At 69.6% G+C, this 113,380-nt stretch carries 107 protein-coding genes, 2 tRNA genes and 1 riboswitch (2 of these 110 running past the window's edge); of the genes, 33 read left to right on the top strand and 76 right to left on the bottom strand.

Annotated features, from left to right (window positions below):
- The 3 genes from B9Y95_RS03835 to B9Y95_RS03825 all read right to left on the bottom strand — a co-directional run.
- Positions 1-852, bottom strand: the 5' portion of a protein-coding gene (locus tag B9Y95_RS03835; RefSeq protein WP_085510674.1) for an Fpg/Nei family DNA glycosylase. The gene continues 150 nt to the left of window position 1, outside the view; 852 of the gene's 1,002 nt are visible here — the first part of the coding sequence; its start codon is at positions 850-852; its stop codon lies off the left edge, out of view.
- 62 nt (positions 853-914) lie between these two features.
- Positions 915-1,403 carry a ribose-5-phosphate isomerase gene (locus B9Y95_RS03830; protein ID WP_085510673.1) on the bottom strand — a complete coding sequence of 163 codons (489 nt, stop codon included), beginning with the start codon at positions 1,401-1,403 and terminating at the stop codon, positions 915-917.
- 35 nt (positions 1,404-1,438) lie between these two features.
- Positions 1,439-2,062, bottom strand: a complete 624-nt coding sequence (locus B9Y95_RS03825; RefSeq protein ID WP_085510672.1) for a mycothiol-dependent nitroreductase Rv2466c family protein — start codon at positions 2,060-2,062, stop codon at positions 1,439-1,441.
- Between the two features lie 142 nt (positions 2,063-2,204).
- On the opposite strand from B9Y95_RS03825, the gene pepN reads away from it, so the two are divergent.
- The 6 genes from pepN to B9Y95_RS03795 all read left to right on the top strand — a co-directional run bounded on the left by pepN (position 2,205) and on the right by B9Y95_RS03795 (position 10,105).
- On the top strand, positions 2,205-4,748 hold the full coding sequence (gene pepN / locus B9Y95_RS03820; protein ID WP_085510671.1) for an aminopeptidase N: 2,544 nt from the start codon (positions 2,205-2,207) through the stop codon (positions 4,746-4,748).
- Between the two features lie 144 nt (positions 4,749-4,892).
- Positions 4,893-6,182: a sensor histidine kinase gene (locus tag B9Y95_RS03815; RefSeq protein WP_085510670.1), complete on the top strand. Its 1,290-nt coding sequence runs from the start codon at positions 4,893-4,895 to the stop codon at positions 6,180-6,182.
- Positions 6,179-6,853 (top strand): response regulator, encoded by a 675-nt coding sequence (locus B9Y95_RS03810; RefSeq protein ID WP_085510669.1) that lies wholly within the window; start codon positions 6,179-6,181, stop codon positions 6,851-6,853. The genes B9Y95_RS03815 and B9Y95_RS03810 overlap by 4 nt, the downstream gene beginning before the upstream one ends.
- Positions 6,854-6,934: 81 nt before the next feature.
- Positions 6,935-7,942 (top strand): mechanosensitive ion channel family protein, encoded by a 1,008-nt coding sequence (locus B9Y95_RS03805; RefSeq protein WP_085510668.1) that lies wholly within the window; start codon positions 6,935-6,937, stop codon positions 7,940-7,942.
- A 20-nt stretch (positions 7,943-7,962) separates the two neighbouring features.
- The gene (locus B9Y95_RS03800) at positions 7,963-8,367 is read left to right on the top strand and encodes a globin (protein WP_079705698.1); all 405 of its coding nucleotides are present in this window, start codon (positions 7,963-7,965) and stop codon (positions 8,365-8,367) included.
- Positions 8,368-8,422: 55 nt separating this feature from the next.
- Positions 8,423-10,105, top strand: a complete 1,683-nt coding sequence (locus B9Y95_RS03795) for an FAD-binding dehydrogenase (RefSeq protein ID WP_085510667.1) — start codon at positions 8,423-8,425, stop codon at positions 10,103-10,105.
- A 3-nt stretch (positions 10,106-10,108) separates the two neighbouring features.
- On the opposite strand, the gene B9Y95_RS03790 is transcribed toward B9Y95_RS03795, so the two are convergent.
- Entirely contained in the window at positions 10,109-10,789 is a 681-nt protein-coding gene (locus B9Y95_RS03790) for a DUF8185 domain-containing protein (protein WP_085510666.1), read from the bottom strand.
- Positions 10,790-10,915: 126 nt separating this feature from the next.
- Here B9Y95_RS03790 and B9Y95_RS03785 point away from each other — a divergent pair, with 126 nt between their 5' ends.
- Positions 10,916-11,788 (top strand): acyl-CoA thioesterase, encoded by an 873-nt coding sequence (locus tag B9Y95_RS03785; RefSeq protein ID WP_234993952.1) that lies wholly within the window; start codon positions 10,916-10,918, stop codon positions 11,786-11,788.
- A 10-nt stretch (positions 11,789-11,798) separates the two neighbouring features.
- Here B9Y95_RS03785 and B9Y95_RS03780 read toward each other — a convergent pair whose 3' ends face one another.
- The 5 genes from B9Y95_RS03780 to B9Y95_RS03760 all read right to left on the bottom strand — a co-directional run bounded on the left by B9Y95_RS03780 (position 11,799) and on the right by B9Y95_RS03760 (position 16,606).
- Entirely contained in the window at positions 11,799-12,272 is a 474-nt protein-coding gene (locus B9Y95_RS03780; RefSeq protein ID WP_064295138.1) for an acyl-CoA thioesterase, read from the bottom strand.
- Between the two features lie 87 nt (positions 12,273-12,359).
- Positions 12,360-14,042 carry an energy-dependent translational throttle protein EttA gene (ettA, locus tag B9Y95_RS03775; protein ID WP_085510665.1) on the bottom strand — a complete coding sequence of 561 codons (1,683 nt, stop codon included), beginning with the start codon at positions 14,040-14,042 and terminating at the stop codon, positions 12,360-12,362.
- A 13-nt stretch (positions 14,043-14,055) separates the two neighbouring features.
- Positions 14,056-15,501, bottom strand: coding sequence for an amino acid permease (locus B9Y95_RS03770; protein WP_085510664.1), 1,446 nt, complete (start codon positions 15,499-15,501; stop codon positions 14,056-14,058).
- Between the two features lie 105 nt (positions 15,502-15,606).
- Complete coding sequence (locus B9Y95_RS03765) at positions 15,607-16,131, bottom strand: DUF6993 domain-containing protein (RefSeq protein ID WP_234993951.1); 525 nt, start codon at positions 16,129-16,131, stop codon at positions 15,607-15,609.
- A 22-nt stretch (positions 16,132-16,153) separates the two neighbouring features.
- Positions 16,154-16,606: a single-stranded DNA-binding protein gene (locus B9Y95_RS03760; RefSeq protein ID WP_085510663.1), complete on the bottom strand. Its 453-nt coding sequence runs from the start codon at positions 16,604-16,606 to the stop codon at positions 16,154-16,156.
- A gap of 282 nt (positions 16,607-16,888) precedes the next feature.
- Between B9Y95_RS03760 and B9Y95_RS03755 the strand changes: the two genes are divergently transcribed.
- Both B9Y95_RS03755 and B9Y95_RS03750 read left to right on the top strand, forming a co-directional pair.
- A complete protein-coding gene (locus B9Y95_RS03755) occupies positions 16,889-17,089 on the top strand; it encodes a hypothetical protein (RefSeq protein ID WP_064295136.1) in 201 nt (66 codons plus the stop codon).
- A gap of 79 nt (positions 17,090-17,168) precedes the next feature.
- A complete protein-coding gene (locus tag B9Y95_RS03750; protein ID WP_085510662.1) occupies positions 17,169-17,885 on the top strand; it encodes a hypothetical protein in 717 nt (238 codons plus the stop codon).
- Positions 17,886-17,954: 69 nt separating this feature from the next.
- Here the strand turns inward: B9Y95_RS03750 and nadE are convergent, their stop codons facing one another.
- The 4 genes from nadE to orn form a co-directional block, all read right to left on the bottom strand.
- Positions 17,955-18,776, bottom strand: a complete 822-nt coding sequence (gene nadE, locus B9Y95_RS03745; RefSeq protein WP_085510661.1) for an ammonia-dependent NAD(+) synthetase — start codon at positions 18,774-18,776, stop codon at positions 17,955-17,957.
- Between the two features lie 91 nt (positions 18,777-18,867).
- The gene (locus B9Y95_RS03740) at positions 18,868-19,218 is read right to left on the bottom strand and encodes a metallopeptidase family protein (protein WP_085510660.1); all 351 of its coding nucleotides are present in this window, start codon (positions 19,216-19,218) and stop codon (positions 18,868-18,870) included.
- A gap of 55 nt (positions 19,219-19,273) precedes the next feature.
- Positions 19,274-19,349 (bottom strand) — tRNA-His (locus B9Y95_RS03735).
- A gap of 50 nt (positions 19,350-19,399) precedes the next feature.
- Entirely contained in the window at positions 19,400-20,020 is a 621-nt protein-coding gene (gene orn / locus B9Y95_RS03730; protein ID WP_085510659.1) for an oligoribonuclease, read from the bottom strand.
- A gap of 52 nt (positions 20,021-20,072) precedes the next feature.
- Between orn and B9Y95_RS03725 the strand changes: the two genes are divergently transcribed.
- Positions 20,073-20,297 carry an SCO4848 family membrane protein gene (locus B9Y95_RS03725; RefSeq protein ID WP_085510658.1) on the top strand — a complete coding sequence of 75 codons (225 nt, stop codon included), beginning with the start codon at positions 20,073-20,075 and terminating at the stop codon, positions 20,295-20,297.
- A gap of 30 nt (positions 20,298-20,327) precedes the next feature.
- Positions 20,328-20,400, top strand: a tRNA-Arg gene (locus B9Y95_RS03720).
- 339 nt (positions 20,401-20,739) lie between these two features.
- On the opposite strand, the gene B9Y95_RS03715 is transcribed toward B9Y95_RS03720, so the two are convergent.
- The 6 genes from B9Y95_RS03715 to dinB form a co-directional block, all read right to left on the bottom strand.
- Entirely contained in the window at positions 20,740-21,312 is a 573-nt protein-coding gene (locus B9Y95_RS03715) for a nucleoside/nucleotide kinase family protein (RefSeq protein WP_085510657.1), read from the bottom strand.
- The gene (locus tag B9Y95_RS03710; protein WP_085510656.1) at positions 21,309-22,109 is read right to left on the bottom strand and encodes an energy-coupling factor transporter transmembrane component T family protein; all 801 of its coding nucleotides are present in this window, start codon (positions 22,107-22,109) and stop codon (positions 21,309-21,311) included. The genes B9Y95_RS03715 and B9Y95_RS03710 overlap by 4 nt, the downstream gene beginning before the upstream one ends.
- Positions 22,106-23,587 carry an ABC transporter ATP-binding protein gene (locus B9Y95_RS03705; protein ID WP_327083081.1) on the bottom strand — a complete coding sequence of 494 codons (1,482 nt, stop codon included), beginning with the start codon at positions 23,585-23,587 and terminating at the stop codon, positions 22,106-22,108. Before B9Y95_RS03705 ends, B9Y95_RS03710 begins: the two co-directional genes overlap by 4 nt.
- 2 nt (positions 23,588-23,589) lie before the next feature.
- Positions 23,590-24,219, bottom strand: a complete 630-nt coding sequence (locus B9Y95_RS20965) for an ECF transporter S component (protein WP_085511048.1) — start codon at positions 24,217-24,219, stop codon at positions 23,590-23,592.
- 36 nt (positions 24,220-24,255) lie between these two features.
- A riboswitch (TPP riboswitch) is annotated at positions 24,256-24,364 on the bottom strand.
- 50 nt (positions 24,365-24,414) lie between these two features.
- Positions 24,415-24,744, bottom strand: a complete 330-nt coding sequence (locus B9Y95_RS03695; RefSeq protein ID WP_085510655.1) for a hypothetical protein — start codon at positions 24,742-24,744, stop codon at positions 24,415-24,417.
- A 9-nt stretch (positions 24,745-24,753) separates the two neighbouring features.
- On the bottom strand, positions 24,754-26,052 hold the full coding sequence (gene dinB / locus B9Y95_RS03690; RefSeq protein ID WP_085510654.1) for a DNA polymerase IV: 1,299 nt from the start codon (positions 26,050-26,052) through the stop codon (positions 24,754-24,756).
- 82 nt (positions 26,053-26,134) lie between these two features.
- Between dinB and B9Y95_RS03685 the strand changes: the two genes are divergently transcribed.
- Entirely contained in the window at positions 26,135-27,460 is a 1,326-nt protein-coding gene (locus B9Y95_RS03685) for an acyltransferase family protein (RefSeq protein WP_085510653.1), read from the top strand.
- Here B9Y95_RS03685 and B9Y95_RS03680 read toward each other — a convergent pair.
- The 4 genes from B9Y95_RS03680 to gatC form a co-directional block, all read right to left on the bottom strand.
- Positions 27,431-28,027 (bottom strand): hypothetical protein, encoded by a 597-nt coding sequence (locus B9Y95_RS03680; protein WP_085510652.1) that lies wholly within the window; start codon positions 28,025-28,027, stop codon positions 27,431-27,433. The two genes, B9Y95_RS03685 and B9Y95_RS03680, sit on opposite strands and share 30 nt — an antisense overlap.
- 115 nt (positions 28,028-28,142) lie before the next feature.
- Positions 28,143-29,642, bottom strand: coding sequence for an Asp-tRNA(Asn)/Glu-tRNA(Gln) amidotransferase subunit GatB (gene gatB / locus B9Y95_RS03675; RefSeq protein ID WP_079705682.1), 1,500 nt, complete (start codon positions 29,640-29,642; stop codon positions 28,143-28,145).
- A 3-nt stretch (positions 29,643-29,645) separates the two neighbouring features.
- Complete coding sequence (gene gatA / locus B9Y95_RS03670; RefSeq protein ID WP_085510651.1) at positions 29,646-31,157, bottom strand: Asp-tRNA(Asn)/Glu-tRNA(Gln) amidotransferase subunit GatA; 1,512 nt, start codon at positions 31,155-31,157, stop codon at positions 29,646-29,648.
- On the bottom strand, positions 31,154-31,453 hold the full coding sequence (gene gatC, locus B9Y95_RS03665) for an Asp-tRNA(Asn)/Glu-tRNA(Gln) amidotransferase subunit GatC (protein WP_064295120.1): 300 nt from the start codon (positions 31,451-31,453) through the stop codon (positions 31,154-31,156). The genes gatA and gatC overlap by 4 nt, the downstream gene beginning before the upstream one ends.
- Before the next feature lie 90 nt (positions 31,454-31,543).
- Here gatC and B9Y95_RS03660 point away from each other — a divergent pair, with 90 nt between their 5' ends.
- Positions 31,544-33,265 carry a long-chain-fatty-acid--CoA ligase gene (locus B9Y95_RS03660; RefSeq protein WP_234993950.1) on the top strand — a complete coding sequence of 574 codons (1,722 nt, stop codon included), beginning with the start codon at positions 31,544-31,546 and terminating at the stop codon, positions 33,263-33,265.
- Positions 33,266-33,267: 2 nt separating this feature from the next.
- On the opposite strand, the gene ligA is transcribed toward B9Y95_RS03660, so the two are convergent.
- Positions 33,268-35,595, bottom strand: a complete 2,328-nt coding sequence (gene ligA, locus B9Y95_RS03655; protein ID WP_234993949.1) for an NAD-dependent DNA ligase LigA — start codon at positions 35,593-35,595, stop codon at positions 33,268-33,270.
- A gap of 151 nt (positions 35,596-35,746) precedes the next feature.
- Here ligA and B9Y95_RS03650 point away from each other — a divergent pair, with 151 nt between their 5' ends.
- A complete protein-coding gene (locus B9Y95_RS03650; RefSeq protein ID WP_079705678.1) occupies positions 35,747-37,225 on the top strand; it encodes a sugar porter family MFS transporter in 1,479 nt (492 codons plus the stop codon).
- 60 nt (positions 37,226-37,285) lie between these two features.
- Here B9Y95_RS03650 and mnmA read toward each other — a convergent pair whose 3' ends face one another.
- Together mnmA and B9Y95_RS03640 are read right to left on the bottom strand one after the other, a co-directional pair.
- On the bottom strand, positions 37,286-38,404 hold the full coding sequence (gene mnmA, locus B9Y95_RS03645) for a tRNA 2-thiouridine(34) synthase MnmA (protein WP_234993948.1): 1,119 nt from the start codon (positions 38,402-38,404) through the stop codon (positions 37,286-37,288).
- A gap of 61 nt (positions 38,405-38,465) precedes the next feature.
- A complete protein-coding gene (locus B9Y95_RS03640) occupies positions 38,466-39,689 on the bottom strand; it encodes a cysteine desulfurase family protein (protein ID WP_085510648.1) in 1,224 nt (407 codons plus the stop codon).
- A 68-nt stretch (positions 39,690-39,757) separates the two neighbouring features.
- Here B9Y95_RS03640 and glgX point away from each other — a divergent pair, with 68 nt between their 5' ends.
- Positions 39,758-41,800 carry a glycogen debranching protein GlgX gene (glgX, locus tag B9Y95_RS03635; protein ID WP_085510647.1) on the top strand — a complete coding sequence of 681 codons (2,043 nt, stop codon included), beginning with the start codon at positions 39,758-39,760 and terminating at the stop codon, positions 41,798-41,800.
- A 2-nt stretch (positions 41,801-41,802) separates the two neighbouring features.
- Entirely contained in the window at positions 41,803-42,294 is a 492-nt protein-coding gene (ybaK, locus tag B9Y95_RS03630; protein WP_085510646.1) for a Cys-tRNA(Pro) deacylase, read from the top strand.
- A gap of 23 nt (positions 42,295-42,317) precedes the next feature.
- On the opposite strand, the gene glgP is transcribed toward ybaK, so the two are convergent.
- Positions 42,318-44,891 carry an alpha-glucan family phosphorylase gene (gene glgP / locus B9Y95_RS03625; protein ID WP_085510645.1) on the bottom strand — a complete coding sequence of 858 codons (2,574 nt, stop codon included), beginning with the start codon at positions 44,889-44,891 and terminating at the stop codon, positions 42,318-42,320.
- 172 nt (positions 44,892-45,063) lie between these two features.
- Here glgP and B9Y95_RS03620 point away from each other — a divergent pair, with 172 nt between their 5' ends.
- Together B9Y95_RS03620 and glgB are read left to right on the top strand one after the other, a co-directional pair.
- Positions 45,064-47,118 (top strand): alpha-1,4-glucan--maltose-1-phosphate maltosyltransferase, encoded by a 2,055-nt coding sequence (locus B9Y95_RS03620; RefSeq protein WP_085510644.1) that lies wholly within the window; start codon positions 45,064-45,066, stop codon positions 47,116-47,118.
- Positions 47,119-47,183: 65 nt separating this feature from the next.
- Entirely contained in the window at positions 47,184-49,406 is a 2,223-nt protein-coding gene (glgB, locus tag B9Y95_RS03615; protein WP_123539795.1) for a 1,4-alpha-glucan branching protein GlgB, read from the top strand.
- 78 nt (positions 49,407-49,484) lie between these two features.
- Here the strand turns inward: glgB and B9Y95_RS03610 are convergent, their stop codons facing one another.
- The 11 genes from B9Y95_RS03610 to rpsB all read right to left on the bottom strand — a co-directional run bounded on the left by B9Y95_RS03610 (position 49,485) and on the right by rpsB (position 59,333).
- The gene (locus tag B9Y95_RS03610) at positions 49,485-50,465 is read right to left on the bottom strand and encodes a tetratricopeptide repeat protein (protein WP_085510642.1); all 981 of its coding nucleotides are present in this window, start codon (positions 50,463-50,465) and stop codon (positions 49,485-49,487) included.
- Positions 50,462-52,324, bottom strand: a complete 1,863-nt coding sequence (locus B9Y95_RS03605) for a DUF8094 domain-containing protein (RefSeq protein ID WP_085510641.1) — start codon at positions 52,322-52,324, stop codon at positions 50,462-50,464. Before B9Y95_RS03605 ends, B9Y95_RS03610 begins: the two co-directional genes overlap by 4 nt.
- A 118-nt stretch (positions 52,325-52,442) precedes the next feature.
- The gene (locus B9Y95_RS03600; protein ID WP_085510640.1) at positions 52,443-53,186 is read right to left on the bottom strand and encodes an alpha/beta hydrolase; all 744 of its coding nucleotides are present in this window, start codon (positions 53,184-53,186) and stop codon (positions 52,443-52,445) included.
- A gap of 52 nt (positions 53,187-53,238) precedes the next feature.
- Positions 53,239-53,529 carry a hypothetical protein gene (locus tag B9Y95_RS03595; RefSeq protein ID WP_085510639.1) on the bottom strand — a complete coding sequence of 97 codons (291 nt, stop codon included), beginning with the start codon at positions 53,527-53,529 and terminating at the stop codon, positions 53,239-53,241.
- Positions 53,530-53,578: 49 nt separating this feature from the next.
- Entirely contained in the window at positions 53,579-54,247 is a 669-nt protein-coding gene (locus B9Y95_RS03590; RefSeq protein WP_079705666.1) for an aggregation-promoting factor C-terminal-like domain-containing protein, read from the bottom strand.
- 75 nt (positions 54,248-54,322) lie between these two features.
- A complete protein-coding gene (locus B9Y95_RS03585; protein WP_234993947.1) occupies positions 54,323-54,880 on the bottom strand; it encodes a DivIVA domain-containing protein in 558 nt (185 codons plus the stop codon).
- Positions 54,881-54,935: 55 nt separating this feature from the next.
- Positions 54,936-55,982 carry a phosphatidate cytidylyltransferase gene (locus tag B9Y95_RS03580; RefSeq protein ID WP_234993946.1) on the bottom strand — a complete coding sequence of 349 codons (1,047 nt, stop codon included), beginning with the start codon at positions 55,980-55,982 and terminating at the stop codon, positions 54,936-54,938.
- A gap of 71 nt (positions 55,983-56,053) precedes the next feature.
- The gene (gene frr, locus B9Y95_RS03575; protein ID WP_064295107.1) at positions 56,054-56,608 is read right to left on the bottom strand and encodes a ribosome recycling factor; all 555 of its coding nucleotides are present in this window, start codon (positions 56,606-56,608) and stop codon (positions 56,054-56,056) included.
- A gap of 72 nt (positions 56,609-56,680) precedes the next feature.
- Complete coding sequence (gene pyrH, locus B9Y95_RS03570; protein WP_056006822.1) at positions 56,681-57,394, bottom strand: UMP kinase; 714 nt, start codon at positions 57,392-57,394, stop codon at positions 56,681-56,683.
- Between the two features lie 169 nt (positions 57,395-57,563).
- Entirely contained in the window at positions 57,564-58,391 is an 828-nt protein-coding gene (gene tsf / locus B9Y95_RS03565; RefSeq protein ID WP_085510637.1) for a translation elongation factor Ts, read from the bottom strand.
- Between the two features lie 18 nt (positions 58,392-58,409).
- Positions 58,410-59,333, bottom strand: coding sequence for a 30S ribosomal protein S2 (rpsB, locus tag B9Y95_RS03560; protein WP_085510636.1), 924 nt, complete (start codon positions 59,331-59,333; stop codon positions 58,410-58,412).
- Positions 59,334-59,646: 313 nt separating this feature from the next.
- Here rpsB and B9Y95_RS03555 point away from each other — a divergent pair, with 313 nt between their 5' ends.
- Positions 59,647-60,171 (top strand): M23 family metallopeptidase, encoded by a 525-nt coding sequence (locus B9Y95_RS03555; RefSeq protein ID WP_123539704.1) that lies wholly within the window; start codon positions 59,647-59,649, stop codon positions 60,169-60,171.
- Here B9Y95_RS03555 and B9Y95_RS03550 read toward each other — a convergent pair.
- The 11 genes from B9Y95_RS03550 to B9Y95_RS03500 form a co-directional block, all read right to left on the bottom strand.
- A complete protein-coding gene (locus B9Y95_RS03550; protein ID WP_085510635.1) occupies positions 60,144-61,073 on the bottom strand; it encodes a tyrosine recombinase XerC in 930 nt (309 codons plus the stop codon). The genes B9Y95_RS03555 and B9Y95_RS03550 overlap by 28 nt on opposite strands.
- Before the next feature lie 57 nt (positions 61,074-61,130).
- Entirely contained in the window at positions 61,131-62,471 is a 1,341-nt protein-coding gene (gene dprA, locus B9Y95_RS03545; RefSeq protein ID WP_085510634.1) for a DNA-processing protein DprA, read from the bottom strand.
- On the bottom strand, positions 62,468-63,997 hold the full coding sequence (locus B9Y95_RS03540) for a YifB family Mg chelatase-like AAA ATPase (RefSeq protein WP_085510633.1): 1,530 nt from the start codon (positions 63,995-63,997) through the stop codon (positions 62,468-62,470). Before B9Y95_RS03540 ends, dprA begins: the two co-directional genes overlap by 4 nt.
- A complete protein-coding gene (locus B9Y95_RS03535; RefSeq protein ID WP_064296323.1) occupies positions 63,997-64,353 on the bottom strand; it encodes a YraN family protein in 357 nt (118 codons plus the stop codon). The genes B9Y95_RS03540 and B9Y95_RS03535 overlap by 1 nt, the downstream gene beginning before the upstream one ends.
- A 121-nt stretch (positions 64,354-64,474) precedes the next feature.
- On the bottom strand, positions 64,475-64,798 hold the full coding sequence (locus B9Y95_RS03530; RefSeq protein ID WP_071260887.1) for a DUF2469 domain-containing protein: 324 nt from the start codon (positions 64,796-64,798) through the stop codon (positions 64,475-64,477).
- A gap of 12 nt (positions 64,799-64,810) precedes the next feature.
- Positions 64,811-65,455, bottom strand: a complete 645-nt coding sequence (locus B9Y95_RS03525) for a ribonuclease HII (RefSeq protein WP_085510632.1) — start codon at positions 65,453-65,455, stop codon at positions 64,811-64,813.
- Positions 65,455-66,204 carry a signal peptidase I gene (gene lepB / locus B9Y95_RS03520; protein WP_064296320.1) on the bottom strand — a complete coding sequence of 250 codons (750 nt, stop codon included), beginning with the start codon at positions 66,202-66,204 and terminating at the stop codon, positions 65,455-65,457. Before lepB ends, B9Y95_RS03525 begins: the two co-directional genes overlap by 1 nt.
- A gap of 76 nt (positions 66,205-66,280) precedes the next feature.
- Positions 66,281-66,628, bottom strand: a complete 348-nt coding sequence (gene rplS, locus B9Y95_RS03515; protein ID WP_056006851.1) for a 50S ribosomal protein L19 — start codon at positions 66,626-66,628, stop codon at positions 66,281-66,283.
- 186 nt (positions 66,629-66,814) lie between these two features.
- A complete protein-coding gene (locus tag B9Y95_RS03510) occupies positions 66,815-67,345 on the bottom strand; it encodes a hypothetical protein (protein ID WP_085510631.1) in 531 nt (176 codons plus the stop codon).
- A 77-nt stretch (positions 67,346-67,422) separates the two neighbouring features.
- Positions 67,423-68,082, bottom strand: a complete 660-nt coding sequence (locus B9Y95_RS03505; RefSeq protein ID WP_085510630.1) for a LuxR C-terminal-related transcriptional regulator — start codon at positions 68,080-68,082, stop codon at positions 67,423-67,425.
- Positions 68,079-69,332, bottom strand: coding sequence for an ATP-binding protein (locus B9Y95_RS03500; protein ID WP_085511044.1), 1,254 nt, complete (start codon positions 69,330-69,332; stop codon positions 68,079-68,081). Before B9Y95_RS03500 ends, B9Y95_RS03505 begins: the two co-directional genes overlap by 4 nt.
- A gap of 112 nt (positions 69,333-69,444) precedes the next feature.
- Between B9Y95_RS03500 and B9Y95_RS03495 the strand changes: the two genes are divergently transcribed.
- Positions 69,445-70,950, top strand: coding sequence for a PspC domain-containing protein (locus B9Y95_RS03495; RefSeq protein ID WP_159453324.1), 1,506 nt, complete (start codon positions 69,445-69,447; stop codon positions 70,948-70,950).
- Positions 70,947-71,330 carry a hypothetical protein gene (locus B9Y95_RS03490; protein WP_085510628.1) on the top strand — a complete coding sequence of 128 codons (384 nt, stop codon included), beginning with the start codon at positions 70,947-70,949 and terminating at the stop codon, positions 71,328-71,330. The genes B9Y95_RS03495 and B9Y95_RS03490 overlap by 4 nt, the downstream gene beginning before the upstream one ends.
- Positions 71,331-71,359: 29 nt before the next feature.
- On the opposite strand, the gene trmD is transcribed toward B9Y95_RS03490, so the two are convergent.
- The 3 genes from trmD to nirD are packed head-to-tail and all read right to left on the bottom strand — an operon-like array spanning position 71,360 to position 73,243.
- A complete protein-coding gene (gene trmD, locus B9Y95_RS03485) occupies positions 71,360-72,067 on the bottom strand; it encodes a tRNA (guanosine(37)-N1)-methyltransferase TrmD (protein WP_085510627.1) in 708 nt (235 codons plus the stop codon).
- Between the two features lie 46 nt (positions 72,068-72,113).
- A complete protein-coding gene (locus tag B9Y95_RS03480; RefSeq protein ID WP_085510626.1) occupies positions 72,114-72,872 on the bottom strand; it encodes a sirohydrochlorin chelatase in 759 nt (252 codons plus the stop codon).
- Positions 72,869-73,243 (bottom strand): nitrite reductase small subunit NirD, encoded by a 375-nt coding sequence (gene nirD, locus B9Y95_RS03475; RefSeq protein WP_079705654.1) that lies wholly within the window; start codon positions 73,241-73,243, stop codon positions 72,869-72,871. The genes B9Y95_RS03480 and nirD overlap by 4 nt, the downstream gene beginning before the upstream one ends.
- A gap of 205 nt (positions 73,244-73,448) precedes the next feature.
- On the opposite strand from nirD, the gene nirB reads away from it, so the two are divergent.
- The 6 genes from nirB (at position 73,449) to B9Y95_RS03450 (ending at position 83,437) form a co-directional block, all read left to right on the top strand.
- Entirely contained in the window at positions 73,449-76,052 is a 2,604-nt protein-coding gene (gene nirB / locus B9Y95_RS03470; protein ID WP_412458813.1) for a nitrite reductase large subunit NirB, read from the top strand.
- Positions 76,053-76,832 (top strand): uroporphyrinogen-III C-methyltransferase, encoded by a 780-nt coding sequence (gene cobA, locus B9Y95_RS20250; RefSeq protein ID WP_123539703.1) that lies wholly within the window; start codon positions 76,053-76,055, stop codon positions 76,830-76,832.
- Positions 76,829-77,992 carry a uroporphyrinogen-III synthase gene (locus B9Y95_RS03465; protein WP_085510625.1) on the top strand — a complete coding sequence of 388 codons (1,164 nt, stop codon included), beginning with the start codon at positions 76,829-76,831 and terminating at the stop codon, positions 77,990-77,992. Before cobA ends, B9Y95_RS03465 begins: the two co-directional genes overlap by 4 nt.
- Positions 77,993-78,169: 177 nt before the next feature.
- The gene (locus B9Y95_RS03460; protein WP_085510624.1) at positions 78,170-79,588 is read left to right on the top strand and encodes an MFS transporter; all 1,419 of its coding nucleotides are present in this window, start codon (positions 78,170-78,172) and stop codon (positions 79,586-79,588) included.
- A gap of 37 nt (positions 79,589-79,625) precedes the next feature.
- The gene (locus B9Y95_RS03455) at positions 79,626-81,779 is read left to right on the top strand and encodes a molybdopterin oxidoreductase family protein (protein ID WP_085510623.1); all 2,154 of its coding nucleotides are present in this window, start codon (positions 79,626-79,628) and stop codon (positions 81,777-81,779) included.
- A complete protein-coding gene (locus B9Y95_RS03450; RefSeq protein ID WP_085510622.1) occupies positions 81,776-83,437 on the top strand; it encodes an FAD-dependent oxidoreductase in 1,662 nt (553 codons plus the stop codon). Before B9Y95_RS03455 ends, B9Y95_RS03450 begins: the two co-directional genes overlap by 4 nt.
- A 93-nt stretch (positions 83,438-83,530) precedes the next feature.
- On the opposite strand, the gene rimM is transcribed toward B9Y95_RS03450, so the two are convergent.
- The 3 genes from rimM to rpsP are packed head-to-tail and all read right to left on the bottom strand — an operon-like array spanning position 83,531 to position 84,855.
- The gene (gene rimM, locus B9Y95_RS03445; protein ID WP_085510621.1) at positions 83,531-84,175 is read right to left on the bottom strand and encodes a ribosome maturation factor RimM; all 645 of its coding nucleotides are present in this window, start codon (positions 84,173-84,175) and stop codon (positions 83,531-83,533) included.
- On the bottom strand, positions 84,176-84,427 hold the full coding sequence (locus B9Y95_RS03440) for an RNA-binding protein (RefSeq protein ID WP_064296312.1): 252 nt from the start codon (positions 84,425-84,427) through the stop codon (positions 84,176-84,178).
- A 2-nt stretch (positions 84,428-84,429) separates the two neighbouring features.
- Entirely contained in the window at positions 84,430-84,855 is a 426-nt protein-coding gene (gene rpsP / locus B9Y95_RS03435; RefSeq protein WP_085510620.1) for a 30S ribosomal protein S16, read from the bottom strand.
- Positions 84,856-85,106: 251 nt separating this feature from the next.
- On the opposite strand from rpsP, the gene B9Y95_RS03430 reads away from it, so the two are divergent.
- Positions 85,107-86,249, top strand: coding sequence for a glutamate--cysteine ligase (locus tag B9Y95_RS03430; RefSeq protein WP_085510619.1), 1,143 nt, complete (start codon positions 85,107-85,109; stop codon positions 86,247-86,249).
- Between the two features lie 10 nt (positions 86,250-86,259).
- On the opposite strand, the gene B9Y95_RS03425 is transcribed toward B9Y95_RS03430, so the two are convergent.
- Together B9Y95_RS03425 and ffh are read right to left on the bottom strand one after the other, a co-directional pair.
- Positions 86,260-86,640, bottom strand: coding sequence for an META domain-containing protein (locus B9Y95_RS03425; RefSeq protein ID WP_085510618.1), 381 nt, complete (start codon positions 86,638-86,640; stop codon positions 86,260-86,262).
- Positions 86,641-86,656: 16 nt separating this feature from the next.
- A complete protein-coding gene (ffh, locus tag B9Y95_RS03420) occupies positions 86,657-88,210 on the bottom strand; it encodes a signal recognition particle protein (RefSeq protein ID WP_064296308.1) in 1,554 nt (517 codons plus the stop codon).
- A 103-nt stretch (positions 88,211-88,313) separates the two neighbouring features.
- Between ffh and lipB the strand changes: the two genes are divergently transcribed.
- A complete protein-coding gene (lipB, locus tag B9Y95_RS03415) occupies positions 88,314-88,988 on the top strand; it encodes a lipoyl(octanoyl) transferase LipB (protein ID WP_085510617.1) in 675 nt (224 codons plus the stop codon).
- On the top strand, positions 88,985-90,001 hold the full coding sequence (gene lipA, locus B9Y95_RS03410) for a lipoyl synthase (protein WP_085511043.1): 1,017 nt from the start codon (positions 88,985-88,987) through the stop codon (positions 89,999-90,001). The genes lipB and lipA overlap by 4 nt, the downstream gene beginning before the upstream one ends.
- A gap of 24 nt (positions 90,002-90,025) precedes the next feature.
- Here the strand turns inward: lipA and B9Y95_RS03405 are convergent, their stop codons facing one another.
- Genes B9Y95_RS03405 through B9Y95_RS03395 form a run of 3 tightly spaced genes read right to left on the bottom strand, consistent with a single transcriptional unit; the run spans position 90,026 to position 95,130 of the window.
- The gene (locus tag B9Y95_RS03405; RefSeq protein WP_079705645.1) at positions 90,026-90,526 is read right to left on the bottom strand and encodes a DUF2004 domain-containing protein; all 501 of its coding nucleotides are present in this window, start codon (positions 90,524-90,526) and stop codon (positions 90,026-90,028) included.
- The gene (gene ftsY, locus B9Y95_RS03400) at positions 90,526-91,404 is read right to left on the bottom strand and encodes a signal recognition particle-docking protein FtsY (protein ID WP_064296361.1); all 879 of its coding nucleotides are present in this window, start codon (positions 91,402-91,404) and stop codon (positions 90,526-90,528) included. Before ftsY ends, B9Y95_RS03405 begins: the two co-directional genes overlap by 1 nt.
- Positions 91,405-91,458: 54 nt before the next feature.
- On the bottom strand, positions 91,459-95,130 hold the full coding sequence (locus B9Y95_RS03395) for a chromosome segregation SMC family protein (protein WP_085511042.1): 3,672 nt from the start codon (positions 95,128-95,130) through the stop codon (positions 91,459-91,461).
- A 149-nt stretch (positions 95,131-95,279) separates the two neighbouring features.
- On the opposite strand from B9Y95_RS03395, the gene B9Y95_RS03390 reads away from it, so the two are divergent.
- A complete protein-coding gene (locus tag B9Y95_RS03390) occupies positions 95,280-96,362 on the top strand; it encodes a GNAT family N-acetyltransferase (RefSeq protein WP_085510616.1) in 1,083 nt (360 codons plus the stop codon).
- Positions 96,363-96,365: 3 nt separating this feature from the next.
- Here the strand turns inward: B9Y95_RS03390 and mutM are convergent, their stop codons facing one another.
- From mutM to B9Y95_RS03360, 6 genes are all read right to left on the bottom strand, one after another.
- Positions 96,366-97,256, bottom strand: coding sequence for a bifunctional DNA-formamidopyrimidine glycosylase/DNA-(apurinic or apyrimidinic site) lyase (mutM, locus tag B9Y95_RS03385; protein WP_085510615.1), 891 nt, complete (start codon positions 97,254-97,256; stop codon positions 96,366-96,368).
- Entirely contained in the window at positions 97,240-97,917 is a 678-nt protein-coding gene (gene rnc / locus B9Y95_RS03380) for a ribonuclease III (protein ID WP_086473824.1), read from the bottom strand. Before rnc ends, mutM begins: the two co-directional genes overlap by 17 nt.
- Before the next feature lie 91 nt (positions 97,918-98,008).
- Positions 98,009-98,218 (bottom strand): 50S ribosomal protein L32, encoded by a 210-nt coding sequence (gene rpmF / locus B9Y95_RS03375; protein ID WP_056006932.1) that lies wholly within the window; start codon positions 98,216-98,218, stop codon positions 98,009-98,011.
- Between the two features lie 3 nt (positions 98,219-98,221).
- Positions 98,222-98,734 (bottom strand): YceD family protein, encoded by a 513-nt coding sequence (locus tag B9Y95_RS03370; protein ID WP_071261222.1) that lies wholly within the window; start codon positions 98,732-98,734, stop codon positions 98,222-98,224.
- Between the two features lie 111 nt (positions 98,735-98,845).
- Entirely contained in the window at positions 98,846-99,328 is a 483-nt protein-coding gene (gene coaD / locus B9Y95_RS03365; protein ID WP_064296302.1) for a pantetheine-phosphate adenylyltransferase, read from the bottom strand.
- A gap of 19 nt (positions 99,329-99,347) precedes the next feature.
- Positions 99,348-101,516: an ATP-dependent DNA helicase RecG gene (locus tag B9Y95_RS03360; protein WP_085510614.1), complete on the bottom strand. Its 2,169-nt coding sequence runs from the start codon at positions 101,514-101,516 to the stop codon at positions 99,348-99,350.
- Between the two features lie 71 nt (positions 101,517-101,587).
- Between B9Y95_RS03360 and B9Y95_RS03355 the strand changes: the two genes are divergently transcribed.
- Entirely contained in the window at positions 101,588-102,160 is a 573-nt protein-coding gene (locus B9Y95_RS03355) for an RsmD family RNA methyltransferase (protein ID WP_085510613.1), read from the top strand.
- Positions 102,161-102,224: 64 nt separating this feature from the next.
- Here the strand turns inward: B9Y95_RS03355 and thiL are convergent, their stop codons facing one another.
- Positions 102,225-103,241, bottom strand: a complete 1,017-nt coding sequence (thiL, locus tag B9Y95_RS03350) for a thiamine-phosphate kinase (RefSeq protein WP_085510612.1) — start codon at positions 103,239-103,241, stop codon at positions 102,225-102,227.
- Positions 103,242-103,266: 25 nt separating this feature from the next.
- Here thiL and B9Y95_RS03345 point away from each other — a divergent pair, with 25 nt between their 5' ends.
- Positions 103,267-103,758 carry a DUF3515 family protein gene (locus B9Y95_RS03345; protein WP_079705639.1) on the top strand — a complete coding sequence of 164 codons (492 nt, stop codon included), beginning with the start codon at positions 103,267-103,269 and terminating at the stop codon, positions 103,756-103,758.
- A 20-nt stretch (positions 103,759-103,778) separates the two neighbouring features.
- On the opposite strand, the gene B9Y95_RS03340 is transcribed toward B9Y95_RS03345, so the two are convergent.
- The 9 genes from B9Y95_RS03340 to B9Y95_RS03295 all read right to left on the bottom strand — a co-directional run.
- Positions 103,779-104,870, bottom strand: coding sequence for a D-alanine--D-alanine ligase family protein (locus B9Y95_RS03340; protein WP_085510611.1), 1,092 nt, complete (start codon positions 104,868-104,870; stop codon positions 103,779-103,781).
- Positions 104,773-105,912, bottom strand: coding sequence for an NAD(P)H-dependent glycerol-3-phosphate dehydrogenase (locus tag B9Y95_RS03335; RefSeq protein WP_085510610.1), 1,140 nt, complete (start codon positions 105,910-105,912; stop codon positions 104,773-104,775). The genes B9Y95_RS03340 and B9Y95_RS03335 overlap by 98 nt, the downstream gene beginning before the upstream one ends.
- The gene (locus tag B9Y95_RS03330; RefSeq protein WP_123539702.1) at positions 105,902-106,642 is read right to left on the bottom strand and encodes a lysophospholipid acyltransferase family protein; all 741 of its coding nucleotides are present in this window, start codon (positions 106,640-106,642) and stop codon (positions 105,902-105,904) included. The genes B9Y95_RS03335 and B9Y95_RS03330 overlap by 11 nt, the downstream gene beginning before the upstream one ends.
- Positions 106,643-106,648: 6 nt before the next feature.
- Positions 106,649-108,019 (bottom strand): UDP-N-acetylglucosamine 1-carboxyvinyltransferase, encoded by a 1,371-nt coding sequence (gene murA / locus B9Y95_RS03325; RefSeq protein WP_064296294.1) that lies wholly within the window; start codon positions 108,017-108,019, stop codon positions 106,649-106,651.
- Between the two features lie 19 nt (positions 108,020-108,038).
- Positions 108,039-108,635 carry a 3-isopropylmalate dehydratase small subunit gene (gene leuD, locus B9Y95_RS03320; RefSeq protein WP_085510609.1) on the bottom strand — a complete coding sequence of 199 codons (597 nt, stop codon included), beginning with the start codon at positions 108,633-108,635 and terminating at the stop codon, positions 108,039-108,041.
- Positions 108,635-110,131 carry a 3-isopropylmalate dehydratase large subunit gene (leuC, locus tag B9Y95_RS03315; RefSeq protein WP_085510608.1) on the bottom strand — a complete coding sequence of 499 codons (1,497 nt, stop codon included), beginning with the start codon at positions 110,129-110,131 and terminating at the stop codon, positions 108,635-108,637. The genes leuD and leuC overlap by 1 nt, the downstream gene beginning before the upstream one ends.
- 192 nt (positions 110,132-110,323) lie before the next feature.
- Complete coding sequence (locus tag B9Y95_RS20245) at positions 110,324-111,445, bottom strand: DUF4333 domain-containing protein (protein WP_123539701.1); 1,122 nt, start codon at positions 111,443-111,445, stop codon at positions 110,324-110,326.
- Positions 111,442-112,368, bottom strand: a complete 927-nt coding sequence (locus tag B9Y95_RS03300) for a hypothetical protein (protein WP_085510605.1) — start codon at positions 112,366-112,368, stop codon at positions 111,442-111,444. Before B9Y95_RS03300 ends, B9Y95_RS20245 begins: the two co-directional genes overlap by 4 nt.
- A protein-coding gene (locus B9Y95_RS03295) for a trypsin-like serine peptidase (RefSeq protein WP_085510604.1) crosses the window boundary here: on the bottom strand, positions 112,365-113,380 show its 3' portion. Its footprint extends 40 nt past the window's final position; only the last 1,016 of its 1,056 coding nucleotides appear in the window; its start codon lies off the right edge, out of view; it ends in the stop codon at positions 112,365-112,367. The genes B9Y95_RS03300 and B9Y95_RS03295 overlap by 4 nt, the downstream gene beginning before the upstream one ends.

Here is a 113,380-nt window from a genome sequence, read left to right as displayed (position 1 = left end):
CGCCGACAGGTCGTCCATCGTCATCATCTGTCCGGTCTCGACCCCGATCGCGAGCAACCGCGTCCAGTCGAGCCAGATCTCGCGAAGCGTCTCGACGGGGACCGTCTTCCCGGTGCGGTGCGGATCGAGACGGGCGCGGAACAGCAGTTCGGCGCGGTAGACGTTGCCGATCCCGCTGATGATCTGCTGATCCATGAGGAGCAGACCGATCGGGGAACCCTTGCGGTGCGCACGCGACACGAACCGCTCGCCCGCCTCCGCGCTCGGGTCGAGCAGTGGGTCCGGTCCAAGCCGATCGATGACGGCCTGCACGCCGGCGGCGTCGATCACCTCGCAGGCGGTCGGCCCGCGGAGGTCCGCCACGGTCGTCTCGGTCAACAGCCGCACGCGCACCTGACCCACCGGTTCGGGTGGGAACCGCTCGTCGATCTCGGCGAGTGGGCTCGACTGCTCGGACATCCGGACCCTGGCCCGGCGCGGTGCACCGATGCTGTGCAGGGAGTTCTCGCCGTCCGCATCGTGGATCGGCGCATCGTCGTCGTCGAGCACCGTGCCGCGCTGGTTCGTCTGCCCCATGCGGCCGTTCGACGCGGCGATGGTCGGGTCCGACCGGATCTCACCGGCGAAGTCCCACGCGCCGTACAGACCGAGGTGCACCCGCAACCACAGTCCGTCGTCGAACTCGAGGAACATCTGCTTGCCCACGGCCTTGGCGTCGGTGACCGTCCGGCCGTCGAGCACGGCGGCACCCTCGGCGAAGCGGCCCTGGGGAGACGACACGGAGACCCGGTGTCCGACGAAGTTCTGAGCGAACTGCCGGGCGATGCGATGGACGGAGTGCCCCTCGGGCATGGTGACTCCTCACTCGGTGGGGGCGCGATCCGGCGCGCCGCGCGGTGGCGGTGGAGGACGCGTCAGGCGTCGACGTGCTTGCCGGCGATGGTGCCGGTCGCCTCGAACTCGGCGAGCTGGGCGATCCGGCGGGCGTGACGTTCCTCGAGGCTGAACGGCTCGGCGATGAACGCGTCGATGAAGGACACCGCCTCGTCGGTACTGTGCTGACGCGCACCGATCGAGATGACGTTGGCGTCGTTGTGCTGCCGAGCCAGCTGCGCCGTGCTGAGGTTCCAGACGAGCGCCGCGCGGACACCGACGACCTTGTTCGCGGCGATCTGCTCGCCGTTACCCGAGCCGCCGAACACCACGCCGAGGGCGTCCACACCGGCCTGCTGGTCGCGCACGACGGCCTTCGCCGCGTTGATGCAGAACGCCGGGTAGTCGTCCAACGCGTCGTACTCGGCCGGGCCGTGGTCGACGACGTCGTGACCGGCTGCGCGCAGGTGGTCCTGCAGGAACTGACTGAGCTCGAGACCGGCGTGATCGGTGGCGATGTGGATGCGCATGTGGAAAGTCTAGGGTTCCGGGCGCCGGCGTCGCGTCAGTCGAAGATCGGGTCCGCCGTGCGGCTGCGCTTCAGCTCGAAGAAGCCCGGGTAGGCGGCAGCGGCGACGACACCGTCCCACAGCGCGAGCGCTTGCTCGCCCTTCGGCGCCGGTGAGATGACGGGTCCGAAGAACGCCACGTCGTCGATCGCGATGACGGGGGTGCCGACGTCCTGGCCGACCCGTCCGATACCGTCGAAGTGGCTCTCGCGCATGGGCCCGTCGTAGGCGTCCGTCGTCGACGCTTCGGCGATCGCCGCCGGCAGCCCGGTCTCGGCGAGGGCTTCGGCGATCACGGCGTCGACGTCCTCCGCGCGTCCGCCGGGGTGGATCCGCGTGCCGAGCGCGTCGTAGAGCGGCTTGACGACCGCGTGTCCGTGTTCGGCTGCCGCGGCGGCGACGAGCCGCGTGTATCGGAGCGCCCGGGGGAAGAATGCCCGGTAGTCGTCGCTGACGTCCTGGTCCTCGTTGAGGACTGCGAGGCTCATGATGTGCCAGTGGACGTCGAGGTTCCGGGCGTCGGTGACCTCGTCGACCCAACGCGAGGTCATCCAGGCCCACGGGCAGGAGGGGTCGAACCAGAAGTCGACGCGGGTGGTGTCTGCAGCGGAAGTCGTCATGTCGTCACCCTACGCGCCGATCACCGTCGACTCCCCCGAATCGGACGGACGGCGGGTCTAGGCTGGTTGACCGTGCCGCGGTCGTCACGAGCGACCACGTGCAGTTCACACGTCACGTGTCCATCAACACCAGGGAGCAGTTGTGCCAGGAGAGAACCTCACCCGAGTCGAAGCCCAGGAGCGCAGAGCGCTCGTCGACACGTCGAGCTACGAGGTCGTGCTCGACCTCACGACCGGTCCCGAGGTGTTCCGCAGCACCACGACCGTCCGCTTCACCGGTGAACCGGGTGCTTCGACCTTCATCGACGCCATGACGCGCACCGTCCACTCCGTCACGCTGAACGGCGTCGAGCTCGACCCGTCGACCGTCTCCGACGGCGTGCGCATCCAGCTCGACGGCCTCGCTGCGGAGAACGTGCTCGTCGTCGACGCGGACGCCGAGTACACCAACACCGGTGAGGGCCTCCACCGCTTCGTCGACCCCGTCGACGGCGAGGTGTACCTGTACAGCCAGTTCGAGGTGCCGGACTCCCGTCGGGTGTTCGCGGTCTTCGAGCAGCCCGATCTGAAGGCGACGTTCTCCTTCACGATCACGGCGCCCGCGGCCTGGCAGGTCGTCAGCAACTCCCCCACGCCTGAGCCGGTACCGGCGCACGACGGCGCGGCGACCTGGAGCTTCGCACCCACGCAGCGCATCTCCTCTTACATCACCGCGATCGTGGCCGGCCCGTACGACGTGGTGCGCAGCGAGCTCACCTCGAGCGACGGCCGGACCATCCCGCTGGGCGTCTTCGCTCGCAAGAGCCTGGCGGAGTACCTCGACGCCGACTACATCTTCGAGAAGACGCGTCAGGGCTTCGCGTACTACGAGGAGAAGTTCGCGTACCCGTACCCGTTCGAGAAGTACGACCAGCTCTTCGTCCCCGAGTTCAACGCGGGCGCGATGGAGAACGCCGGCGCGGTGACCTTCACCGAGACCTACGTGTTCCGCTCGAAGGTGACCGACGCGATCAAGGAGCGCCGGGTCGTCACGATCCTGCACGAGCTGGCCCACATGTGGTTCGGCGACCTCGTCACCATGAAGTGGTGGAACGACCTGTGGTTGAACGAGTCGTTCGCGGAATGGGCTTCGACGATCGCCACCGCGGAGGCCACCGAATGGACCGAGGCGTGGACGACCTTCAACGCGATGGAGAAGACCTGGGCGTACCGGCAGGACCAGCTGCCGTCGACGCACCCGATCGTCGCGACCATCAACGACCTCGAGGACGTCCAGGTCAACTTCGACGGCATCACCTACGCCAAGGGCGGCTCCGTCCTGAAGCAGCTCGCCGCCTGGGTGGGCATCGAGGCGTTCTTCGCCGGCGTCGGCAACTACTTCCGCAAGCACGAGTTCGGCAACACCGTGCTCGACGACCTGCTCGTCGAGCTCGAGGCGACGAGCGGCCGCGACCTCCGCGAGTGGTCGAAACTGTGGCTCGAGACCGCCGGGGTCGGGACGTTGAGCCCGGAGTTCACGGTCGACGCCGACGGCGCGTTCACCGCGTTCGCCGTCCGGCAGACGGTCCCCGCGGACTACGACACGCTGCGTCCGCACCGACTCGCCATCGGCCTGTACCGGCTGCAGGACGGCAAGCTCGTCCGCACCCAACGCGTCGAACTCGACGTCGACGGGGCGCTCACCGAGGTGCCGGAGCTCGTCGGTGAGACGCAGCCCGACCTGGTGCTGCTGAACGACGACGACCTCGCCTACGCGAAGATCCGCCTCGACGAGCGGTCGCTCGCGACGGCGATCGGCCACCTCGCCTCGATCGAGGACCCGCTCGCGCGCTCGCTGGTCTGGGGCGCTGCCTGGGACGCGACCCGCGACGCCGAGTCGAGCGCCTCCGACTACGTGGAGCTCGTCCTCGGGAACATCGCCACGGAGACCGAGTCGACGACCCTGCGCACCACGCTCGGCCAGCTCGGTCTGGCCGCGCGCAACTACGTCGCTCCGGAACGCCGCCTGGCGACCATCTCCCGGGTCGGCGACGCGCTCTGGACGCTCGCCCAGGAGGCGGAGGCCGGCTCCGACGCGCAGTTCCAGTTCGTGAAGTTCTTCGCCGCCCTCGCCTCGACCCCTGAGCACGGCGAGCACCTGCGTGCACTGCGCGACGGCTCCGCGGCACTCCCGGGCCTGGAGATCGACACCGACCTCCGCTGGGAGCTCCTCGAGGGCCTGGTCCTCCTCGGTCTCGCGGACGGTTCGGACATCGATGCGGCGCTCGCCGAGGACAACACGGCGAACGGCGCGCAGGCGGCCGCTCGTGCACGGGCGACGATCCCCACCGTCGAGGGCAAGCGCGCAGCGTTCGACTCGGTCGTCGAGCACGACGACCAGCCGAACGCGATCGTCCGGAACGTCGGTCTCGGGTTCGGGCACGTCATCGACCCCGCCGTCCTGCAGCCGCTCGTGGAGCCGTACTTCGCCGCGCTCACGTCGGTCTGGGAGTCGCGCAGCTACAAGATCGCCGAGTACATCGTCGAGGGGCTCTACCCGGCGGCGCTCGCCTCGACCGAGCTCCGCGACCGCACCCGCGCGTGGTTGGAAGCCAACGCCGATGTCCCGGCACTCCGACGCATGCTCGTCGAAGCCCTCGCCGGGGTCGAGCGCGCACTCGCGGCACAGGCACGGGACGCCGCGTGATCCACTCGGCCGGATAGCACTCCGGTACCAGGATCCTCTGGCGAGAACCCCTCCACGGCACGACCCGCTGTGGAGGGGTTCTCCGTATCCTGGAGGGATGCGCGGCCCAGTGAACGACGACCGACCCTCAGGGTCGTCCTCGTCGTGACCGCTCGGAAGCCGTCCTCCGACCGGGACCGGGCCGCGACGGAGGCCGCACTGATGCTCCCGCGCCCGCCCGGGGTCGTCCGACGCTGGTGGTCGAGGCATCCGTGGACCGCCGACTCGCTCATCGCCGCCGGGTACCTCCTCGTCGCGCTCTCCGTCAGCACCGTCGAGTGGTTCGACGTCGACCTGGCGGCCCAGCCTGGTCGCATCGCGCTCGCCGTCGCGATCGTGGGCATCACGACGCTCGCTGTCCTGCTCAGGCGACGGCGCCCGCTCGCGATGACCGTGCTCGTCATCGCCGTCGGGCTCGTCTCGGTCGCACAGACGGTGGGCGTCGACGCGTTCGCGGTGCCGATCCTGCTCTACTCCGTGGCCGTGTACCGGACCGTCGCACTCGGCTGGCAGGCGTTCGCCACCGCAGCGGTGGTCGCCGTCCTCGCCCCGTTCCTGCCCTGGGCCGCGCCACACGCGCCGGGAGAGCCGCAGCAGACCATCATCTCGGTCGTCCTCTTCGCGCTCTTCGGGCTGCTGATCGGGATCAACGTCGGCAATCGCAAGCGGTACGTCGAAGCCCTCGTCGATCGGGCGGCGCAGCTGGCCCGTGAGCGCGACCAGCAGGCCCAGCTCGCCGCCGTCGCCGAGCGGACCCGCATCGCCCGCGAGATGCACGACATCGTCTCCCACAGTCTCACCGTCATCGTCGCACTGAGCGAGGGGGCCCTGGCGACGAAGGACCCGGCGGCGTCCCGGTCCGCCATGACCGCCGTCACCGACGCCGCCCGCGGCTCCCTCGTCGACATGCGACGCATGCTCGGTGTCCTCCGCGAGACCGGCAGCGCACCCCTCGCTCCGCAACCCGACGCCGCGTCGATCCCCGCGCTCGTCGAGACCTTCCGCGGGCTCGGCCTACCGGTCGCCCTCACCGTCTCGGGGCCGTCGACGGACGACCCGTCGATCCTGCTCGCCGTGCACCGCATCACGCAGGAGGCACTCACGAACGCCCTGCGGTACTCCGAGCGGCCGAAGCGCGTCGACGTCGTCATCACCACCGACGACGAGCACCTCGAGCTCATCGTCGAGAACGACGGGTCCATTCCGGACGCGCCGTCGCTCGGCGCCGGCCAGGGGTTACTGGGCCTCCGTGAACGCGTCGCGTTCCAAGGGGGTCGGGTCACCGCCGGAGCCGTCGGCGATCGGCTGTGGCGCGTCCATGCCCTCCTCCCGCTGGAACCACGCCCGACGAGAACGTCCCCGCCGACCACCGAACCACGAGGAACCACACCATGACCGATCCCGTCCGCATCCTGCTCGTCGACGACCAACAGCTCATCCGGCTCGGATTCGGTCTCGTGCTCGGCGCGGAGGACGATCTGGACGTGGTCGGCGAGGCTTCGAACGGCGCCGAGGCGATCCACCTCGCCGCCACCCTGCGGCCCGACGTGATCCTCATGGACGTCCGGATGCCGGGACTCGACGGGATCGAGGCGACCAGGAGGATCGTCGCCGCGAACCCCGACAGCCGCATCATCATCCTGACGACCTTCGACCTCGACGAGTACGCCTTCGGAGCGCTGCGGGCCGGCGCGAGCGGCTTCCTCCTGAAGGACGCCCTGCCGAACGAGCTGACGTCCGCGATCCGCGCGGTCCACGCCGGCGACGCCGCCGTCTCGACCCGCATCACGAAGCGGATGCTCGAACTCTTCGCGACGGCCCTCCCCGGCACGCCCGCGGCCGCCGAGGACGGCTCGGCAACAGAACTCGCCGAGCTGACACCGCGGGAGCACGACATCCTCGTCGCCATGGCGGAAGGCCTGAGCAACGCGGAGATCGCCGCCCACTTCGTCCTCTCCGAGTCGACGGTGAAGACGCACGTCGGTCGCGTGCTCATGAAGCTGCAGCTGCGCGACCGCGTGCAGGCGGTCATCTTCGCCTACAAGCACGGACTCGTGCGTCCATGACCGTTCACGCAGGCACCGTCCGGCTCGCACCCGGGCGGCTCACACGGTTCACTCCGGGTCGCTCGATACACTGAGTCGCATATGAACTGGGATGAGATCTGGCCTGACGTGACCGCCTTCCTCTGGACGGCGGGGTGGAAGATCATCGGCGTGGTGGTCGTGATCGGCCTGGCGTTCGCCGCCGCTTGGGTACTCCGATTCGTCATCCGACGCGTCGTGGGCCGCATCGTGACCGGCGTCAAGAAGAGCGCCGACGTCACCGATACGCAATCGCTGCTCGCCTCGCCGCTCGCCGCCGTCCGACTCGTCCAGCGCACGCGGACCCTCGGAACCGTGCTCAGCAACATCGTCAACGTCACCATCGTCATCATCGCGGCCATCCTGGTCGTGAACGTCATCGACCCGAGCATCATCGGCTCCTTCGCCCTGCTCACTGCGGCGGTCGGTGCCGGTCTCGGTTTCGGCGCGCAGAACATCGTCAAGGACATCCTCAACGGCCTGTTCATGGTGGTCGAGGACCAGCTGGGTGTGGGCGACGTGGTCGACCTGGGGCCCGCCACCGGCGTCGTCGAGACCGTCGGCATCCGGATCACCCAGGTGCGCGACGTCAACGGCACGCTCTGGTTCGTCCGGAACGGCGAGATCCTGCGGGTCGGCAACATGTCGCAGGGGTGGTCGCGGGTCATCATCGATCTGGCGATCCCGTACGACACCGATGTCGAGGCCGTCCAGGAGCGCATGCTCGACACGGCGAACGAGCTCGCCCACGACCCCAAGTGGCGCTCCCGCATCCTCGAGAAGCCTGAACTGTGGGGTCTCGAGTCGATCTCGGGCGACGCCCTCGTCATCCGCCTGGTCATCAAGACGCGCACGAGTGCCAAGGACGACGTGGCTCGCGAACTGCGGATGCGGTTGAAGCGCGCCGTCGACGAGATGGACGTCAAACTGCCGTCGCTCAACAGCATCGTCCTCTCGGGCTTCGAAGGTGCCGCGAGCGTGACCGGTTCGCGTCCCCCGCGCACCCACCCGACCACGGTGGTCCCGCCGCGGGCGCCGAAGACCAAGCGACCCCCGAGAGGGCAGCAGTGACCGACTCCCAGGCACCAGGCATGTCCTTCTACGAGCAGGTCGGCGGACACGCCACCTTCAAGGCCCTCGTCGACGAGTTCTACCGCGGCGTGGCCGGCGACCCCGTCCTGAAACCGATGTACCCCGAGGAGGACCTCGGTCCGGCGGCCGACCGGCTGATGCTCTTCCTCGAGCAGTACTGGGGCGGGCCCGGCACCTACAGCGCCGAACGGGGCCACCCGCGTCTTCGCCTCCGGCACCAGCCCTTCCACGTGAACCCCGACGCTCGCGACCGCTGGCTGCTGCACATGCGGGCCGCTGTCGACAGCCTCGACCTCGCGCCGGTGCACGAGGCGACGCTCTGGGACTACCTCGAGCGGGCAGCCCACGCCATGGTCAACACCTTCGACGAGGATCCAGGGGCTCCGCGCCGCAGTCTCCTCTGATTCCGGCTGCACGGTCGTAGGATCGGACGCACGTCCGTGCCGAAGGAGTCAGCAGATGCCAGCAGCCGTCCCGCCCGATTCGTCCGCCGATCGAACCGAGGCCGACGCGATCGTGATCGGCAGCGGGCTGGCCGGGCTCGTCGCCGCCGCGGAGCTCATCGACGCCGGCAAGCGGGTCATCCTGCTCGAACAGGAGCCGGAGTCGAACCTCGGTGGCCAGGCGCACTGGTCGTTCGGCGGCCTGTTCCTGGTCGACTCCCCCGAGCAGCGCCACCTCGGCGTCCGTGATTCGCTCGAGCTCGCGACCCAGGACTGGTTCGGCGCAGCAGCATTCGACCGCCCCGAGGACCACTGGCCCAAGCGCTGGGCGGAGGCGTACCTCGATTTCGCCGCGGGCGAGAAGCGCGCCTGGCTCCACGAGCAGGGCATGCGGTTCTTCCCGGTCGTCGGCTGGGCGGAACGGGGCGGTTACGGCGCCATCGGCCACGGCAACTCCGTTCCCCGCTTCCACATCACCTGGGGCACCGGACCCGGTGTCGTCGCGCCCTTCGTCCGACGGGTGAACGCCGGTGTCGAGGACGGCTCGGTGTCGGCTCACTTCCGGCACCGTGTGGACGAGCTACTCACCGAGGACGGCGCGGTCGTCGGCGTACGCGGCTCCGTGCTCGCCCCGTCGCATGCCGAGCGCGGGGCTCCGAGCACGCGTGAGGTCGTCGGCGAGTTCTCGTGCAGGGCGCCCGCGGTGCTCGTCGCGAGCGGCGGCATCGGAGGGAACCACGACCTCGTCCGCGAACAGTGGCCGGCCCGGCTCGGGACGCCGCCGACGACCATGCTCTCCGGAGTCCCCGCGCACGTCGACGGACGCATGCTGGCGATCAGCGAGCGCGCGGGCGGGCGTCTCATCAACGGCGACCGGATGTGGCACTACGTCGAAGGCATCACCAACTGGGATCCGATCTGGCCGCAGCACGGCATCAGGATCCTGCCGGGGCCGTCATCGCTCTGGTTCGACGCGACCGGGAAGCGGCTCCCGGTGCCGCTCTTCCCGGGGTTCGACACGCTCGGTACCCTCGCGCACCTGCGTGCCACCGGCCACGACCACAGCTGGTTCGTGCTGACCCAGCGGATCATCGAGAAGGAGTTCGCGCTGTCGGGGAGCGAGCAGAACCCCGACCTCACCGGGAAGGACCTCGGGCTACTCGCGAAGCGCATCGGCCCTGGAGCGCCCGGGCCGGTCGAGGCGTTCAAACAGCACGGCGCTGACTTCGTCGTCGCCGACACGCTCACCGAGCTGGTCGCCGGCATGCAGGAGCTGAGCCCGGAGACGCCGATCGACGTGGCGAACGTCATCGCTGAGGTGGAGGCCCGCGATCGCGAGATCGACAACCCGTTCACGAAGGACCTGCAGATCACCGCGCTCCGCGGTGCCCGCTCCTACCGGGGCGACAAACTCATCCGCGTCGCCGCACCGCACCGGCTCCTCGATCCGAAAGCCGGACCGCTCATCGCGGTGAAGCTGCACGTCCTGACCCGCAAGAGCCTCGGTGGGCTGGAGACCGACCTCGCGAGTCGAGTCCTCGGCCCGGACGGGAACCCGGTGCCCGGCCTCTACGCCGCCGGTGAGGCGGCCGGCTTCGGTGGTGGAGGGATCCACGGCTACCGCGCGCTCGAGGGGACCTTCCTCGGCGGGTGTCTGTTCAGCGGTCGGACCGCCGGCCGCGCGATGGCAGGCGCCTGAGGATCAGGAAACGGCGCCCGCGAGCACATGCCCGCGTCGGGTGCTCAAGCGCACCCATCCGCCTGAGCGGAAGACGGCCGCGCGCTCCGGCTCGGCGATGAAGCCGAGGGCCACCGCGGCGAACGCCGCTCCGGTCGGGAGTCCGTGGCCGTAGCCGAGGGGCCGGGACCAGACCTGCGACCGCACCTTCTGGACGATCTGATCGCCCACCGCCGTGGGGAGCGTCTCGGCGATCTCCGCGGCCCCCGTCCTGGCGACGAGTTCGAGCTCGATGGTGTCCACGTCGCCCGCGCGTTCCCAGCCGCCACGCGGCGGCGCCTGTCCGACCCACGGAGCCGTCCTCGTGGACGGCGGCAGCTCGAACGGCACGGTCTCGCCGGCATCCGCGACCAGGTCCTCGTCTGCGACGCCGCCGAGCGTGCGGACGATGCGGTCGATGAGTTCACGCGGGGTCGCGAGGACGTCCGCCGTGGCGGGTTCGGCGAGTGCGAAGGTGCGCATCCCGATGATCGTCGGACTCCGGTCGAGCAGCCCCTGCGGGTGCAGCACCGGGGCGGAGACCGCCAAGACGTCCCCGGCAGCCAGGAGTCGTACACCGGAGTCGTCGATCCGGGCGGCGCGTGCGAGGAAGGTGCGGAGGTCGGCGAGCGAGGTGGCGTCGAGGAGCTGCAAGGTGGTGGACATCTCCTCTCAATCTACGCCACCGCCGCGTGCGCTCCGGCACCGCGTCGCCAGCGCCTGGATAGACTCGGCGGGTCGGGTCGGGAATCGACGACCGAGCCTCGACCCCCGGAAGAAAGGCGTGTTCGCGTGAAGGAACCGATCCACTCCCTGCTCACCGCACTCGACCTCAGTGCTCCCGGTGTCCGGACCGACGAAGACATCTTCACCGGTCCGTCGCAATGGATGCCGCAGGGGCGGGTCTTCGGTGGTCAGGTGCTCGCCCAGTCCGTCGTCGCCGCGACCCGGACCGTCGACGCCGAACGCATCATCCACTCGATGCACGGGTACTTTCTCCGACCAGGCGACGTCGATCTACCGATCACCTTCGCGGTCGACCGCATCCACGACGGACGCTCGTTCGCCACCCGGCGCACCCAGGCGTACCAGAACGGGGTGCCGATTCTCTCGATGATCGCGTCCTTCCAGACCCAGGACGAGGGCCCGGAGCATCAGATCGAGCTGCCCGACGGGATCCCGGACCCGGAGACGCTCCCGTCAGCCGCCGAGCTCCTCAGCGGGATCGACCACCCGGCGGCCGAGGCGTGGGCGACGGGACGCCCCTTCGACCTCAGACACGTCGGCTCCCCCGTCTACCTCCGGGTGGAGGGCGAGCGGACCACCCGGCAAGCGGTGTGGTTCAAGACGATCGAGGACCTGCCCGACGACCCGGCGCTGCACCGTGCCGCGCTCGCCTACGCGAGTGACTACACGATCCTTGAGCCGGTGCTCCGTCGTCACGGCGTCCCGTGGGCCACCCCGGGCATCAAGATCGCGAGTCTCGACCACGCCATGTGGTGGCACCGACCCGCCCGCGTCGACGAGTGGCTGCTCTACCTGCAGGATTCCCCGAGCGCCACCGGTGGACGAGGTCTGTCCCTCGGGCGCATCTACGATCGGGCTGGTCGCCTCGTCGCGAGCGTCGCCCAGGAGGGCATGGTGCGGTTCCCGACGCCTCGGTGACCGGCTCCGCTCAGCGCCGCGAGAACTCGATCGGATCCTCGAGGAACGGCTCCCATGCGGCACGTTCGACGTCCGAGATCCGGCGCGGCTTGAGCGTCTTGGCGTCCACCATGACGACCGTCGTCGAGGCTCGGGCGTACAGCGTCTGCGATGCCCCGCCCAGCGGCGAGTAGACCTCGTACGCGACCTGCAGGCTGGCTCCGCCGATCTTGCCCATCCAGAGCTGGACGTCGAGAGGATCGCGCTGGTACGGGATCGGGGCCAGGTACTCGATCTCCTGGTGCGCCACGAGCGTCAGCGTCTCGGCCTCGAGGCTCGCATCGATGACCGCGGTCGGCGGGACGTCCTCCGACGCCAGCGTCGGGATCCAGAAGACGCGGACGCGCGCCTCCTCCAGCAGCTTGAGCATCGAGGCGTTATTGACGTGGTTGAAGGCGTCGAGGTCGCCCCACCGCAGTGGGATCGGCACGTGGAGTCTGGTCATTGCTGGGCCCTCCGTGGGTCGGGGACGTACGGGTCGTGAACGGACGACGGCCCACCGGCAGGAGCCGATGGGCCGTTCGCACGGGTTCTAGTCGCGCGTGAGCTTGCGGTACGCGGAGCGGTGCGGTTTGGCCGCATCTGGTCCGAGGCGCTTGATCTTGTCCTCTTCGTAGGACTCGAAGTTTCCCTCGAACCAGTGCCAGTTCGACGGGTTCTCCTCGGTGCCCTCGTACGACAGGATGTGCGTCGCGATGCGGTCGAGGAACCATCGGTCGTGGGTGATGACCACGGCGCAACCCGGGAACTCGAGGAGCGCGTTCTCGAGGCTCGAGAGCGTCTCGACGTCGAGGTCGTTGGTCGGTTCGTCGAGCAGCAGGAGGTTCCCGCCCTGCTTGAGCGTCAGCGCGAGGTTCAGTCGGTTGCGCTCACCACCGGAGAGGACGCCGGCCTTCTTCTGCTGGTCTGGCCCCTTGAACCCGAAGGTCGACACGTAGGCGCGGGACGGGATCTCCTGGTTGCCGACCTGGATGTAGTCGAGCCCTTCGGACACGACCTCCCAGAGCGTCTTGTTGGGGTCGATGCCCCCACGGGACTGGTCGACGTAGGAGAGCTTCACCGTCTCGCCGACCTTGAGCTCACCGGCATCGAGCGGCTCGATGCCGACGATGGTCTTGAACAGCGTGGTCTTACCGACACCGTTCGGGCCGATGATGCCGACGATGCCGTTGCGCGGGAGGCTGAAGGAGAGGTCGTCGATGAGGACGCGTCCGTCGAAGCCCTTCTCGAGCTTCTTGGCCTCGAGGACCGTCGAGCCGAGTCGCGGACCGGCGGGGATCTGGATCTCCTCGAAGTCGAGCTTCCTGGTGCGCTCGGCCTCCGTCGCCATCTCCTCGTAGCGAGCGAGACGAGCCTTCGACTTCGCCTGGCGGCCCTTCGCGTTGCTGCGGACCCACTCGAGTTCGCTCGCGAGTCGCTTGGCGAGCTTCGCGTCCTTCTTGCCCTGGACGTTGAGACGCTCGCCCTTCTTCTCGAGGTAGGTCGAGTAGTTGCCTTCATACGGGTACAGGCGACCGCGGTCGACCTCACAGATCCACTCTGCGACGTGGTCGAGGAAGTACCGGTCGTGGGTGACGGCGAGCACGGCGCCCGCGTACTGGGCGAGGTGCTGCTCGAGCCAGAGCACGCTCTCGGCGTCGAGGTGGTTGGTGGGCTCGTCGAGGAGCAGGAGGTCGGGCTTCTGCAAGAGGAGCTTGCAGAGTGCGACGCGCCGCTTCTCACCACCGGAGAGGTGGGCGACCGTGGCGTCGGACGGCGGGCAGCGCAGGGCGTCCATCGCCTGCTCCAGCTGCGAGTCGAGGTCCCAGGCGTCGGCGGCGTCGATCGCCTCCTGCAGCACGCCCATCTCGGCGAGCAGGGCGTCGAAGTCGGCGTCGGGCTCGGCCATCGCGAGCGAGATCTCGTTGAAGCGGTCGATCTTGCCCTTGATCTCGCCGACGCCCTCCTGGACGTTCTCGAGCACGGTCTTGTCCTCGTCGAGTTCCGGCTCCTGCATGAGGATGCCGACGCTGAAGCCCGGCGTGAGCTTCGCCTCGCCGTTCGAGGGGGTGTCGATCCCCGCCATGATCTTCAGGATCGTGGACTTACCGGCACCGTTCGGGCCGACGACGCCGATCTTCGCTCCGGGCAGGAACGCCATCGTCACGTCGTCGAGGATGAGCTTGTCGCCGACCGCCTTGCGGGCGCGGACCATCGAGTAAATGTATTCAGCCATGTCGCCGTCCAGTCTACGGGCGGACCCTCCGTTTGCGCTGCACGACGACGCCCGCGATGACTGCCGCCGCCGCGATCGCGCAACTCGTCGTCACCTCGAGGAGCCGGGCGGGTCCGCCGAAGAACATCGACACCAGCAGCGCGACGAGCGCGACGACAACCACGACCGTGAGCCACGGGTGTCCCCACATGCGGATCCCGCCGACGCGGTCGCCGCTCTCCGACGCCGAGACCTGATCGACCCGTCGGCTGCGCAGCTGGGCGACGGCGATCACGATCCACACGAAGATCGCGATCGCGCCGGTGGAGTTGACGAGGAAGGTGAAGACCTCGTCCGGTGCGAGGTAGTTCAACAGGACGCACACGAGCCCGACGACGGCCGAGCACAGGATCGCGACCGCCGGCGTGCCGCGTCGCGTCGTCGCGCGGACCGCTCGCAGGGCCTCCCCGCGGCCGCCGAGGGAGAACAGCATGCGCGATGCCGTGTACAGCGAGGCGTTGAGTGTCGACAGCAGGGCCGTGAAGACGATGATGTCCATCGCCACTCCGGCACCGGGGATCCCGGCGGCGTGCAACATGGTGACGAAGGGACTGATCCCCGGCGTGATCTCCGTCCACGGCACCACGATGAGGACGACCAGGATCGAGCCGATGTAGAACAGCAGGATCCGCCAGACGACGGAGTTCACAGCCTTGCGGACCGCCCCCTTCGGGTCCTCAGACTCGCCTGCGGCGATGGTAGCGACCTCCGCACCGAACATCGAGAAGATGATCGGCAGGAGTGCGGCCAGCACCCCACCGATGCCGAACGGGAGGAACCCGCCGGCGTCGGGAGCGAGGTTGGCGACGGTCGCCGCCTCGTTGGGGATGACGCCCACGATGATGAGCACGCCGGCCGCGATGAACAGGACGATGGCCATGATCTTGATCGACGAGAACCAGAACTCGAACTCACCGAACGACTTCACCGAGACGAGGTTGGCGGCGAGGAACGCGACGGTGATCACGAGCGCCGGGATCCACTGCGGGAGACCGGGTAGCCACTGACTGACGATCTGCGCTGCGGCGGTCGCCTCGATGCCGACGACCACGACCCAGAACCACCAGTAGAGCCATCCGATCGCGAGACCGGCCCAGGGGCCGATGAATCGCGAGGCGTAAGCGGAGAACGACCCGGTCTCGGGCGATGCGGAGGCCATCTCCCCCAGCATGCGCATGACGAGCACCACGACCACGCCGGCAAGGGCGTACGCGAGGATCACGCCGGGGCCCGCTGCGAGGATCGCCGTGCTCGACGCCACGAGGAGCCTGGCGCCGATCATGCCGCCGAGGGCGATCAGCGCCAGATGACGAGGCTTGAGTGTGTGGGCCAGCGCCGTCGGCGCCACCGCCAGGCGTTCGTCGGCCAGGAAGACGGCCTCGGTGGCCGGTTCCCCGCCAGGTGATGGGTCGGCGGTCATGCATGCCCTCGATTCCGGATCGAGCCACCCGGGAGGTGGCGATATCTGAAATGTCAGGTTATGGCATGCCCATGCCTTGCACCAGCCCGGGGGTGGTCGGCGGCTCTACCAGTCGATCGCGCGGGTGACACCGATGAGGCATCGCCCGGTGTCGAGCTGCGACACCACCGACGAGTGGTACCCCGTCGCCGGACCGTTCTGCCCGAGGATGCACTGTCCTTGCCACCGGATGGCGAACTGGATCGAGTCGGCTGGCTCGCCGATGCTCGTCATGTCCGAGGAGACCTCCATCTCCGCCTTCGGGAAGCCGGCGGCGACGAGACCGTCGATGATCGCCTGGCCGCCGGCGGCGGGGTTCGCGGCGAGCGTGGCGCCGTTCACGGCGTCGAAGAACGGCAGGTTGTCGGTGGCGGTGCCCTCGGGGAGCAGCACCGGCGCCGCCGGAGCCGTCTCAGTGGCGGTCGGCGTCTGGCTCGGTGTGGCCGTCGGCGCGGGAGCGGGCTGGGTGCAGCCGGTCACGGCGATGCCGAGCAGGCCGAGCACCACGCCGGCCCGGACGCCGGCGATCGACGTGCGGCGACGGATCGAGGTGACGGCTGAGACGGGGCGGTCGCGGAGGCTCTTCTGCACGTCGAGCAGTCTACGCGGCGGGTCAGAACGGCGTGTCCTGCGGCGGCGCTGACGCCCACTCCCCGGTTCCGGAACCGGTCGACTCGGATGCGGCTGGCGCCGGGTCCGCCCCCGCGCCGACCGGTGACTCGCCGGACCCCCTCGGCTGCCAGCCGATGTCGGGCCCGATGTGATCGGCTTCGATGTCGACCGACGTCCCTCGTCGCTCACCCTGCTCCCAGTCGCGGATCCGCAACCGACCGAGCACGATGACGCGCTGTCCTTTGACGAGCGATGTGGCCGAGGCGGTCGCCAATCCACGGAAGGCGCTCACCGTGTACCAGTTCGTCTCCTGCGCTACCCAGGAACCCTGCTTCTGGTCGTACCGACGTTGCTGCGACGCCAGCCGGAAACTGGTGATGTCCAGCCCCGACGTCGTGCGATGGTGCTTGGGGTCTGTCGCGACGTGTCCGCAGACGGTGATCTGGTCGTTCATGGGGTCCTCTCCTGTCGGTCCGGCGATCCTGGCGGTGGATCGCGAAAGCATCCGGGGCGGGTCCGTGCCGATGGCCGCCCCGGACGCACTGCCAGCCTCACCGATCCCGCGGACCCCGTGTCGGGGCAGACGGCCCCCGTCGATGTCCACAGCCGCACGCCTCGCTGTGGAGGACCCTCGCGCCGCTCCGACCGCGGCCGATGTCGGTGGCCCCGCATACGCTGACGAGTACCAGCCGCCGGTCCCAGACCGGCATCGCCCCACCAGTGCACGAGGAGTCCCATGCCCAACGCCCTGAGCATCCGTCCCGGCTACTGGCGCGTCACGACCCCCGACGGCCGCGTGCTCGGCAACATCGAGGCCGTCGGAGCGGACGGCGTTCCGGAGTACCGGGCCAACCGGTTCCGACCAGCGGTCCTCGGGTATGCCCCACTGGGCAGCTTCAGCGATCTCGCGGTCGCCATCGACGCGTTCCGCAACTGAGCGACGACCCTCCCGCCGTTCCCGTCGAACCCGGTGCGTCGCCCGTGTTCACGCCCGAACGAGGGGTAGTCTGCGGCCCATGCAGTGGTGGAATGACTTCGTAGAGTGGGTGACCTCAGCTGAGGTCCGCCCCATGCTGTTCGCTGCGGCCCTCTTCATCGTGGCCGTCGTGGTGTCCTCCCTCGTCGCCGCCGGAGCAAGCCGTCGCGCGCTGCGAGCCATCGTGGACCAGCGCGATCGAGAGCAGAAGAACGTCGCGATCCTGGCGCTCGTCGACGCCGCCACCGAGGCAAGCGTCTGGAACTCGCTCACCCCGCAGGAGCAGGTGCTCAGCGATCGGGCCGTCGCCCAGGCCGACACGCTCGTGCGGCTCAGCCCGATCAAGGGTGCGGCCGTCGCCGCGGACTGGGCGAACCACCAGCTCCACGAGATGAAGCGCAACTCCGCGACGTTCGGTTACGAATTGGACCCGGTGGTCGAGGACTTCCGCGACCGCCTCGTCGAGTGGTCGAAGAAGCCGGCACGGGCCCGGAAGGACTTCGACGGCGACCTCCGTCGCTGGCGCGCCGAGTCCACCGGATCGGAACAGGCGCTCGTCGCGGAGCAGGAGTCCTGGGTCGCCAAGCAGCACCACGAGCAGTACGCCGAGGTGAAGCCCGCGTCCACCGCGCCGGCTTCACGGCCCGGTGACATCACCCGCTCCACGGGTGGCACGATCAACACCAGCACGACGCAGCGCATCATCGACGACGTCGCGGCCCTGGAAGCCGAACGCAAGCAGTCCAGCGTCAGCTGACCACCGAGACCGACAGACGGCGGCCCGATCATCCGATCGGGCCGCCGTCTGTCGGTCAGGGGTGCGTTGTCAGCGCCACCAGGTGTCGAACTTGCTGACCGGGACCTGCCGCTTGTGCTCCGTCGCCGCGTACCGGGCTTCGATCGCTTCGGCGGCCACCGGATCGATCTCGCTCCCCTCGAGGAAGTCGTCGATCTGCTGGTAGCTGAGTCCGAGGTTCTCCTCGTCGGTCTGGCCGGGGGTGCCGTCGAGGAGATCGGCGGTCGGGGCCTTGAGGTAGAGGCGTTCCGGAGCGTCAAGCGACTCCAGGAGCGCACGCCCCTGACGCTTCGTCAGGCCACTGAGCGGGAGCACGTCGGCCCCACCATCGCCGAACTTCGTGAAGAAGCCGGTGACCGCCTCGGCCGCGTGGTCCGTCCCGACCACCAGGAGCCCCTGCTGACCGGCGATCGCGTACTGCGCGACCATGCGTGCCCGGGCCTTCGCGTTCCCCTTGACGAAGTCACTGAGGGGTTCGCCGGTCGCATCCGCGTACTCGGCTTCGAACCCGTCGACCGCACGTTGGATGTTGAACACGACGGAGTCGTCCGGGCGGATGAACGACAGCGCCAACTGGGCGTCGTCCTCGTCGTGCTGCACGGCGTACGGCAGACGGACGGCGACGAACCGGGCCTCGCCACCCTCGGCTCGGACCTCTTCCGCCGCGAGCTGGCACAGGCGCCCGGCGAGCGAGGAGTCCTGCCCTCCGCTGATCCCGAGCACGAACCCCTTCGTGTGGGTCGCCCGCAGGTACGACTTCAGGAAGTCGATCCGGGAACGGACCTCGGCCGCCGGGTCGATCGTGGGGCTGACATGGAGTTCCGCAATGATGCGGGCCTGGATCTCGCGCATGTCCCCAGGCTACTCGCTCACCGGAGGCGCACCCGGAACTCCGAGGCACTTGCAACACACCGGAAACACGGCTCAGTGAGCGAGGCGGGTCTCAGGCCCAGCCGAGCTCGTGCAGCCGCTCGTCGTCGATGCCGTAGAAGTGCGCGATCTCGTGGACCAGGGTGGTGTGGATCTCGTCGGCGAGCTCGTCGAGGGTCTCGCACGCCGCGAGATGCGGCTCGCGGTAGACGATGATCCGGTCGGGCATCTCGCCGAAGCCGTAGCGGTCGCGCTCCGTCAGGGCGACGCCGTCGTACAGCCCGAGGGTGTCGAGCGTGCCGTTCTCAGGGCGGTCCTCGACGACGAAGATGAGGTTGTCGAGACCGTCGACCATCTCGTCGGGCAAGCGGTCGAGTTCGTCCACCACGAGGGCTTCGAACGCCTCGGTGTCCAGCTCCAACATGCCCGCTCCCCGGATACGACAGAAGCCGGAGGGATCCTCCGGCTTCTGTACGACATGGGGTGAGTAACGGGGCTTGAACCCGCGACCTCCTGGACCACAACCAGGCGCTCTGCCAACTGAGCTATACCCACCATGCGACCTGCTCCGCGGAGACCGCGTCACAAGCGACTGGACGAGTCTATTACATGTTTGGGGCGTACCGTGACACGACCGCTTCCGAAACCTGCTTCGCGTCGTCGGAGGACGGGCCGGGGAGGTCGACGAACAACGCTCCGCGGTAGTACGCGAGCTCACGGATCGACTCGAGGATGTCCGCCAGCGCGCGGTGTCCGCCATGCTTCGACGGGGCGTTGAAGTACACCCGCGGGTACCACCGACGGGCGAGCTCCTTGATGGAGGAGACGTCGACGTTGCGGTAGTGCAGGTGGGCGTCGAGCCGCGGCATGTACCGCGCGAGGAATCCTCGATCGGTCCCGATGGTGTTCCCCGCCAGCGGCGCCTTCGACTCGTCGGGGACGAAGCGCTGGATGTACTCGATGACCTGGAACTCGGCGTCCGCGACGCTCACGCCGTTCGGGATCTCGTCGAGCAGCCCCGACGTGCGGTGCATGTTCGTCACGAACTCACCCATGTTGTCGAGGGCCGACTGGTCGGGCTTGATCACGACGGAGTAACCCGGGTCGAGGATGTTCAGTTCGAAGTCGGTGATCACGACGGCGATCTCGACGAGTTCGTCGACCTCCAGCTCGAGTCCGGTCATCTCGCAGTCGATCCAGACCAGACGGTCCCCAGCTGTGCTCATGGGTCGAGTCTACTCAGCACGACCGACTCCGCCGGTTCCGTAGACTCGAGCGGTGATCATCGCCATCTCCGTCCTCCTGCTCGTCAACGGTGTCTACAACGTCGTCGTGTGGCCCCGCTTCCTCAAGCGGATCGTCGCCGACCCGCGTGCCCGCGACGATCAGGGACGTGCGACGACGTTCCTCCGCGTGCACGTCATCCTCATCAGCGTCGCCCTCGTCCTCGCAGCCCTGTCGCTCGTCTTCGGTGTCCTCGGCCTCCTCGGCGTCGGCGTCTGAGACACCGCTGCGGTATCCTGGACGACGCCCGCCTCCGTAGCTCAGGGGATAGAGCAGGAGCCTTCTAATCTCTTGGTCGCAGGTTCGAATCCTGCCGGGGGCACCTCACACGACATCGCGGACCCTTCTCATCTCTTGGTCGCAGGTTCGAATCCTGCCGGGGGCACACCACCCTTCGACAAGCTCAGGGACCGGAACCCGAGACCTGACCCTTCGACAAGCTCAGGGACCGGAACCCCAGTCCTGACCCTTCGACAAGCTCAGGGACCGGAACCCGAGACCTGACCCTTCGACAAGCTCAGGGACCGGAACCCGAGACCTGACCCTTCGACAAGCTCAGGGACCGGAACCCCAGTCCTGACCCCTTCGACAGGCTCAGGGACCGGGACCCGAGACCTGACCCTTCGACAAGCTCAGGGACCGGGAACCCGAACCTTGGGTCTCAGGGACGGAGCCAGGCGCTCCAGCGTTCGGCGTGGTCGCGCCGGAGGGCGCCGAGGACGAGCGCGGAGACCTGGGCTGCCGCACGCGTCGCCTCGATGCGGAGACCGGCGTCCAGGTCGGGCCGCTCCCGCTCGATGAACGCGTCCTCCTGGAGGGTCCAGCCCGCGAGCCAGTCGACGCCGTCACCGCGCCCGATGAGGCGGTCGGTGCGCTGCACCACCGGCGCGTCGAGCCACAGCACCGCGTCGGCGAGTGTTCGCGACGACCGCGACGACGACCCGCAACCCTCGACGATGAGTGGACGGTCGCTCGGCACGAGGTGCGCCTCCGCACGGGCGGACCGTTCCCAGTCCCAGCGCCGCCACTCCCCCGCGCGCCGCTCGGAGAACGGTGTGAGGATCCACTCGACGAGGAGTCGAGCACCCTCGTCGAGCCCCTCCCACCCCGGATACAGGTCGTCCATGTGGACGACCGTGCTGGCCGTCAACGCGGACGCCACCGAGGAGGCGAGCGTCGTCTTCCCCGTGCCCGACCGACCGTCGATGAGCAGGACCGGCGGAACCGCGCTCATTGACCCACGACCCGGAACGTGCCGGCGAGGACCGCTGTGCACAGCGCGAGGGCCATGATCACGATCGTCACCAGCACGGCAAGGAGGTCGGCCCGGCCCAGGCGGGACGGTCTGGCCCAGGTGCGTTCGATCGGCGCTCCGAACCCCCGCGCCTCCATCGCCGTCGCGAGTTTGCTCCCGCGGCGGATGGCGAACACCAGCAGGACGAACGCCATCGAAGCGAACCGCCGGACCACTCCCCGGTCCCCCAGCCCACGGGCACGACGGGCGAGCGCGAGACTGCGCCAGTCGTCGATGAAGAGTCCGAGCATCCGCGCTCCGGCGAGGATCCCGAGCACGAACCGCGACGGCAGCTTCGCGATCTGGGACAAGCCGTCGGCCAGATCGGTCGGATCCACCCGTGCGAAGAGCAAGATCGTCGGGAGACCGAGCGCCAACACGCGGATCGTCACAGCGACCGCCAGTTCGATCGAGTTGTCCGTCACGCGGACGAACCCGAGCGACAGGTACTCCGTCCCTCCCGGCTTCGCGTACAACAGCATGCTGATCCCGCCGATGGGCGCGAAGACGAGCACCGGCAGGGCCCGCTTCAGCAACGCGGTGAACCGCAGGCCGGAGAGCGGGAACAGCATCACTTCGAGCAGCACCGCCGTGCTCGCACTCACCCAGTCGATCGTCAGCAACAACGGAACGGACAGGATGAGGACGGCCAGCACCTTCGTCACCGGATTCACGCGGTCGAGTGGTGGTCGATGGTGCAACACCGTCGAGCGGTCCGCTGCCGTGAGGCTCGTCATGCGGCCCGCCTCCCGGGTTCCAGCGGTTCGAGGAGGATGCGATGGTCGCCCAGATGCTCGACGACCCCCGCGTCATGTGTGACGGAGACGATCGTCGCGCCGCGCTCGAGCTCATGCTGCAGCAGGCGGACGAGTGACAACCACGTGCGTCGATCCTGCCCGAACGTCGGTTCGTCGAGGACCATGACCGCCGGTCGGGTGGCGAGGACGGTGGCCACCGACAACCGGCGCTTCTGACCGCCCGAGAGGCTGAACGGGTTCGCCTCGGCAAGACGACCGAGACCGAGCGCCTCGAGGATCTCGGAGACCCGCTCGTCGATGGCGGTCCGGGACCAGCGGAGGGCCTGCAGGCCGACACCGAGCTCGTTCCGCACGGTCGACGAGACGAACTGGTGCTCGGGATCCTGGAAGACCGTCCCGATGCGCGTGAGCAACTCGGTGGACTTCCAGCGGATCGGCCGGGACCCCAGCCTGCCGGCGAGCTGCGGAGCGGCGGTCACCGTCCCCGTGATCTCCGGCAGCAGTCCCGCCAGCGTGAGCGCGAGCGTGGACTTCCCCGCGCCGTTGGGGCCGACGACGACCGTCGCCGCACCCTCGGGCACCGCGAGACCCAGGTGCTCCTGCACCGGCTGGGTCCGCGTCCGACCGATCGCCAGGTCGTCCGTCGTGAGGACCGCCGCTGACGGGCCGGACACCGGACGAGGGGCCAACCCCAGCGGGATGCCGGGCACCCAGACGCCTGCGTCGGCCAGGCGCTGCCCGACGTCGTCGAGGACGAGGTCGGGTGGCCCGTCTGCGAGCACACCGCCATCGGCGTCCAGCACGACGACCCTGGTCATCAGCTCGCGCCAGACGTCGACGCGGTGTTCGATGACGACCAGGGTGGACGAACCGTCATCGACCAGCCGAGCGACGGCGTCCCGCACCTCGGCCACCCCGGCCGGGTCGAGGTTCGCGGTCGGTTCGTCGAGCAGGAGGAGCGAGGGGTGCATGGCGAGTACGCCGGCGAGGGCCAGCCGCTGTTTCTGACCGCCGGACAGCGCCGAGGTCGAGTGGTCCAGCGGCAGGTCCAGTCCGACGGCCTCCAGCGAGGCGTCCACGCGGCGCCAGATCTCCTCGCGCTCGACGCCGAGGTTCTCGCAGCCGAAGGCGACGTCGTCGCCGACCCTGGACAGGATCACCTGCGAGTCGGGATCCTGCAGCACGAGCCCGATGCGACCCCTCGCTCGTTCAGGCGGAACGCCGTCCACGAGGAGCGAGCCGTGGGACTCCCCCTCGTCCGCACCGCCGAGGACGCCGGCCAGTGCGTGGATCAGCGTCGACTTGCCGGCACCGGACGCCCCCAGGAGGAGGACCCGTTCGCCCGGTTCGATCTCGAGGTCGAGGTCGCGCACCGCCCAGGCCTTCCGACCGGCATGACGCCACCCCCAGTCCCGCGCGACGACGCGCGCCGGACCGGTCGCAGCCGCTCCTGGCACGATCAGACCTCGCGCCGAGCGTCCCGCCCCGACGCGAACCGGCTGAGCGCTCCGGTCGACGCGAGTGCCCTGACGAGGGCCCAGCCGACGACACCGGCGAGGATCGCGCCCGAGACGAGCAGCGAACCGAGGTAGATCGCGTTGAACTCGACACCCTTCTCGAGGTTGCCCGACATCACGAGCTCGAGGAGCCATGCTCCGGCTCCGGCTCCGGCTCCGGCGAGGATGGCCGGAACAAGGCCGAAGCGCTTGTACGCGAACGCCGCGAACACCAGCTCAGCACCGAGGCCCTGAGCGAGGCCGGAGTACACCGTCGTGACGCCCCATGCGTTGCCGATGAGGGCGGAGACGATCGCACCGATGGTCTCGACGAGGAGTGCTGCGCCGGGCTTCCGGATGATGAGTCCGCCGAGCACCCCGCCGAGGAGCCAGATCCCGACGGCGATCCCACCGAAACCGGGCGTGACGGCGCTGGCACCCGCATACCAGAGTGATCCGAGCGTGTTCCACGCCCAGAAGATGAGGCCGGTCGCGACGCCGAGCACGGCGACCACGACGATGTCGACGACCCTCCAGCGCAAGGTCCGCGACGCAGCGCGTTCAGAGGGTGAGATCTTGGTCGATGCTGACACGATACGTGCCCTTCCTGTAGACGGAAAAGAGCACGGGATAGCGAGAAATGGTCTCCCTGCGCTGGCATGATCCAGATCAGGTTCGACGGTCGAAGGCGAATACCTTCCTCTCAGCCCGGTTCACCGGACTCCCGTGGTGGCACGATTCTAACCCCTGCCGTGCGCAGTCGCACGACAGGGGTTCGACGGAGAGGGCTACTTCTTGAGGGCCTTGATGAGGCCGGCCAGAGCCTTGCCGCTCACCCAGATGAACGGGATCGCGACGGCGATGAGCGAGATGAGGTTCGGGTCGAAACGGAGACCCTCGTCGGTCTTGATGTAGGCACCGACCGGGATCGAGACGCCACCGCCGCCACCGCCGCTCGGGGCGTCGTCGCCGTCGCCCTCGGAGCCGCCGCCGAAGCCGTAGTACGTCAGCGCGACGGGCACGAGCTTCGTGCCGTCGATGTCCTGCTGCTCCCCGTAGGCTGCGGACACGCCGAGCCCCTTCGCCTGTTCTGCCAGCTTCTCCACGAGATTCGTCATACCGCGAGGCTACCGCTCGGTATCCACCGGTCCAAGGGGTTGATCCGTGCTCCCAGCACCCTGCGAGTCTCCGCGACTGCCGAGTCCGCGACGCCTCGGCTTGCCGAGGAGGGAGGCGGGGGCGATCGCGAGATCGCCGAACCGGCTCGCGACCCGGTCGATCGTCTGCTCGGCTTCACGCCACTCCTCGTCCGGGTCCCAGAGCCCGGCACCGGCCTCATCGGCGGGGACGAGCTGGTCCACCTTCACCCCGACGAGGCGCACGAGGCGTCCGCCGCGATCGAGGTCGTCGAACAGCGACGCCGCCTCGTCGTAGACCCGACGCCCGACGTTCGTGGCCTCGCCGATGGTGCGCGACCGGGTGACGACGCTGAAGTCCGCATAGCGGACGCGGATGCTGATCGTCCGTCCGGCGTAGCCGCCCTTCCGGAGTCGGATCGCGACGAGACCGGCGAGGTTCAGCAGCTCGCGCTTGAGGATGGTCGGGTCGGACACGTCCGTCGGGAAGGTCACCTCATGGCTGACGCTCTTCTCGCGTCGTGCCAACTCGATCCCGCGCGGATCGATCCCGTTCGCGAGCTCGAGGAGTCGGCGACCGGAGGCCTCACCGACCGCGCGCTGGAGCATCGACAGCGGGGTGGAGGCGAGCTGACCGATGGTCCGGATGCCCCGGTTCGTCAGCTGCTCCTCCGTCCGACCACCGACGCCCCACAGCGCACCGACCGGCAACGGATGGAGGAACGCCAGGGTCTCGTCGGCTGGCACGACCAGGAGGCCGTCGGGCTTCGACAGGCCGGAGGCGAGCTTCGCGACGTACTTCGTCGACGCCAGGCCGACCGAGCACGGCAGGCCGGTCGCGTCGAGGACCCGTTGCTTCACGAGCGCGGCGATCGTCCGCGGGCTCCCGAGCAACCGGACCGCGCCCGACACGTCGAGGAACGCCTCGTCGATGCTCAGAGGCTCGACGAGCGGCGTGACCGACTCGAACACCTCCATCACCCGGTCGGAGTACTCGCGGTACCGGCCGTGATGGGGCGGCAAGACGACGGCGCTCGGACAGAGGCGCATCGCCTGGGACACCGGCATCGCCGCGCGCACGCCGTACCGGCGTGCCTCGTAACTGGCGGAGGTGACGACCGACCGCCCCTCCTTGTTTCCCACGATGATCGGCAGACCGCGCAGCTCGGGCCGTTCCAGCAGCTCGACCGAGACGAAGAACGCGTCCATGTCGACGTGGAGGATGGGGGTACCGCTGTCGTCGGCATCGTGCGCCGAGACGCGACGAGACGCTCCATCCTGCCGACTCATGACTCCATTGTCGCAGTCGCCTCCGACACGCTCTCCACAGGGGCCAGGGCGGGAGGGCTCGGCGACGCTAGGCTGTCCGGCGATGAGCACGCGAACGCGGACCGGGTCGGCCCCGGCGGTCCCAGACCTCTCCGGGCGGGACCTCGCCCTCGACCTCGTGCGCGTCGCGTGCGTCGTGACGGTCGTCATCGTCCACCTCCTGATGGTCGCGGTGGCGGTCGAGCCGGACGGCACGATCGGCATCTCCCGAGCATTGGAGCAGCAACCCTGGTTCGACACGGGTACCTGGTTCGGCCACATCATCCCGCTGTTCTTCATCGTGGGCGGCTTCGCGACGATCACCGGCTGGCGCAGCACCGTCCGACGTGGTGGCGGGACCAGCGACTTCCTCCGGTCCCGGGTGTTCCGACTCGCCCTGCCGACGATCCCGGTCCTGCTCTTCCTCGCCGCGGGGCTGTGGCTCGCCGGGGCGCTCGGTGTCGACCCCGCCATCATCGAGGCCGTCGCCGCAGGCGTCGGGTCCCCGCTCTGGTTCCTGGCCGCCTACCTGCTCTGCCAGGCGGTCGCTCCGTTCCTCGCCACCTGCCACGACCGCCACCCCTTCCTGACCTGTGCGGCACTGCTGGCCGGCGTGATCCTCGTCGACGTCGTCCGTTACTCGACCGGCCTCCTCGGCATCGGTCTCGTCAACCTGGTGTTCGTCTGGCCACTGCTGCAGCAGTTCGGGTTCTTCCTGGCCGACGGACGTCTCCGCTCCGTTCCGCGCCTCGTCCTCGTGGCCGTGGTGCTGGTCTCCTACGGCGCGCTCGTGCCGATCACGACCTGGCTGCCGTACTCGACCAGCATGCTCGGCAACCTCAACCCACCGACCCTCCCCCTCGTCGTCCTCGGAGTCGGGCAGCTCGCCCTGCTCGCCCTGGTGCACCCGCTGCTCACGGCGATCATGCGGACCCGCGCCGCGCGAGCCGTCGTCTTCCTCATCGGGTCCCGGCTGATGACGGTGTACCTCTGGCATCTCCCCCTGATCATCGCCGTCGCCGGTCTCCAGCTCGCCCTCGGCATCCCCTTCGCGGAACCGCTGAGCGCGGCATGGTGGTGGACCCGGCCGGTCGTACTGCTCGTCGTCGCGGTCCTGCTCGCGGGCGTCGGCACACTCCTCGGCCGCGTCGAGCACCCTCGCAAGCTGCGCCTCGACCCGGAGCGCAAGCCGGCACACGTCGCCGTGTGGATCGCGCTCGCGAGCGCCTTCATCATGCCCTTCGCGGAGATCTCCCACCCGCTCACCGCCGCGATGGCGGCTGCAGGTGCTGCCGGCTCGATCATCGCGGTCGTGCTCCTGAACCCGACCCGTCGGCCGGTCGAGCGCGTCTCGAGCGGATCAGACCAGGCCGTGGACCAGCGGCCGTAGCCACTCGCGGAAGGCCTCCCGGTCGTCCCGGAGCGACTCGCTGACCACGATCGTGTCGGGAGCGACCACCCACGCCCCCGGTCGGCAGATCGGAAGCACTTCGAGGTCCAACCGGAACGAGCTGGACTGTCGGCGCAACTCGAACTGGCGCTCGCGGATGAGTTCGTAGACGTCGGTGAGGCGGCTCGGCGACCGGCCTGCGAGCGCGCGCTCGTACTCCCGGATGCGAGCCGACGCCCACCGGTGCGCGTCGTCATAGGCCCGGTAGGCGAGTTCCTGCAGGTCGAGGGCTCGATCGAACACCTCGAAGTGCGGTGGACGGACCTCGGCCATGAAGAGGCGCGTGTCGCGACGGGCGATCCCGGTCCACCAGCCGTCGAACTGGACCGCGAGCGCGTCGAGGTCGAGGCCGACGACGTCGACCCGCTCCAGCCCCGGCGTGACCGCGGGAAGCTGCGCAACGCATCGCTTCCCGAGCCCTGCCATGTCACGGAACGCGAGCGCCAGCATGAGGGCCATCGGAGCGTCTTCCGTGACCTGCCACCGCATGGTGCCTTCGACCAGCATGGCGGAAGTGTATGCCGGGCCAGCAGTCGGCACCAGGGCTTCCCCTGGCCGACGACATCGGGCCCGAGCCGCCGTCGTCGACGGCGGCTCGGGCCCGAGGGTGCAGCAGTGACCGCTACTGCGAGGCGCGCTCCAGGACGAGTTCGCGCACACGCGCCGCATCGGCCTGTCCGCGCATCGCCTTCATCACGGCGCCGATGACCGCGCCGGCGGCCTGGACCTTGCCGTCGCGGATCTTGGCGAGGACGTCCGGCTGAGCGGCCAGTGCCTCGTCGATGGCGGCGATCAGCGGACCGTCGTCGGACACGAGCGCGAGACCGCGAGCGTCGATGACCTCCTGAGGAGTGCCCTCCCCGTCGATGACGCCCTCGAGCACCTGGCGCGCGAGCTTGTCGTTGAGCGTTCCGGCCTCGACGAGCGCAGCGAGTGCCGCGACGTGCTCGGGCGACACGAGGCTCGTCGCCTCGACGTCGCGCTGGTTCGCGATCCGTGAGATCTCGCCCGTCCACCACTTCCGTGCGGCGGCCGGAGCGGCACCGGCCTCGACGGTGGCCGTGATCTCGTTCAGCAGACCACCGTTCACGACGTCCTGGAACTCCAGGTCGGTGAAGCCCCATTCGCTCTTCAGCCGACGACGACGGACGGCCGGCTGCTCGGGCAGGGCCGCTCGGAGTTCCTCGATGAGTTCGGGCGACGGCACGACCGGGAGCAGATCGGGCTCCGGGAAGTACCGGTAGTCGTCGGCGTCGCTCTTCGGCCGGCCGGCCGACGTCGCACCGGTGTCCTCGTGCCAGTGCCGCGTCTCCTGGACGATGGATCCGCCGTCCTTGAGGATCGCGGCCTGCCGCTGGATCTCGTAGCGGACGGCGCGCTCGACGGAACGCAGGGAGTTGACGTTCTTCGTCTCGGTGCGCGTGCCGAGCTTCTCCTGGCCGCGTGGGCGCAGCGAGATGTTGGCGTCGCAACGGAGGTTGCCGCGTTCCATCTTCGCGTCGGAGATGCCGAGCGCCACGACGATGTCGCGGATCGCGGAGACGTAGGCCTTCGCGATCTCGGGCGCCCGGTGCTCGGTGCCGTAGATCGGCTTCGTGACGATCTCGACGAGCGGCACACCCGCGCGGTTGTAGTCGACGAGCGAGTACTCGGCACCCTGGATACGGCCGGTGGAACCGCCGATGTGCGTCAGCTTGCCGGCGTCCTCCTCCATGTGCGCGCGCTCGATCGGCACCGTCACGATGGTGCCGTCCGCCAGCTCGACGTCGACCGAGCCCTCGAACGCGATCGGCTCGTCGAACTGCGAGATCTGGTAGTTCTTCGCGAGGTCGGGGTAGAAGTAGTTCTTCCGCGCAAAGCGGCTCGAGGGTGCGATCGAGCAGCCGAGGGCGAGCCCGAGGCTGATCGAGTACCGCACCGCCTGCTCGTTCACGACCGGGAGCGACCCGGGCAGACCGAGGCAGACCGGCGAGATGTTCGTGTTCGGAGCGTCGCCGAAGCCGTTCGGCGCCGAGGAGAACATCTTCGTCTTGGTGTTCAGCTCGACGTGCACCTCGAAGCCGAGCACCGGCTCGTACAGTTCGAGGGCTTCTTCGTAGGAGAGGAGCTTGTCCTTGGCCATGGGTTACCGACCTCCGAGAGCGGGTGCCTGCGAGATGAGGGTGTGCCCCCACGTCGATTCGAGGAGCGCCTCGAGAGCGGCGCCGACCCGGTAGAGCCTGGCGTCCTCCCGTGCTGGCGCCATGAACTGGATGCCGACGGGCAGGCCGTCTTCCGGGGCGAGACCGATCGGCACGCTGATGCCGGGCACGCCGGCGAGGTTCGCCGGGATGGTGGTGACGTCGTTCAGGTACATCGCCAGCGGGTCGTCGATACGCTCGCCCAGCTTGAACGCCGTCGTCGGGGCGCTCGGGCTCACGAGGACGTCGACCTGGTCGAACGCCGCTGCGAAGTCGCGCTGGATGAGCGTCCGGACCTTCTGGGCGCTGCCGTAGTAGGCGTCGTAGTAGCCCGCGCTGAGCGCGTACGTGCCGAGGATGATCCGTCGCTTCACCTCGGGACCGAAACCGGCCTCGCGCGTTGCGGACATGACCTGCTCGACCGTGCCGCCGCCCTCGGGCGTGACCCGCATGCCGAAGCGCACCGAGTCGAACTTCGCGAGGTTGCTCGACGCTTCGGCGGGGAGGATGAGGTAGTACGCGGCGACGGCGTACTCGAAGTTCGGAGCGGAAACCTCGACGATCTCTGCACCGTTCGCCTCGAGCACCGCGAGCGCCTCCTGGAAGCGGCTCTTCACGCCGGCCTGGAAGCCCTCACCGTTGAGCTCCGTGACGACGCCGACCCGGAGGCCGCGCAACACGTCGCCACGCGCGCCCTCGCGGGCCGCAGCGGCCATCGACGGCCAGGCGTCGCGGAGCGAGGTGGAGTCGAGGGCGTCGTGCCCGGCGATGACGTCGTGGAGGAGGCCCGAGTCGAGGACCGTTCGACTGACCGGCCCGACCTGGTCGAGCGAGGAGGCGAGCGCGATCGCCCCGTAGCGGCTGACCGCGCCGTAGGTGGGCTTCACGCCGACCGTGCCGGTCACGTGCGCCGGCTGGCGGATGGACCCACCGGTGTCGCTGCCGAGGGCGATGGGCGCCTCGAACGCGGCGACCGCGGCGGCGGATCCACCGCCGGAACCACCGGGGATGCGGTCGAGGTCCCACGGGTTGTGGGTCGGGCCGTACGCGGAGTGCTCCGTGCTCGATCCCATGGCGAACTCGTCCATGTTCGTCTTGCCGAGCGGCACGAGACCGGCGGCACGCGACCGGGCGACGACGGTCGCGTCGAACGGCGACAGGTATCCCTCGAGGATCTTGCTCCCCGAGGTGGACGGCATGTCCGTCGTGACCAGCACGTCCTTGATGGCGAGCGGGACGCCCGCCAGCTCGCCGAGGTCTTCGCCCGCGGCACGGCGTGCGTCGATGTCGGCGGCGACGTCGAGTGCGTGGTCCGACACGTGGAGGAAGGCGTGGACGTCGCCGTCGACCTGCGCGATGCGGTCGAGGTGCGCCTGGGTGGCTTCGACGCTGGAGACCTCGCGAGTGCGGAGCTTGCTCGACAGCTCGGCTGCCGTGAGACCGATCAACCCGCTCACTGCTCCTCCCCCAGGATCGCCGAGACCTTGAAACGACCGTCGGCCGATTCCGGCGCGTTCTGCAGCGCCTGCTCCCGCGTGAGCGTGTTGCCGACGACGTCGTCGCGGTACACGTTCTCGAGCGGGATCGGGTGGCTCGTCGCCGGGACGTCAGGCGTGGCCACCTGCTGCACCTTCTGGATGTTGTCCACGATGGAGTCGAGCTCCGTCGTGAGGTGGGCGATCTCGTCCTGGCTCAGGGCGATTCGAGCGAGGTTCGCGAGATGCGCGACCTGCTCGGTAGTGATTTCCGACATGCGTCTCCCGTACGTGTAGCGGTGGCGGTCGCTCCAGTCTATTCGCCAGGGACGTGGTCGTCCGTCGGGCTCCGCCCCTACAGTGGGACGGTGACCCAGAACGACTCGAGCAGCCGTCCCCGTCCCCCGCACGAGCGTCCCTGGCTTGCGAGCTACGCCGCCGACGTGCCGGACGACATCCCCGAGCAGACCGGCAGCCTCGGCGATCTCGTCGAAGCCTCCGCCGCGAGCTACCCGGACGCCGTCGCGCTGGAGTTCTTCGGGTCGACCACCACCTACACGGAGCTCGAGGCGCTGATCGCCCGAGCCGCCGCCGGCCTGCGCGCACTCGGTGTCCGGGCGGGTGACCCCGTCGCCCTCATGCTCCCGAACTGCCCGCAGCACATCGTCGCGTTCTACGCGGTCCTCAGGCTGGGCGCCGTCGTCATCGAGCACAATCCGCTCTACACCCCCCAAGAGCTCCGCCACCAGTTCGAGGACCACCGCGCGACGTTCGCGATCGTCTGGGACAAGGTCGCCGAGCACCTGCAGGACTTCCCGGCCGACCTGGCGGTGCACTCGCTCGTGACGATCGACGTGACCCGGGCGATGCCGCTCCACATGCGCGCCGCTCTCCGTCTGCCCATCCCGAAGGCGCGAGCCTCACGGGCTCAGCTCACCGCGCCGGTCTCGGGCACCGTGCGGTGGGAGCAGCTCCTGACCTCGGGGCCGCTTCCGGCGAGCCACCCGAAGCCCGCGACCGACGCCCTCGCGCTCATCCAGTACACGAGCGGGACGACGGGCTCGCCCAAGGGGGCCGCACTCACCCACGGCAACCTGCTCGCGAACGCGGCGCAGTCCCGCGCCTGGGTGCCCACGGTCAAGCGCGGGGAGGCCGTCGTCTACGCGGTGCTCCCGATGTTCCACGCCTACGGCCTGACGCTCTGCCTGACGTTCGCCATGAGCATGGGCTCGCGCCTCGTCCTCTTCCCGAAGTTCGACCCGGCGCTCGTCCTCAAGGTCATGAAGAAGCGACCGCCGACCTTCCTGCCCGCCGTCCCGCCCATCGCCGACCGACTCCTGACCGCGGCGACCGAGCAGGGCGTGTCACTGCAGGGCACCGAGATCGCCATCTCGGGCGCGATGCCGCTGCCGCACGACCTCGTCGTCCCGTTCGAAGCCGCGTCCGGCGGCTTCCTCGTCGAGGGCTACGGGCTCTCCGAGTGCTCACCGGTCATCTCCGCGAACCCGGTCTCGACCGCACGGAAGCCCGGGACCATCGGCCTCCCGCTGCCGAGCACCGAGGTGCGCGTCGTGGATCCCGACGATCCGGAGACCGACCGACCGGCCGGCGAGGCGGGCGAGCTGCTCGTCCGCGGCCCGCAGGTGTTCCACGGCTACTACAACAAGCCCGAGGAGACCGCCGCCGTCCTGCTCCCAGGAGGCTGGTTCCGCACCGGCGACATCGTGTCCATCGATGAGGAGGGGTTCATGACGGTCGTCGACCGGATCAAGGAGCTCATCATCACCGGCGGGTTCAACGTGTCGCCGAGCGAGGTCGAGCAGGTGCTCCGCGGACACGCGTCGGTCGCCGACGCCGCCGTCGTCGGGCTCCCCGATCCCCACTCCGGCGAGCAGGTCGTCGCGGCCGTCGTCGCGGCTCCCGGTGCCACCGTGGAACCGGATGCCCTCCGAGCCTGGGCGCGGGAGATCCTCACCCCGTACAAGGTGCCGAAGCGGGTCGTCGTCGTGGACGAGCTCCCCAAGTCGCTCATCGGCAAGGTGCTGCGCCGCCAGGTCCGCGACGAGATGCTGCAGGCCGACAAGGACTGAGGTCAGTCCGTCGGCACCTCGTCGGCGGACGCCGCACCCTCGGCCTCATCCGCGGCCGGGGCCTCCGGCTCGCCGAGCGCCGCCGGACCCTCGGAGACGAGCAGGGCGAACTGCTCGGCGTCGATGATCCGCAGACCGAGTGCTTCGGCCTTCGCGAGCTTCGACCCGGCACCCGGGCCGGCGGCGACGAAGTCGGTCTTCTTCGAGACGCTCGACGCCGCCTTCCCGCCCGCCTGCACGATCGCTTCCAGCGCACCCTCCCGGGTGAAGCCCTCGAGCGAACCGGTGGCGACGACGGTGACACCGGACAGCACCCCACCGGCCGCGACCGCCGCGCCAGGCCCCGGGTGTCCGGGTGTCGCCCACTGCACGCCCGCCGCAGTCCACTCCTCGACGATCTCGCGATGCCAGTCGACCTCGAACCAGGCGATGAGCGCGTCGGCGATGATCCCGCCCACGCCGTCGACCTCTGCGAGCTCGTCGCGGGTGGCCGCACGGATGGCGTCGAGCGAACCGAAGTACTCCGCGAGTGACCGGGCGGCCACCGGGCCGACGTGGCGGATGTTCAGTGCCACGAGCAACCGTGCGAGCGGGCGGGTCTTCGCGCCGTCGAGGTTGGCGAGGAGTTCGATCGCGTTCTTGGACGGCACCGAGGACTCGTCGCCGTCGAACTCGGCCGCGGCCGGATCGTGCACGCCGTCCTTCTTGGCGCGTCGGCGGCGGAAGGGCGTGACGCGCTTCTCGGATCCGTCCTCGTTGAGCTTGGGCAGCCCGGTCTCGTTGTCGCGGACGATCACGGTGACCGGGAAGATGTCGGCCATCGTGAGCGAGAAGAGTCCGGCCTCGGTCGTCAGCGGTGGTTCCGCGGGCTCCACCGGCTGGGTGAGCGCCGCTGCCGCCACCTCGCCGAGCGCCTCGACGTCGAGCGCGCCACGGGAGCCGATGTGCTCGACGCGTCCGCGCACCTGCGCCGGACAGCTCCGCGCGTTCGGGCATCGCAGGTCGATGTCGCCCTCCTTCGCGGGGGCGAGGGTGGTACCGCACTCGGGGCAGTGCTCGGGCATGACGAACTCGCGCTCCGAACCGTCGCGGAGCTCGACGACCGGGCCGAGGACCTCGGGGATGACGTCGCCGGCCTTCCGGAGGACGACGGTGTCGCCGATGAGCACCCCCTTCGCCTTCACGACGTCCTGGTTGTGCAGGGTCGCCTGACGTACCTCGCTGCCGGCGACGAGCACCTTCTCCATGACGGCGAACGGGGTGGCGCGACCGGTGCGCCCGACGCTCACGACGATGTCGAGGAGCTTCGTGTTCACCTGCTCGGGCGGGTACTTGTAGGCGATGGCCCATCGCGGAGCACGACTCGTCGCGCCGAGCTCGCCGTGGAGCGCGAGATCGTCGACCTTCACGACGACGCCGTCGATCTCGTGCTCGACGCTGTCGCGGTGGGCGCCGAAGTACTCGATGAACTCCGCCGCGCCGGTCGCCTCGTCGTGGACCCGGTAGTGCGAGGAGGTCGGGAGCCCCCAGCTGTGCAGCAGCTCGTAGACCTGTGACTGCCGGGCGACGGGCGGCTGTTCCCACGCGCCGATTCCGTGGACGAGCATCTGCAGGCGGCCGAGCCGGTCGTGCATGAGTGCGAGCTGGGCCGGGTTCTTGCTCTCCGCCTTCTGGCGCAGGGAACCGCTCGCCGCGTTGCGTGGGTTGGCGAAGACCCGTTCACCGGCCGCCGCCTGGTTGGCGTTCAGTTCGCGGAAGGCCTCGACCGGGAAGAAGATCTCGCCCCGGACCTCGACGACCTCCGGGAACTCGACCTCGGGGTCTGACGACGTCAGGCGCTCGGGGATGGAACGGATGTACCGCACGTTCTCCGTGACGTCCTCGCCGACGACGCCGTCGCCGCGCGTGGCCGCGCTCACGAGGCGGCCGCGCTCGTACCGGAGGTTGATGGCGAGGCCGTCGATCTTCAGTTCGCAGAGGTACTGGACGGACCCTCCGGCGTCGCGCTCGACCTTGGCGGCCCAGGCGAGGAACTCCTCGATCGAGAAGACGTTGTCGAGGCTGAGCATGCGCTCGAGGTGGGTGACGGGGGCGAACAGCGTGGTCTCGGCACGCCCGCCGACGGTCTGAGTGGGGCTGTCCTGGCTCTGCAGCTCGGGGAAGAGACGCTCGAGCTCCTCGAGCCGACGGAGCATCGCGTCGTACTCCTCGTCGGAGGCGAGCGACTCGTCGCGCTCGTAGTACGCGTCGCGGAGCTCGAGGATGCGCGAGGTGAGTTCCTCGGCCTCGCTCGATGCCTGCTGGAGGGTCTGTCCGGTGCTGTTCGCCACGGCGTCCAGTCTACGAGCGGCGTCCGACACCGGCGGGCGCTTGACACCCGGCACGTCCTCCCGGATGTGCGCAACGGGGTCGGGGCGGGTCTCATCGAGGAGTAGGGTGTCGCAGTGCCGCAGGAACCATGCGCGCGGAATCGGAGGAACCATGTCCCAGTCCAGCAGTCCGGGAACGGGGGCGGCTCCTACCAGCAAGCAGCTGACCGCGCGCGTCATCGGCATCTCCGTCTCGGCCGCGGTCGGTGGCTTCCTCTTCGGGTTCGACTCCTCCGTGGTGAACGGCGCGGTCGACGCGATGCAGGACCACTTCGCGCTCAGTGAGGCGCTCATCGGCTTCGCGGTCGCGTCAGCGCTGCTCGGTTGCGCGCTCGGCGCCTACCTCGCGGGCCGGATCGCCGACAGCCGCGGCCGCATCTTCACGATGCTGCTCGGTGCCGGCCTGTTCTTCATCTCCTCCTTCGGAGCCGGCTTCGCCTTCTCCCCCTGGGACCTCGTCATCTGGCGCATCGTCGGTGGGCTCGGTATCGGCATCGCCTCGGTCGTGGCTCCGGCGTACATCGCCGAGATCGCACCGAGCGCCATCCGCGGCCGTCTCGCCTCGCTGCAGCAGCTCGCCATCACGCTCGGCATCTTCGCCGCGCTCCTGTCCGACTCCGTCCTGGCGGGCGCCGCCGGCGGCGCCTCGAACCCGCTGTGGTTCGGCGTCGAGGCCTGGCGCTGGATGTTCATCGCCTGCGCGCTCCCGGCCGTGGTCTACGGCGTGCTCGCGATGCGACTCCCCGAGTCGCCCCGGTTCCTCGTCCGCAAGGGCAAGTCGGACGAGGCCCGTCGGATCTTCGCGACCGTCTGGCCGCAGGAGGAGGTGGATCGCGCCGTCAAGCTCGCCGAGCAGGCGGTGAAGGACGATGAGCAGCAGAAGAAGGCGACCCTCTGGGGCGGACGCTTCGGGCTCCTGCCGATCGTCTGGATCGGCATCATCCTGTCGATCTTCCAGCAGTTCGTCGGCATCAACGTGATCTTCTACTACTCGACGACGCTGTGGAAGGCTGTCGGGTTCCAGGAGTCCGACTCGCTCCTCATCTCGGTCATCACCTCGGTGACGAACGTCGCGGTCACCGTCGTCGCCATCCTGCTCGTGGACCGCATCGGTCGACGGCCGATCCTCCTCGCGGGTTCCATCGGTATGACGGTCTCGCTCGGCGCGATGGCGATCGCGTTCACGCAGTCGGTCACCGACAGCGCCGGCGAGGTCTCGCTGCCCCAGCCGTGGGGCACGATCGCCCTCGTGGCCGCGAACGTGTTCGTCGTCGCGTTCGGCGCGTCGTGGGGACCGCTCGTCTGGGTGCTCCTCGGCGAGATCTTCCCGAACCGCCTGCGCGCGAAGGCGCTCGGTGTCGCGGCGATGGCGCAGTGGATCGCGAACTTCCTCATCACGGTCAGCTTCCCGGCCCTCGCCGCGTTCTCCCTGCCGGTGACCTACGGCATGTACGCGCTGTTCGCGCTCCTCTCGTTCGTCTTCGTCCTCGCGAAGATCCCCGAGACGAACGGCCTGACGCTCGAGGAGGCGGAGACCCTCTTCGTCAAGAAGCCCAAGAAGTCCAAGGCGGGCGCACAGACCCGATCCTGACGATCGACGCGGACCGCCCGACGAGCCTGGCTCGTCGGGCGTTCCGTCGTTCCGGTGTCCTCAGGCGGAGGCGGCGGCTCCGACGGGCACCGCGCTGACGGTGCGGTCGATCGTGAACTGGCCGAGGACGCGCGTCCCGCTGTACAGCACGGCGGTCTGTCCGGGAGCGACACCGTCGAGTGGCGTCTCCGGGTGGACGACGAGCTCGCCGTCGACGAGCGTCAGCGCGGCGGGGACCGGGTCGGCGTGCGCACGGATCTGGACGTCGCACGGGATCGGTGCGACGCCGACCTCCGGCGCCCTCCCCGCCCAGGTGAAGCGCGAACCGGCGATCTCGCCGATGGCGAGCGCCTCCTTCGGCCCGACGACGACCGTGTTGTCCTTCGGGCGCACCTCGAGGACGAAGCGCGGACGTCCGTCCGGCGCCGGCACGCCGAGGTGCAGGCCCTTGCGCTGGCCGACGGTGAAGGCGTGGGCTCCCTCGTGCGAACCGACGACGGCTCCGTCGCGGTCGAGGACCTGGCCGGTCTCGGTGCCGACCCGCTCCCCCAACCAGCCCTTGGTGTCGCCGTCGGGGATGAAGCAGATGTCGTGGCTGTCGGGCTTGTTCGCAACCGTGAAGCCGCGCTCTCCGGCCTCGGCACGGACCTCGGCCTTCGACGGCGTCGCGCCGAGCGGGAACATCGAGTGCGCGAGCTGTTCGGCGGTGAGCACGCCCAGGACGTACGACTGGTCCTTCGCCCAGGCACTCGCGCGGTGCAGCTCGCGATCGCCCTCGGGGCTCGTGACGATCGTGGCGTAGTGACCGGTCACGACCGCGTCGAACCCGAGGTCGAGCGCCTTCTCGAGCAACGCCGCGAACTTGATCTTCTCGTTGCAGCGCATGCACGGGTTCGGGGTCCGGCCGGCGCGGTACTCGGCGATGAAGTCGTCCACCACGTCGAGCTTGAAGCGCTCCGAGAAGTCCCACACGTAGTAGGGGATGCCGATCAGGTTCGCCGCGCGCTGGGCGTCCATCGAGTCCTCGATGGTGCAGCACCCGCGACTGCCGGTGCGGAGCGTGCCCGGCATCCGGCTGAGCGCCAGGTGGACGCCGACCACCTCATGGCCTGCGTCGACGGCGCGTGCCGCTGCCACGGCGGAGTCGACTCCGCCACTCATCGCTGCCAGAACTTTCACCGGGCAAGTCTACGCGCCAGCCGCTGGACGGCCACCCGCAAGCGGTGACGGGGGCGGCTGCTCAGGGACGAGCGCCCAGCGCCGTGTCGCGGTCGGCGGAACCGGCCCGACTCGCCTGTGCGTACGCGCGCGGCAGGGCCTGGAGGAAGTCGTCCACGTCCGTCTCGGTCGTCGTCCGGCCCAGCGTGATCCGGAGCACCGATCGGGCCTCCGTCTCCGGGCGTCCCATCGCGAGCAGGACATGCGACGGTTCCGGGACGCCGGCCTGGCAGGCGGAGCCCGTCGAGACCGCCACGCCTGCGAGGTCGAGGAGGAAGAGCATCGAGTCCCCCTGTGCGCCGGGGAACACGAAGTTCGCGTTCGACGCGAGTCGCTCGCTGGGATCACCCGTCAGCTCGGCCTCCGGAACGGTCGCCCGCACGCCGGCCACGAGTCGGTCGCGCAAGGTGCCGAGACGCTCCTGCTCCGCGGTCCGCTCGAGCGCCATGAGCTCTGCGGCGACGGCGAACCCGACGGCTGCCGCGACGTCCTGCGTGCCGGAGCGGAGTCCGCGCTGCTGTCCACCACCGTGCTGCAACGGCTCCACCACGGCTGCGCGGCTCACGACCAGCGCCCCGATCCCCACGGGACCACCGATCTTGTGCGCGGAGACGCTGAGCGCCACGAGACCACTGGCACCGACGGATCCGGACGCGGCGCGAAGGTCGGCGAGGTCGATGGGGAGGTGTCCGTAGGTCGAGACCGCGTCCAGGTGGAACGGCACCTCGGCCGCTGCGGCGAGCGCCGCCAGCCGGACGACGGGCTGGATGGTGCCGACCTCGTTGTTCGCCCAGAGCGCCGTCGCCACGGCGATGTCCGGGCCGTGGTCGACGAAGCGCTCGGCCGCCGTGTCGAGCGAGACCCGTCCGAGGTCGTCGAGCGGGATCCAGAGCGGGGACGCCCCCTCGTGGCGCTCGAGCCACTCGACGGTGTCGAGCGTGGCGTGGTGCTCCCCCGCGGGTGCGAGCACGGCGGCGCGGCGTCGATCCTGCTGGCGGTGCCAGTAGAGCCCCTTGAGCGCGAGGTTGATGGATTCGGTGCCGCCGGACGTGAAGACGAGTTCGATGGGGTCGCATCCGAGGGTCGCTGCGACCCGCTCACGCGCCTCTTCGAGGAGGCGGCGGGCCTGCTGCCCGGGGCCGTGGATGGAGGCCGGGTTGCCGACGGTCGCCATCGCGGACGCGTAGGCCTCGATCACCTCGGATCGCACCGGGGTCGTCGCGGCGTGGTCCAGGTACACCACCATGCCGCTCCTCCCCTCTCCGCGGTGTCCGCGGCTCTTCGCGTACTCCCGCACTCACTACTGTAGAACCCATGAACGCTGGTGACCCCTTCCACGATCTCGGCGTCCGCCTCGGCCCGTCCGGTGGCGAGCTCCGTGTGTGGTCCGAGCACGCGGATGCCCTCGAACTCGTGATCTTCGACGACAAGGATCTGAACTGGATCACCCACTCGGTCGAGATGACCCGCGACGACGACGGGGTCTGGAGTGGGAGTTCCGAGGAGCTGGTGCTCGGCCGACGCTATGCGGTCCGCGCCTCCGGGCCGTCCTTCCCGAACAACGCCTTCGACTCGAGCCTGCTGCTCCTCGACCCGTACGCCCGCGGGCTCGCCCGGGTGTCGGCCGAGCAGTGGCGTTCCGTCGTCGTCGACGACGCGTTCGACTGGGGCGGTGTGCAGAAACCCCGTGTCCCGCTCGACCGGACCGTCGTGTACGAGGCGCACGTCAAGGGGCTGAGCAAGCTGCACCCCGACGTGCCGGAGGAGCTGCGGGGCACGTACGCGGGCCTCGCCCACCCCGCGATGATCGCGCATCTGCACGATCTCGGGGTGACGAGCGTCGAACTGCTGCCGGTGCACGCATTCACCTCTGAGCAGCGTCTCATCAAGCAGGGCCTCGTCAACTACTGGGGCTACAACACCCTGAACTTCTTCAGTCCACACGCCTCCTACGCGACGAAGACGGCTCAGGCGGGTGGAGCGGACGAGGTCCTCCGCGAGTTCAAGGGCATGGTGAAGCTGCTGCACGAGGCCGGACTCGAGGTCATCCTCGACGTCGTCTACAACCACACCGCCGAGGAGGGTCCCGGCGGACCCCGCACAAGCTTCCGCGGCATCGACAACGCGACCTACTACCGTCAGGACGCCACCGGCGCCTACATCGACGTGACGGGTTGCGGCAACACCGTGGACTTCGGCCACCCGATCCCGCAGCAGCTCGTGCTCGACTCGTTGCGGTACTGGGCGGACGAGGTGCAGATCGACGGCTTCCGGTTCGACCTCGCTGCGACGCTCGGCCGTAACGAGGCGGTCGAGTTCACGCCCGACCACCCCTTGCTCCAGGCGATCGTCCACGACCCGTCGCTCGCCGATGCGAAGATGATCGCCGAGCCCTGGGACGTCGGGATGGGCGGCTGGCAGACGGGGAACTTCCCCGCCGGTTGGCATGAGTGGAACGACCGGTACCGGGATCGCGTCCGCAACTTCTGGCTCTCCGACATCGACTACGCGAGGCGGGCGGACGCCCCGGTCGGGATCGGTGGGTTCGCGACCCGTCTGGCCGGATCGAGCAACACCTTCTCCGCCGAGCGCGGTCCGCTGGCCTCCGTCAACTTCATCACGGCCCACGACGGGTTCACCCTGGCCGACCTCGTCTCGTATGACGTCAAACACAACGTCGGGAACGGCGAGTCCAACCGCGACGGGACGGACAACAACCGTTCCTTCAACCACGGTGCCGAGGGCCCGACGGACGACACCGCGATCCTCGCCGCTCGTCGCAAGGCGATGCGGAACCTCCTCGGCACGCTCCTGCTGTCGGCGGGTGTCCCGATGCTCACGGCGGGCGACGAGTTCGGGCGGAGTCAGCGCGGCAACAACAACGCCTACTGTCACGACTCCGAGCTGACGTGGGTCGGGTGGACGAGGGAGGCCTGGCAGGACCAGTTGCTCGCGCACAGCCGCCGGCTCCTCGAACTGCGCCGCGAACACCCCGCCCTCCGACCGGAGCACTTCGCCGCCGCCGGAACGACGGTACCGGGCGCGAGTGTCATGGACTGGTTCGACGCCTCGGGCGGGACCATGAGCACCGAGGACTGGACGAGCCCGCGGAACCGGACACTGCAGTTCTTCTCGACCAGCACGCCGGAATCCGAGGAGCTCGACCGCGTGCTGCTCATCGTGCACGGCGTCGAGCAGCCGGTCGAGGTCACGTTGCCCGAGCACGAGGGCGTGACCGCGTTCGTGCGCATCTGGAACTCCGCGGACGACGCGCCGACGTCCGCGGAGGAGCAGTTCCTCCCCGGCCAGACGGTCCCGGTCTCGGCCACGTCGATGCAACTCTTCCGAGCCGTCTGACGATGGCGAAGCGCAGGGCCGAGGGTGGCGGCACCCCGGCGACGGTGGCGTTGACCTCGCTGGGCATCCCCTTCACCCCGCGCTCCTACCGACACGACCCGTCGGTGACGGCCTTCGGTCTCGAAGCCGCCGCTGCGCTCGGGGTCGACCCGCCCAGGGTGTTCAAGACCCTGCTGGCGGAGGTGGACGGGTCGCTCGTCGTCGCGATCGTCCCGGTCGCCGACCAACTCGACCTCAAGGCGCTCGCGGCGGCCCTCGACGGGAAGCGGGCGACGATGGCGGATCCTGCCGTCGCCGAGCGGAAGACGGGCTACGTGGTCGGCGGCATCAGCCCGATCGGGCAGCGCACCACGCTCCCGACGGTGCTCGACGAGAGCGCCTTCGAGCACGAGACGGTGTTGGTCTCGGGTGGTCGGCGCGGGTTCGACCTCGAACTCACCCCGTCCGACCTCGGAACGGCCGTCTCCGCCGTCGTCGCGCGGATCGCCAGATAGCCGGATCCCTCGACGAGATCGCCCTACTGGTCCGCCACGGCGACGAGCCCGAGTTCCGCGGGGGTGAGGAGCAGCTCGTGTCTCGGCACGATGCGCACCGTGTACCCGAACCCGCCGGCCCGATCGAGGGGAAGCGTCCCGGCGTACTCGAGCGTGTGCTCCGGCCGACTCGTCGACGGGGACTGCTGCTGCTCGAGCGGCTGCGTCCGGATGTCGAGCAGTTCTCCCCCGGTACCGGGTACCCCGCAGACCACCTCGACGGTCACGTCCTCCGGTGACAGCGATCCCAGCTGGACGTAGGCGCGCAGCCGCAGCACGTCACCGACCTGCGGGACCGCGTCGACACCGCCGCTCTCGACATGGGCGACCGCCAGCTGTGGCCAAGCCTCGCGCACCCGCTGCTTGTACGCCGCCAGCTCGCGCGCCCGCTGCTGATCGGACGCGTTGAGCTCGCGCTCCATCGCAGCCGCCGGGAGGTACATGCGCTCCGTGTACTCGCGGACCATGCGGTCGGCGCTGAGTGGTTCGGACAGCGTCGAGATCGTGTGTCGCACCATCTGCATCCAGCGCTGCGGCAGGCCGTCGTCCTCGCGCTCGTAGAACCGCGGCACCAGCTGGTGCTCGAGGATCTCGTACAGCGCCGTGGCCTCGAGGGCGTCGCGTTCCTCGTCGTCCGCCGCACCGTCGGCAGACGGGATGACCCAACCGTTCTCGCCGTCCGCGTACTCGTTCCACCATCCGTCGAGGATCGACAGGTTCAGGGCCCCGTTGAGTGCGGCCTTCATGCCGGACGTCCCGCAGGCTTCGAGGGGACGCAGCGGGTTGTTCAACCACACGTCACAGCCGGGGTAGAGCGTCTTGGCCATCCCGATGCCGTAGTCCGGCAGGAAGACGATGCGCGATCGGAGCTCGGGGTCCTGGGCGAACCGCACGAGGTGCTGGATGAGCCGCTTGCCGTCGTCGTCCGCCGGGTGTGCCTTGCCCGCGACGACGATCTGGACGGGCCGTTCGGGGTCGAGCAGGATCGCGCGCAGTCGATCGGGATCGCGCAGCATGAGGGTGAGCCGCTTGTAGCTCGGCACGCGCCGGGCGAACCCGATCGTCAACACCTCGGGGTCGAGCAGTTCGTCGATCCAGGACGGGAGCACCGCCTGCGGATTCTGGCTCCGATACCCGTCGGCGATCCGGCGCCGCACGTCGGCGACGAGGCGCTCCCGCATCCCGTGCTTCCGCGACCAGAGCTCGGCGTCCGAGAGCGAGGGATCGGACCAGTCCGCCCGACTCGTGTCGGTCGTCCCCCACCGGTCCACGGCGAGGTCGACGAGCGACGGATCGGTCCAGCTCGGGGCGTGGACACCGTTCGTGATCGACGTGATCGGCACGTCCGAGACGTCGAAGCCTGGCCAGAGGCCTCGGAACATCGCGCGGCTCACCTCGCCGTGCAACCGGCTGACGCCGTTCGCGCGCTGTGCCAGACGCAGGCCCATGATCGCCAGGTTGAACACGTCGGCCGAGCCACCGTTCGCCGTCTCGTCACCGAGTGCGAGGACGTCCGGTGCGGCGACGCCCGGGAGCAGGTCACCGCTGAAGTAGCGCGTGATCACCTCGCGGTCGAACCGGTCGATCCCGGCTGGAACCGGGGTGTGCGTCGTGAAGACGGTCCCGCCGCGCACGAGCTGCAGCGCCTCGTCGAAGGAGAGGCCGTTCCCGACGAGGTCGCTGATCCGCTCAAGCCCAAGGAAACCGGCGTGGCCTTCGTTGGAGTGGTACACCTGCGGAAGCGCGTGGTCCGTGAGCTCGCTCCACTGCTTGATCGCTCGGACACCGCCGATGCCGAGGAGGAGTTCCTGCAGGAGTCGATGCTCGCCGCCACCGCCGTACAACCGGTCCGTCACGCCGCGCAGGTCGGCGACGTTCTCCGGGATGTCCGTGTCGAGCAGTAGCAGTGGCACCCGACCGACCTCGGCGATCCAGACCCGTGCCGACAGGCTCCGGTCGTCGGGGAGCGCCAGGGTGACGGTGACCGGTGTCCCGTCCGGTTCCCGGAGCACGGTGACCGGGAGTCCGTCGGGGTCCTGCACGGGATAGGACTCCTGCTGCCAGCCGTCGTTCGTGATCGTCTGCGCGAAGTATCCGGAGCGGTAGAGGAGGCCCACGCCGACGAGCGGCACACCCAGGTCGGACGCGCTCTTGAGGTGGTCGCCGGCGAGGATGCCGAGGCCGCCCGAGTACTGCGGCAGGGCCGCGGCGATACCGAATTCGGGCGAGAAGTAGGCGATCGTCTGCGGTTTCGGGTCCGCGAGGCCCTGGTACCACCGCGGCTCCTGCAGATACCGGCGGAGGTCGGCGTGCAAAGCATCGGCCCGGCCGACGAAGTCCGCATCGGCGGCGAGTTCCGCCAGTCGCTCCGGTGTCACGAGTCCGAGGCCGCTGATCGGATCATGGTCGGACTCGCGCCAGACGTCCGGTGCGATCTCGTCGAACAGGCGCTGCGTCGGCTCGTGCCACGACCACCGCAGGTTCGCAGCGAGGGCGGTGAGCGAGGTCAGGGACTCGGGGATGAGCGCGCGGACGGTAAACCTGCGGATAGCCTTCACGCGCTCACTCTATGGCAACCGCGGAACGCACCCGGACGCTCTTCGGGCGGCCACCCGGGACACGGCCGCGCCGGAGGCCTTAGCATGACGCGCGACACCCCGCGCGCCCCTTCATCGGCGGTCGTTTCGCGGTACGGTCGGACCAGTGGCACCGAAGGAGATGGAACGCACTATGCCGAAGTCAGTACCGCAGTCCTCCACCGTCGACGACGCCGTACCGGTGTCGCTCACGCTGTCCCCGAGCATCGGGCGCATCCCGATCCTGGATCCGACGCCCTCGGTCGAAGATGGCCGTTGGCCGGCCAAGGCGTTCTCGGGCGAGGTGGTGCCGTTCGGCGCGACCGCGTTCCGCGAAGGACACGACCTCATCGGTGTCGAGCTCCTGCTCACCGATCCGCGCGGGAAGACGGTCGCGCATCGTATGGCTCCGGGCGCTCCGGGCACCGACCGCTTCGAGGTCGAGGTCCAACTCGCGACGGAGGGCACCTGGCGGTACCAGGTCCGCGCCTTCGCCGACGAGTTCGCGACCTGGGAGCACAACGCCCGGGTCAAGATCGAGGCCGGTGTCGACGTCGAGCTCATGTACCTCATCGGCGCGGAACTCCTCGAGCGCGCCTCGTCGGACAAGCTCCGCCCGGCTAAGGACCGCCGCTTCCTCACCGCCGCCGCCAAGCTCCTCCGCGACACCGACGCCGAGCCGGAAGCCCGGTTCGCGGTGCTCGACGACCCCGAACTCCTGGCCACCGCCGACCGCCGACCGTTCGCCGGTCTCACGAGCACGAGCGACGAGCGCGTGGTCCGCGTCGAGCGCACCCGGGCCGGCGTCGGTTCCTGGTACGAGTTCTTCCCGCGGTCGGAGGGTGCTGAGCGGAACCCGGACGGCTCCTGGACGTCGGGCACCTTCCGCAGCGCAGCCGGGCGGTTGCCGGCCGTCGCCGCGATGGGCTTCGACGTCCTCTACCTGCCGCCCATCCACCCCATCGGCGTGACGTTCCGCAAGGGGCCGAACAACACCCTCACGCCAGGCGAGCACGACCCGGGCTCCCCCTGGGCGATCGGTGGTGCCGCGGGCGGTCATGACGCGATCCATCCCGACCTCGGCACGGAGAAGGACTTCGTCGCCTTCGTCCGCCAGGCGAAGAAGGTCGGCCTGGAGGTCGCCCTCGATCTCGCCCTGCAAGCGTCGCCGGACCACCCCTGGGTGACCGAGCACCCCGAGTGGTTCACGACCCTCCCCGACGGCACGATCGCGTACGCCGAGAACCCGCCGAAGAAGTACCAGGACATCTACCCGGTCAACTTCGACAACGACCCCGAGGGCATCCGGGCCGAGGTGCTGCGCATCGTCCGCCACTGGATCTCGCTCGGCGTGCGCATCTTCCGCGTCGACAACCCCCACACGAAGCCGCTCGACTTCTGGGAGTGGTTGCTCGCGACCGTCAATCGGACGGACCCCGACGTCGTGTTCCTCGCGGAGGCCTTCACCCGTCCGGCCCTGCTGCAGGGTCTGGCGAAGGTCGGGTTCCAGCAGAGCTACACCTACTTCACGTGGCGCAACACGAAGGAGGAGCTCGAGAAGTTCCTCGGCGCGGCAGCGACCGAGACCGCCGACTTCCTCCGGCCCAACCTGTTCGTCAACACGCCCGACATCCTCACCGAGTACCTGCAGTTCGGTGGCCGGGCGGCGTACAAGGTGCGTGCGGCGATCGCCGCGACCGCCGCGCCGACGTGGGGGGTCTACGCCGGGTATGAGCTCATCGAGAACGTGGCCCGTCCCGGTGCCGAGGAGAACATCGACAGCGAGAAGTTCGAGTACCGTCCGCGGGACTGGGCCGCTGCGGAAGCCGCCGGCTCCTCCCTGTCGCCGTACCTCACCCTGCTCAACCAGATCCGGCGTGCGCATCCCGCCCTCCGGCAGTTGCGCAACATCAGCTTCCACTGGAGCGACGACGACCAGATCCTCGTCTTCAGCAAGCATCTCGACGAGCGGTTCACCGGCACCGGTGAGCATGACACCCTGCTCGTCGTCGCCAACCTCGATCCGCACTCGGTGCGACAGACCATGGTGCACCTCGACCAGACCGTGTTCGGTGGTGTCCCCGGCGGCAGCTTCGACGTCACGGACCTCGTCACGGGAGCCGAGTGGATCTGGTCCGACAGCAACTTCGTGCGCCTCGACGCCTTCGCCGAGCCCGTGCACATCCTGAGCGTGAGGATCCGACCATGACGACCAGCCCTGTGACCCCAGACGGAGCCGCTGCACCGAAGCGCTCCGGCCGTCGCGCCGCACCGATGCCGGTCGACGCCACACCGGCGCCCCGGGAGCTCCCGCTCCCCTCCGTCGAGGACTGGATCCTCGACGCCGTCGCGGAGGGCCGCTACCACGATCCACATGAGATCCTCGGCCAGCACCTGGTCGACCTCGGCGGGGTGAGCGATCCGCTCGTGGTCGTCCGCGCCAGGCGTCCGCTGGCCGAGCAGGTGACAGCGGTGCTCGCCAACGGTGCGCGCGTCGAGCTCGCGCACGTCCGCGCCGGCATCTGGCAGGGCTTCCACGTCGACGGCATCATCGACTACACGCTCGACGCCCGCTACAGCGACGGGTCGATCTGGAACGCCGACGACCCGTATCGGTTCGCCCCGTCGATCGGTGAACTCGACCTGCACCTCATCGGCGAGGGTCGCCACGAACGGCTCTGGGACGCCCTGGGCGCACACGTCACCGAGCTGCGTGGGGTCACCGAGTCGGTCGCCGGCACCGCGTTCGCCGTCTGGGCACCCCACGCCCGCGCGGTCCGGGTCATCGGCGATCTCAACTCCTGGGACGGCACTGCGCACGCCATGCGCAACATGGGTGCGACGGGTGTCTGGGAGCTGTTCATCCCCACCATCGGCGCCGGCGAGCTGTACCGCTTCGAGATCCTGACCCAGCACGGCGACTGGGTCCGTCGGTCCGACCCGATGGCCCGGTTCACCGAGCGGTCCCCCGCGACCGCATCCGTGACCGGTGTCAGCGACTACCACTGGACCGACGAGGCGTGGCTCGATCGGCGGGCCGCGAGCGATCCCCACAACGGGCCCATGAGCGTCTACGAGCTCCACGTCGGCTCCTGGCGTCCCGGGCTCGGCTACCGGGACCTCGCGGACCAGCTCATCGAGTACATCGCGGAGCTCGGCTACACGCACGTCGAGTTCATGCCACTCGCCGAGCACCCCTTCGGCGGCTCCTGGGGCTACCAGGTCACCGGTTACTACGCGCCGACGAGCCGCTTCGGTTCGAGCGACGACCTCAAATACCTGATCGACCGTCTCCACGGCGCGGGGATCGGCGTCCTCATGGACTGGGTGCCCGGCCACTTTCCCAAGGACGAGTGGGCCCTCGCGAACTTCGACGGTCAGCCCCTCTACGAGCACCCAGACCCGCGACGTGGCGAACAGCCGGACTGGGGCACGCTCGTCTTCGACTTCGGGCAGCCCCAGGTCAAGAACTTCCTGGTGGCCAACGCCCTCTACTGGCTCGAGGAGTTCCACGTCGACGGCCTGCGCGTCGACGCCGTCGCCTCGATGCTGTACCTCGACTACTCGCGGAAGGACGGCGAGTGGCTGCCGAACGTCCACGGCGGGCGCGAGAACCTCGAGGCGATCAGTCTCCTCCAGGAGGCGAACGCGACGGCCTATCGACGGAACCCCGGCATCGTGATGATCGCCGAGGAGTCGACGAGTTGGCCCGGCGTCACCGCGCCGACGAGCGAGGGCGGACTCGGGTTCGGCCTGAAGTGGAACATGGGCTGGATGCACGATTCGCTCCAGTACATCGAGCACGACCCGCTCTACCGGTCACACCACCACGGCGAGATCACCTTCTCGATGGTCTACGCGTTCAGCGAGAGCTTCCTCCTGCCGATCAGCCACGACGAGGTCGTCCACGGCAAGGGGTCGCTCCTCGCGAAGATGCCCGGTGACCACTGGCAGCAGCTCGCGAACATGCGGGCCTACCTCGCCTTCATGTGGGCCCACCCCGGCAAGCAGTTGCTCTTCATGGGCCAGGAGTTCGGCCAGCCCTCCGAATGGTCGGAGGAACGCGGTCTGGACTGGTGGATCCTGGACCAGCCGAGCCACCGGGCACTGCTCGGCCTCGTGTCCCGGCTCAACGCCGTGTACACGGAGCACCCGGCTCTCTGGGCCCTCGACCACGACGCCGCCGGCTTCGAATGGCTCGACGCCGGGGACGCGCAGAACAGCGTGCTCTCCTTCCTGCGCTGGGACGACGACGGCAACGTGATCGCCGCGCTCGTCAACTTCTCCGGCGCCCCCGTCGGCCCGTACCGGGTCGGTCTGCCTCGCGCAGGTCGGTGGGAGGAACTCCTCAACACCGACGCCGTGGAGTACGGCGGATCCGGCGTGGGCAACTACGGATCGATCGAGGCGTCGGCGTCACCGTGGGCAGGACGCCCGGCTTCCGCCGAGCTCACGCTCCCGCCGCTCGGCATGATCTGGCTCAAGCACGTCGGCTGACCAGGCTTCCGCGGCACCCGGCTGCACGACGAAGGCCCGCCTCCTGAGGGAGGCGGGCCTTCGTCGTGCACCGGTCGGTCAGTAGAGGAGGCCGGTCAACCGGGCCCTGGCCTTCATCACGCGCGGATCGGTGACGCCGGCGACCTGGAACAGCTCGAGCAGGCGCGTCCGGACGGTGTCCTTGCCCGACTGGTCGAGGTCGGGGAACAGCGTCAGCAGACGATCGAAGGCGTCCTCGAGGTGCCCTCCGGAGAGGTCGAGGTCGGCGACGGTCAGCTGGGCGTCGAGATCATCGGGAGCGGCGGCCGCTCGTCCGCGGATCTCATCGAGGGTCTTCCCCGTGAGGCGGTGCAGCAGACGGACCTGGGCGAGGCCGGCCACAGCCATGTCGTCCTTCGGGTTCTGCGCGATGGCCTTCTCATACGCGGCGATGGCCGTCGGGTAGTCGGCGCGTTCGATGGCCTCGTACGCCTCGGCGTGGAGGGGCGGCAGCGGCTCTTCAACGGGCTCGGCGGGGGCTGCGGCGTCGCCATCGGCGACGACGGCCCGACCGGAGACCCCGTTCTGCTCGGCCAGCTGCAGCAGCTGCTCGATCACGTCGCGCACCTGCGACTCCGGGATCGCACCGTTGAACATCGGCACCGGGCGTCCGCCCACGACGGCGACGACCATCGGGATCGACTGCGCCTGGAAGGCCTGGGAGAGCTGCGGGTTCGCGTCGACGTCCACCTTGGCGAGCACGAAGCGACCGGCGTATTCGGCGGCGAGGCGCTCGAGCACCGGCGAGAGCTGCTTGCACGGCCCGCACCATTCGGCCCAGAGGTCGATGATGACGGGGACCACGGAGGACAGCTCGACGACCTGACCGAACCCGTCGTCGGTCGCGTCGAAGACCAGGGACGGGACCTGAACGGTCTGATCGGTCGTGGCCCCGGGCGCTTCTGCAGGCGCACCTGGCTGTGCCGGCGCACCGGCGGGCGGCGCCTGGTGGCGACGCGCGAGGCCGGAGAGGTCGACGGCGCCGCGCAGGTGTGCTGCGCTCGGCTCCGCGGCACTCACGGAAGCTCCGATGCGGCGATGAGGGTCTGGGTGAATCCGAGCAAGGTGATCTTCTCTCCGGAGTTGACGGCTGGCACGTAGAACAGGAGCTGGTCGCCATAGGTGGCCTGCGTCCCCTTCGCGCTCTCGGTGATCCCGGAGAGCGCGGCGACGGCACCCTGAGGTTTCACGGTAGCACCGGCTGTGACGACGGAGACCACCTCGCCCTCCTGCACGTTGACGGCGACGATCGCGCCGGAGTCGTTGGTCGCCAACGCGACGTTCGGGCCGGTACCGGCGGCCGCCGAGAAGGCGATGCTGGCCGTCGTCGGCAGGCTGGCGGCCTTCGCGGCGCGATCCGCGGCGACCTGCGTCCGGAAGACGTCGCCGTCAGCGTTGAACAGGCCGGCGAAGGTGCTCGCGTCGCCGTTGGTGATGATGTCGGCGTACGCCGCGGCGATCTCCTCCGGCGGCATGACGAGCAGCTTCGAGTCGGGCGGGACGCTCGCGGCACCGATGGTCGCGGGCGCGACGTTCTCGAGTCGGGCGCCCTCGAGGAGCTTCTCCGCGTAGACGACCTGGTAGTTCGACCGCGGGTCCTGCTGCGTCATCACGAGGACCGTCGGCGACACCGTCTCGTCGGCCTTGTCCTGGATCGCGGTCATGACCGTCCGAGGCCAGGCGTCTGTCGCCTGAGGCAGGGTGAGCGTGACGGGCGACGCGGGTATGGGCGTCGCTCCGGCGGCGTCGGCCACCTTCGAGCGGAGGGCGTAGTTCGCGGTGCGCTCCTCGAGCGCCGGCCCGGAGAACCGGACGGCTGCCGCTGTGCCGTCGAGCGCAGCATCGGCCTCGGACGCCGCCGTCGAGATCCGCGACACGATCCGCTCGACCTGTGGCACGGTGACGACGGGCGCCGCGAAGTCCTGGTCCTGGCTGTCGGCCGGCAGGTCCGTCGCGGTGACGGTGGGCGTCGGCGACGGTGCTCCGATGGTCGGCCAGTAGTCCTGGGAGCAGCCGCTCAGACCGAGGGTCCCGATGAGGACGAGCGGGACGCCCACGACGATGGATCGGCGGAGCGGCGAGCGCTTCGTCTTGCCGGCCCCGAGTTCACGGGGGCGGCGCGGCTTCGGTTGTCTCGACATCTTCGTGATGCCCTTCTGTCCTTGTCCCGGACCCTTGCGACGCGGGCCTCGCGACCGCCGCATGCGCTGGATCCCCGAGAGGTAGAGCACGATACCGGCGAGGAGCACGAGGATGCCGCCGGCGATCAGCGGACCGGCCCATGGGGTGGCGTTGTCGAGCGGCCAGGAGAGGCGGAGGGAGTCCGGAGCGGCGGCCGTGCCGTCGGTCGCGATGAGCACGTCGATGTCCTTCGGCAGGCTCATCGTCGCGATGACTGCGCCCGCTTCGTCGTACTCGCCGAGCCAGAGGTCGGATCCGCGCGGATCAGGGCCCTTCTCGGAGGTCGTGGTGTCGTCTGTTGGCTCGGGGGCCGGTGTCGCCGACGGCTCAGGACTCGGGGTGGCCCCGTCGTCGGTCGCCTCCGCTTCGGCGGTGACGGTCGTGGTGGTCAGGGCGGTGCCGGCACTGTTGACGCCGACGCGGCTGTACGGCTCGTCGCCGAGCCAGGCCGTGATGTCGTCGGAGCGCCCGTAGCTCATGAACACCTGTGTGTCGCCGCCCGCGCCCGCCACGATGGACTGCGCTCCCGGCTGCGACTGCAGCACGCTTCCGGGGATGACGATGAACCGGTCTCCGCTGTCGACCGTCGTGGACAGGCTCAAGGTGCCGGGCGAGAGGAACACGGTCCGTTGCGCGATTCCCGTCACGATCATGACGGCTGCCACGACGAACGCGGCGATGGCGAGAACGAAACGCACGGATTACTCTCCTCTGGCGTCGGAGCGACGCGGGTGATCCTGCGTCCGACGGGATCCGGCGGGTCGGGCCGGCAGGAGACGCAGGTGGTTCAGGCTATCGGAAATGACTGGGAGGCGGCTAGACGGCCGCTGGGAGGCCGGCGGTCGGCCAGTGGGTCGGGAGCGGGAGCGCCTCGGGACGCACTGCAGCGACGATCTCGGTGAGCACGCGTCGGGTCTGGCTCTCCCCCACCCACAGGTGCTTGGCACCGTCCACCGGGACGAGGGTGGCCCCGGGGAGGACGCTGAACCGTTCCGCCGCTTCCGCGGGTCGGAGGTAGTCGTCGAACTCGGGCACGAGGACGACCATCGGCCGGTCGTCGCCGGCCCAGGCCCGGAGCTCGTCCTCCGTCGTGCGGTGCAGCGGCGGAGAGAGGAGGATCACGCCCTCGACGGCCGGGTCGCGCCCGTACTTCAAAGCCAGCTCGGTCCCGAACGACCATCCGACGATCCACGGATGCGGAAGTCCGCGCTCGGCCACGAACGCCAGCGCGGCCTCGACATCGGCCCGCTCGCCGACGCCGCCGTCGAACGCGCCGTCGCTCGTCCCTCGCGGAGACGAGGTGCCACGGGTGTTGAAGCGGAGCACCGCGATCGCCGCGAGCGCAGGCAGGCGCGCCGCGGCCTTCCGGAGCACATGGGAGTCCATGAACCCGCCGGCGGTCGGCAGCGGGTGGAGCGTCACCAGGGTCGCGACGATCTCGCCGTCGGCTGGCACCGCGAGCTCGCCGACGAGGGTCAGTCCGTCGGCCGTGTGCAGCTCGATCTCCTCGCGGACGGCGGGGAGCTCGGCGCCACCACGGATCTCGATGGTGTCGGTCATGAGTCAGTCCTCCGGGGCGGTGTGATCGGGTCGATTCGCGGCATGCGTGCGTTCACCGGATGCGCCAGCAATGGGAGTGCCAGTGCCGGCGGGCAGCGATGTCGGCCTGGTCGCCCAGGAGCCCGTCAGCGCGCCACGTGACCACATGGGCGGTGCCGGGCGGGATGGACTGTCCGCATCCGGGACACACGTAGGTCTTCTGCGCACTGGAACCGCTGACGGGCTGGACGAACCAGGATCCGTCTCGATGGTCCTCGGTGCGTTTCCACCCTGCCATCAGCCGTTCGAGACCGTTACCCTCGTCGTCGCCGGGCCGTGGCCGGTGGCGGTGGTGTCGGGGCATGGGTCAAGTCTAGGCTCAGCCTCCACGACCGTGTCGGAGGCGGTTCCGGTCAGTACCAGCCGTTGGACTCCGAGTGGGCCCACGCGCCACATGGCGTGCTGTACCGACTCGTGATGTATCCGAGGCCCCAGGTGATCTGCGTCGCGGGGTTGGTCGCCCAGTCGGCTCCAGCCGAAGCCATCTTGGAGCCGGGAAGTGCCTGCGGGATGCCCGTGGCGCCGGAGCTGGCGTTGTAGGCGTACACGTTCCAACCCGACTCGCGGTTCCACAGGGAGACGAGGCAGCTGTACTCGCCCTCGCCCCAGCCGTTGGCCATGACCATGTCGTAAGCGATTGCCTGAGCCGTACCCGGGTCGGGCGTGCCTGCCGCGGGAGCGCTGCCCGTGGACGAGGAACCGCCGCCGGTCGCGGCCGGCGTCGCCACGGGAGGCGGCGGGGGCGGAGCGACGACCTCGTAGCTGTCGCGGGCGAAGGTGTACTGGTAGTTCGAGCTTGCGACGACCGACTGCGCGGCGTTGCCACCGAACTGCGCCTGCTTCTCCGCGTATGAGGACGCCACGACGCTTGAGGTCGGGTCGACCATGGTCACGGCGACGAAGCCGAATGCAGCCGTCGCGGCGAAGATCCCGAGGACCTTCTTGCCGCGAGAGCGCGGACGACGGTAGGGCTGAACAGCCTTACCGGTGTTCGGCTGGGCTGATGGCTTCCACGGGGTCACGTCAGTTGAGTCTTGAGGCACGATGCATCGATGGTAGCCGAGAATGCCTGATCAGGCCACCTGGTCGCCCGATGCTCAGCGAACCGCCAGCATGACGTCCACGACGCTGTCGAGCAGTGCGTCGACCTGGGACTCGCGGTATCCGGCCCATTCGTTGCGGAACACGGCCGTGCGGACGCGGTCGACGTTGAGCGGCGTGCCGTCGTGGAAGTAGGCGACGAGGCGATCCGCGAGGGCGTCCACGTCCTTCCGGCTGTAGCCGCGGGCGAGTAGGCTCACGCGCTGGAACCGCTGGCCCTCCGGCCTCGTCAGCCGGTTGAGGATGACCTGCGCGGTGCCGCGGGCGTCGCGCAGCCACTCCTTGGCGCCGCGCTCCTCGACCGAGCGCTCTCGCTCCCGGAGCGAGAAGGCGTCCTCGAGTCGCTCGAGCGCCGCGTCGACGTGCTCGGTGCTGTAGCCGCCCCGGACCAGCCGGAACGCCACGTGCCGGATGTCCTCCGCGCTCAGGATCGCATCGGCGTCGGCGTCGGTCTCCTGCCCGTAGGCGGCGCGAGCGCGGTCGAGGAACTCGTCGACCTCGGCCGGATCGTAGCCACGCTTCGAACGTTTTGAGGTGGGGAAGATCGTGCTCACCGGACCATTCTCCCCCATGAGGGGCTGATCGGGCGAAATCGGACCGCGCCGCGACTCAGACCGCGAGCCCGCCGAACAGGAGGAAGACCACGTAGGCGACGACCGCCGACGGCAGGATCGAGTCCAGCCGGTCGAGGAATCCCCCGTGGCCAGGCAGCCACGAGCTCATGTCCTTCACACCGATGTCGCGCTTGATGAGCGACTCCGCGAGGTCGCCGACCGTGGCACTGCCGAGGAGCAGCAGACCGAGCAGGACACCGACCCACCACGGAACACCGAGCATGAGGATCGCGAGCAGCACGCCGGCAACGACCGAGACGACACCAGCCCCGGCGAAGCCCTCCCAGGTCTTGTTCGGACTGATCACCGGCGCCATCTTGTGCTTGCCGAACGACAGACCGCTCACGTAGGCGCCGACGTCGACGCAGATGACGAGGATCAGGAAGGCGAGCGTCCACCACTCGCCCTCGGGCTGGGCGACCAGGAACACGGCGAAGGAGGCGAGGAAGGGGACGTAGACCTGGATGAACGTCCCGGACGCGAGGTCGCGGACCAGCGTTGGGAGGTCCGTCCGCTTCGAGGCGATGGCCTGCTCGGCCACGCGCCAGACGATGACGAGCAGGATGCCGAGCAGGACGACGGACCAACGCCAGACGTCGTGGAGGAAGAACGCCGCCGGCTGCATCGCGACAGCCGAGATGACGGTCGGGATAGCCGGCACCCGGCGCCCGGTCTGCTCGAGGGCCTTCCGCAGCTCCAGCGTGGCGAACGCCACCACGGCCGAGGCCAGGACGACGAAGATCACCTTGAAGATGATCAGGCTCACGAGCATGATGCCGCCCGCGGCCACCCCGATGAGGATGGCGTTCACGAGGTTGCGGCCGACCCGCGCCTCGATGCGTTCGTTCGTCGCGTCGAACTGCGCCTTCGTCGCCTGGACCTGCCGTTCGATGTCGGCACGTTTGGCGTCGACCTGCCGCTCGAACTTCGCGCGGCGGTCCTTCAGCTGGGACCGCAACTCCTGCGGACCCGACTTGCCGGACCGGCCGGGTTCGGGTTTCGACGGATCGCTCGATCGCCCGGGAGCGACATCGTCTTCCACAGGTACCTCCAGCGGGCGTGCCGTCGGTCGAGGGACCGGTCGGCGAACGGAATCAGCGGTGGGACAGCGGCTCAGATGGAGAGCAGCTCGGTCTCCTTGGCCTTCAGCGCGGCGTCGACGGCGTCGATGTGCGACTTCGTGACGGCCTCGAGCTCCTTCTCGCCGCGTGCGACGTCGTCATCGCCGACTTCGCTCTTGAGCGCCTCGAGGTCGTCCTTGCCCTTGCGACGGATGTTTCGGATCGACACCTTCGCGTCTTCACCCTTGCCGCGGACGATCTTGACGTATTCCTTGCGACGCTCAGCGGTCAGTTCAGGCATGGTGACCCGGATGACGGTGCCGTCGTTCGTCGGGTTGGCGCCGAGGTTCGGGATGTCGCGGATCGCCTGCTCGATGTCGCGCAGTGCGGACTTGTCGTAGGGCGTCACGACGATCGTGCGCGCTTCCTGGTTCTGCAGGGAGGCGAGCTGCGCCAGCGGCGTCGGCGTGCCGTAGTAGCTCACCAGGACCTTCTGGAACAGCTGGGGGTTGGCGCGACCCGTACGCACCGTGGCGAAGTCATCCTTCGCGGCCTCGACGGCCTTCGACATCCGGGTACCAACATCCGAGAGGACATCCGCGATCACGAGCACTCCTTTGATTGCATTACTGGGTTCAGTCTAGTCGGGCGACGGCGCTTGGCCCGGCCGCCCTGCCGCTTACGCGGAGGTGACGAGGGTGCCGATAGCAGCACCGCGGATTGCCGCCGTGACGTTGCCGGCCGGCTCCATACCGAAGACGCGCATCGGCATGCCGTTGTCCATGCAGAGGCTGAAGGCCGTCGAGTCGACGACCTTGAGGCCGCGCTGGAGCGCCTCCTGGTAGGAGATGGTGTCGATCTTCGTCGCGGTCGGGTCGACGCGGGGGTCGGCGGTGTAGACGCCGTCGACACCGTTCTTGGCGACGAGGACCTCGACGGCTCCGATCTCGAGCGCGCGCTGTGCTGAGACGGTGTCGGTCGAGAAGTACGGGAGTCCGGCGCCCGCTCCGAAGATGACGACGCGACCCTTCTCGAGGTGTCGCTCGGCGCGGAGCGGGATGTACGGCTCGGCGACCTGTGTCATGGCGATGGCCGACTGTACGCGCGTGGCGGCACCGGCCTGTTCCAGGAAGTCCTGGAGCGCCAGGGCGTTCATGACCGTTCCGAGCATGCCCATGTAGTCGGCTCGGCCGCGGTCCATGCCGCGCTGGCTGAGCTCGGCTCCGCGGAAGAAGTTGCCGCCTCCGACGACCACTGCGACCTCGACCTCGGCGGTCGCCTCAGCGATCTCGCGGGCGATCGACCCGACCACGTCGGGGTTGACGCCCAACTGGCCGCCTCCGAACGCCTCACCTGACAGCTTGAGCAGTACCCTGCGCTTCTTCTCCGGCATCCGCCTGTCCTTCCTCGTCCCTCACACAACTTAGCGTCAGGAGCCGCCCGCTGTCCGCGACAGCCGTCGACTCGCTGGCTGGATCGTCACCGATCCCACGTGCACGGGTATACCCGCGCACGCAAAGGGGTCCGGATCGCCACTGGCGATCCGGACCCCGTCACAACTGCTACGCGCCGACCTTGAAGCGGGCGAACCCGGTCACGGTGAGGCCCGCGTCAGCGAGCACCTTCTGCACGGACAGCTTGTTGTCCTTGGCGTAGTCCTGCTCGAGGAGCGCGACCTGCTTGAAGTACGAGGTCACGCGGCCCTCGACGATCTTCGGCAGTGCGGCCTCGGGCTTGCCCTCGTTCTTCGAGATCTCGGTGACGATCTCGCGCTCCTTCTCGACCTCGTCGGCCGGGACGTCGTCGCGGCTGAGGTAGGACGGGTTGGCGAACGAGATGTGCTGCGCGATGCTGCGAGCCGTCTCCGCGTCGTCGCCCGTGTAGCCGACGACCACGCCGACCTGCGCGGGCAGGTCCTTGTTGGTCTTGTGGAGGTAGACGGCGAAGTGCTCTCCGTGCACCACCGCGAGCCGGCGGAGCTCGAACTTCTCACCGATGATCGCAGCGGAGTCCGCGATGACCTCGGCGACGGTCTTGCCGTCGGCCGGAGCCGCGTTCCCCTCTTCGACGGTGGTCGCGCCGGCGGCGACGACCGCGTCGAGGACGAGGTCGGCCAGAGCGAGGAACTTCTCACCCTTCGCGACGAAGTCGGTCTCGCAGGCGAGCTCGATGAGCGTGGCGGTGTCGCCGTTCTCCTTCGCGGCGACGAGGCCCTCGCTCGTGGAGCGGTCGGCACGCTTCGCGTTGCCCTTCGCACCCTTGAGACGCAGGATCTCGGTCGCCTTCTCGACGTCGCCATCGGCTTCGATGAGTGCGTTCTTGGTGTCGACCATGCCGGTGCCGAGCTGCTCGCGCAGCACCTTCAGGTCAGCGAGAGAAAAGTTGGCCATTGCTGGTGTCCTCCTTGATTACTTCTCGTCGGCGACGACGGCGGCAGCTGCGCCATCGGCGTCGGCGGCGGACTCGGTTGCAGCGACCTCGACGTCTTCGACAGCCGGGGCTGCCTCGACGGCGTCGGTTGCGGCGATCGCCTCATCGGCGACCTTCTCGGTCTCGGCGGAACCCTGCTCGCCACCCTGGAGGAGCTCCTGCTCCCACTCGGCGAGCGGCTCGGCCGGGGCGTCTCCCTCGGTCGGCTTCTGGTGGCGCTGGATGAGACCCTCGGCGGCGGCGTCGGCGATGATGCGCGTCAGCAGGCCGACGGAACGGATCGCGTCGTCGTTACCCGGGATCGGGTAGGTGACCTCGTCGGGGTCGCAGTTGGTGTCGAGGATGCCGATGACCGGGATGCCGAGCTTGCGCGCCTCGTCGATCGCGAGGTGCTCCTTCTTGGTGTCGACGACCCAGAGCGCCGACGGCGTCTTCGAGAGGTTGCGGATACCACCGAGCGACTTGTGGAGCTTGTCCAGCTCGCGCTTCTTGATGAGGAGTTCCTTCTTGGTGAAGCCGCTCTTGGAGGCGTCTTCGAAGTCGAGCTCCTCGAGCTCCTTCATGCGGGCGAGTCGCTTCGACACCGTCTGGAAGTTGGTGAGGAGGCCACCGAGCCAACGCTGGTTGACGTAGGGCTGGCCGACGCGCGTCGCCTGCTCGGCGATGACTTCCTGCGCCTGCTTCTTCGTGCCGACGAAGAGGATGGTGCCGCCGTGGGCGACCGTCTCCTTGACGAAGTCGAAGGCCTGGTCGATGTAGCCGAGCGACTGCTGCAGGTCGATGATGTAGATGCCGGAACGCTCGGTGAAGATGAAGCGCTTCATCTTCGGGTTCCAACGGCGGGTCTGGTGCCCGAAGTGCACGCCGCTGTCGAGCAGCTGGCGGATGGTTACGACGGCCATGAGCCGTTCTCCTGTTCTGCGCTCGCCACCGCACCGCTGACGCGGACGGGTGGGAGTGCCTCGGTTGTCTGACGGACCGGATGGCCTCGTCCCTGGTGCCCGGCGCACGTCCGCCACGCTCCGGAGAGCGAGGACCGATTGGAAGTGGTGGCCGAAATGGCACGCGTAGTCACCCCGACGAGCGAGGTGCTCCGTTCAGCATAGCATCAGGCCACCGTGATGACGGCGCTCCACAGGCCGTCCGACCACGTCCGTCTCCCCGCTCCGAGGTGCCCACCCGCCCTCGCTCTCCCGAGCCCGTCAGGCTCGGATCATGATGACCTCGATCGCGAGCCGGTTCCTCATCTCCTGCCTGGTGTTCCTCGCACCCGTGAGCACGTCTGGGGCGGCGCCGGCCTGGAGCTGGCCGATCGCTCCCCCGCACGTCGTCACCGAGCCGTTCGTCGCGCCGCCCGACCCGTACAGCGCCGGCCACCGGGGTGTCGACATCGCGGCATCGCCCGGTCTGCCGGTCGCCGCAGCGGCAGCCGGCGTCGTGACGTTCAGCGGGACGGTGGTCGACCGCCCACTCGTCGTGATCCGGCACGACGACGGACACCTTTCAAGCATCGAGCCGGTGATGGGTTCGGTCGAGGTCGGCAGCCGCGTCACCCGCGGGGCACCGATCGGGACCGTCGGCGTCGGCGGGCACTGCGCCGACAGCTGCGTGCACTTCGGGGTGCGGCTCGACGGCGTCTACGTCAATCCGATGCTGCTGCTCGGCGAGGTGCCACCGGCCGTCCTGCTTCCACTGACCGCGACCGCCGGGGCTCAGGCCCGCGGGTGGGCGTTGCGGTAACTCTCCTTGATGCGTTCGACGGAGACGTGCGTGTAGATCTGCGTCGTCGCGAGACTCGCGTGGCCGAGGAGTTCCTGGACCGCGCGAAGGTCCGCTCCCCCGTCGAGCAGGTGCGTCGCGGCGGTGTGCCGCAGGGCGTGCGGCCCTGCCGGACCACCACCAGGCACGGCGTCGAGGAGCCGGGCGACGAGCGTGTAGACCGAGCGCGGGCCGAGCCGTCCTCCGCGCGCGCCGAGGAAGAGCGCTGCGCCGGGCGTCGGTCCGCGGTCGTTCGCGGCTGCACGGGCGACCAGCTGCGGGCGGGCGCTCGTGAGGTAGTCGACGATCGCCGACTGAGCGGGGACGCCGAACGGGACGACCCGCTCCTTGTCGCCCTTACCCGTGACACGGACGGTGAGCCGGTCGAGGTCGAGGTCGTCCCGGTCGAGTCCGCACAGCTCGGACACGCGGAGGGCTGACGCGTAGAGCAGTTCGACGACGGCGAGGTCGCGGAGGGCGTTCGGCTCCCCCGATGCGGCGCGGTCCTCGAGCCCCGCGAGGAGGTCGTCGAACGGGCCCCGGCCGACGACGCGTGGCAGGGTCCGACCCGTCTTCGGACTCCGCAGACGTGCCGCGACGTCCGAATCGACCCTGCCGGTGCGCAGGAGCCAGGCGCTCCAGGCCTTGGCCGTGGCGGTGCGTCGCGCGAGCGTCGCCTTCGACGAGCCGGCCTCGGAAGCGTCCCAGAGCCAGTCGCGGAGGAGGTCCAGCGTCACGCCGTCGACGCGCTCGACGTCGCGTCCGGTGGCGAAGTCGGCGAGCTGCCGGAGATCGGAGGCGTAGGCGCGAACGGTCTGCGGCGACAGCCGACGCTCGGAAGCGAGGTGCTCCGAGAACCCGTCGATGCTGCTCGAGATGTCCACGTGGACAGCATGCCTCACGCGTCCGACGCCGCGGCCTTCCCCCGCCGAGCGATCACCTCACGCCCGTCCACCGACGAGCACCCACCCTCGTTCGCGTTCCTCGACGGCCCCGGCGAGGTCGAGCGCACCGAGCACGCCGCTGACCTCGCGAGGACTCAGACCACTCGCTTTCGCAAGCGCCTCGACGGTGCGCGGCGAGCGCGCGCTCATCACATCACGGACCCGGCGTTCCTCCGGAGAGGCGAACGCCTGCGCGTCCGCGTCGACCGCGATCCACCCGGCGAGCTCTGCCATCTGTGCGGCGTTCGTCACGCAGGTGGCGGCGTACTCACGGATCAAGCGGTGACAGCCCGCCGACGACGGACTCGTGACCGGGCCGGGCACGGCTCCGAGCGGACGCCCGAGGGACGCAGCGTGACCCGCCGTGTTGATCGACCCGGAGCGGTCGCCGGCCTCCATGACCACCGTCGCAGCCGAGGCTGCGGCGATGAGTCGGTTCCGCTGGAGGAATCGCCATTTGGACGGTGTGGACCCGCACGGTGATTCGCTGATGACGGCTCCACCGGCCTCGCGGATCCGACGGATGAGCGCATCGTGACCGGCTGGGTACGGCCGATCGACCCCGCCTGCGAGGTAGGCCACGGTCACGCCCCCGCTCCCGAGCGCGGCTCGGTGCGCCGCGCCGTCGATGCCGTACGCGGCACCCGACACGATCGCGAAGCCCCGATCGACGAGCCCGGCCGCAGCCTCGAGGGTGACGTGCTCGCCGTAACCGGACGCAGCCCGGGCCCCGACCAACGCGATGGCGCGTCCTCCCGAAGGCGCGTCGGGAGCACCGCGCAGCCAGAGGGCGTGCGGCGCGTGCACACCGAGGTGGTCGAACCCCGGATGCCAACCCGGAACGCCGGGCAGGAGTAGACGTACGCCGACCTCGATCGCCGTCTCACAGGCGGCGACGAGGTCAGCGGAGACGAGACGGGGGCGCCAGCGTTCCAGCGCACTTCCGAGCACGCGGGAGGCGGGCATCGCGGCGGGATCCTCGGACTCGGCATCGGCCGACGTCGAGCCCGAACCACTGGACCACTCGCTGCCGAGGATGCGGCGCTGCAGTTCGGTCGGTCCCACCCGTTCCAGGACCGCTGAGAGCGCGCCCGCAGGGCCGAGTGCACCGACCACGAGCCCGGCGACGCCGTCGCCCGGTTCGGCGATCATCGTCCAGGCCGCCCGAGCGAAGGCCGCCCGGATCCCGGCGGTGCCGACGTTCTCGTCGGCCTTCGGGACGCGCTCGGCACCTCCATCTGCGCGAGGACCGTCCACGGACTCGGCCGACTCCAGGCCGCCGAGTCCTCGGACGAGCCGTTCGACCAACTCGCGGTCCAAGCCGAACCACGCAGTCATGAGATGCCCTTCCGCAGGAAGAGGGCCCGCCCCAAGTGCTCGGCTGTGGGGCTGTCGGCCCCATCGAGGTCGGCGAGCGTCCAGCTCAGTCGGAGGATGCGGTCGTAGCCACGCATGGTGATGCCTCCCCGCTCGAGGGAGCGGTCCAACGCGCTGGTGACGGATCTGGGCAGCCGCATCCGCGGGCTCCTGAGCCAGGTGCCGCTCGCCTGTGCGTTCGTGATCCAGCCGGTGCCGGCCAACCGCTCGGCACTCGCGGCCCGCACCGCTTCGACGCGGGAACGAGCCTCAGCGGTGGAGACCCCACTCTCTTGCGAGAGACTCGTCAGTGCCGAGGTGATCCGGTGCACCCGGACGCGGATGTCGATCCGGTCGAGGAGGGGCCCCGAGATCCGCCCGAGATAGCGTCGACGGGCCTGCGGTGGACAGGTGCAGACGCCGTCCGCCGTGCCGTACTGGCCGCAGGGGCAGGGGTTTGCGGCGAGGACGAGTTGGAAAGCGGCCGGGAACGTCGCGCTGCCGTGCGCACGATGCACGGTGACCACGCCGGCTTCGAGTGGCTGACGCAGCGAGTCGAGGACGTCGGCGCGGAACTCCGGCGCTTCGTCGAGGAAGAGCACGCCGTGCGCCGCGCGCGCGGCTGCTCCGGGCCGGATCTGGCGCGAACCGCCACCGATGATCGCCGCCGCCGATGACGAGTGGTGCGGGCTCTCCCACGGTGGTCGTCGGGCGAGCGCGCCGTCCGGCGGCAGACCGATGAGCGAGCGGAGGCAGCTGACCTCGACCGCGGCCTCGGGCTCGAGGTCGGGAAGGATCTCGGGGAGCCGGGCGGCCAGCATGGTCTTGCCGGCACCGGGAGGTCCGACCATCATGACGTGGTGCCCGCCCGCCGCCGCAGCGACCATCGCGTCGACCGCGTCCGGCTGTCCGACCACGTCCGCGAGATCGAGTGGGTCGGGCGTGGGCAGCCGGTCGACCCGCTGTCGGACGGGTTCGAGGTCTATCGTGGACAGTTCTCCACCGTGCCAGATGGCCGCATCACGAAGTGAGGTCGCCCCGATCACCGTGACGCCGGGCACGAGCTGCGCCTCCTCGACGTTCGCCGTCGGCACCATCACCGCGTCGTAGCCGGCGCGGGCGACGGCGAGGACGGCCGGCAGCACGCCGACGAGCGGACGGAGCCGACCGTCGAGCCCGAGCTCACCGAGGTGGACGACCCGCTCGGCGGACTCCCGGCGGACGAGGCCGCCGACGGCGAGGCAGGCGATCGCCATGGAGAGGTCGAATGCGCTCCCCTGCTTGGGCAGCGACGCGGGAGACAGGTTGATCGTGAGCTTGCCACCGGGCAGCTCGCAGCCGGAGTTCGCCGTCGCACTCTTGATGCGGTGTGCGGCCTCGCCGAGCGACTTGTCGGGAAGCCCGACGATCGCCATGCCCGGTACGGTCGCGGCGGCCGACGCCTCGACCTCCACGATCGCGCCAGTGAGGCCGGCGAGCGCGACCGACCAGGTGCGTGCGACGGCCATCAGGAGACTCCCCGCAGGTGCTGGAGTCGCATGTCCCCTTCGGACGGCAGCACGATGCCGACGACGTCGACGCGCATCCGCCTCGAGCGCGGTCGGTGCTCAGCGCACCAGGCTCCGGCGAGGCGACCGATCCGGGCCAGCTTGCTCGGCGTCACCGCCTCCGCGGGATCGCCGAAGCCGACGCCGGAACGGGTCTTCACCTCGACGAACACCAGCGTGCCGTCGTCGTCCGCGACGAGGTCGAGTTCGCCCTGCGGGCATCGCCAATTGCGGTCGAGGATGCGGTATCCGCATGCCTCGAGATGATCCGCCGCCACTTGCTCGCCGCGTCGGCCGAGCTCGTCCTTCCGTGCCATGTGCACCTCCTGGCATCCAGCCAAGCGTGCAGACGAGGCTCGTTACCCGGAGGTGGGTCTGTCGTCGACGAGCGCGCGGCGAAGCGCGCCTGTGGAGCGCTCTCGGCGCGGGGGCCTCGCTCTACTCGTCGAGCGTGAGTTCCTTCGGGAGCTCGAAGTCGCGCGAGGACAACTGCTCCACATTGACGTCCTTGAACGTGAGCACTCGGACGCTCTTGACGAACCGGTCGGACCGGTAGACGTCCCACACCCAGACGTCGGTCATGGAGAGCTCGAAGTAGAAGTCGTTCGCCGTGTCGCGTCGCACGAGATCGACCTCGTTGGCGAGGTAGAACCGGCGCTCGGTCTCGATCACGTACTTGAACTGACCCACGACATCGCGATACTCGCGGTAGAGGGCCAGTTCGACCTCGCGGTCGTAGTCTTCGAACTCGTCTTCGTCCATGGTCTCTCCAGTCTACGTGTAGGCGGGCAGCCAGCTGCTCCGGTGGTGGAGGGTCAGGCCGTGCGCGGAGAGGGCCGACAGATGCTGCGCCGAACCGTATCCCTTGTTGCCCTCCCACCCGTACTCCGGAAGTGCCTCGTGCAACTCGATCATCAGTCGGTCCCGGTGCACCTTGGCGAGTACGGACGCTGCGGCGACCGACGCGCAGTCCCGATCCGCTTTGACCCTCGTGGTGATGGTGAGCGGTCGCTGGAGCGCCCGGCTCAGCCAGTCGCTGTTGCCGTCGAGCAGGACCGTCGATCCCGTGACGTCCGCGCCGACGGCGTGCAGTTCGAGCAGTGCCCGACGGCCGGCGAGTCCGAGGCACGCGGTGATGCCGAGTTCGTCGACCTCCGCCGGACTCGCGAGTCCGACGGCCCCGTACAACACCCACTCGCGGGCCAGCGGTTCCAGACGGGTCCTCGCTCGCTCGCTCAACAGCTTCGAGTCGCGGAGTCCCTCCGGGAACGGCCCACAAGCCGGGGCGACGACCGCAGCGCCGACGGCCACCGGGCCGGCGATCGCTCCGCGACCCACCTCGTCCATGCCGATGACCGACGGGACACCCGCAGCGAACAGTTCGTGCTCGACCTCGAGGGTCGGTTCGCTGGCGGCCATCACTCCTCTTCTGGGGCGGGGATGCCCTGGAAGACGGACGGGTAGTTGTCGAGCCAGGCCCAGTTGCTGGAGGGCCAGGTGATGACGAACGCACGCCCCACGACGTTGTCGATCGGGACGAAGCCACCACCGGGTGTGTCGCCGTTGTACCGGGAGTCCTTCGAGTTGTACCGGTTGTCGCCCATGACCCAGAGCGAGCCCTCCGGGACGACGATGTCGAACGGGTCTCCGGACACCTTCTCGGTGCCGGCCGGGAGCTTCACGTACGGTTCGTTCAGCGGAACACCGTTGACCGTCATCTGCCCGAGCGGGTTGCAGCACGACACGTGGTCGCCCGGCAAGCCGATGACGCGTTTGATGAGGTGGTCGTCGCTGTCGGGAGCGACGAGGCCGAAGATCGACAGCACCCATTCAACGGCTGCGGTGACGGGAGGCTGCGGAGCCTCGACCGTCTGCGGGAGCCAGCCGCCCGGATCCTGGAAGACGACCACGTCGCCTCGGTTCAGCGAGACCACGTCGGGGACGAGCTCGTTCACCAGGATGCGGTCCTGGATCTGCAGTGTGTTCTCCATCGACCCGGACGGGATGTAGAACGACCGCACGAGGAAGGTCTTGATGAGGAAGGAGACCAGCAGCGCGACCACGAAGATGATGAGGAGGTCGCGAAGGAAGAGCAGCGCTCCGCGTTTGCCGCGGGGGCGCTGCTGGTGGTCGGGCGACGCGTCTGCCGCCAGGGAATTGTCTGTCATTTAACCGCCTGAGCTCCCCACCAGCTTATCCGGTGGGGAGCTCAGGAATGATCGCGGAGAGCGACCGGGAGGACGACTAGTTGTCGCGCTTCTCCTTGATCTTCGCCTTCTTGCCACGGAGCTCGCGGAGGTAGTACAGCTTCGCGCGACGGACGTCACCGCGGGTGACGACCTCGATGTGGTCGATGTTCGGGGAGTGGACCGGGAAGGTGCGCTCGACGCCGACCTGGTAGCTCACCTTGCGGACGGTGAAGGTCTCGCGGACACCCTCGTTGGAGCGGCCGATGACGACACCCTGGAAGACCTGGATACGGGACTTGTTGCCCTCGATGATGTTCACGTGCACCTTGACGTTGTCGCCGGCGCGGAAGTCGGGGATGTCCGACTTGAGGGATGCTGCATCGACTGAGTCGAGAATGTGCATGATGATTCCATCTCTGCGACCGCCACAGGTCGACCGCTGAATACGTTCGGAAGGAAGGGTGTGCCCGATGCCGGCGTTCCCCTGTGGCAGAACTGCGGAGGCACAAACAGCAATTGTGTCATGAAAGGGCCTCGGATGGGAAACCGGGCCCCGGACGGCGAAGGTGACGGCGGTGGATGCGACCGCTCAGCGGCGCTCGTCGGGCTTCGACTCCTCGATCACGATGAACTCGCCGCCGTCGATCGGACCGGGATCGAACCGTGGCTGCGGCGGGATCGCCGATCCGGGGACCGTGCCGGGCCCGGCCGCAGCGGCCATGCGCTCGAATTCGGCCATCGTCTCCCGGGCGCGGCGTGCCGTCTCGGAGATGAGTTGCGCGATGACGCCCCAGAAGGCGGCGAGGCTTGCGACGACGCCGAGGACCGCCCACAGTGCGACGCCCGAGCTGAACGAGCCGAAGCAGATGATCGTGACGTGCCAGAGCGTGAGCAGGCCGGCGTCCATCCACGACACGAGCTTCGTCGTCCGGACGCTGGCCCTGGCGGAGATGAGGAACGCGATCGCGGCGAGCGCGATGGCGAGGATCGGCATGGCGATGAAGAGCCCGAAGAGGCTCCAGCCGCTCTCACCGAAGAGTCCCCATCCGACGAACGGCCAGGCGGGCAGCACGAAGATCGCGGCGAATCGCCAGTAGTAGAACGCCCGACGGATGATCATGTCTCTCAGGCTACCGCCGGGCTCCTGAGCGCGCGCTGGTCGTTCGCTGTCGGCCGATGTCGGTTCCGGCCCGCGCGTCAGAGGAGCTTGCGCTGCAGCGCCCAGGCGGCGAGTTCGTGGCGCGAGGACAGCTGCAGCTTGCGCAGCACGCTCGACACGTGGGTCTCCACGGTCTTCACGGAGATGAACAGCTCCGTCGCGACCTCCTTGTAGGCATAACCACGGGCGATGAGGCGCATGACCTCCTGCTCACGGGCGGACAGCCGGTCGAGCTCGTCGACGGACTCCGCCGTCTCCCCCGTCACGGCTCCGAAGGCGTCCAGGACGAATCCCGCGAGCCGGGGCGAGAAGACCGCGTCGCCGTCGTCGACCCGCCGTGCGGCCTCCGCGACCTCGGCCCCCGAGGAGCTCTTCGTGATGTAGCCGCGCGCACCGGCCCTGATCACCCGGACGACGTCCTCGGCGGCGTCCGAGACGCTGAGCGCGAGGAACCGGGTGGCGGGCGCGGTCGACACCGACCCGGCGATCACGTCCGCACCACCGCCACCGGTGCCGCCCGGCAGGTGGACGTCGAGCAGCACGACCTGCGGACGCGTCTCCCCGATCACCCGGATCGCCTCCTCCACGTCGCCGGCCTCCCCCAGCACCTCGATGCCGGAATCGAGTTCGCTGCGCAGGCCGGAACGGAAGATCGAGTGGTCGTCGACGATCACGACGGTCAGTGGTCGGTCGCTCATGGTCGGCTCCTCGGAACGGTCGGGACGGTGTCGGGCGGCGGCGCAGTCGGGGCGGCGTCGTGGACGGGCAGGACGAGACGGACCTCGGTTCCTCGCCCGCCGGGCCCCGAACGGATGGTCGCCTCGCCACCGATGCGCTGCATCCGGCCGATGATCGACTCCCGCACCCCGAGGCGGTCCCGCGGGACCTGTTCCAGGTCGAAGCCGGGGCCGCGGTCGGAGATCGACACCTCGATCCGCTGCGGTGCCGTCTCCAGGTAGACGGAGACGTCGCCGCCGGCGTGACGTGCCGCGTTGAGCACGGCCTCCCGTGCGGCGGCGAGGAGCGGCTCCGGGGCGTCGTCGATCGCACGCCCGACCGCGACGACGTCGACGCGCACCGCGTGATCGGCCTCCACCGCGGCCGCGAGGGTCCGCAGCTCGGTCGCGAGGTCGCCCGTCGGAGCGGTCCCGCCGGAGAAGAGCCAGTTCCGCAGCTCGCGCTCCTGCGCCCGCGCGAGACGGGACGCCTCACTCCCCGGACCGGCCTGCTGCTGGATGAGCGCGAGCGTCTGGAGCACGGAGTCGTGCAGGTGCGCTGCGATCTCGGCGCGGTCGGCCTCGCGCATCCGCGCGGCGCGCTCGTCGGCGAGGTCGCGGTTGAGCTGGAGCGCCCAGGGGGCGATGACCACGGCGACCCCGAGGAGCACGGCGATCGCGGCGACGATGACCGTCCACATGTTCGGGCGGTCACCGGTGACGAAGAACAGGAGGATGCCGAGGACGACGAGGACGAGCGCTCCGAGCACGCGGATCAGGAGGGCACGTGAGCCCTCACCGCGACCACGCTCGCCGAACTGCCGCCACGCGAGTGCGGCTCCCGCGAGGACGACGATGACGGGGATGACGGCCTCGAGTGGGATGTCCAGCCCGGTCCGGGTCGCGATCAGCGCGGTCCCGGCCGCGAGCAGGGCGATCCCGAGCAGCACCTCCGTGATCGGCGCGCGACGGGGGCCGTCGAGGTCGCCTCCGTCATCGGTCGAGGCCGGCCGGAGCAGGTGCTCCCGAGGATCGAGCGGTGCGTCCGCGCCCTGCGTCGGCGTCATGACCCACAGCCACACGTAGAGGAGCAGGCCCGCTCCGCCGCAGCACGCGAGGATGACCGTCGCCGTCCGCACCGCGGCGACGGGGAGACCGGTGTGCTCGGCGAAGCCGGCGCACACACCGCCGAGCAGGCGGCGCCTCGGCCGGATCATCACCTCGGTTCCCATGGAGCCATCCAAGCAGTTCGGGGTGCGGTCGGCACCCTGGGACGGCAGGATCAGGGTGCACTCAGGGTCATGCCGGATGGGTGCGACCCGAACGCTTCGCCAGAATCGGACCATGACGAACCACAGCACGCCGCCCACCGGAGCAGAACCGGGGGCACCCGCCCCGCAGGATCCGACGACCCGCTTCTTCGACTGGTGGCGGTCCACCGGTCTCCGTCGCTCGAGCGACTCGTGGCTCGGCGGTGTCGCCGGGGGTGTCGCGGCCCGACTCGGCCTCGATCCGATGATCGTGCGCGGAGCCCTCATCGTCATCGCGATCCTGGGCGGGCCGGTCCTCTTCGTCTACGCCGCGGGCTGGGCACTCATCCCTGACCAGCAGGGTCGGATCCACCTCGAGCGTGCGATCCGGGGCGTCTTCGACCCGGCGATCGTCGCGATCGGCATCCTCGCGGTCCTCACCGCCGTGCCGTTCATGCGCGGCCTCTGGTGGGACGGCGTGCCGCATGCGTGGAACCTCCCGGGGTGGCTGGAGTCGACCATGACCGCCGGCTGGGTGATCGCCCTGGTCGCCGCAGCGGTCTGGCTGATCGTGATGTTCTCCCGCCGCGACCCTGGACGGGCGGCCCCGCCTGAGACACCACCGCAGCGCGACCCGTGGACCAGCGACGCCTCGATCCCGAAGCCGACGGCACCATCGCCCACGGCCTCCCCCTCGGGCCCTGCCGGCCCGGCCCCGGCCTCCCACGGTGCCGCGAACCCGGTGTCGCTCGCGAAGGTCGACGGTTCGCCAGGTGATGCGGGCGCGACCGTCCCGCTCCCTGGAACCACCACCGCCACCGCGTGGGACGGGGCTCCGAGCCGGCAGCGCGGCTGGACGAGCCAGGAGTTCCGGGACGAGATGAGCCGCCAGCGAGCCGAGCAGCAGGCCGAGCGCGAGACGAAGACTCGAGAGCGTCGTGCGCAGCACCCTGGAGCGGCCTTCGTGGCGATCACCCTCGGGCTGGCGCTGCTCGCCGGTGCCGGCGCGGCCGTCATCGCGGCGAGCGCCGGGTTCTCGGTTCCGGTCGTCGTGGTCATCGGGCTCGCCGCAGCGCTCGGCGCGCTCGCCGTCGCGACGATCGTCGCTGGCATCAGCGGACGGGAGAGCGGCTGGCTCGGGCTCTTCACGTGGGCTGCCGTGATCTCCCTGCTCGCCACCGGGGTGTTCCCACTCGGATCCTCCTTCCTGCCGGTCGGACGCACGACCTGGACCGTGACGTCGACGGATGCGGACGACCGACGCGGCTACGTGATGATCGCCGGCCAACCAACACTCGACCTCGGCGAACTCGCCGACGACGACGCGTTGCGCGGTGGAACGATCGACGTGTGGATCCTCGCGGGCGAGGTCGACGTGCTCATCCCCGAGGACGTGCCGGTGATCGTCGAGTTCTCAGCGATCGCGGGCACCCTGGAAACGGGACGCGATGGTCGGGACCGGACGGACCGACGCGGCGGAGCCCTCTTCCAGGATGAGGCACGGTACGGGCGTACGGCGTCAGGAGACACGACGCGGGTACGGGTGTGGACGGTCGCCGGCAGCGCCGTCGTGACCGAGGAAGCGGAGGCGGGACGATGAGCGAACAGGACGACCGGACCGGAGCGACGAGCATGTCGTCCCCAGCCGACGCGGCGACGGGATCGGCTCCGTCGGAGGCCGATCAGACGGCCACCACGGAGTCGACCAGAGCGCAGCCGGCCACAGCGCAGCCGAACACTGCACACACGGCGGATGAACCGAGGACCAATGCCGGCCCGAAGGATCGAGGCGGTCGACCACCGCGCTTCGGCACGATCCTCTGGGGCGTGCTCCTGCTCGTCTTCGCCGGCGCCATGCTCGTCACCAATCTCACCGAGGTGCGCATCGACCCCCTGGGGTGGATCACCGGGGCGATCATCGCGACCGGGGCCGTCCTCGTCATCGCCGGCATCGCCGCCGCCCTGCGGCGTCGACCCTGACAGCCGTCACGCACAGGACCCCTGCGCGCTCAGGCGTCCGGCTCGTCGGCGGGCAGCAGATCCGGGCGGACCTCGCGGGTCCGCTCGATCTGCTGCTGACGACGCCACGTGGCGATCGCGCCGTGGTTGCCGCTCAGGAGCACCGGCGGCACCGGGAGTCCTCGCCACTCGGCAGGCTTCGTGTAACTCGGGTACTCGAGCAGCCCGTCTTCGTGTGACTCCTCGACGAGACTCTCGGGGTTGCCGACGACCCCCGGGACGAGCCGACCGATCGCCTCGATCATCGCCATCACCGCGACCTCTCCCCCGTTGAGGACGTAGTCGCCGAGGCTCACCAGCCGGACCCGCGCTCGGCTGGCCGTGTGGTCGAAGACGCGGTGGTCGATGCCCTCGTACCGGCCGCAGCCGAACACGAGGTGCGGCTCGGCCGCGAGCTCGCGGGCCATGGCCTGCGTGAACACCTCACCCGCCGGAGACGGGAAGATGACCAGCGGCTCCTCCTCGGTGTCGTCACCGAGGATGCCGTCGAGCGCCTCACCCCAGGGCTCCGGCTTCATGACCATGCCGGCTCCCCCGCCGTACGGGGTGTCGTCGACGGTGCGGTGACGGTCGTGCGTCGAATCCCGCAGGTCGTGTACGTCCAACTCGATGAGCCCGCTCTGCTTCGCCTTGCCGAGCAGCGAGAGGTCCAGGGCATCGAAGAAGGTCGGGAAGATCGTGACGATGTCGATGCGCATGAGGAGCAGTCTATTCGCGCGACGGTCGTCGTCCCGGTCGCGCCGGTCAGCCCGACAGTCCGGCCGAAGCCTCCTCGTAGCGGTCGACCACGAGGTCGACGATGCCGGGATCAGGAACCTCTCCGAGGTGCAGGAGCGGTGGCGTCACGAGGTCCGCTCCCGCCTCCTCGAGCAGCCGCGCGAAGTAGCCGGGCGCCAGCAGGTAGGTGGCGATGATGACCCGTCCTCGCGGTCGGCTCGTTCGGGCCGCCGCCACCGCGTCGGGCACCGACGGCTGAGCTGCGGAGACGAACGCCGTCTCGACCGGCACCCGCAGTCGCGACTCCAGTCGACGTCCCATGTCGACGCAGTCGGCGACGGCCCTGGCGTCGGTGGACCCGGCCGCTCCGAGCACGATCCGATCGTCTGGCGTCACGTGCAGCGCCTCCAGTCGCCTGGCGAGGACCGCCACGAGGCGGTCGTCCGGTCCCATCGCCCGCCCGAGTGCCGTCGGCCGATCCGTCGCCTCGAGGTCCTCGACGAGGTCGACGTGGACGTGGAACCCCGCGGACAGGAGCAACGGCACGACCACCGCGGGCCGCTCGGGCTCGATCGAACCGAGGGTGGCCGGGACGTCGGGCTGCTGGACGTCGACGAAGCCGCCGGCGACGTGGAGGTCGGCACGCGATCGTCCGACGGCGTCGACGAGCGCGGCGACGGAGGCCTGTCCGATCGGGCAACTCGTCCCGTGGGACACGGCCAGGAGCGCCGGACTCGTCCGCGTGCGCGTCTGCGGGCGGCGCGCCGCGGTCTCGAGCAGGGTCATGCGTCCTCCCCCAGCTCGATCTCCACGAACCCACCCACGATGCGGGTGCGGAATGTCTGGAGGAAGAGGTTCGGGTCGGTGAAGCACTCACCCGTGCCGAGGTCGTACACCTGCTTGTGCAGCGGTGACGCGATCGTCGGTCGCTCCCCTCGGGAACCGACGATGCCGCGAGCCATCACCGGCGCGGCCGTGTGCGGGTCCCGATGGTCGACGGCGTAGACCTCGTCGGCCCCGATACGGAACACCGCGATCTGCCGGGCGCGGAGCAACGCCACCTCGCCCCAGGAGAGCTCGAGGTCGTCGATGGCGCAGACGCGTCGCCACTCGGCGAGCGCCGTCCGCCCGGTGTGCTCCTGCATCGTGATGCTCATCGTCGGCCTCCTGGTCGTGCGTCGGAGCACCGACGCTACGGGCGGGGTGTTTCGTCGGATCACCCGTGACGTTTCGGTGGGGTGAAACCGACCTCACATCCGCCCGGGCGTCGTGTGCGGTCCTGGACGCGTTCGGGACACATGCGGGCAACGGTCCGGAAACGCCGCGTCAGTACGCTCGCTGGAACACGAGCCGAGGGGGCCCATGATGATCGATCCCACCGCAGGAGATCTGCCGCGTCGCATCGTCGTGGTCGGCGGCGGCCCGGCCGCGCACCGTCTGGTCGATGCCCTGCACAGTCGCGACGCCGGGCGCACCATGCACATCACGGTCGTCTGCGAGGAGCTCCACCGTCCCTACGATCGTGTGGCGCTGAGCAAGCGTCTCGACGATGCGGCGATCGACCTCACGCTCGCGCCGACGGGCGTCTGGGACGAGCAGCACGTGTCGCTCCTGCTGGGCGAACGCGCCGAACGGATCGACCGCGAGGCCCGGACGGTGCACACCTCCCTGGGGCGGGTCGTCTCGTACGACGAGCTGGTCCTGGCGACCGGCTCCTCGGCCCCGGTGCCCGAGATCGACGGTTCGGAACACGCCCTCGTCTACCGGACGATCGACGACGTGGACCTGCTGGTGTCGGAGATCGAGCGCATCGGCGCCCTGAGAGGTCGTCCCGCCCGGGTGATCGTCGCCGGCGGTGGGTTGCTCGGGCTCGAGGCTGCCGGTGGTGCGGCACGGCTCGGTGCCGAGGCGAGCGTCGTGCACTCCGGGTCGTGGCTCATGTCCGCCCAGCTGGACGAGGGAGCCGGTCGAGCCCTCGGGCGCATCATCGGCGGCCAGGGCATCGGTCTGCACCTGGGGACGAGGCCACGGTCGATCCTCGTGGACGAGCCGGGCGGTGTCTCGGGCGTGAAGTTCTCGAGCGGCCAGCAGGTCGACGTCGACATCGTGGTGTTCGCCATCGGGATCCGCGCCAGGGACGAGCTGGCCCGCGATGCCGGGATCGAGCTCGGTGACCGCGGCGGTGTCGTGATCGGGACCGACTGCAGGACGTCCGCGCCTGGTGTCTGGGCCATCGGCGAGGTCGCCTGCTTCGACGGTCGATGCACCGGCCTCGTCGCGCCGGCGAACGCGATGGCCGAGGTCGTGGCGGACCGGCTGCTCGGTGGCGAAGCGGAGTTCACGACCGTCGACGACGCCACGAAACTCAAGCTGTCCGGTGTCGACGTCGCGAGTTTCGGCGACGCACTCGCGCGCACGGAGCAGAGTCTCGAGATCGTGTACGCGGACCCGGCACGCGGGCTGTACCAGAAGCTCGTCATGACGGACGACGCCAAGACCCTCCTGGGCGGGGTCTTCGTCGGCGACGCCTCGCCCTACGCCTCGCTGCGTCCGCTCCTCGGCGCTGAGCTGTCGAGTGAGCCGGCCGCCTACCTGTCGGCCTCAGGGATCGAGGCACCGGCCGGGGACGAGCTCCCCGACGCAGCGCTCGTCTGCGCATGCAACGCCGTCACCGCGGGGACCGTCCGAGACGCTATCGCAGGCGTGCACGGCGAGGCGTGCACCGAACTGGGAGCGCTCAAGACCTGCTCCCGCGCCGGGACCCAGTGCGGCTCCTGTGTCCCGCTCGTGAAGAAGATCCTCGAGACGGAGCTGACCAAGTCCGGCATCGCCGTCTCGCGGGCGCTCTGCGAACACTTCGAGCTGTCCCGGCAGGAGCTCTTCGAGACCATCCGGGTGCTCGGCCTCACCTCCTTCGACGAGATCCTCGCGCGCTACGGCACCGGACGCGGCTGCGACGTGTGCAAGCCGGTGGTCGGTTCCATCCTGGCCAGCCAGCAGGGTGGGTACATCCTCGACGGCGGTCGGGGGACGCTGCAGGACACGAACGACCGGGCGCTCGCGAACATGCAGAAGGACGGCACCTACTCGGTGGTCCCTCGGATCCCCGGTGGCGAGATCACGCCGCAGAAGCTCGCGGTGATCGCGCAGGTCGCCACCGACTACGGGCTGTACACGAAGATCACGGGCGGTCAACGCATCGACCTGTTCGGCGCGCGCCTCGAACAGCTGCCCGACATCTGGCGCATCCTCGTCGACGCCGGTTTCGAGTCCGGACAGGCGTACGGGAAGTCGCTCCGCAACGTGAAGAGCTGTGTCGGCTCCAGCTGGTGCCGCTTCGGCGTGCAGGACTCCGTGGGTATGGCGGTCCACCTCGAACTCCGGTACCGCGGCCTCCGGGCACCGCACAAGTTCAAGTTCGGGGTCTCCGGGTGCGCGCGCGAGTGCGCCGAAGCACGTGGCAAGGATGTGGGGATCATCGCCACCGAGCAGGGCTGGAACCTGTACGTCGGCGGCAACGGCGGGTTCCAGCCGACCCACGCGCAGCTCCTCGCCGGAGACCTCGACGACGAGACGCTCATCCGGTACATCGACCGCTACCTCATGTACTACATCCGGACGGCGGATCGACTGCAGCGCACCGCCAGGTGGATGGAGGACCTCGACGGCGGACTCGACCACGTGCGGGAGGTCGTCGTCGAGGACTCGCTCGGACTCGCCGCCGAACTCGAACAGGCCATGGCCGCCCATGTGGACGGGTATGAGGACGAGTGGGCGGCGACCCTCGCCGACCCGGAGCGCCTCCGCCGGTTCCGGTCCTTCGTCAACGAGCCGGGCGACGCCGAACCGCGACTCGCGCGGGTCGCGGAGCGAGGCCAGTACCGGCCCGCGACGACGGAGGAGATCGAGCGCGGCGAGGCCGTCTATCTCGCAGGGCCTACCATTCCAGTGAGGGAAGGGGCGTAGATGTCTGGTCCAGGCAGGGTCACGCTCGTCGGCGGCGGACCGGGCGATCCCGCGCTGCTGACCGTCGCCGCCGTCGAGGCCCTCCGCGACGCGGACGTGGTCCTCTACGACCGGCTCGCGCCCCACGACACCCTCCCCGAGCTCGCCCCGAACGCGCTCCTCGTCGACGTCGGCAAGCGCCCCGGCCATCACCCGATCGGCCAGGACGGCATCGAGACGGTCATGGTGCAGCACGCGCTCGACGGCGCGGCGGTCGTCCGCCTCAAGGGAGGCGACCCGTACGTCTTCGGGCGCGGCAGCGAGGAAGTCCTGGCCTGCCACCGCGCGGGCGTCCCCGTCCGCGTGATCCCGGGCGTCTCGAGTTCCGTCGCCGTGCCCGCGGCGGCAGGCATCCCCCTCACCCACCGGAACCTGAGTCACCTCTTCACCGTCGTCAGCGGTCACGCGCCGCTCTCCGACGAGGAACACCGTCACCTCGCCGGACTGGGCGGGACGATCGTCGTCCTCATGGGCGTCGGCACGCTGCCCTCCATCTCCCACGGGCTCCTCAGCTCGGGGCTCGCCGCCGACACCCCCGTCGCGATCATCGAGCGCGGCTACAGCGAGACCCAGCGCACCACCGTGGCCGACCTCGGGACGATCCTCCACGTCGCCGCGGCCGCCGGTGTGCGGTCACCGGCGGTCATCGTGATCGGCCACGTCGTCGCCTTCGCCTTCGACGGTGACGCCGAGGCCTCGGAACTGTTGGCGCGAGCCGAACGTCTGGGGGCATCGGCGTGACCGACACCACCCCGCCGGCCGCTGACGCCGGCCCGGACGTCACGACCCCGGTTCCGGGATTCCGCGCGGACCAGCTCGAGGGCTTCCGGATCGGCGTGACGAGCGACCGTCGATCGCAGGACCTCATCGACGCCTTCGAGCGGCGCGGCGCCACCGTCGTGCACGCACCGACGCTGCGGATCGCACACGCACAGCACGACGAACCGCTCATCGACGACACCCGCGACATCATCGCCGCACGCCCCGACGTCCTGCTCGCCACGACCTCGTACGGCATCCGGCGGTGGTTCGAGGTCGCGGACGCCGCGGGACTCGGCGACGAACTCCTCGAAGCGCTCGCCGAGACGGCCATCCTCGTCCGCGGGCCCAAGGCACGCGGCGCCATCCGAGCAGCCGGTCTGAACGACGTGGGCATGAGCGACCGCGAGACCACCGCCTCCCTCGTCGACAAGGTCGTCGCCGACTACCCGGCCGGTCTTCGCGTCGCCGTCCAGCTCCACGGGTACACCGACGAGCGCCAGCTCGAACGCCTCCGTGACGTCCACCAGGAGGTGCACACGGTCGCCCCGTACCGGTGGACGGACCCCGACGCGACCGACGAGCGCGTGCGGCGACTCGTCGAGGCGATCGTGAGCGGCTCGCTCGACGCGGTCACCTTCACGAGCGCCCCATCGGTCGTCGCCCTGTTCACGGCCGCGGAAGCACTCGGTCAGGAGGACGCCGTCGTCGACGCCTTCCGTCGCGACGTGCTGTGCGCGGCCGTCGGACCGGTCACGGCGGCGCCATTGCTCGCTCAGGACATCGAGCCCATCGTCCCCGAGCGGTTCCGCATGGGGGCGCTCATCCGGCTGCTGTGCGAACACCTCGAGCAGCACGCGATCCTCCGAGCCGAGACCCTGCACGGCCCGATCGCCATCCGTGGCGCCATCGTGGAACTGCCCGGGTCCAGGGTCCGGCTCCCCCCGAACTCCCTCGCGCTCCTTCGCGCCCTCGTCCGCGCGAACGGAGCCGTCCTCTCGCGCTCCGCACTGGCCGACGCGCTGCCCGCAGCCGCGGACCACCACGCGCTCGAAGTGCAGATGAGCCGCCTCCGCCAGACGCTCGGCGTCCCCGGACTCATCAACACGATCGTCAAGCGCGGCTACCGCCTCGACGTCTGACGGCGGCCGATCCGGCCCATGGACCGCGCGTGGTCATCCGCCTCACCGGGGTGACACGTGCCTGTGAGCAGGCGGTGATCCAGGTGTTACCTCGCGGGTGGGGCCCCGAAACACGGCGTCGGTAGCTTCGGAGACAGCACACGTCCCGTCCCGCTTCACCGAACGCTCGGAGCAGCCATGACCACGAACCTCGAAGCAGCCGACGCACCACCGACCACGGCGACACCGACCGTCACCCAGGTCGCCCTGACCCACCGCCCCGGTCGTTGGATCGACGGGTGGAATCCCGAGGACAGCGCGTTCTGGGACCGGGAGGGCCGCGGCATCGCCGGGCGGAACCTCCGGTGGTCGATCTTCGCGGAGTTCCTCGGCTTCGTGGTCTGGCAGCTCTGGAGCATCGTCGTCGTCATGCTCCCGACCGCCGGGTTCTCCTTCTCCACGGCCGAGACCTTCTGGCTCATCTCGATGCCGAGCCTCGTCGGAGCGACCCTCAGGTTCCCGTACTCGTTCATGGTCCCGCGCTTCGGCGGGCGGAACTGGACGATCATCTCGGCAGGACTGCTCCTCATCCCGTCCATCGCGCTCGCGCTGTGTGTGGGCAATCCGGACACCCCGTTCGGTGTCATGCTCGTCATCGCCGGACTCGCCGGCTTCGGCGGTGGCAACTTCGCCAGCTCCATGTCGAACATCACCTACTTCTACCCGCAGCGGGAGAAGGGCTGGGCGCTCGGGCTGAACGCGGCGGGCGGCAACCTCGGAGCAGCGGTCGCGCAGTTCGTCGTCCCCATTGCGGTCACCGTCGGAGCCGCCGCCACCCTCAACCTGAGCCTCGCCGGATGGATCTGGGTCCCCTTCATCCTCCTCGCGATGTTCGGCGCCTACCGATACATGGACAACCTGTCGTCAGCGAAGGCGGACCTCCGCGGATCCGCCGCCGCGCTCCGGGAACCGCACCTCTGGCTCCTCGCACTCCTGTACATCGGCACCTTCGGCTCGTTCATCGGCTTCGCGAGTGTGTTCCCCAAACTCATCGCGGACCAGTTCCCCGACTTCTCCTCCTTCGCCGTCGGTTCCGCGTCGATCTCGCTCGCGTTCCTCGGTGCCCTGATCGGCTCGCTGGCACGACCCTTCGGTGGGCGTCTCGCCGACCGCTTCGGTGGGGCCGTCGTCACGATGAGCGCGTTCGCCGTCATGGCCCTGGGGGCGCTCGCGGTGCTGTGGACCCTGCCGCTGGCGAACTTCTGGCTGTTCCTCGGGTGCTTCCTGCTCCTGTTCGTCGCCGCCGGTGTCGGGAACGGCTCGACGTACCGGATGATCCCCAGCGTCTTCGCGGCGCGATCCGGCCTGCGCGACGCCCACCACCGCAGCGGCGACGTCGGGACGCAGCGCAAGGCCGCCGCCGCGCTCGGGCTCATCTCCGCGATCGGTGCCTACGGCGGCTTCGTGATCCCGCAGATCCTCGGGCTCTCGCACGGCGCGACCGGCAGCTACTCGGCCGCGTTCATCGGTTTCATCGGCGCGTATGTCGTCCTGTTCGCGGTCACCTTCCTCATCTACTTCCGCAAGAACGCGTCACTCGCCGGCCAGCGACTCTGAGTCGTCGCTCCACCCGCTCCTGATCGAAGGACCACGCATGCCTCGTCCCACCGCCCCGGTGACCGACACCCACTGCCCGTACTGCGCGTTGCAGTGCGCGATGTCCCTCACCCGAACGGCGGCGGTGGACGCGGTCGCTCCGAGGCTCCCGGTCGACGTCGCCGGGCGGGACTTCCCGACGAACCGGGGCGGCCTCTGCAAGAAGGGGTGGACGTCGGCCGAGCTCCTCGCGCGGGGTGATCGCCTCACGACCCCCTTGGTGCGCGACGCCACCGGTGAGCTGGTCGAGACGAGCTGGGATGCGGCCCTCGACCTCGTCGCATCGACCGTCCTCCGGATACGCGACGAGCGCGGGGCGGACGCGATCGGGGTCTTCGGAGGCGGTGGCCTCACGAACGAGAAGGCCTACCAGCTGGGCAAGTTCGCCAGGATCGCGATCGGGACGAGCCGGATCGACTACAACGGCCGGTTCTGCATGTCGTCCGCCGCGGCAGCGGGCAACCGTGCGTTCGGGATCGACCGGGGGCTGCCGTTCCCGCTGGAGGACCTCGACAGCGCGTCGACCGTCCTCCTCCTCGGATCCAACGTCGCGGAGACGATGCCCCCGTTCATCGGTCATCTCGTCGGTGCTCAGGCCGCCGGTGGCCTCATCGTGGTCGATCCGCGCCGCTCGGCCACCGCGCGACTCACCGAGACCGGTCGTGGACTCCACGTGCAGCCCGCGCCCGGGACGGATCTGGTCCTACTCCTGGGGCTCACGCACATCGTCCTCGCCGAAGGGCTCGCCGACGAGGCCTACCTGGCCGAGCGCACGACCGGGCTGGACGGCCTGCGCCGCAGCGTGAGCGCGTGGTGGCCGGAACGCGTCCAATCCGTGACCGGTGTGCCGGCGCCGGTCCTCCGAGACGTGGCTCGTCGGCTCGCAGCCTCGGACGGCACCTACATCCTCACCGGTCGCGGCGTCGAGCAGCATGTCGACGGCACCGACACGGCCACCGCCGCCATCAACCTCGCACTCGTGCTCGGACTACCGGGTCGGCCGGGATCGGGCTACGGCACGCTCACCGGCCAGGGCAACGGCCAGGGCGGCCGCGAACACGGTCAGAAGTGCGACCAACTGCCCGGGTACCGCAAGATCACCGATCCGGAAGCCCGCCGTCACGTCGCCGAGGTGTGGGGTGTGCCGGTCGAATCGATCCCTGGTCCCGGGCTGCCGGCCGTCGCCCTCTTGAACCGACTCGGTGAACCGGACGGTGTGCACGCGCTCCTGGTCCACGGCTCGAACGTCGTCGTATCCGCTCCGAACGTGCAGACGGTCCGGGACGGACTCGGCCGCCTCGAGCTCCTCGTCGTCTGCGACTTCTTCCTGTCGGAGACCGCCGCGCTCGCGGACGTCGTTCTCCCGACGACGCAGTGGGCGGAGGAGGAAGGCACCATGACCTCGCTGGAGGGGCGGGTGATCCGCCGCCGACGGGCGCTCGATGCTCCGGTCGGCGTCCGCAGCGAGCTTTGGATCATGCACGAACTCGCCCGTCGTCTCGATGCTCCAGGCCGATTCGAGCTGGACCCGTCGATCGTGTTCGACGAGTTGGCGGCCGCATCCGCCGGAGGCCTCGCCGACTACTCAGGATTGAGCCACGCCCTCCTCGACACCGGGCTCGCCGCGCACTGGCCGTTCCCTGTCGGCAGCGGCGGCACGCCCCGGCTGTTCACGGAACGGTTCGCACACGACGACGGTCTCGCCCGCATCGTCCCAGTCCGCCCCCCGAAGGTCTCGGAATCACCGGAGACCGGGGAGGAACTCACCCTGACGACCGGACGCCTCCTCGAGCACTACCAGTCGGGCACCCAGACCCGCCGCGTCCCCGAGCTCGACGACGCTCGCCCCGAGGTCTTCGTCCAGGTCCACCCCGCGACGGCGGCACGACTCGGCATCGTCGAGGGCGGATTGGTCGAGGTGTCGAACCGTCGGGGCGCGCTGACGGTCCGAGCCAGTGTCGACGGCGACATCCGTCACGACACCGTCTTCCTGCCGTTCCACTACCCGGGCGACGCGTCGGCGAACCTCCTAACGCAGGATGCGGTCGATCCGATCTCCGGGATGCCGGACTTCAAGCGCGCGGTGGTGCGGCTGCGCCCGGCCGCTGACGCACCACTGCCGGAAGCCACAGCGCCGGGAGCCCTCCGATGAGTCCGCGACCAGGTCGCCCCCTCCGCATCGTCGTGGTCGGATTCGGCCCGGTCGGTGCGCGATTCGCCGAGGAGGTCGCCCCCGGCGTGCGGGACGGCTCGCTCCAGGTGACCGTGGTCGGGCAGGAGCCATTCGACGCGTACAACCGGGTGCTGGTCGCCGATCACGCGGTCGGCTCGACCGGACTCGCCGACATGACGCTCGTCAGTGCCGAGGACCTCGCCCGGGACGGTATCCGTGTCCTGCGCGGCACGACCGCGATGCAGATCGATCGCGAGACGCGGACCGTCGAACTCGACACCGGGGAGACGCTCCCCTACGACCGCCTCGTCCTGGCGACGGGTGCGCGCGCGAACGTTCCGACACTCGACGGCGTCGATCGACGGAAGCGGGACCTCCCGGCGCTCGAGAAGTACGGACGGTCGTTGCTGCTGTCCGACCACGACCTCCCCCGAGGCGTCTGCACCATGCGTGACCTCGCGGACGCCGACGTCACCGCCGAGGTCGTCCGGTCCGGCGGCCGGATCGTCGTCCTGGGTGCCGGCGTGCTCGGGCTGGAGCTCGCGCTCTCCGCCGCGCGCGCCGGGGCCGACGTGGTCGTCGTCCACCACGGCCCCACCCCGATGCCGCGGAACCTCGACCGTGGCGGCGGCTCCGTGCTCGCCGCGGCGCTCCGGGCAGCAGGTGTGGAGGTCATCGCGCACAGCCGCGCCGAGGCGGTCGGTCATCGGGACGACCCCGTGGGCGGGAGGCACTTCGACGCATTGATCACCGCTGACGGGAAACGGATCACCGGCGATCTGCTCGTCCTGTCGTGCGGGGTGAGCGCACGCTCCGATCTGGCGATCCTCGCCGGGGTCCGTGTCGGCTCCGGGGTGCTCGTCGGCGAAGACCTCAGCAGCTGGTCGGACGAGCGGATCTTCGCCATCGGCGACTGCGCGCACGTGCTGGCGCCGACACCGGACCTGCGCCGCGAACGCATCGTCCCCGGCGGCCCGTCGGGGCTCATCGGCCCAGGATGGCGGCAGGCCGAGTGGCTCGCCACTCGATTCCTGATCGAGGCCGCGGCCGGCGGATCACCACTCGAGCTGGGTCCACCACCGGTCGAGCGGGCGAGCACCGTCGCACTCAAAGCCGAGCGGGTCGACGTCGTCGCGGTCGGCGACGTCCAGGCCGAGCCCTGGGACGTCGAGCCGACGACCGCTGACACGTGCAGCGTGCATCCGGCCGCTCCGCGCAGCGTCTCGGTGTGGGCGGACCCCGACCACGGCCGCTACGTCAAGATGATCACCCGCGCCGGGGTCCTCACCGCCTTCGTCTGCGTCGGCATGCCGCGCACTGCAGCCGAGCTGACGCTCCTGTACGACGGCGGCGGCGAACTGCCGGCGGATCGCTCGGTCCTCCTCCGGCTCGACGGGCCGGACGCGACCGGTGGTGCCTCCGCCGATGCGTTCGCCCCCTCGACGACCGTCTGTACGTGCAACGGCGTGACGGTCGGCAGGATCATGGATGCCGCGCAGTCGGGCAGTACCACGGTCGCCTGCATCGGCAAGGCGACCCGCGCCGGTACCGGCTGCGGTGGGTGCACCGGCCGGATCGCCGCGGTCCTCGAGCGGGTGGCGGACAGTGATCGTCAGGGCGAGCCGGTACCGGCGTGATCGGCCGGAGACGACGACGGAGGCGTCGGTTGCACGCAACCGACGCCTCCGTCATGGGTGTTCCGAGCCGGGAGAACCGACTCGGAACGCGATCTACCGCTCCGGCTGCGACGCTCCGGTGTCGTCCTGAGCCTCGTCGGAGGCCTCGGACTCGACTGGACCAGCCGTCGTCCCGGGGGCTTCGTCAGCCTCCGGGAGTTCCTCGAACAAACCGGTGGGCGGCGTGACCGTGACGATCCCGGCAGCGATGTCGACCGTGGGGACGATCGCCTTCACGAACGGGACCATGACCTCGCCGTCGCCGGTCTTCACGATCAGGAGGTCCTGAGCCGGGAAGTGGTCGACGCGGGCGACGGTACCGACGGCGACGCCATCGCGGTGCACGGCCAACCCGACGAGCTGATGGTCGTACCAGGCGTCGTCTTCGACCGGCAGCTCGGTGGGGTCCTGCTCGACCCAGAGGATCGCCTTCACGAGGGTCTCCGCCTCACTGCGATCGGCGATGCCGACGAAGAAGGCGACCGGCTGGCTGTTGTACCAGCGCAGTTCGATGAGCTCGAGCGTCTTGCCGCGCCACTTCGATCCTGCGGGGACCTGGAGCGTGAACGTCGAGCCCGGGGTGAACCGGTGCTCCGGCTCATCCGTGTAGAGCTCGACCTTCAGGGCGCCCTTCAGGCCATGGGCTTTCGTGAGCCGACCGACCCGCAACTGGGTCTTCGGCTCCGTCTCGTCCGCCACCTACGCGCTGGCGCCGGAGGCGTCCGTGTCGACCACGTCGACTCGGACCCGCCGACCGTCTGCCAGCGCTGCCACGAGGGTGCGCAGGGCTTTGGCCGTCCGGCCGGCACGACCGATGACCCGGCCGAGGTCCTCGGGGTTCACACGAACCTCGAGGACCTCGCCACGGGCGGAGTTCTGTGCCGTGACGCGAACGTCATCCGGGTGATCGACGATCCCCTTGACGAGATGTTCGAGCGCGGGAGCGAGCAAGACTACGCCTGCTCTGCTTCAGCGGCGTCGGCATCGGGCGCCTCGGCCTCGGCCGGAGCAGCCTTGGCCGCGGGGGCCTCCGCCTTCGGCTTGAGGACGGGCTTCTTCTTCTCGTCGGCGACGAAGGCGGCCTTCGGCTCCTTGACGCGGACGGTGCTCACGGCGTCCTTGTCGCCCTTGAACTTGCCCCAGTCACCGGTGAGCTTGAGGAGTGCTGCGACCTGCTCGGTCGGCTGGGCGCCGACGCTGAGCCAGTACTGCGCACGCTCGGAGTCGACCTCGATGAACGAGGGCTCCTCGGTGGGGTGGTACTTGCCGATCTCCTCGATGACACGACCGTCGCGCTTCGTGCGCGAGTCTGCGACGACGATGCGGTAGTACGGCGCACGGATCTTGCCGAGACGCTTGAGACGGATTTTGACAGCCACGATTCTCCTGAATGATGTGATGTTTGATGTGCTCGCTGCCGAAAGGTGGGGCCACACGCTCGACGCGAAAACTGTGGTTGCTGCGGGCGTCGGATAGAGGGTCGAACTCCGCGCAGACTCAACTCTCTATTCTGCCAGACATCGGGCGATCTGGGTAATCCGACGACACCGATACCGGATGACCCCTCCACCCCGTGTGAAGATGGGCTGGCGCGCGGCATCCGGCCGCGCCTTGCGGGAGGTCGACGCCAATGCCCATCGAGTTCGCCAGATCAGAGCGTTCGACCGTCGGCCTCGAGTGGGAGGTCGCCCTCGTCGACCGCGACACCGGCGATCTCGTCGGCGCAGCTGACACCGTCCTGTCGGAACTCCGCCCGAGCGACGGTTCCGATCATCCGCAGATCACGAATGAGCTGCTGCTCAACACCGTCGAACTCGTCTCGGGTGTGCACCACACGGTCCCCGAGGCGATCGCGGACCTCGAGGGCCAGCTGGCCGAGGTGCGGGCGATCACGGATCCGATGGGTGTCGAACTCATCTGCAGCGGTTCGCACCCGTTCGGCCAGTGGTACGACCAGCAAGTCACCGACAAGCCCCGGTACCACAAGCTCATCGACCGCACCCAGTGGTGGGGTCGCAACATGATGATCTGGGGTGTGCACGCGCACGTCGGCGTCGAGACGGTCGACAAGGTCCTCCCGATCATGAACGGGCTGCTGACCTATCTGCCCCACCTCCAGGCACTCTCGGCGTCCAGCCCGTACTGGGGTGGGGTCGACACCGGCTACGCGTCGAACCGCGCGCTCATGTTCCAGCAGCTCCCGACGGCGGGCCTCCCCTACCAGCTCTCCGACTGGGAGCAGTTCGAGGCCTACGTCGACGACATGACGGTGACCGGCATCATCGAGGACCACACCGAGGTCCGCTGGGATGTGCGACCGTCGCCGCAGTGGGGCACGGTGGAGATGCGTGCGTGCGACGGAGCGTCGACCGTCGCGGAGTTCGGCGCCCTCGCCTCGCTCATCCACTGCCTCACCGAGCACCTGTCCGACCGTCTCGACGCCGGAGAGCGTCTGCAGACCCTGCAGCCGTGGTACGTCCGCGAGAACAAGTGGCGTGCGGCGCGGTACGGCCTGGACGCCGAGATCATCCTCGACTCCTCGGGCCACGAGCGCCTCGTGACCGACGACCTGCACGACCTGCTCGACACCCTCGCGCCGGTCGCCCGTCGGCTCGGCTGTGCGGACGAACTGGCGAGCATCGCCACGATCATCGAGCACGGAGCGAGTTACCAGCGACAGCTCGCCGTCGCACACGCGAACGCCGGCAGCCTGCAGGCGGTCGTGAGCTCGCTCGCGAAGGAGCTGCGACACGGGGTCCAGCCCTCCGCCTGACGAGGCGGCGTCACTCCGCGCGGTCGAGCGTCCCGATCCGCATGCCGGCGTCGTCGGTCACGGTCAGGCGCCCGCCATCGTCCGAGAGCGTCGCCTGTGCGATCCCCCGTAGCCAGGTGTCGACGCCCGGACACGCCACCAGGGTGCCCGCGACGTCGGAGACGACGAGCGCGTCGTCCTCGGCGCGCCAGGAGCCGGAGAGGCTGTTGCAGCCGTCCGAACCACTCACGCGACCGTCGTCGGTGAACACCAGATGCGGATCGGCAGCACCGGTGCCCTCACCCCAGGTGCCCAGGACGCGTTCGCCCGGAGACAGCGCGGAGCACCCGGCGAGCATGCCCGCGGCCAGGACGACTGCAACGACCGAAGTCGCTGCCCTCAGCGCGCGCATGCCGCCTCCGCTCGACTCAGCGACCCAGGAACTTCTGCAGCTCGGCGAGCTCCGCCTCGGTGGGGGCCGCTGATCCCGACGACGAACCACCGCCGAGGCCGAATCCAGCGCCCGTAGCGGCAGCCTGCGTCTCGACGGCGCCGGCGTTCTCCGCCGCGCGCTTGGCCGGGTTGCCTGAGCGGGAACCCTTCTTCTTGGCCTGCGGCTTCGGTCGGTTCGTCCGTGCACCGGGAACCGGACCCATCCCGGGGATGTTCGGCACGCCACCCTTGGCGACGGTCTTCATCATCTTGGCCGCCTGCTCGAAGCGGTTGACGAGGGCGTTGACCTCGGTGACGGTCATGCCGGAACCCTTGGCGATGCGCAGGCGCCGGGATCCGTTGAGGATCTTCGGGTTCGTGCGCTCTGCCGTGGTCATCGACTGGATGATGGCCTCGGTGCGGACGATCTCGCGTTCGTCGAAGTTCTGGAGCTGCTCCTTCATCTGCCCCATGCCGGGGAGCATGCCCATCATCTTCTTGATGGAACCCATGCCGCGCAGCTGCTGCATCTGCTTGAGGAAGTCGTCGAGCGTGAAGGAGTCGGTCGCGAACTTCTCCGCGACCTTGCGCGCCTCCTCCTCGTCGAAGTTCTGCTGCGCCTGCTCGATGAGGGTGAGGATGTCACCGAGGTCGAGGATCCGGCTCGCCATGCGGTCGGGGTGGAACGGCTCGAAGTCGTCGAGACCCTCACCGGTCGACGCGAACATGATGGGGCGTCCGGTGACCGAGGCGATGGAGAGTGCCGCACCACCGCGGGCGTCGCCGTCGAGCTTGGAGAGCACCACGCCGGTGAAGTCGACGCCGTCGAGGAAGGCCTTGGCCGTCGCGACCGCGTCCTGACCGATCATCGCGTCGATGACGAAGAGGACCTCGTCGGGATCGACCGCCTTGCGGATGTTCGACGCCTGCTTCATGAGCTCGGCGTCGACGCCGAGTCGTCCGGCGGTGTCGACGATGACGGTGTCGTAGAGCTTCTGCTCGGCGAACCGGACGCCGTCGCGGGCGACCTTGACCGGGTCGCCGACCCCGTTGCCGGGCTCGGGAGCGTAGACGGGGACGCCCGCCTGCTCGCCGACGACCTGGAGCTGGTTGACGGCGTTGGGGCGCTGGAGGTCGGACGCGACGAGGAGCGGCGTGTGGCCGTCCTTCTTGAGCCACTTGGCGAGCTTGCCCGCGAGCGTCGTCTTTCCGGCACCCTGGAGTCCGGCGAGCATGATGACGGTCGGCGGCTTCTTCGCGAACTCGAGACGCCGCTGCTGTCCGCCGAGGATCGTGACGAGCTCGTCGTTGACGATCTGGACGACCTGCTGCGCCGGGTTGAGCGCCTTGCTCACCTCGTCGCCGAGGGCGCGCTCGCGTACGCGACCCGTGAAGTCCTTGACGACGTCGAGTGCGACGTCCGCGTCGAGGAGGGCGCGACGGATCTCGCGGACGGTGCCGTCGACATCGGCCGCGGAGAGCTTGCCCTTGGTGCGGAGGTTCTTGAACGTATCCGCGAGGCGGTCAGAGAGTGTGCCGAACGTTGCCATGATCCCTCCAGTTTAGGGCAGACCGCGGCGCGACCCGGTCGATCGCCGCCGCGTGCGGAAGATGAGTATTTGGACGGCGTCCAACAATGCTATCGTGGCGGCCATGACACAGCTCCTCATCGCCGGGCTCGCGCCCGCGTTCGTCCCGTACCGCGAGGGTTGGGCGCTGCAGCGTCGGGTCCATGAGGCGGTCGTCAGCGGAGCGGGGCCGGAGCACCTCATCCTGTGCGAACACGAGCCCGTGTACACGGCGGGCAAGCTGACCCGTCCCCACGAGCGTCCCGACGACGGCACGCCGGTCGTCGAGGTCGATCGCGGCGGCCGCATCACCTGGCACGGACCCGGACAGCTCACCGGCTATCCGATCGTCCGCCTCCCGGAGCCGGTCGACGTCGTCGCACACGTCCGCCTGCTCGAGGAGGTCATGCTGCAGACGATCACGGAGCTCGGCGTCATCGGCCGCCGCATCGACGGACGGTCGGGTGTCTGGGTCGACCCCGTCGCCGGCGGACCGGCCGCGAAAATCGGCGCCGTCGGTGTCCGGGTGCAGGCCGGGGTCACGTTGCACGGCTTCGCGCTCAACTGCGACAACTCCCTCGAGCCCTTCGGCCACATCGTCGCGTGCGGCATCGCCGACGCCGGGGTCACCACGATCAGCGCCGAGCTCGGTCGACGGATCACCCCGAGCGACGTCGCCGAGCGCGTCTCCGAGATCTTCGAAGCGCTCCGGCCCGGTTGGACGGCCGCGTCCGTGACCACGATCGGAGCGGCCGCGTGAGCGGCTGCGGCGCACCGGCACCCGCTCCCGCGGCGGACACCGGCGGACGGAAGCTCCTGCGACTCGAGGTCCGGAACGCCCAGACCCCCATCGAGCGGAAGCCCGACTGGCTCAAGACCCGCGCGACGATGGGACCCGAGTACCGACAGCTCCAGGCGCTCGTGCAGGAGGAGGGCCTCCACACGGTCTGCCAGGAAGCCGGCTGCCCGAACATCTTCGAGTGCTGGGAGGACCGCGAGGCGACCTTCCTGATCGGCGGGTCGCAGTGCACGAGGCGCTGCGACTTCTGCCAGATCGACACCGGTAAGCCGGCCGACTACGACCGTGACGAGCCACGGCGGGTGGCCGACTCGGTGCAGCGGATGCGGCTGCGCTACGCGACCGTCACCGGCGTGGCGCGCGACGACCTCCCCGACGAGGGGGCGTGGCTGCACGCCGAGACCGTCCGACGCATCCATGAGACGAACCCTGGTACAGGGGTCGAGATCCTCGCGACCGACTTCTCCGGCAACCCCGACCTCCTCGGCGAGGTGTTCGCCTCCAAACCGGAGGTGTTCGCACACAATGTCGAGACGGTCCCGCGCATCTTCAAGCGGATCAGACCAGCCTTCCGCTACGAGCGCTCCCTCGACGTCCTGACCCAGGCGCGCGCGGCCGGCCTCATCACGAAGTCCAACCTCATCCTCGGGATGGGTGAGGACCGGAGCGAGATCAGTCAGGCGCTCGAGGATCTGCACGAGGCCGGCACGGACATCATCACCGTCACCCAGTACCTCCGGCCGACACCTCGACATCTCCCCGTGGACCGCTGGGTCAAGCCGCAGGAGTTCCTGGAGATCAAGGAGGAGGCCGAGGAGATCGGATTCCTCGGTGTGCTCGCGGGACCGCTCGTCAGATCGTCCTACCGTGCCGGACGCCTCTGGGCGCAGTCGATGACGGCGAAGGGCCGCGAGGTCCCCGAGGGACTGCAGCACCTCGCAGACGCCTCACTCGGCTTCGCCCAGGCGGTCTGAGGCCGACGCCTCGACCGGTCGGGCTCAGTCCTCGCTCGTGACCCCGGTGACCTCGCCGTCGGAGGTATAGGCGACCATGAGCACGCCGTCGAGCTGGTCCGCGTCGAGCGAATACTCGAAGATCGCGAACGCCTCGTCGCCGTTGTGCTGGTGCGGCGCGAACCCGACGCTCAGCAGCGTCATCGACCGGATGACGTCCACGTCGCGGTCTCCGGACTCGTCGACCAGGACATCCGGCAGGGACTCCCCCAGCTCCTCGACGGCCTGGATGATGTATTCAGTGACCTCGGAGGTACGGTCGTCGACCTCGCTCAGCATCGCCTCGCGCGAGCGCAGGTCGAAGCCCTCGAGGGCGAGGATCATCGCGGCCGCCAGGTCGAGCGCGTCGGCCGGGATGTCGTCCTCGTCGGGGGCGCTCAACGAGATGGAGACGGACTGCTCCCCGACGTCGATGTTGTCGGACCAGTAGACGCCACCACCAGGCTCGGTCGCGATGATGCCGAAGTAGTCGTGTTCGATCGCCATCAGCTGCCCACCAGGTTCTGTGCGAAGACGTGCGGCGTGAAGCCGGTGAGGTCGCCAATGCCCTCACCCTGACCGACGAGCTTGATCGGGATGCCGGTCTTCTCCTGCACGGCGAGGACGAACCCGCCCTTCGCGGAGCCGTCGAGCTTCGTCAGGACGAGCCCCGTCACCCCGGCGTGCTCGATGAACGCCTGCGCCTGCGACAGACCGTTCTGACCGGTCGTCGCATCGAGGACGAGGAGGACCTCGGCGATGGGCGCCTGCTTCTCGACGACGCGACGGATCTTGGACAGCTCGTCCATGAGCCCGCCCTTCGTCTGCAGCCGACCGGCGGTGTCGATGATGACGATCTCGGTGCCGGTCTGCTTGGCGTACTCGATCGTCTGGAAGGCGACGGAGGCCGGGTCCTGCCCCTGCTGCTGGGGGCGGACGATCTGTGCGCCCGCGCGCTCCGCCCAGGTCGCCAGCTGCTCCACGGCAGCGGCACGGAAGGTGTCCGCGGCCCCCACGACGACGGTGCGGTCGTAGTTGCGGAGGAACTTCGCGAACTTGCCGATGGTGGTCGTCTTGCCGACCCCGTTGACGCCGACGACGAGGACGACCGCCGGACGCTCGCTGAGCTTCAGCGTCGTGTCGAACTTCGACAGCCGCTCCTCGACCTCCTCGCGCAGCATCCGCTGGAGGTCGCGCGGGTCGGTGGTGCGGTAGCGGTCGACGGAGGCGTGCAGGCCCGTGACGATCGACTCGGTGACGTCGGGGCCGAAGTCCGCGCCGATGAGCGCGTCCTCGAGGTCCTCCCAGGTGGTCTCGTCGATCGTCGGACGTTGGAACATGCCTTTGAGGGCACCGGAGAGTGACCAGGGTGTGCGTGCAGCCATGGTCTCAGCGTAGCCGTCGGCGACGCGGTCCCGTCGCGTGGGGACGGGACCGGATCAGCTCGCGCGTTCCGCAGCCACGCGCTGACCGACGACGGCCGACACCCCGTCCTGGCGCATCGAGACGCCGTAGAGGGCGTCGGCGATCTCCATGGTGCGCTTCTGGTGCGTGATGACGATGAGCTGGCTCGTCTGACGGAGGTCCTCGAAGATGGTGAGGAGCCGCCCGAGGTTCGCGTCGTCGAGGGCCGCCTCCACCTCGTCCATGATGTAGAACGGGCTCGGTCGGGCTTTGAAGATGGCGATGAGGAGGGCGACCGCGGCGAGCGAGCGCTCCCCGCCCGACAGGAGCGACAGGCGTTCGATCTTCTTGCCGGCGGGTTTGACCGACACCTCGATGCCCGTGGTGAGCATGTGTTCGGGGTCGGTGAGCGAGATGCTGCCGGTGCCGCCCGGGAACAGGATCGGGAACACCTCGGTGAAGGCGGCTTCGGTGTCGGCGAACGCCGAGGCGAAGATGACCTCCATCTTCCCGTCGATGTCCTCGATGATCGACAGCAGGTCGGCGCGGGTGCTGGTGAGGTCGGCGAGCTGTTCGGTGAGGAAGCGGTGACGTTGTTCGAGTGCCGCGAACTCCTCGAGCGCGAGCGGGTTGACCCGGCCGAGTTGAGCGTAGGTGCGCTCCGCCGCGGCGAGGCGCTTCTGCTGCTCGGCGCGGACGTAGGGCGTCGTCGGCACGTCGTCCGACTCCTCGGCAGGTTCCTCCACCGGCTCGACGTCCGGCGTCACGGAGCCGTCGGCAGGTGCCTCGGATGCCTCGTCCGAGTCGGGCGTCGTCGTCTCGGGCGAGGCCTCCGAACCGGTGTCGTCCGCCGGTCGCACGGCCGAGCGGGCGGTCGCGCGGGGTGTCGGCGGGTCGACGGGCACCGGAACCTCGGGCCCGTACTCGGCGACGAGCACGTCCTCGACGAGTCCCAGCTCCGACCCGGCGCGCTCGAGCAGACCGGACAAGTGGAGCTTCTTCTCGTAGATCTGGAGTTCGAGGCCGTGGACGCTCTCGGTGACGACCTGCAGCCGCTGCCGGAGCGTGTGCTCCTCGCCGCGCAGTCGCACGAGTTCGGCGTTCCGGCTGGACCGCGTCGCCTCGGCTGCCGCGAGCGCGACACGGGCCTCGGTGACCGACCGGTCGACCGAGTCGAGGACGGGCGGGAGCGCCTCCGTCACGGCGGTGGCGGCCGCGGCCTGGCGCGCACGGATGACGGCACGCCGAGCCGCTTCCTCCGCCGCCGCCTGGTCGGCCTGCCGCTGCCGCTCGAGGTTCGCGACCGCGAGCTCCTCCGCCCGCACGCGTTCGCGAGCGGTCTCGAGGAGGAGGCGGTGCTGTACTTCGGCCTCGCGTGCCGCGTCCAGTTCGGCGGAGAGCCCGTCGCGTGCCGACACGTCGAGGAGCGGTCGTGGACGCGCGCGAGCGGTGTCGTGATCCAGCTTGGCCCGCTCCACAGCGGCAGCGGCGTCGGCGACGGCCGCCTCCGCCGTCCCGGCAGCAGCGAGCAGGCGGTCGTGTTCGGCCTGCGCAGATTCGTATCGGACCGTGACCCGGTTCACGCGCTCGGCCTGTGAGGCACGGTTGGCGTCGAACTCGCGGAGGGCGCTGAGCGCCGCCTGCGCGGTCTGCTTCGCCTCCTGCAGGATCGTGCGCTGCTCGGCCAGGGCGAAGCGCGCCCGTTCGATGAGCGACTCGACCTCGCCGTGTCGATCGGCTGCCGCATCGCGTTCGGCCAGCAGTTCGATGCGGCTCTGCGCTCCGCCGCTCCCCCCGCGGACGATGCTGTCCGTGACGACCGCGCCGTCACGGGTCACGAGGGTGAACGCGCTGAGTGACGAGCCGAGTCGGTCGTACGCCGCGATCGCGTCGTCGAGCGAGTCGACGACGAGGACCGAGGCGAGGATCCCCAGCACGCCAGGAGGGGCCTCCACCAGCTCGGCAGCCGAGGTGAACCCGGCGGGCGCGTCCGGGACGTCTCGAGCACCGTCGGCGATGACGATCTCGACCCGGCCGAGATCCTGGTCGGCCGCGTGATCGAGCGCCCGACGGGCAGCGTGCCGGTCGACGGCGACGGCGGCCTCCGCGAGCGTGCCGAGCGCTGCGGCCACGGCCGACTCGTGGCCGGGTCGGACCTGCACCCGGTCCGCGACGATCCCGTCGATCCCGTCGAGACCGCTCGATGCGAGTTCGGCCGAGCCGGTCTTGAGGTCGAGGGCGCGCGAGAGTGCGCTGGTCTTGGCACCGAGCGAATCACGTTCACGTTCGAGGGTGTGGAGCTGCTCGCGCAGGCCCTCGATCTCCCCCTCGGCCTCCACCGCGCCGCGTTGGGCCACCTCGTAGGCGTCGTCGAGTCCGGAGTCGGCGGCGTCCGCCACGGTCGGGTCGCCCTCGAGCGCCTCGTACTCCAGCCGCGCGGCGTCCAGACGGAGGGCAGCGGCGTCGATCGCGTGCTGCTGGCGCAACGCCTCGCCACGGACCGCGGCGAGTTTGGACCCGGCGGCGTCGACGGCGCCCGCGAGCTTGGAGAGCTCCAGGTCGTGTCGTGACACGAGCGCGCTCTGCGCTGCGATCTCGACGTCCACCGCGTCGAGTGCGGCGCGCTTCGCCCGGGTGTCCGCTTGCGCCTCCTGCAACGCGCGCTCCGCGTCGGCGACCGCCACCCGCAGTCCGTCGATCTCCGCGGTCGCGTCGGCGACCATCTGCTTCGTGATCCGGGGTTCGGCGGCCGTCGTGTCCGTCGAAGAACCGAGGAGCGCGAGCCGCTGGTTGGCGAGCGTGTACAGGTTCCGGAGGCGCTCCTGCACGCTCTCGAGCTCGAAGGTGATCCGGCGGGCGTCGTCGACCGCGTCGCCGAGTTGCGCCTGCTCGATCCGGTTGATCCGCAGTTCCGCCTGCTCCAGCTGCTCCTGCAGGACGAGGCGCTCGCTGTGGCGCTCGCTCTCCGACCGGTTGTGTTCGTCGAGGGAACGCCGGAGGCCCACGACGTCGTCGGCCAGGAGGCGGGCGCGGGCGTCGCGGACGACCGCGGCGATCGTCTGCGCCTCCCGGGCGATCTCCGCCTGACGGCCGAGCGGCTTCAGCTGCCGGCGGATCTCTCCAGCGAGGTCGCTCAACCGCGTGAGGTTGGTCTGCATCGCCTCGAGCTTCCGGAGCGTCTTCTCCTTGCGTCGGCGGTGCTTCAGGATGCCGGCCGCCTCCTCGATGAAGCCGCGTCGCTCCTCGGGCGTCGCCCGCAGCACCGCGTCGAGCTGCCCCTGTCCGACGATGACGTGCATCTCGCGGCCCAGACCGGAGTCGCTCAGGAGTTCCTGGACGTCGAGCAACCGGCACGTGTCGCCGTTGATGGCGTACTCGCTCCCGCCGTTGCGGAACAGGGTGCGGCTGATCGTCACCTCGGTGTACTCGATGGGCAGCGCGCCGTCGCTGTTGTCGATGGTGAGCGTGACCTCGGCCCGACCGAGCGGTCCCCTTGTCGACGTGCCGGCGAAGATGACGTCCTCCATCTTGCCGCCGCGGAGGGTCTTCGCCCCCTGCTCGCCCATCACCCAGGCGAGCGCGTCGACGACGTTCGACTTGCCGGAACCGTTGGGACCCACGACGCAGGTGACGCCCTGTTCGAACGCGAAGGTGGTGGGGTGCGCGAAGGACTTGAACCCTTTGAGCGTCAGGCTCTTCAGGTACACGCGCACCTCCTCTCCCGCGTCGCGGATGCTGTGCACTACGGTAGCGAATCCGCGGACGGACGAGGGACACCACGCTGTGCCGGCCCGCCGGGGCGGTCGTACCATGGACCGCATCACCCAGGGCGGTCTGGTGTGGGAGGGAGACGACGATGCGCATCACGATCGACGAGGTCGAGATCCCGGCGTCCGGGAGCTCAGCCGTGTTCGACGCGGTCCAGGAGGTCGCGAACACGCTCGAAGCGGAGATCTGGTCCACCGACGACTTCGCCATGACCTCCGCCATGACCCTGCCCGAGTACCGCGACCAGCGGTTCCAGCGCCGCGTCCTGCTCGCTGCGGCCATCGACGGCCGTGTGGTCGGTCGTGGCTGGCTCGGGTACGGCACCGAGGCCGACGCGGTGACCGCCTCGCTGGACGTCGGTGTCCTCCCCGAGGCGCGTCGTCGAGGGATCGGCACCGCGCTCCTGCTGGAGCTGGAGCGACGGGCCCTCGCGGCCGGTCGCCCGACGGTGACCGCCTTCACCCAGCACGCCGTCGACGACATCCCGGCCGACGAACCGCTCCTCGGTGCGAGCGTCGGCGAACGGGCGATCCCCGCGAACGCCGCGGCCAGCCGGTTCATGCTCGATCGTGGATACGCCCTCGCCCAGGTCGAGCGGACCAATCGCTGCGACCTCGCCTCGATGCTCGGGGAGCTGCCGGACATCGTCGCGACGTCGACCGCCCGAGCCGGGCATCTGTACCGCCTCGTGCACTGGGTGGACCGCACCCCCGACGAGCTGCTCGGCTCGCTCGCGACGGCCCGCGAACACATGGCGACCGACATCCCGGCCGCCGATCTGGAACTCGACCCCGAGGTCTGGACGCCCGAGCGGGTCCGCGCCCGCGAGGCCCAGCTGGCGGCGTCTGGCGACCACGCGATCGTCGTCGCCGCCGTCCACCGCGACAGCGGCGCGGTCGCCGGGTACAGCGAGCTCGTCCTCGGCGAGGGCAAGGAACACGCGGAGCAGTGGGACACGCTCGTGCTCGCCGACCACCGGGGACACGGTCTCGGACTCTGGATGAAGGCGGCGAACCTCCTCGCACTCGCCGATCAAGCACCCGAGCGGTCCCGGATCTACACGTGGAACGCCGACGAGAACGAGCACATGCTCGCGATCAACGACCGACTCGGGTTCCGCATCATCGGCTACTCAGGTGAATGGCAGCGCCGACTCCCCCGCAGCGACTGATCGTCAGGTGCGGCGCTGGCAGACCGGACAGCGGTGCGAGCCGCGGTTCATGAACTGCTCGCGGACGATGAGCGTGCCGCAGCGCGCGCACGGTTTGCCCTGCCTGCCGTAGGCGTTCAGGCTGTGGGCGAAGTACCCCGCCTGACCGTTGACGTTCACGTACTGGGCGTCGAAGCTCGTCCCGCCCTCGGCCAGGGCCTTGGCGAGCACGGCACGGACCTCCTCGAGCAGCCGGCCGGCGCGACCGAGCCCGAGACGGGCGGTCTCCTGCTCGGGGTGGATGCGCGCCGCCCAGAGCGACTCGTCCGCGTAGATGTTGCCGATCCCGCTGACCAGGGTCTGATCGAGGAGCGCCCGCTTCACACCGGTGCGCTTCTCACGCAGTCGTCGGAGGAAGCCGGCGTCGTCGAAGGACGGGTCCATCGGGTCGCGGGCGATGTGCGCGACCTGGTCGGGCACCATCGCGACCTCGTCGCCGAACCCACCTGCGGCCCCGTCCGTCGTCGGGACGAGCGCGGTCACCGCCATGGAGCCGAAGATCCGCTGGTCCACGAAGTGCAGCCAGAGCTCGCCGTGCTCGGGATGCTCCAACTGCAAGCGGATGCGCAGGAGTCGGTCGGCGTCATCACCGGGCGACCGGAGCAGCATCTGCCCGCTCATGCCCAGGTGACCGACGATCGCCTCATCATCGTCGAGGGGGAACCAGAGGAACTTCCCGCGTCGGACGGCTGATCGGATGGTCCGCCCCGTCAGCCGTGCGGTGAAGTCGGCGACACCACTCGCGTGGCGGCGCAGGGAGCGTTCGTCGAAGACCTCGACGCCGGCGACCGTCGCGCCGCTGACGGCGGGCTCCAAGCCGGCGCGGACGACCTCGACCTCAGGGAGTTCCGGCACTGATCCTCGACCAGGCTTCCAGGGCCGCCGCCATCTCGGCGTGCTTCTTGCTCGTACCGGAGCCCGTCGCCGTGACCGCGGTGCCCACGGTGACCGTCGCGACGAACCGTCGGTTGTGGTCGGGGCCGGAGCTGGCGATCTCGTAGACGGGCGCCGGCGCACCGATGGCCGCGGCGGCCTCTTGGAGGCTCGTCTTCGGGTCCATCGCCGCGCCGAAGCGCTCAGGGTTCTCGAGGAGGGGGTTCACCAGCCGTAGGACGAGTGCCGTCGCGGCGTCGGGACCGGCCGACAGGTACGTCGCGCCGATGACGGCCTCCATCGTGTCGGCCAGGATGGACGCCTTGTCGCGGCCGCCGGTCTGGTCCTCGCCCTTACCGAGCTTGATCCGCTCGCCCAGACCGATCGAGCGTGCGACCTCAGCGAGCGCGATCGTCGAGACGAGGCTCGCCCGTCGCTTCGCCAGCTGCCCTTCGTCGAGGTGCGGGAAGTCGCGGTAGAGCATGACGGTGACGGCCTGCCCGAGGATCGAGTCGCCGAGGAACTCGAGGCGCTCGTTGTGCGGGAGCCCACCGTGCTCGTACGCGTACGAGCGATGCGTCAGCGCCAGGTCGAGCAGCTCGTACGAGACGTCGACACCCAGTTGCCGTGCGAAAACGACCACACCGGGATCGGTCTCCGATACGGAGCCGATTCCGGTGTGGTCGGAATGATTCGTGTTCACGCTGTTCGAACGCGGACGTTCAACGCGCGGATCAGACGTCTGCGACCTTGCGGCCCTTGTACTCGAGGTACAGGGCGGTGCCCTGCGAGTCCTCGACGACCTTGGCGCGGTGCGGCAGGCTGTACGTGACGCGGCCGTTCTCCACCGTCTTTACGAGCGTCGGCACGGCGGCCTTCCACTGCGAGCGACGCGAGCGGGTGTTCGAGCGCGAGACCTTCCGCTTCGGGGGGTTTCCAGCCATGATCTATCTCTCTTCTGTGTCTGCAGCGGCGCGCTGGGCGCTACTGGCGTCTGTGTCAAGTACGGAGTCTGAGGACAAGCCCGCGAGCGCAGACCAGCGAGGATCTGCGACGTCGTGAGGGTGTCGTTCCGGACGTTCGGCCAGCCGCTCACCGGTCTCGGGGTCGAGTCCGGGGCAATCCGGCTGGCACACCGGCTGAAACGGCAATGCGAGAACTACCGCATCTCTGACCAGAGGTTCAAGATCCACGTGGTCGTCGTGAACCTCGAAGTCAGACGCTTCCGAATCAGGATACGCGAAAAGTTCCTGAATCTCGACTTCGACAGGCAGTTCGATGTCGCGGAGGCAGCGTCCGCACTCGCCGGTCGCCAGCGCGTCGACGTCGACGGTCACGAGGATCCCCTCGTGAACGGACTCGAGACGCACCTGCTCGGAGAGCGTCGTGCCCTCTTGGACGGCGACCAGACCCTCGCCCCAGCGCTCGGCGAGCACCACCTCGAGGTCGTGCTCGCGCATCTCCCCGGGACGGTTCACCAGATCGCGCACGTTGACGCTGAACGGCGAATTGTTCGTTCTCTTCCTAGTCACGATCGACGATTCTACGCCGAACCCGACCGGGAGGACGCCCTAGCCCTCCTGGAGGAAGGTCGCCACCACCTGCGGGACGTACGGGCTGACATCGCCACCGAGCGCGGCCACCTGCCGGACGAGTGAACTGGAGACGTGCGCGTGCGCAGGATCAGGCAGGAGGAAGACCGTCTCCACGCCGGCGAGGCTGCGGTTCATGATGGCCATGGGCGTCTCGTACGCGACGTCGACCTGCGAGCGGATGCCCTTCACGAGCACGCTCGCGCCGACGTCCGTGCAGTAGTCGACGAGCAGGCCTACGTTCCACTGCGCGACGACGATGTTGTCAGGCAACCCGCCGTCGGCGATGGAGCGCTCGAGCAAGGACACCCGCTGCGGCATCGGCAGCAGCGCGGACTTGTCGGGGTTGTGCACGACCAGCACGTGCAGTTCGTCGAAGATGCGCGCCGCCCGCTCGATGACATCCAGGTGACCGAGGGTGACTGGGTCGAACGATCCGGGGACGACGGCGATCCGCTTCATGCCGCCAGCCTATCGGTGCTCAGTTCTTGGCGAGCGCGGCGCGGTCGGATTCGTCGAGGCGCCGGCGGAGCGCTTCGGCCAGCACCGGGTGGTCGGCGAGGTCGGGGTCGGTGTCGAGGAGCCCGGCGGCATCCGCCCGCGCCTCGATGATGACCTCACTGTCGTGCACGACCCGGAGCAGCTTGAGCGACGACCGCCCGCCCGACTGCATACTGCCGAGGACGTCGCCCTCGCGCCGCAGCTCGAGGTCGACCTGCGCGAGGTCGAAGCCGTCGAGCGTCGCGGCCACCGCGTCGACGCGCTCGCGAGCGGTGCTCTCCGCCTCCGCCGCGGTGACGAGCAGACACAGCCCGGGGACGCCGCCCCGACCGACGCGTCCGCGGAGCTGGTGGAGCTGCGACACCCCGAAACGCTCCGCGTCGAGCACGACCATCGTCGAGGCGTTCGGGACGTCGACGCCCACCTCGATGACCGTCGTCGCCACGAGCACGTCGATCTCACCGGCGGCGAAGGCCCGCATCGTCCGGTCCTTCTCCTCCGCGCTCATCCGGCCGTGGAGGACGTCGATGCGTCGGGACGCCAGCAGTGGATGGGTACGCAGCTGCTCCACCGTGGTGAGCACGGACGCGATCGGGCGCGCCGGGTCGGCGTCCTCCTCGAGTTCCTCGCCGGGCTCGACCTCCTTGGCGTCGATCGCCGGGCACACCACGAACCCCTGCCGCCCCAGCGCGAGTTCCTCGGCGAGGCGCTCCCAGACGCGGGAGATCCACCGCGGGTGATCGGCCAAGGCGACCACGAAGCTCTCGATCCCCTGCCGGCCGCGTGGCAGCTCCTTGATGATGCTGACGTCGAGGTCGCCGAAGACGGTCATGGCAACGGTCCGTGGGATCGGCGTCGCGGTCAGCACGAGGACGTGCGGCGGTGTGCGTCCCTTCTGACGGAGCTGGTCGCGCTGCTCCACGCCGAAGCGGTGCTGTTCGTCGACGACGACCATCCCCAGATCGGCGAAGGTCACGGCGTCACCCAGCAGAGCGTGCGTCCCGATCACGATCCGGGCCTGGCCGGCGACGATCCGCAGCAGCGCCCGTTTGCGGTCGGACGTCGGCAGCTGGCCGGTGAGCAGCGTCGGCATGAGCTCGGCCGAGAGGTCGGGGCCGAGCGAACGGACGATCGACCGCAGGTGCTGCGCCGCGAGGACCTCGGTGGGCGCCAGCAGCACCGACTGTCCCCCGCTGTCGGCGACGGCCGCCATGGCCCGGAGGGCGACGAGCGTCTTGCCCGAGCCGACCTCTCCCTGGACGAGCCGGTTCATCGGATTGGGCTGCGCGAGGTCGGCCGCGATTTCCGTGCCGACCGTCTGCTGGTCGACGGTCAGCTCGAACGGGAGCGCGGCATCGAGGCGCTCGAGGTAGCCGCCGGCTTTCGGCACGCGGGGCTCGGCCGCCAGGGCACGGGTGGCCGCGCGCTGCTGGAGCAGGGCCGTCTGGAGGAGGTACGCCTCCTGGTACCGCAGGCTGCGGCGACCGCGCTGCCAGTCGCGGTCGACCGTCGGGCGGTGGACCGCACGGATGGCGGCGTCGAAGGAGAGCTCACCCCTCGCCGCCCGGACCGACCGCGGGACGGGGTCCTCCTGCGGCGGCAGGGCGTCGAGCACCAGCTCCACGGACTGCTTGAGGTTCCAGCTCGTGATCGTGCTCGTCGCCGGGTAGATGGGGATGGGCGCCTCCGACCACGCCTTCGCCTGGGCGTCCGCGAGCGCCGGCGCGTCGGCATCGTCGGGGAAGAGCTGATACTGCGGGTGTGCGAGCTGATAGCTGCCGCGGTAGTCACCGACCTTGCCCGCGAAGATGCCACGCAAGCCCGGCCGGAGTTCGTTCGCCCGCCAGGGCTGGTTGAAGAAGGTGAGGTTGAGTCGACCCTGACCGTCGGAGATGACGACCTCGAGGATGGAGCCCTTGCGTTGCTTCATCTGGCGGTCGCGGACCTCGAGGACGTCGGCGACGATCGTCACGTCCTCGCCGAGCGGCAGCTGGCCGATGACCGTCAACTCGCCGCGCTTCGCGTAGCGACGCGGGTAGTGCTCGAGGAGGTCGCCGACGGTCTCCACGCCGAACGCCTTCTGGAGTGCCGTCGCCGTTCGTCCGCCGAGGACACCGCCGAGCTTCGTGCCCAGCTCGATCCCCGTCATGCCGTCGATTCTATTCGGGACCTCGGACACCGCGGTTCGCTCGGCTTCGCGCAGCCTGCGAGGATGGGACCATGGCCGGCATCAGGATCATCTCGGGTTTCGCCGGATCACGCACGATCCGGGTCCCGGGCAGCGGTACACGACCGACGAGCGATCGCGTCCGCGAGGCACTCTTCTCCGCGTTGGAGGCCCGCGACGTGATCGCAGGCGCCGAAGTGCTCGACCTGTACGCCGGCTCGGGGTCACTGGGGCTCGAGTGCGCCAGCCGGGGTGCCGCCGTGATCACCCTCGTCGACCGGGGGTCGGAGGCAGCGAAGCTGTGTCGGGACAACGCGAGGATCGTGACCTCGGCAGCACCTCGCGGCACGGCACCACGCATCACGGTGCACGCCAAGTCGGTCGGCGCCTATCTGTCCGGGGCGACGGTCCCGTCCGACCTCGTCTTCATCGATCCCCCGTACGACCTCCCCGAGCCGGAGCTCACGGCCAACCTCGCCGCGCTCGTCGGTCTGGTGACCGACGACGGGCTCGTGCTCGTCGAGCGGAGCTCACGCTCGCCCGAACCGACCCTTCCCGCAGCTCTCGAGGTCCTGCGGAAGAGCACCTACGGCGAGACCGTCGTCTGGTGGATCACGCCGGTCTGAGCCACCGCGTCACCGTCACCGCGTCACCGCAGGGTCCTCGCGCCGCGGCGGCCGGGTACACCGCTCAACCGGACGCATCGTCCCAGTCCCGGTAGGGGTCCCAGCCGGCGCGGCCGTCGTAGGCCACACCGTCGACGAGGATCCCGGCACCGGTCCGGGCCATGCCGATGGTCCGGAAGCCGGCGGGGATCGTGGTGGCGGCCGGGAACGTCGCCAGGAGGGAGTGGTCCTCGCCACCGGCGAGGGCGAGCGCCACGTCGGCACCCAGGTCCTCGGCCCGCAGGTCGATCGCGACCCCGCTCGCCCGCGCAAGGCGACCGGCGTCGAGCGCGAGCCCGTCCGACAGGTCGAGCATCGCCGTGGCACCGGCGACGGCGGCGACGACACCGGCGGCGATCGGTGGCCGTGGTGCGAGTTGTGCCGCCACCTCGACCCGGTGATCGCGTCGCAGGCCGGCCGCCGCCTCGGCCGAGGGCACGCCGTCGGCGTCGACCCCACGTGAGAAGAGGAGTCGCAGGCCTGCCGCAGCCGAACCCAACTCCCCCGCGACCGCGACCACGTCGCCGGGTCGCGCTCCGTCGCGTCGGACGGGGGCACGACCCTCGAGGTCGCCGAACGCCGTCACCGCGATCATGAAGACGTCGGACACGGCCAGATCGCCACCGACGACACCGCAGCCGGGCGCGAGCTCGGCACAGGCGTCGCGCAGTCCGTCTGCGAACCCGTCGAGGACGGCGACCGGCAGGTGCTTGGGCATGGCGAGTGCGACGACGAGTGCCGTCGGACGCGCCCCCATCGCCGCCACGTCCGCCAGGTTGCTGGCCGCAGCCTTCCACCCCAGGTCGTGGGCGCTCGACCACGCCAGCCGGAAGTCCGGCCCGTGGATCATCGTGTCCGTCGTGACGACGAACCGACCGTCCGGCGCCAGGACGACAGCGGCATCGTCACCCGGTCCGAGGAGTTCGGCGTCGGCGTGCGGCAGGCGAGGGAAGATGCGCTCGAGCAGCTCCCCCTCGGCGAGGTCCCCGACACAGGGCCCGACCGTTCCGTGATCGTCGGACGCGCTCCCAGACTCGTTCATGGGATCAACGGTAGCCTGGTGGGCGATGTCCCCGATTCGTGCGCTCCTCGCCACCGCCCTCGCCGCAGCCGCAACCCTGGCCCTGGCGGGCTGCGCGCCCGCCGTCGCGCTCGAACCCGCCGCCGATGCGAACAACCCGCAGTGCGCGGAGGTCACGGTGCGTCTGCCCGACGTCGTCGCCGAGCTGCCCGAGCGAGGGACCGACGCCCAGGCCACGGGCGCCTGGGGCGATCCCGCGACGGTCCTCCTGCACTGCGGCGTCGCGATCCCCGGCCCGACCACGCAGCAGTGCCAGTCGGTGAACGGGGTCGACTGGATCATCGACGACGCCGACGCGCCGAACTACCGGTTCACCACCTTCGGGCGTACGCCCGCGGTCGAGATCGTGCTCGACGGCGACGCCGTCGCCAGCAGCACCGTGCTGGCCGATCTGGCGCCTGCAGTCTCCGTGCTCCCGGTCACCGGGAAGTGCACCGCCCTCGGCGACGCCGACCTCCCGATCCCCACCGACGGCTGACCGTTCCGGCGCCGCTGCATTCAGGAGCGGGCGCGCGCGACCTCGATCAGCTCGGTGATGAGCTCGGGGTAGCTGAGCCCCGAGGCCAACCAGCAGCTCGGGAACATCGAGATCGGGGTGAACCCCGGCATGGTGTTGACCTCGTTGACGACGAAGCCGTCCGCGGTCAAGAAGAAGTCGACCCGGGCGAGCCCCGCGCAGCCCAACGCCTCGAACGCCCGACGCGAGAGGTCCTGCATCTCCGACAACTCCTCGGGACGAAGGTCGGCGGGGCAGACGAGCTCGATACCGGGTGCGTCGAGGTACTTGGCCTCGAAATCGTAGAAGTCGCGTCCGGTCACGACGACCTCGCCGGCCACCGAGACACGAGGCGCCTCGCCGGGGAGGGACTCGAGGACCGCACACTCGACCTCGCGGCCCACCAGACCGGTCTCGACGAGCACGGTCGAGTCCTCGGCGAGGGCCAGTTCGATCGCTGCACGGAACGCGTCCGGCGTCGACACCTTCGACACGCCGACGCTCGAACCGGCTCGCGCCGGCTTCACGAACGCCGGTGACCCAAGCGATCCGAGCGATGCGAGCACCTCCTCGGGTGCCGTGGCCCAGTCGTGGGAGGTGAACCGCACCCACGGGGCGACGGCGATCCCGGCGGCCTGGAGCACCGTCTTCGTGAAGTGCTTGTCCATGCCGAGGGAGGACGCGAGGACGCCGGAGCCGACGTACGGGAGGTCGACGAGCTCGAGCATGCCCTGTACGGTGCCGTCCTCGCCGAACCGACCGTGGAGGATCGGGAAGACGATGTCGATGGGGCCGAGGGTGAACGGGACGCCGTCCTCCCCGACGACGGTCAGCTCACGGCTGCCGACGCGCTCAGGCCAGCGCACGGCCGGCCGCGAGGGGTCGACCTCCGGCAGGTGGGCTGGGTCGAGCGCGTACCGGCTCGGGTCGTCGACCTCGAGGACGTACGAGCCGTCGTGGGCGATCCCGACCGGGTAGACGTCGTACCGTTCGCGGTCAATCGCGGCGAGGACGCCGCCCGCCGTTGCGCAGCTGATCGAGTGCTCGCTTGAACGGCCTCCAAAGAGCACCACCACTCCGGTCTTGTGCGTCATCGTTGCTTCTCTCCCCCTGGGGTTCGTCGTCGTCGGTCGTGAGGTGCGGTGCGATGTCCTTCGGGTCGAGCGTGCCGTCGAGTACCTGCTTGACCTGTTCGACGATGGGCATCGCGACCCCCTTCGCCTTGGCCAGCTCGAGCACCGGTGCCACGGACGCGAGCCCCTCCGCGGTCTGCTGCATCTGTTTGACGACGTCGTCGAACTGATACCCCTGGCCGAGCAGACGCCCCGCCGTGTTGTTGCGGGACAGCGGCGATTGGCAGGTCGCGATGAGGTCGCCGAGCCCGGCCAGGCCCGAGAGGGTCTCCGGCTGCGCGCCGTGGGCCACCGCGAAGTCGGTCATCTCGACCAGCCCGCGGGTGATGATGGAGGCCTTCGTGTTCTCGCCGTAGCCGACGCCGTCGACGATGCCGATCGCGACGGCGATGAGGTTCTTGAGCACGCCGCCGAACTCGGTGCCGATGACGTCGGTGTTCACGAAACTGCGGAAATACCGGTTGCGCGCGAGGAGCGCGACCGTCTGTGCCGTCTCGAGGCTCTCCGAGGAGATCACGGCGGCCGTCGGCTGCTCGCGGGCGATCTCGAGCGCGAGGTTCGGGCCGGAGGCGACGGCGATGCGGGACGGGTCGATGTCGAGGGTCTCGCGGATGACCTCGCTCATCCGGGATCCGCTGCGACGCTCGACGCCCTTCATGAGCGACACGACGAGCGTTCCGTCCTCGAGGTGCGGGCGGAGCGCGATGAGGTTGTCTCGCAACGACTGGCTCGGGACCGACAGGAACACGACCGAGGCACCACGCACGGCGTCGACCATGCTCGCGGTCGCGGTCATCCGCATCGGCAGATTGATGCCGGGCAGGTAGTCGCTGTTGCGCTTGGCTTCGGTGATCTCGCGCGCGAGCTCGGGTCGTCTGGCCCACATGACCACGTCGGAACCACCGTCCGCGAGGATCTTGCCGAACGTCGTGCCCCAGCTGCCCGCTCCGAGCACGGCGACCCTCGTGGCGGCCGGTGGTTGCGGAACGTTCCTAGGACTCAAAGCGGCCTGTCTCCTTCTGCTGGTGTTTCGAGGGATCCCAACGCTCCGTGGGAGCTTGAGCACCGCGCAGTTCCTCGCAGAGGGCGGTGATGGCCTGCATGACGACCTCGGTCGCCTCGTTCAGCGTCTTCGAGTCTAGCGGCCGCCCGATGAAGGCCGAGAGGTCCACCGGCTCGCCGATGGCGACCTCGACGCGCTTCCGCAACGGGAACACCCGCAGCTTGCCGTACCGCGGCATGACCTCCTGCGTGCCCCAGTGGGCGGCAGGGATGACCGGCAGACCGTGCGTGAGGGCAATTCGGACCGCACCGGTGCGTCCGCGCATCGGCCACAGGCCCGGGTCGCGGGTGAGCGAGCCCTCCGGATACACGACGACACCCTGCCCGCGTTCGGTCAGCTGTGCTGCAGCGCTGACGGGGTCCATCCCACGGGCGGAACCCTCGCGCTCGACGGGGATCTGTCCGGACTTCCGCAACAACCACCCGACCACCGGGACCGTGAACAGACTCCCCTTCGCCATGAAGCGGGGCTGTCGCCCGAGCCGCCAGACGGCCACGCCCATGATCAGGGGGTCGAACTCGCTGTCGTGGTTGGGCGACAGGATGAACGGCCCCTCCTGCGGCAGACGTTCGCCGTGCCGGACGCGGAGCTTGACGAGAGCACTGAACGGCGGGATCGCGATCGACGACAGCAACCAGTAGATCGACGGCCTCGACCGTTCCACCCCCACGGCGGACTACTTCGTTTCGAGGACGAAGTCAGCACCGAGCTGCTGGAGCTTCACGATGAAGTTCTCGTACCCACGGCTGATGATGCCGACGTTGCTGACCGTCGACTTGCCCTCGGCGGTGAGCGCCGCGATGAGGTGGCTGAAGCCGCCGCGGAGGTCGGGTACCTCGATGTCGGCACCGTGCAACGGCGTCGGGCCGTTGATCACGGCGGCCTGCTCGAGGTTGCGCCGCGGCACGCGACGAGGCGTACCCGACAGCCCGTTGGGGTGCACGACGATGTTCGCGCCCATGGTGTTGAGGGCATCCGTGAAGCCGAACCGGTTCTCGTAGACGGTCTCGTGGACGATCGACTCGCCCGTCGCCTGCGTCAGCGCGACGATGAGGGGCTGCTGCCAGTCCGTCATGAAGCCGGGGTGCACGTCGGTCTCGATGACCACGGGCTTCAGCTCCTCCTTGCGGTAGAACCGGATGCCGTCGTCGGTGATGTCGAACCCGCCACCGGCCTTGCGGAAGATGTTGAGGAACGTCATCATGTCCTGCTGCTTGGCGCCGCCGACGAAGACGTCGCCGTCGGTCGCGAGCGCGGCCGACGCCCAGCTCGCTGCCTCGTTGCGGTCGCCGATGGCCGTGTGGTCGTACCCCTCGAGCTTGTCCACGCCCTCGATGAGGATCACGCGGTTCGGCTCGTAGGAGATGATCGCGCCCATCTTCTGGAGGACGGCGATGAGATCCATGATCTCCGGCTCGATCGCCGCACCCTTGAGCTCCGTGGTGCCCTTGGCGCGGACCGCCGTGAGCAGGACCTGCTCCGTGGCGCCGACGCTCGGGTACGGGAGATGCACCGTCGTCCCGTGGAGACCGTTCGGGGCCGAGAGACGGATGCCCTGCGGGAGCTTCTCCACGACCGCGCCGAACTTGCGGAGCGCGTCGAGGTGGAAGTCGATGGGGCGGTCACCGATGCGGCAACCTCCGAGGTCGGGGATGAACGCCGCCCCGAGGCGGTGGAGCAGCGGCCCGCAGAACAGGATCGGGATCCGGGAGAAGCCGGCGTGCGCGTCGATCTCCTCCATGTGGGCGGACTCGACGTTGGTCGGGTCGAGGCGGAGCTCGTTCGGGTTCTCGCCCTCCGTCACGTCCACGCCGTGGATCTCGAGCAGGGAGCGGACCACCCGGACGTCGCTGATGTTCGGGACGTTGCGCAGGACGCTGACGTTCTCGCCGAGCAGCGACGCCACCATCGCCTTGGTCACGAGGTTCTTGGCACCCTTGACCTCGATGCGGCCTCTGAGCGGGATACCGCCGTTGATCGTGATGCGGTCGACATCGAGTCCGACCGACGAGCCTGCCGCCTGTGACGCCTGGACGAGTGAATTCAAACCGGTACCTACTGCCTTGCTACTTGACGGGAATGGTGCGGGGCAGCCAGTTCGGCCGCCGGGCCTCGAACGCGGTGATCTGCTCTTCGCTACGGAGCGTCAGCCCGATGTCATCGAGTCCTTCGATGAGCCGCCACCGAGTGTAATCGTCGACCTGGAACGAAACCGTGAGATCGCCGACCGTGATGGTGCGGGCGATGAGGTCGACGACGGAATCGGAGCCGGGAGCGGCCTCGATCGCAGCCCAGAGCTGCTCGAGCTCCTCCTCCGTGACCTGGGCGGCGAGGAGACCCTGCTTCCCGGAGTTGCCGCGGAAGATGTCGCCGAAGCGGGACGACACGACGACCTTGAAGCCGAAGTCGCGCAAGGCCCACACGGCGTGCTCACGCGACGAGCCGGTGCCGAAGTCGTGCCCCGCGACGAGGATGCTGGCACCCTGGTAGACGGGCTGGTTCAGGACGAAATCGGGGTCCTGACGCCACCCTGCGAACAGCGCGTCCTCGAAGCCGGTCTTCGTGACCCGCTTCAGGTAGACGGCGGGGATGATCTGGTCGGTGTCGACGTTGGAGCGTCGCATCGGAGCGGCGACGCCGGTGACGGTCGTGAACTTGTCCATCAGGCGTGCACGCCTTCCTGCTCGGTGGCGGCGTGTCTGCCGGGCTCGACCTCGAGGTCGGCCGGGCTGGAGAGCGTGCCGCGGATGGCGGTCGCCGCCGCGACGAGCGGCGAGACGAGGTGCGTGCGGCCGCCCTTGCCTTGGCGACCCTCGAAGTTGCGGTTCGACGTCGAGGCGCAGCGCTCCCCCGGAGCGAGCTGGTCGGGGTTCATCCCGAGGCACATGGAGCATCCGGCGAACCGCCACTCCGCACCGAAGTCGGTGATGATCTTGTCGAGCCCCTCAGCCTCCGCCTCGATCCGAACCCGGGCGGAACCCGGGACCACCATGACCCGCACACCCTCGGCCTTCGTGCGGCCCTCGATGACGGATGCGAACGCCCGCAGGTCTTCGATGCGGCTGTTCGTGCAGGAGCCCATGAAGACCGCGTCCACCGGGATCTCCTTCATCGGGGTGCCGGCTTCGAGCGCCATGTACTCCAGGGCGCGCTCGGCGGCGGACCGCTCGTTCGGGTCGGCGATGGCCGCGGGGTCGGGCACGTTCTCGCTCAGCGAGACGCCCTGGCCGGGGTTGGTGCCCCAGGTGACGAAGGGTTCCAGCGCGTCGGCGTCGAGGAAGACCTCGGCGTCGAAGGCGGCCCCTTCATCGGTCGCGAGGGTGTCCCAGTAGGCGACGGCTTCGTCCCAGTCGGCTCCGGTCGGAGCATGCGGGCGGCCCTGCAGGTAGTCGTAGGTGATCTGGTCCGGGGCGACCATGCCGGCCCGGGCCCCGGCCTCGATCGACATGTTGCAGATCGTCATGCGGCCCTCCATGGAGAGCGCACGGATCGCCGAGCCGCGGTACTCGAGGACGTAGCCCTGCCCGCCGCCGGTGCCGATCTTCGCGATGACGGCGAGGATGATGTCCTTCGCGGTCACGCCCGGCCGCAGCGTGCCTTCGACGGTGATCGCCATGGTCTTGAACGGCTTCAACGGCAGCGTCTGCGTGGCCATGACGTGCTCGACCTCGCTGGTGCCGATGCCGAAGGCCATGGCCCCGAAGGCGCCGTGGGTCGAGGTGTGCGAGTCGCCGCAGACGACCGTGATCCCGGGCATCGTGAGGCCGAGCTGCGGACCGACGACGTGCACGATCCCCTGGTCGAGGTCGCCGAGGGAGTGGATCCGCACCCCGAACTCCGCGGCGTTGCGACGGAGGGTCTCGATCTGTGTGCGGCTCGTGAGGTCGGCGATCGGCTTGTCGATCGCGAGCGTCGGGGTGTTGTGGTCCTCGGTCGCGATCGTCAGGTCGACGCGACGCAGCGGCCGGTCGGCCAGGCGCAGGCCGTCGAAGGCCTGCGGGCTCGTCACCTCGTGGACGAGGTGCAGGTCGATGTAGATGAGGTCGGGCGTGCCGTCCTCACCCTTGACGACGAGGTGGTCGTCCCAGACCTTCTCGGCGAGCGTGCGCGGGTGCTCGGGAATGCTCGGGACGGACGGATCGGCGTTCAGCTGCGACATGTCGTGGAATTCCTTCAAACGATGAGTGGTCAGGCGTCAGCGACCTCCGCGACGAGGGAGCCTGGAACTAGGCCTCGTCGCGGCTGGGAAGGAGGAGCAGCCCGGACAACATTCGCCCAGCGTACCACCCGGTCCATGGCGAAGCCGTCGGCACCGTCGTCGCTCGAGGGGACACCGGTGCCGACACCCCGGCTACTTCGGCGCGTCGATCCCGACGCGGTACTGCCCCTGGTCGTTGATGACCTCGACGGCCACCGGGTAGCTCTTCGCGTTGTACGAGAACGTGCACTCGAACTGTGTCCCGGTCGTGGCCGGCTGGTCACTCGGGCACTCGACCTTCTCGACGTCTGCGAGGCCGAAGTCCTGCTTGAGCACCTCGGCCACGCCGGTCTGCACCGAGCCGCGGTCGAGCATCGGCGTGAACAGGCGACCGACCGAGAGGAGGGTGAGCGGGACGGCGATGAGCGAAGCGGCGACCGCACCGACGAGCACGCCGATCCAGAGCTTGCGCCCGAGCGGCTTGCGCGCGGGTTTCCGGCTCGCACCAGCCTGCTGGCCTGCGACGCCGTACTCGGGGCCGGGACGGAACGGACCGGTCTGCTGTGGACCGGACTGCGATCCATGCTGCTGTGGACCTGGCTGGAACGGGCCGTTCGGGTGCTGCGCCTGTCCCGGGCCGAAGGGCTGTGGCCCGGTCGGGCGTGTCTGACCGTAGCGCGGCTGACCCTGCGGCCCCTGCGGCTGGCCCTGAGGTTGGCCCTGCGGCGCGCCGAGCGGACGTCCCTGTGGAGCCTGGCCGGGCGCCTGACCCTGCTGAAGAACCCCGGGCGCGTGACCTGGCTGACCATTCGATGTCGGTGGCCGGAACCCGTCCGGACCGCCTGGCCGCCCCTGCTGCTGCGGCTGCTGGTTCGGACCAGCGTTTGAGGGCCGCTGCTGCTGCGCCCACGGCTGCCCGCCGGGTGCGCCGGCGAACGGCGCTCCGGGCTGGGCGGACGGTTGCGGCGCAGAACCGTCGGACTGCTGCCCTGGGGCGCCTCCCTGCGGACGGGGCCCTCCACCGGTCTGACCAGGCGCGGACGGCTGAGACGGGCCGTTCTGCGACGGGACGCCCTGCGGTGGTCCGTTCTGACCCTGCGGTGCGCCGTTCTGTAGTGCGCCGTTCTGGGACGGCGTCTGACGCTGCGGGCTTCCCGGTCCGAACTCCAGGCGGGGTGCGTTCGGGTCGGGGAATCCCGGCGGCTGCTGGTCGGGGCGCAGGGGGCCGCCGACCGGGGGCTTTCCGAGGTCCTCGGGTTTCTGGTCGTCGGTCATTTCCTCAACTCCTCGATCCGATCCCAGAACGCGGCCTGATCGGCCGCCGGGATCGCAGTCACGTCGAATCCTGATGGTTCCGTCGGCAGGTCTTCGAGCGTCGACGTGCCCGACACCTCGAAGCCGGCCTGCAGTTGCAGCTTGGTCTCGCTTTCGACCGTCCCGCTCAACTCCATCTTCACGAGGCCGCCCTCGGCGTTCTGGAAGATCGTCACCGGCAGGAGTGTCGCGAGGTCATCCTCGCTGAACGACGAGACGAGGTCGTCCGGGAGGTCGAAGAGCGTCCCGACGGCCAACACGCTCTCGAGGCTCGCGCTCGTCGAGATCTGCGAGGAGCCGTCGTTCCGCATCGAGACGACGACACTGCTGAGGACGCCTTCCTTGGAGCTCCGCGTGGCTTCGACCGCGGTGTAGATGTCGCAGGCGATGGAGATGCCCGGGTAGACGCAGGCGGGTCCGAGTGAGCCCTCCGCATCCTCCTCGGCGACGTACTGGGTCTGGACGGCCACCCACTCCGTCGGTGCGAGCTCCTTGAGTTCCCCGCCGAGCAGGAGGAGGTCGTATGCGGCACCCGGCAGATGGTAGATGTCGACGGTGTCGCCGTCAGCCGAGCCCTTGTCCTGGCTGAACGACGAGGTCGGGTCGCCGAAGAGGACCACCGAGTCGTTCTCGTGCGACTCGAGGTCTCCCGAGACGGCGTGGACGTAGGCCGACCCGATCACGTCCGGCGCCTGGCCGATCTGGGCCGACAGCAGCTCGAACCTCGCCTCGGCGAGATCCTGCATGTAGCTCTGCTGGGCGGCGGCGTCGGGGAACGCCGATCCGGGCGTCGTGCAGGCGCTCAAGGCGAGTGCGGCGCTCCCGGCCAGAGCCAGGACACCGATCTGCCGACGGCGTCGCGTCATGCTCGTGCGGGCGGTCATGACCCCTCCGCCAGAGCGTCGTTGTACAGGGTGAGCGCCCGCTGTCCGAGGACGGGGCCTTCGAGCCAGGAACCGTCGCCGCGCGAGGTGACCGAGGTGACGTACCCGGCGCCGGTGGCGGGATCCAGCCGGGTGAGCCAGCCGCCGCCCGAGCAACCCGGGGTCATGAGGCAGTCGACCCGGTAGCCGGCATAGCCCTTGGTGGCGGCCTGGCTCGCGCAGTAGCGCTGCGACTGTCCGTCGAACGGGGCGGCGGACGGGTAGCCGATCACGGTGATGCCCTCAGGTGGGGTACCGAAGGAGATGCCCTGACCGCCGGTCACCTCCTGGATCTTCTGACCGGCAGCGTTCGGGGCGAGGCGGATGAAGGCGAAGTCGTAGGCCCAGCCGTTACCGCTCGTCGCACCGCTGGCGTCCGAGGTCGCCTCGCTCGTGAACTCGTCGGGGACGTAGGTGCTGACCCCGGCCCACTGCCCGTAGGGCTGGGTCTGGCCGTTGGCCGCGTCGGCCGGGATGAAGATGATGTTCTCGGCGAGCTGTTTGCCGTACGTGTCCCAGACGCAGTGGCCCGCCGTCAGGACGAGGTCCATGGTCGGTGCGTTCACGACGCTCGCGGAACAGACGTAGGTGGCGCCGCCGATGGAGAAGTAGAGACGTCCCTGCGTCGCCGCCGCCAGTCCGGTCGCCGGGTACGGGTCGCCGGCCGCTGTCGGGGCGATGGCCTTGACATCGACGTCGGGACCGACACCGGTACTCGGGTGCACGACCACGCCGGTGGCCTGGTCGCCCGTGAGCGTGTCCTGCCCCGGCTTCAGGTCCGGTGCCGTCGCTCCCCCGAACTTGTCGTCGGTCCAGTAGTCGTTGACCTCCTGGGGACTCGCGTCGAAGTCCTTGCGCAGGGTGTCGTCGGTGCCGCCGGCGACGTCGACGACGGGGCCTGCACCGCCGGCTACGGGCTCCCCCGTCACCGGGATGGAGCACCCCGTCAGCAGGGCGGCGAGGATCAGGACTG

The organism is Plantibacter flavus, from assembly GCF_900177615.1.
Taxonomy (GTDB): Bacteria; Actinomycetota; Actinomycetes; order Actinomycetales; family Microbacteriaceae; genus Plantibacter; species Plantibacter flavus.
Note: the sequence above shows the minus strand (reverse complement) of the source record. Positions and strands in the feature narration are given on the sequence as shown.

Excerpts from the sequence above, each read along its gene's own strand:
- trmD (WP_085510627.1), bottom strand. The coding sequence starts at position 72,067 with ATGCGCATCGACATCGTCACGATCTTCCCGACCTTCTTCGATGCCCTG.
- B9Y95_RS03790 (WP_085510666.1), bottom strand. The coding sequence starts at position 10,789 with ATGTCCACCACCTTGCAGCTCCTCGACGCCACCTCGCTCGCCGACCTC.
- B9Y95_RS03460 (WP_085510624.1), top strand. The coding sequence starts at position 78,170 with ATGACCACGAACCTCGAAGCAGCCGACGCACCACCGACCACGGCGACA.
- gatC (WP_064295120.1), bottom strand. The coding sequence starts at position 31,453 with ATGTCGGAAATCACTACCGAGCAGGTCGCGCATCTCGCGAACCTCGCT.
- B9Y95_RS03825 (WP_085510672.1), bottom strand. The coding sequence starts at position 2,062 with ATGACGACTTCCGCTGCAGACACCACCCGCGTCGACTTCTGGTTCGAC.
- B9Y95_RS03830 (WP_085510673.1), bottom strand. The coding sequence starts at position 1,403 with ATGCGCATCCACATCGCCACCGATCACGCCGGTCTCGAGCTCAGTCAG.
- B9Y95_RS03490 (WP_085510628.1), top strand. The coding sequence starts at position 70,947 with ATGAGCGAACAGGACGACCGGACCGGAGCGACGAGCATGTCGTCCCCA.
- B9Y95_RS03535 (WP_064296323.1), bottom strand. The coding sequence starts at position 64,353 with ATGGCACGGAAGGACGAGCTCGGCCGACGCGGCGAGCAAGTGGCGGCG.
- B9Y95_RS03390 (WP_085510616.1), top strand. The coding sequence starts at position 95,280 with ATGCGCATCACGATCGACGAGGTCGAGATCCCGGCGTCCGGGAGCTCA.
- B9Y95_RS03800 (WP_079705698.1), top strand. The coding sequence starts at position 7,963 with ATGTCCTTCTACGAGCAGGTCGGCGGACACGCCACCTTCAAGGCCCTC.
- nadE (WP_085510661.1), bottom strand. The coding sequence starts at position 18,776 with ATGCGCGAGATCCAGGCCCGCATCATTGCGGAACTCCATGTCAGCCCC.
- B9Y95_RS03540 (WP_085510633.1), bottom strand. The coding sequence starts at position 63,997 with ATGGCCGTCGCACGCACCTGGTCGGTCGCGCTCGCCGGCCTCACTGGC.
- tsf (WP_085510637.1), bottom strand. The coding sequence starts at position 58,391 with ATGGCCAACTTTTCTCTCGCTGACCTGAAGGTGCTGCGCGAGCAGCTC.
- B9Y95_RS03525 (WP_085510632.1), bottom strand. The coding sequence starts at position 65,455 with ATGGCCGCCAGCGAACCGACCCTCGAGGTCGAGCACGAACTGTTCGCT.
- B9Y95_RS03300 (WP_085510605.1), bottom strand. The coding sequence starts at position 112,368 with ATGACCGCCCGCACGAGCATGACGCGACGCCGTCGGCAGATCGGTGTC.
- B9Y95_RS03450 (WP_085510622.1), top strand. The coding sequence starts at position 81,776 with ATGAGTCCGCGACCAGGTCGCCCCCTCCGCATCGTCGTGGTCGGATTC.
- B9Y95_RS03355 (WP_085510613.1), top strand. The coding sequence starts at position 101,588 with ATGGCCGGCATCAGGATCATCTCGGGTTTCGCCGGATCACGCACGATC.
- B9Y95_RS03510 (WP_085510631.1), bottom strand. The coding sequence starts at position 67,345 with ATGATCATCCGTCGGGCGTTCTACTACTGGCGATTCGCCGCGATCTTC.
- B9Y95_RS03425 (WP_085510618.1), bottom strand. The coding sequence starts at position 86,640 with ATGCGCGCGCTGAGGGCAGCGACTTCGGTCGTTGCAGTCGTCCTGGCC.
- B9Y95_RS03500 (WP_085511044.1), bottom strand. The coding sequence starts at position 69,332 with ATGGGAACCGAGGTGATGATCCGGCCGAGGCGCCGCCTGCTCGGCGGT.
- B9Y95_RS03760 (WP_085510663.1), bottom strand. The coding sequence starts at position 16,606 with ATGAACGACCAGATCACCGTCTGCGGACACGTCGCGACAGACCCCAAG.
- glgB (WP_123539795.1), top strand. The coding sequence starts at position 47,184 with ATGCCGGTCGACGCCACACCGGCGCCCCGGGAGCTCCCGCTCCCCTCC.
- B9Y95_RS03620 (WP_085510644.1), top strand. The coding sequence starts at position 45,064 with ATGCCGAAGTCAGTACCGCAGTCCTCCACCGTCGACGACGCCGTACCG.
- B9Y95_RS03780 (WP_064295138.1), bottom strand. The coding sequence starts at position 12,272 with ATGACCAGACTCCACGTGCCGATCCCACTGCGGTGGGGCGACCTCGAC.
- rpsB (WP_085510636.1), bottom strand. The coding sequence starts at position 59,333 with ATGGCCGTCGTAACCATCCGCCAGCTGCTCGACAGCGGCGTGCACTTC.
- B9Y95_RS03650 (WP_079705678.1), top strand. The coding sequence starts at position 35,747 with ATGTCCCAGTCCAGCAGTCCGGGAACGGGGGCGGCTCCTACCAGCAAG.
- B9Y95_RS03640 (WP_085510648.1), bottom strand. The coding sequence starts at position 39,689 with ATGGTGGTGTACCTGGACCACGCCGCGACGACCCCGGTGCGATCCGAG.
- B9Y95_RS03495 (WP_159453324.1), top strand. The coding sequence starts at position 69,445 with ATGACGAACCACAGCACGCCGCCCACCGGAGCAGAACCGGGGGCACCC.
- B9Y95_RS03695 (WP_085510655.1), bottom strand. The coding sequence starts at position 24,744 with ATGACGAATCTCGTGGAGAAGCTGGCAGAACAGGCGAAGGGGCTCGGC.
- pyrH (WP_056006822.1), bottom strand. The coding sequence starts at position 57,394 with ATGCCGGAGAAGAAGCGCAGGGTACTGCTCAAGCTGTCAGGTGAGGCG.
- ffh (WP_064296308.1), bottom strand. The coding sequence starts at position 88,210 with ATGGCAACGTTCGGCACACTCTCTGACCGCCTCGCGGATACGTTCAAG.
- cobA (WP_123539703.1), top strand. The coding sequence starts at position 76,053 with ATGTCTGGTCCAGGCAGGGTCACGCTCGTCGGCGGCGGACCGGGCGAT.
- leuD (WP_085510609.1), bottom strand. The coding sequence starts at position 108,635 with ATGGACAAGTTCACGACCGTCACCGGCGTCGCCGCTCCGATGCGACGC.
- B9Y95_RS03405 (WP_079705645.1), bottom strand. The coding sequence starts at position 90,526 with ATGGCGATCGAACACGACTACTTCGGCATCATCGCGACCGAGCCTGGT.
- ybaK (WP_085510646.1), top strand. The coding sequence starts at position 41,803 with ATGGCGAAGCGCAGGGCCGAGGGTGGCGGCACCCCGGCGACGGTGGCG.
- rplS (WP_056006851.1), bottom strand. The coding sequence starts at position 66,628 with ATGCACATTCTCGACTCAGTCGATGCAGCATCCCTCAAGTCGGACATC.
- lepB (WP_064296320.1), bottom strand. The coding sequence starts at position 66,204 with ATGACAGACAATTCCCTGGCGGCAGACGCGTCGCCCGACCACCAGCAG.
- B9Y95_RS03715 (WP_085510657.1), bottom strand. The coding sequence starts at position 21,312 with ATGAGCGCGGTTCCGCCGGTCCTGCTCATCGACGGTCGGTCGGGCACG.
- B9Y95_RS03750 (WP_085510662.1), top strand. The coding sequence starts at position 17,169 with ATGCAGTGGTGGAATGACTTCGTAGAGTGGGTGACCTCAGCTGAGGTC.
- leuC (WP_085510608.1), bottom strand. The coding sequence starts at position 110,131 with ATGTCGCAGCTGAACGCCGATCCGTCCGTCCCGAGCATTCCCGAGCAC.
- nirB (WP_412458813.1), top strand. The coding sequence starts at position 73,449 with ATGATGATCGATCCCACCGCAGGAGATCTGCCGCGTCGCATCGTCGTG.
- B9Y95_RS03345 (WP_079705639.1), top strand. The coding sequence starts at position 103,267 with ATGTCCCCGATTCGTGCGCTCCTCGCCACCGCCCTCGCCGCAGCCGCA.
- rpmF (WP_056006932.1), bottom strand. The coding sequence starts at position 98,218 with ATGGCTGGAAACCCCCCGAAGCGGAAGGTCTCGCGCTCGAACACCCGC.
- B9Y95_RS03340 (WP_085510611.1), bottom strand. The coding sequence starts at position 104,870 with ATGACGCACAAGACCGGAGTGGTGGTGCTCTTTGGAGGCCGTTCAAGC.
- B9Y95_RS03480 (WP_085510626.1), bottom strand. The coding sequence starts at position 72,872 with ATGACCCTGCTCGAGACCGCGGCGCGCCGCCCGCAGACGCGCACGCGG.
- B9Y95_RS03595 (WP_085510639.1), bottom strand. The coding sequence starts at position 53,529 with ATGCCCCGACACCACCGCCACCGGCCACGGCCCGGCGACGACGAGGGT.
- ettA (WP_085510665.1), bottom strand. The coding sequence starts at position 14,042 with ATGGCTGAATACATTTACTCGATGGTCCGCGCCCGCAAGGCGGTCGGC.
- B9Y95_RS03805 (WP_085510668.1), top strand. The coding sequence starts at position 6,935 with ATGAACTGGGATGAGATCTGGCCTGACGTGACCGCCTTCCTCTGGACG.
- B9Y95_RS03555 (WP_123539704.1), top strand. The coding sequence starts at position 59,647 with ATGATGACCTCGATCGCGAGCCGGTTCCTCATCTCCTGCCTGGTGTTC.
- B9Y95_RS03740 (WP_085510660.1), bottom strand. The coding sequence starts at position 19,218 with ATGTTGGAGCTGGACACCGAGGCGTTCGAAGCCCTCGTGGTGGACGAA.
- glgX (WP_085510647.1), top strand. The coding sequence starts at position 39,758 with ATGAACGCTGGTGACCCCTTCCACGATCTCGGCGTCCGCCTCGGCCCG.
- B9Y95_RS03360 (WP_085510614.1), bottom strand. The coding sequence starts at position 101,516 with ATGACGGGGATCGAGCTGGGCACGAAGCTCGGCGGTGTCCTCGGCGGA.
- nirD (WP_079705654.1), bottom strand. The coding sequence starts at position 73,243 with ATGAGCATCACGATGCAGGAGCACACCGGGCGGACGGCGCTCGCCGAG.
- orn (WP_085510659.1), bottom strand. The coding sequence starts at position 20,020 with ATGAGCACAGCTGGGGACCGTCTGGTCTGGATCGACTGCGAGATGACC.
- B9Y95_RS03455 (WP_085510623.1), top strand. The coding sequence starts at position 79,626 with ATGCCTCGTCCCACCGCCCCGGTGACCGACACCCACTGCCCGTACTGC.
- dinB (WP_085510654.1), bottom strand. The coding sequence starts at position 26,052 with ATGAGTCGGCAGGATGGAGCGTCTCGTCGCGTCTCGGCGCACGATGCC.
- B9Y95_RS03795 (WP_085510667.1), top strand. The coding sequence starts at position 8,423 with ATGCCAGCAGCCGTCCCGCCCGATTCGTCCGCCGATCGAACCGAGGCC.
- coaD (WP_064296302.1), bottom strand. The coding sequence starts at position 99,328 with ATGAAGCGGATCGCCGTCGTCCCCGGATCGTTCGACCCAGTCACCCTC.
- B9Y95_RS03680 (WP_085510652.1), bottom strand. The coding sequence starts at position 28,027 with ATGCTGGTCGAAGGCACCATGCGGTGGCAGGTCACGGAAGACGCTCCG.
- B9Y95_RS20245 (WP_123539701.1), bottom strand. The coding sequence starts at position 111,445 with ATGACCGACGACCAGAAACCCGAGGACCTCGGAAAGCCCCCGGTCGGC.
- B9Y95_RS03430 (WP_085510619.1), top strand. The coding sequence starts at position 85,107 with ATGCCCATCGAGTTCGCCAGATCAGAGCGTTCGACCGTCGGCCTCGAG.
- thiL (WP_085510612.1), bottom strand. The coding sequence starts at position 103,241 with ATGAACGAGTCTGGGAGCGCGTCCGACGATCACGGAACGGTCGGGCCC.
- B9Y95_RS03505 (WP_085510630.1), bottom strand. The coding sequence starts at position 68,082 with ATGAGCGACCGACCACTGACCGTCGTGATCGTCGACGACCACTCGATC.
- B9Y95_RS03810 (WP_085510669.1), top strand. The coding sequence starts at position 6,179 with ATGACCGATCCCGTCCGCATCCTGCTCGTCGACGACCAACAGCTCATC.
- dprA (WP_085510634.1), bottom strand. The coding sequence starts at position 62,471 with ATGACTGCGTGGTTCGGCTTGGACCGCGAGTTGGTCGAACGGCTCGTC.
- B9Y95_RS03685 (WP_085510653.1), top strand. The coding sequence starts at position 26,135 with ATGAGCACGCGAACGCGGACCGGGTCGGCCCCGGCGGTCCCAGACCTC.
- lipB (WP_085510617.1), top strand. The coding sequence starts at position 88,314 with ATGACACAGCTCCTCATCGCCGGGCTCGCGCCCGCGTTCGTCCCGTAC.
- B9Y95_RS03530 (WP_071260887.1), bottom strand. The coding sequence starts at position 64,798 with ATGGACGAAGACGAGTTCGAAGACTACGACCGCGAGGTCGAACTGGCC.
- B9Y95_RS03710 (WP_085510656.1), bottom strand. The coding sequence starts at position 22,109 with ATGACGAGCCTCACGGCAGCGGACCGCTCGACGGTGTTGCACCATCGA.
- B9Y95_RS03370 (WP_071261222.1), bottom strand. The coding sequence starts at position 98,734 with ATGCGCGAGCACGACCTCGAGGTGGTGCTCGCCGAGCGCTGGGGCGAG.
- B9Y95_RS03600 (WP_085510640.1), bottom strand. The coding sequence starts at position 53,186 with ATGACCGACACCATCGAGATCCGTGGTGGCGCCGAGCTCCCCGCCGTC.
- gatB (WP_079705682.1), bottom strand. The coding sequence starts at position 29,642 with ATGGCCAAGGACAAGCTCCTCTCCTACGAAGAAGCCCTCGAACTGTAC.
- B9Y95_RS03755 (WP_064295136.1), top strand. The coding sequence starts at position 16,889 with ATGCCCAACGCCCTGAGCATCCGTCCCGGCTACTGGCGCGTCACGACC.
- ftsY (WP_064296361.1), bottom strand. The coding sequence starts at position 91,404 with ATGGCTGCACGCACACCCTGGTCACTCTCCGGTGCCCTCAAAGGCATG.
- B9Y95_RS03770 (WP_085510664.1), bottom strand. The coding sequence starts at position 15,501 with ATGACCGCCGACCCATCACCTGGCGGGGAACCGGCCACCGAGGCCGTC.